This is a genomic window from Roseovarius salincola, assembly GCF_026891095.1.
GTDB classification, from domain to species: domain Bacteria; phylum Pseudomonadota; class Alphaproteobacteria; order Rhodobacterales; family Rhodobacteraceae; genus Roseovarius; species Roseovarius salincola.
On record NZ_JAPTNL010000008.1, the window covers coordinates 1 to 108,629 of the forward strand.

Annotated in this window: 116 protein-coding genes and 3 pseudogenes (1 of these 119 running past the window's edge); 72 read left to right on the forward strand and 47 right to left on the reverse strand. The window is 64.4% G+C overall.

Translation table 11 applies throughout. The features are described 5' to 3' along the window. Nucleotides 1–101 precede the first annotated feature (101 nt). Nucleotides 102–443: pseudogene (locus N5A93_RS10185) on the forward strand (integrase core domain-containing protein); the annotation flags it as partial. 59 nt (nt 444–502) lie between these two features. Here the strand turns inward: N5A93_RS10185 and N5A93_RS10190 are convergent. From N5A93_RS10190 to gloB, 3 genes are all read right to left on the reverse strand, one after another. Next, nucleotides 503–1,312: a M23 family metallopeptidase gene (locus tag N5A93_RS10190; protein WP_268954983.1), complete on the reverse strand. Its 810-nt coding sequence runs from the start codon at nt 1,310–1,312 to the stop codon at nt 503–505. A 2-nt stretch (nt 1,313–1,314) separates the two neighbouring features. Beyond that, nucleotides 1,315–3,648: an ATP-dependent Clp protease ATP-binding subunit ClpA gene (gene clpA, locus N5A93_RS10195; RefSeq protein ID WP_268954984.1), complete on the reverse strand. Its 2,334-nt coding sequence runs from the start codon at nt 3,646–3,648 to the stop codon at nt 1,315–1,317. 154 nt (nt 3,649–3,802) lie between these two features. Continuing rightward, complete coding sequence (gene gloB, locus N5A93_RS10200) at nt 3,803–4,570, reverse strand: hydroxyacylglutathione hydrolase (protein ID WP_268954985.1); 768 nt, start codon at nt 4,568–4,570, stop codon at nt 3,803–3,805. Between the two features lie 63 nt (nt 4,571–4,633). On the opposite strand from gloB, the gene N5A93_RS10205 reads away from it, so the two are divergent. Next, nucleotides 4,634–5,374, forward strand: coding sequence for a methyltransferase domain-containing protein (locus tag N5A93_RS10205; RefSeq protein WP_268955127.1), 741 nt, complete (start codon nt 4,634–4,636; stop codon nt 5,372–5,374). A 197-nt stretch (nt 5,375–5,571) separates the two neighbouring features. On the opposite strand, the gene N5A93_RS10210 is transcribed toward N5A93_RS10205, so the two are convergent. Then, the gene (locus N5A93_RS10210) at nt 5,572–5,913 is read right to left on the reverse strand and encodes a VanZ family protein (protein ID WP_268954986.1); all 342 of its coding nucleotides are present in this window, start codon (nt 5,911–5,913) and stop codon (nt 5,572–5,574) included. A 382-nt stretch (nt 5,914–6,295) separates the two neighbouring features. Here N5A93_RS10210 and N5A93_RS10215 point away from each other — a divergent pair, with 382 nt between their 5' ends. The 5 genes from N5A93_RS10215 (at nt 6,296) to N5A93_RS10235 (ending at nt 11,230) form a co-directional block, all read left to right on the forward strand. Next, complete coding sequence (locus N5A93_RS10215) at nt 6,296–6,856, forward strand: F0F1 ATP synthase subunit delta (protein WP_268955128.1); 561 nt, start codon at nt 6,296–6,298, stop codon at nt 6,854–6,856. Then, complete coding sequence (gene atpA / locus N5A93_RS10220) at nt 6,857–8,395, forward strand: F0F1 ATP synthase subunit alpha (protein ID WP_268954987.1); 1,539 nt, start codon at nt 6,857–6,859, stop codon at nt 8,393–8,395. Nucleotides 8,396–8,410: 15 nt separating this feature from the next. Next, nucleotides 8,411–9,295, forward strand: coding sequence for a F0F1 ATP synthase subunit gamma (locus N5A93_RS10225; RefSeq protein WP_268954988.1), 885 nt, complete (start codon nt 8,411–8,413; stop codon nt 9,293–9,295). Between the two features lie 21 nt (nt 9,296–9,316). Then, the gene (atpD, locus tag N5A93_RS10230) at nt 9,317–10,741 is read left to right on the forward strand and encodes a F0F1 ATP synthase subunit beta (RefSeq protein ID WP_268954989.1); all 1,425 of its coding nucleotides are present in this window, start codon (nt 9,317–9,319) and stop codon (nt 10,739–10,741) included. Nucleotides 10,742–10,804: 63 nt separating this feature from the next. Beyond that, nucleotides 10,805–11,230 carry a F0F1 ATP synthase subunit epsilon gene (locus tag N5A93_RS10235; protein WP_268954990.1) on the forward strand — a complete coding sequence of 142 codons (426 nt, stop codon included), beginning with the start codon at nt 10,805–10,807 and terminating at the stop codon, nt 11,228–11,230. Between the two features lie 180 nt (nt 11,231–11,410). Here N5A93_RS10235 and N5A93_RS10240 read toward each other — a convergent pair whose 3' ends face one another. Next, on the reverse strand, nt 11,411–12,154 hold the full coding sequence (locus tag N5A93_RS10240; RefSeq protein ID WP_268954991.1) for an SDR family NAD(P)-dependent oxidoreductase: 744 nt from the start codon (nt 12,152–12,154) through the stop codon (nt 11,411–11,413). Between the two features lie 180 nt (nt 12,155–12,334). Here N5A93_RS10240 and N5A93_RS10245 point away from each other — a divergent pair, with 180 nt between their 5' ends. Continuing rightward, entirely contained in the window at nt 12,335–12,685 is a 351-nt protein-coding gene (locus tag N5A93_RS10245; RefSeq protein ID WP_268954992.1) for an H-type lectin domain-containing protein, read from the forward strand. A 21-nt stretch (nt 12,686–12,706) separates the two neighbouring features. Here N5A93_RS10245 and N5A93_RS10250 read toward each other — a convergent pair whose 3' ends face one another. Beyond that, complete coding sequence (locus N5A93_RS10250) at nt 12,707–13,723, reverse strand: ribose-phosphate pyrophosphokinase (RefSeq protein WP_268954993.1); 1,017 nt, start codon at nt 13,721–13,723, stop codon at nt 12,707–12,709. Nucleotides 13,724–13,893: 170 nt separating this feature from the next. Between N5A93_RS10250 and N5A93_RS10255 the strand changes: the two genes are divergently transcribed. Beyond that, nucleotides 13,894–14,706, forward strand: coding sequence for an alpha/beta fold hydrolase (locus N5A93_RS10255; protein ID WP_268954994.1), 813 nt, complete (start codon nt 13,894–13,896; stop codon nt 14,704–14,706). A gap of 22 nt (nt 14,707–14,728) precedes the next feature. Here the strand turns inward: N5A93_RS10255 and panC are convergent, their stop codons facing one another. Together panC and panB are read right to left on the reverse strand one after the other, a co-directional pair. Beyond that, nucleotides 14,729–15,580: a pantoate--beta-alanine ligase gene (gene panC, locus N5A93_RS10260; protein ID WP_268954995.1), complete on the reverse strand. Its 852-nt coding sequence runs from the start codon at nt 15,578–15,580 to the stop codon at nt 14,729–14,731. Further along, nucleotides 15,577–16,404 (reverse strand): 3-methyl-2-oxobutanoate hydroxymethyltransferase, encoded by an 828-nt coding sequence (gene panB / locus N5A93_RS10265; RefSeq protein WP_268954996.1) that lies wholly within the window; start codon nt 16,402–16,404, stop codon nt 15,577–15,579. The genes panC and panB overlap by 4 nt, the downstream gene beginning before the upstream one ends. Nucleotides 16,405–16,603: 199 nt before the next feature. Between panB and N5A93_RS10270 the strand changes: the two genes are divergently transcribed. The 5 genes from N5A93_RS10270 to N5A93_RS10290 all read left to right on the forward strand — a co-directional run bounded on the left by N5A93_RS10270 (nt 16,604) and on the right by N5A93_RS10290 (nt 22,649). Beyond that, complete coding sequence (locus N5A93_RS10270; RefSeq protein WP_372921216.1) at nt 16,604–18,043, forward strand: ABC transporter substrate-binding protein; 1,440 nt, start codon at nt 16,604–16,606, stop codon at nt 18,041–18,043. Nucleotides 18,044–18,152: 109 nt separating this feature from the next. Further along, a complete protein-coding gene (locus N5A93_RS10275; protein ID WP_268954998.1) occupies nt 18,153–19,100 on the forward strand; it encodes an ABC transporter permease in 948 nt (315 codons plus the stop codon). Further along, nucleotides 19,097–19,915 carry an ABC transporter permease gene (locus N5A93_RS10280; protein WP_268954999.1) on the forward strand — a complete coding sequence of 273 codons (819 nt, stop codon included), beginning with the start codon at nt 19,097–19,099 and terminating at the stop codon, nt 19,913–19,915. The genes N5A93_RS10275 and N5A93_RS10280 overlap by 4 nt, the downstream gene beginning before the upstream one ends. Further along, complete coding sequence (locus N5A93_RS10285) at nt 19,912–21,486, forward strand: ABC transporter ATP-binding protein (protein WP_268955000.1); 1,575 nt, start codon at nt 19,912–19,914, stop codon at nt 21,484–21,486. The genes N5A93_RS10280 and N5A93_RS10285 overlap by 4 nt, the downstream gene beginning before the upstream one ends. After that, a complete protein-coding gene (locus tag N5A93_RS10290) occupies nt 21,483–22,649 on the forward strand; it encodes a winged helix-turn-helix domain-containing protein (RefSeq protein WP_268955001.1) in 1,167 nt (388 codons plus the stop codon). The genes N5A93_RS10285 and N5A93_RS10290 overlap by 4 nt, the downstream gene beginning before the upstream one ends. Before the next feature lie 9 nt (nt 22,650–22,658). Here N5A93_RS10290 and N5A93_RS10295 read toward each other — a convergent pair whose 3' ends face one another. Further along, complete coding sequence (locus tag N5A93_RS10295; protein ID WP_268955002.1) at nt 22,659–23,618, reverse strand: KpsF/GutQ family sugar-phosphate isomerase; 960 nt, start codon at nt 23,616–23,618, stop codon at nt 22,659–22,661. Nucleotides 23,619–23,732: 114 nt separating this feature from the next. On the opposite strand from N5A93_RS10295, the gene N5A93_RS10300 reads away from it, so the two are divergent. Continuing rightward, nucleotides 23,733–24,953, forward strand: coding sequence for an MFS transporter (locus tag N5A93_RS10300; RefSeq protein ID WP_268955003.1), 1,221 nt, complete (start codon nt 23,733–23,735; stop codon nt 24,951–24,953). Nucleotides 24,954–24,965: 12 nt separating this feature from the next. On the opposite strand, the gene trhO is transcribed toward N5A93_RS10300, so the two are convergent. Next, on the reverse strand, nt 24,966–25,880 hold the full coding sequence (trhO, locus tag N5A93_RS10305; protein ID WP_268955004.1) for an oxygen-dependent tRNA uridine(34) hydroxylase TrhO: 915 nt from the start codon (nt 25,878–25,880) through the stop codon (nt 24,966–24,968). 104 nt (nt 25,881–25,984) lie between these two features. Between trhO and pncA the strand changes: the two genes are divergently transcribed. From pncA to N5A93_RS10325, 4 genes are all read left to right on the forward strand, one after another. After that, nucleotides 25,985–26,581, forward strand: a complete 597-nt coding sequence (gene pncA, locus N5A93_RS10310; protein ID WP_268955005.1) for a bifunctional nicotinamidase/pyrazinamidase — start codon at nt 25,985–25,987, stop codon at nt 26,579–26,581. Between the two features lie 3 nt (nt 26,582–26,584). Continuing rightward, the gene (locus N5A93_RS10315) at nt 26,585–27,172 is read left to right on the forward strand and encodes a uracil-DNA glycosylase family protein (RefSeq protein ID WP_268955006.1); all 588 of its coding nucleotides are present in this window, start codon (nt 26,585–26,587) and stop codon (nt 27,170–27,172) included. Further along, nucleotides 27,165–27,965 (forward strand): SseB family protein, encoded by an 801-nt coding sequence (locus tag N5A93_RS10320; RefSeq protein ID WP_268955007.1) that lies wholly within the window; start codon nt 27,165–27,167, stop codon nt 27,963–27,965. Before N5A93_RS10315 ends, N5A93_RS10320 begins: the two co-directional genes overlap by 8 nt. Nucleotides 27,966–28,142: 177 nt before the next feature. Then, nucleotides 28,143–28,718 (forward strand): hypothetical protein, encoded by a 576-nt coding sequence (locus N5A93_RS10325; RefSeq protein WP_268955008.1) that lies wholly within the window; start codon nt 28,143–28,145, stop codon nt 28,716–28,718. A gap of 55 nt (nt 28,719–28,773) precedes the next feature. Here N5A93_RS10325 and N5A93_RS10330 read toward each other — a convergent pair whose 3' ends face one another. Then, the gene (locus N5A93_RS10330; RefSeq protein ID WP_268955009.1) at nt 28,774–29,835 is read right to left on the reverse strand and encodes a YeeE/YedE family protein; all 1,062 of its coding nucleotides are present in this window, start codon (nt 29,833–29,835) and stop codon (nt 28,774–28,776) included. 141 nt (nt 29,836–29,976) lie between these two features. Here N5A93_RS10330 and N5A93_RS10335 point away from each other — a divergent pair, with 141 nt between their 5' ends. The 3 genes from N5A93_RS10335 to N5A93_RS10345 all read left to right on the forward strand — a co-directional run bounded on the left by N5A93_RS10335 (nt 29,977) and on the right by N5A93_RS10345 (nt 32,572). Further along, the gene (locus N5A93_RS10335; protein ID WP_268955010.1) at nt 29,977–31,209 is read left to right on the forward strand and encodes an MFS transporter; all 1,233 of its coding nucleotides are present in this window, start codon (nt 29,977–29,979) and stop codon (nt 31,207–31,209) included. A 23-nt stretch (nt 31,210–31,232) separates the two neighbouring features. Then, nucleotides 31,233–32,117, forward strand: coding sequence for a 50S ribosomal protein L11 methyltransferase (locus tag N5A93_RS10340; protein WP_268955011.1), 885 nt, complete (start codon nt 31,233–31,235; stop codon nt 32,115–32,117). 110 nt (nt 32,118–32,227) lie between these two features. Next, entirely contained in the window at nt 32,228–32,572 is a 345-nt protein-coding gene (locus N5A93_RS10345) for a hypothetical protein (protein WP_268955012.1), read from the forward strand. 85 nt (nt 32,573–32,657) lie between these two features. Here the strand turns inward: N5A93_RS10345 and N5A93_RS10350 are convergent, their stop codons facing one another. Continuing rightward, the gene (locus N5A93_RS10350) at nt 32,658–32,849 is read right to left on the reverse strand and encodes a DUF1127 domain-containing protein (RefSeq protein ID WP_268955013.1); all 192 of its coding nucleotides are present in this window, start codon (nt 32,847–32,849) and stop codon (nt 32,658–32,660) included. Between the two features lie 182 nt (nt 32,850–33,031). Further along, on the reverse strand, nt 33,032–33,418 hold the full coding sequence (locus tag N5A93_RS10355; RefSeq protein WP_268955014.1) for a VOC family protein: 387 nt from the start codon (nt 33,416–33,418) through the stop codon (nt 33,032–33,034). Between the two features lie 164 nt (nt 33,419–33,582). Between N5A93_RS10355 and ruvC the strand changes: the two genes are divergently transcribed. The 3 genes from ruvC to ruvB are packed head-to-tail and all read left to right on the forward strand — an operon-like array spanning nt 33,583 to nt 35,795. Continuing rightward, on the forward strand, nt 33,583–34,080 hold the full coding sequence (gene ruvC, locus N5A93_RS10360; protein ID WP_268955015.1) for a crossover junction endodeoxyribonuclease RuvC: 498 nt from the start codon (nt 33,583–33,585) through the stop codon (nt 34,078–34,080). After that, nucleotides 34,077–34,763: a Holliday junction branch migration protein RuvA gene (ruvA, locus tag N5A93_RS10365; RefSeq protein WP_268955016.1), complete on the forward strand. Its 687-nt coding sequence runs from the start codon at nt 34,077–34,079 to the stop codon at nt 34,761–34,763. Before ruvC ends, ruvA begins: the two co-directional genes overlap by 4 nt. Nucleotides 34,764–34,766: 3 nt before the next feature. Further along, nucleotides 34,767–35,795: a Holliday junction branch migration DNA helicase RuvB gene (gene ruvB, locus N5A93_RS10370; protein WP_268955017.1), complete on the forward strand. Its 1,029-nt coding sequence runs from the start codon at nt 34,767–34,769 to the stop codon at nt 35,793–35,795. A 163-nt stretch (nt 35,796–35,958) separates the two neighbouring features. On the opposite strand, the gene N5A93_RS10375 is transcribed toward ruvB, so the two are convergent. Next, a complete protein-coding gene (locus N5A93_RS10375) occupies nt 35,959–36,093 on the reverse strand; it encodes a hypothetical protein (RefSeq protein ID WP_268955018.1) in 135 nt (44 codons plus the stop codon). A 178-nt stretch (nt 36,094–36,271) separates the two neighbouring features. Between N5A93_RS10375 and N5A93_RS10380 the strand changes: the two genes are divergently transcribed. Both N5A93_RS10380 and N5A93_RS10385 read left to right on the forward strand, forming a co-directional pair. Continuing rightward, nucleotides 36,272–36,457, forward strand: coding sequence for a PLDc N-terminal domain-containing protein (locus N5A93_RS10380; RefSeq protein WP_268955019.1), 186 nt, complete (start codon nt 36,272–36,274; stop codon nt 36,455–36,457). Between the two features lie 387 nt (nt 36,458–36,844). After that, nucleotides 36,845–37,453, forward strand: coding sequence for a phospholipase D-like domain-containing protein (locus N5A93_RS10385; RefSeq protein WP_268955020.1), 609 nt, complete (start codon nt 36,845–36,847; stop codon nt 37,451–37,453). Here N5A93_RS10385 and N5A93_RS10390 read toward each other — a convergent pair. Together N5A93_RS10390 and N5A93_RS10395 are read right to left on the reverse strand one after the other, a co-directional pair. Next, a complete protein-coding gene (locus tag N5A93_RS10390; RefSeq protein ID WP_268955021.1) occupies nt 37,450–38,535 on the reverse strand; it encodes an AI-2E family transporter in 1,086 nt (361 codons plus the stop codon). The two genes, N5A93_RS10385 and N5A93_RS10390, sit on opposite strands and share 4 nt — an antisense overlap. Nucleotides 38,536–38,599: 64 nt before the next feature. Beyond that, nucleotides 38,600–39,331, reverse strand: coding sequence for a Crp/Fnr family transcriptional regulator (locus N5A93_RS10395; RefSeq protein ID WP_268955022.1), 732 nt, complete (start codon nt 39,329–39,331; stop codon nt 38,600–38,602). 95 nt (nt 39,332–39,426) lie between these two features. Between N5A93_RS10395 and N5A93_RS10400 the strand changes: the two genes are divergently transcribed. After that, entirely contained in the window at nt 39,427–39,813 is a 387-nt protein-coding gene (locus tag N5A93_RS10400) for a hypothetical protein (RefSeq protein WP_268955023.1), read from the forward strand. A gap of 30 nt (nt 39,814–39,843) precedes the next feature. Here N5A93_RS10400 and N5A93_RS10405 read toward each other — a convergent pair whose 3' ends face one another. Then, nucleotides 39,844–40,200 (reverse strand): phage holin family protein, encoded by a 357-nt coding sequence (locus N5A93_RS10405; protein WP_268955024.1) that lies wholly within the window; start codon nt 40,198–40,200, stop codon nt 39,844–39,846. Between the two features lie 3 nt (nt 40,201–40,203). Then, nucleotides 40,204–40,527, reverse strand: a complete 324-nt coding sequence (locus N5A93_RS10410) for an ElaB/YgaM/YqjD family protein (RefSeq protein ID WP_268955025.1) — start codon at nt 40,525–40,527, stop codon at nt 40,204–40,206. A 175-nt stretch (nt 40,528–40,702) separates the two neighbouring features. On the opposite strand from N5A93_RS10410, the gene N5A93_RS10415 reads away from it, so the two are divergent. Further along, nucleotides 40,703–40,873 (forward strand): DUF1328 domain-containing protein, encoded by a 171-nt coding sequence (locus N5A93_RS10415; RefSeq protein ID WP_268955026.1) that lies wholly within the window; start codon nt 40,703–40,705, stop codon nt 40,871–40,873. 88 nt (nt 40,874–40,961) lie between these two features. Here N5A93_RS10415 and N5A93_RS10420 read toward each other — a convergent pair whose 3' ends face one another. Further along, nucleotides 40,962–41,780 carry a response regulator gene (locus N5A93_RS10420; protein ID WP_268955027.1) on the reverse strand — a complete coding sequence of 273 codons (819 nt, stop codon included), beginning with the start codon at nt 41,778–41,780 and terminating at the stop codon, nt 40,962–40,964. Nucleotides 41,781–41,898: 118 nt separating this feature from the next. Between N5A93_RS10420 and N5A93_RS10425 the strand changes: the two genes are divergently transcribed. From N5A93_RS10425 to N5A93_RS10440, 4 genes are all read left to right on the forward strand, one after another. After that, complete coding sequence (locus N5A93_RS10425) at nt 41,899–42,099, forward strand: NepR family anti-sigma factor (protein ID WP_268955028.1); 201 nt, start codon at nt 41,899–41,901, stop codon at nt 42,097–42,099. Further along, complete coding sequence (locus N5A93_RS10430) at nt 42,096–42,650, forward strand: RNA polymerase sigma factor (RefSeq protein ID WP_268955029.1); 555 nt, start codon at nt 42,096–42,098, stop codon at nt 42,648–42,650. Before N5A93_RS10425 ends, N5A93_RS10430 begins: the two co-directional genes overlap by 4 nt. Continuing rightward, a complete protein-coding gene (locus N5A93_RS10435) occupies nt 42,647–44,389 on the forward strand; it encodes a sensor histidine kinase (RefSeq protein WP_268955030.1) in 1,743 nt (580 codons plus the stop codon). Before N5A93_RS10430 ends, N5A93_RS10435 begins: the two co-directional genes overlap by 4 nt. A gap of 77 nt (nt 44,390–44,466) precedes the next feature. Beyond that, entirely contained in the window at nt 44,467–44,616 is a 150-nt protein-coding gene (locus N5A93_RS10440) for an entericidin A/B family lipoprotein (RefSeq protein ID WP_268955031.1), read from the forward strand. A 69-nt stretch (nt 44,617–44,685) separates the two neighbouring features. Here the strand turns inward: N5A93_RS10440 and N5A93_RS10445 are convergent, their stop codons facing one another. Beyond that, complete coding sequence (locus N5A93_RS10445) at nt 44,686–45,240, reverse strand: exopolysaccharide biosynthesis protein (protein ID WP_268955032.1); 555 nt, start codon at nt 45,238–45,240, stop codon at nt 44,686–44,688. 236 nt (nt 45,241–45,476) lie between these two features. Here N5A93_RS10445 and N5A93_RS10450 point away from each other — a divergent pair, with 236 nt between their 5' ends. From N5A93_RS10450 to folD, 16 genes are all read left to right on the forward strand, one after another. After that, nucleotides 45,477–45,992 carry a hypothetical protein gene (locus N5A93_RS10450; protein ID WP_268955033.1) on the forward strand — a complete coding sequence of 172 codons (516 nt, stop codon included), beginning with the start codon at nt 45,477–45,479 and terminating at the stop codon, nt 45,990–45,992. A 118-nt stretch (nt 45,993–46,110) separates the two neighbouring features. Beyond that, entirely contained in the window at nt 46,111–46,749 is a 639-nt protein-coding gene (locus N5A93_RS10455; protein WP_268955034.1) for a hypothetical protein, read from the forward strand. 8 nt (nt 46,750–46,757) lie between these two features. Then, entirely contained in the window at nt 46,758–47,330 is a 573-nt protein-coding gene (thpR, locus tag N5A93_RS10460; RefSeq protein ID WP_268955035.1) for an RNA 2',3'-cyclic phosphodiesterase, read from the forward strand. Between the two features lie 159 nt (nt 47,331–47,489). Next, a complete protein-coding gene (gene ybgC, locus N5A93_RS10465) occupies nt 47,490–47,861 on the forward strand; it encodes a tol-pal system-associated acyl-CoA thioesterase (RefSeq protein ID WP_268955129.1) in 372 nt (123 codons plus the stop codon). Nucleotides 47,862–48,012: 151 nt separating this feature from the next. Then, nucleotides 48,013–48,708: a protein TolQ gene (tolQ, locus tag N5A93_RS10470; RefSeq protein ID WP_268955036.1), complete on the forward strand. Its 696-nt coding sequence runs from the start codon at nt 48,013–48,015 to the stop codon at nt 48,706–48,708. Nucleotides 48,709–48,711: 3 nt separating this feature from the next. Further along, the gene (gene tolR / locus N5A93_RS10475; protein ID WP_268955037.1) at nt 48,712–49,185 is read left to right on the forward strand and encodes a protein TolR; all 474 of its coding nucleotides are present in this window, start codon (nt 48,712–48,714) and stop codon (nt 49,183–49,185) included. Between the two features lie 10 nt (nt 49,186–49,195). Continuing rightward, nucleotides 49,196–50,338, forward strand: coding sequence for a cell envelope integrity protein TolA (tolA, locus tag N5A93_RS10480; protein ID WP_268955038.1), 1,143 nt, complete (start codon nt 49,196–49,198; stop codon nt 50,336–50,338). Then, nucleotides 50,335–51,657 (forward strand): Tol-Pal system beta propeller repeat protein TolB, encoded by a 1,323-nt coding sequence (gene tolB, locus N5A93_RS10485; RefSeq protein ID WP_268955039.1) that lies wholly within the window; start codon nt 50,335–50,337, stop codon nt 51,655–51,657. Before tolA ends, tolB begins: the two co-directional genes overlap by 4 nt. A 90-nt stretch (nt 51,658–51,747) precedes the next feature. Beyond that, nucleotides 51,748–52,266: a peptidoglycan-associated lipoprotein Pal gene (gene pal / locus N5A93_RS10490; RefSeq protein ID WP_268955040.1), complete on the forward strand. Its 519-nt coding sequence runs from the start codon at nt 51,748–51,750 to the stop codon at nt 52,264–52,266. 22 nt (nt 52,267–52,288) lie between these two features. Then, nucleotides 52,289–53,155 carry a tol-pal system protein YbgF gene (gene ybgF, locus N5A93_RS10495; RefSeq protein ID WP_268955041.1) on the forward strand — a complete coding sequence of 289 codons (867 nt, stop codon included), beginning with the start codon at nt 52,289–52,291 and terminating at the stop codon, nt 53,153–53,155. Next, entirely contained in the window at nt 53,152–54,408 is a 1,257-nt protein-coding gene (tilS, locus tag N5A93_RS10500; protein ID WP_268955042.1) for a tRNA lysidine(34) synthetase TilS, read from the forward strand. The genes ybgF and tilS overlap by 4 nt, the downstream gene beginning before the upstream one ends. A 79-nt stretch (nt 54,409–54,487) precedes the next feature. After that, entirely contained in the window at nt 54,488–56,416 is a 1,929-nt protein-coding gene (ftsH, locus tag N5A93_RS10505) for an ATP-dependent zinc metalloprotease FtsH (protein WP_268955043.1), read from the forward strand. Nucleotides 56,417–56,517: 101 nt separating this feature from the next. Further along, nucleotides 56,518–57,198, forward strand: a complete 681-nt coding sequence (locus tag N5A93_RS10510; RefSeq protein ID WP_502263979.1) for a methyltransferase domain-containing protein — start codon at nt 56,518–56,520, stop codon at nt 57,196–57,198. Nucleotides 57,199–57,292: 94 nt separating this feature from the next. Next, on the forward strand, nt 57,293–57,892 hold the full coding sequence (locus N5A93_RS10515; protein WP_268955044.1) for an MOSC domain-containing protein: 600 nt from the start codon (nt 57,293–57,295) through the stop codon (nt 57,890–57,892). Between the two features lie 205 nt (nt 57,893–58,097). Further along, nucleotides 58,098–59,774, forward strand: coding sequence for a formate--tetrahydrofolate ligase (locus tag N5A93_RS10520; RefSeq protein ID WP_268955045.1), 1,677 nt, complete (start codon nt 58,098–58,100; stop codon nt 59,772–59,774). A gap of 76 nt (nt 59,775–59,850) precedes the next feature. Further along, nucleotides 59,851–60,753, forward strand: a complete 903-nt coding sequence (folD, locus tag N5A93_RS10525; protein ID WP_268955046.1) for a bifunctional methylenetetrahydrofolate dehydrogenase/methenyltetrahydrofolate cyclohydrolase FolD — start codon at nt 59,851–59,853, stop codon at nt 60,751–60,753. Nucleotides 60,754–60,774: 21 nt separating this feature from the next. Here folD and N5A93_RS10530 read toward each other — a convergent pair whose 3' ends face one another. Next, nucleotides 60,775–61,185 carry a PaaI family thioesterase gene (locus N5A93_RS10530; RefSeq protein ID WP_268955047.1) on the reverse strand — a complete coding sequence of 137 codons (411 nt, stop codon included), beginning with the start codon at nt 61,183–61,185 and terminating at the stop codon, nt 60,775–60,777. Nucleotides 61,186–61,238: 53 nt separating this feature from the next. On the opposite strand from N5A93_RS10530, the gene N5A93_RS10535 reads away from it, so the two are divergent. Continuing rightward, complete coding sequence (locus N5A93_RS10535; protein ID WP_268955048.1) at nt 61,239–62,165, forward strand: LytTR family DNA-binding domain-containing protein; 927 nt, start codon at nt 61,239–61,241, stop codon at nt 62,163–62,165. Nucleotides 62,166–62,208: 43 nt separating this feature from the next. Here N5A93_RS10535 and N5A93_RS10540 read toward each other — a convergent pair whose 3' ends face one another. The 14 genes from N5A93_RS10540 to N5A93_RS10605 form a co-directional block, all read right to left on the reverse strand. Further along, nucleotides 62,209–63,522: a DUF8689 domain-containing protein gene (locus tag N5A93_RS10540; RefSeq protein WP_268955049.1), complete on the reverse strand. Its 1,314-nt coding sequence runs from the start codon at nt 63,520–63,522 to the stop codon at nt 62,209–62,211. A 128-nt stretch (nt 63,523–63,650) separates the two neighbouring features. Continuing rightward, on the reverse strand, nt 63,651–64,151 hold the full coding sequence (locus N5A93_RS10545) for a prepilin peptidase (protein ID WP_268955050.1): 501 nt from the start codon (nt 64,149–64,151) through the stop codon (nt 63,651–63,653). Between the two features lie 27 nt (nt 64,152–64,178). After that, the gene (locus N5A93_RS10550) at nt 64,179–65,036 is read right to left on the reverse strand and encodes a tetratricopeptide repeat protein (protein ID WP_268955051.1); all 858 of its coding nucleotides are present in this window, start codon (nt 65,034–65,036) and stop codon (nt 64,179–64,181) included. A 27-nt stretch (nt 65,037–65,063) separates the two neighbouring features. Next, nucleotides 65,064–65,615, reverse strand: a complete 552-nt coding sequence (locus N5A93_RS10555; protein ID WP_268955052.1) for a tetratricopeptide repeat protein — start codon at nt 65,613–65,615, stop codon at nt 65,064–65,066. A 12-nt stretch (nt 65,616–65,627) separates the two neighbouring features. Continuing rightward, nucleotides 65,628–66,614 (reverse strand): type II secretion system F family protein, encoded by a 987-nt coding sequence (locus N5A93_RS10560; RefSeq protein ID WP_268955053.1) that lies wholly within the window; start codon nt 66,612–66,614, stop codon nt 65,628–65,630. 16 nt (nt 66,615–66,630) lie between these two features. Further along, nucleotides 66,631–67,599 carry a type II secretion system F family protein gene (locus N5A93_RS10565; protein ID WP_268955054.1) on the reverse strand — a complete coding sequence of 323 codons (969 nt, stop codon included), beginning with the start codon at nt 67,597–67,599 and terminating at the stop codon, nt 66,631–66,633. A 5-nt stretch (nt 67,600–67,604) separates the two neighbouring features. Then, complete coding sequence (locus N5A93_RS10570) at nt 67,605–69,056, reverse strand: TadA family conjugal transfer-associated ATPase (RefSeq protein ID WP_268955055.1); 1,452 nt, start codon at nt 69,054–69,056, stop codon at nt 67,605–67,607. Nucleotides 69,057–69,075: 19 nt separating this feature from the next. Next, a complete protein-coding gene (locus N5A93_RS10575; RefSeq protein ID WP_268955131.1) occupies nt 69,076–70,305 on the reverse strand; it encodes a CpaE/TadZ family protein in 1,230 nt (409 codons plus the stop codon). A 264-nt stretch (nt 70,306–70,569) separates the two neighbouring features. Further along, the gene (locus N5A93_RS10580) at nt 70,570–71,220 is read right to left on the reverse strand and encodes an OmpA family protein (RefSeq protein WP_268955056.1); all 651 of its coding nucleotides are present in this window, start codon (nt 71,218–71,220) and stop codon (nt 70,570–70,572) included. A 16-nt stretch (nt 71,221–71,236) separates the two neighbouring features. Further along, complete coding sequence (locus N5A93_RS10585) at nt 71,237–72,640, reverse strand: type II and III secretion system protein family protein (protein WP_268955057.1); 1,404 nt, start codon at nt 72,638–72,640, stop codon at nt 71,237–71,239. A gap of 24 nt (nt 72,641–72,664) precedes the next feature. Further along, entirely contained in the window at nt 72,665–72,856 is a 192-nt protein-coding gene (locus tag N5A93_RS10590) for a hypothetical protein (protein ID WP_268955058.1), read from the reverse strand. After that, entirely contained in the window at nt 72,844–73,713 is an 870-nt protein-coding gene (cpaB, locus tag N5A93_RS10595) for a Flp pilus assembly protein CpaB (RefSeq protein ID WP_268955059.1), read from the reverse strand. The genes N5A93_RS10590 and cpaB overlap by 13 nt, the downstream gene beginning before the upstream one ends. 223 nt (nt 73,714–73,936) lie before the next feature. Then, a complete protein-coding gene (locus N5A93_RS10600) occupies nt 73,937–74,131 on the reverse strand; it encodes a hypothetical protein (RefSeq protein WP_268955060.1) in 195 nt (64 codons plus the stop codon). A gap of 145 nt (nt 74,132–74,276) precedes the next feature. Next, nucleotides 74,277–74,492: a hypothetical protein gene (locus N5A93_RS10605; RefSeq protein WP_268955061.1), complete on the reverse strand. Its 216-nt coding sequence runs from the start codon at nt 74,490–74,492 to the stop codon at nt 74,277–74,279. A gap of 457 nt (nt 74,493–74,949) precedes the next feature. Here N5A93_RS10605 and N5A93_RS19560 point away from each other — a divergent pair. Next, nucleotides 74,950–75,480 (forward strand): annotated as a pseudogene (locus N5A93_RS19560) (lytic transglycosylase domain-containing protein); the annotation flags it as partial. After that, a pseudogene (locus N5A93_RS19565) lies at nt 75,481–75,585 on the forward strand (lytic transglycosylase domain-containing protein); the annotation flags it as partial. Nucleotides 75,586–75,685: 100 nt separating this feature from the next. On the opposite strand, the gene N5A93_RS10615 reads toward N5A93_RS19565, so the two are convergent. The 7 genes from N5A93_RS10615 to tldD all read right to left on the reverse strand — a co-directional run bounded on the left by N5A93_RS10615 (nt 75,686) and on the right by tldD (nt 84,579). Then, a complete protein-coding gene (locus tag N5A93_RS10615; RefSeq protein ID WP_268955063.1) occupies nt 75,686–76,312 on the reverse strand; it encodes a CoA transferase subunit B in 627 nt (208 codons plus the stop codon). Next, nucleotides 76,293–77,087 carry a hypothetical protein gene (locus N5A93_RS10620; protein WP_268955064.1) on the reverse strand — a complete coding sequence of 265 codons (795 nt, stop codon included), beginning with the start codon at nt 77,085–77,087 and terminating at the stop codon, nt 76,293–76,295. The genes N5A93_RS10615 and N5A93_RS10620 overlap by 20 nt, the downstream gene beginning before the upstream one ends. Beyond that, entirely contained in the window at nt 77,084–78,151 is a 1,068-nt protein-coding gene (locus N5A93_RS10625) for a GSCFA domain-containing protein (RefSeq protein ID WP_268955065.1), read from the reverse strand. Before N5A93_RS10625 ends, N5A93_RS10620 begins: the two co-directional genes overlap by 4 nt. A gap of 16 nt (nt 78,152–78,167) precedes the next feature. Then, on the reverse strand, nt 78,168–78,863 hold the full coding sequence (locus N5A93_RS10630; protein ID WP_268955066.1) for a CoA transferase subunit A: 696 nt from the start codon (nt 78,861–78,863) through the stop codon (nt 78,168–78,170). Nucleotides 78,864–78,993: 130 nt separating this feature from the next. Then, complete coding sequence (topA, locus tag N5A93_RS10635; RefSeq protein ID WP_268955067.1) at nt 78,994–81,516, reverse strand: type I DNA topoisomerase; 2,523 nt, start codon at nt 81,514–81,516, stop codon at nt 78,994–78,996. Between the two features lie 145 nt (nt 81,517–81,661). Further along, nucleotides 81,662–82,834, reverse strand: coding sequence for a DNA-processing protein DprA (gene dprA, locus N5A93_RS10640; protein ID WP_268955068.1), 1,173 nt, complete (start codon nt 82,832–82,834; stop codon nt 81,662–81,664). Between the two features lie 320 nt (nt 82,835–83,154). After that, nucleotides 83,155–84,579, reverse strand: a complete 1,425-nt coding sequence (gene tldD / locus N5A93_RS10645) for a metalloprotease TldD (protein WP_268955069.1) — start codon at nt 84,577–84,579, stop codon at nt 83,155–83,157. Nucleotides 84,580–84,774: 195 nt separating this feature from the next. Here tldD and coxB point away from each other — a divergent pair, with 195 nt between their 5' ends. From coxB to N5A93_RS10700, 11 genes are all read left to right on the forward strand, one after another. Further along, a complete protein-coding gene (coxB, locus tag N5A93_RS10650) occupies nt 84,775–85,617 on the forward strand; it encodes a cytochrome c oxidase subunit II (RefSeq protein ID WP_268955070.1) in 843 nt (280 codons plus the stop codon). Between the two features lie 80 nt (nt 85,618–85,697). Beyond that, complete coding sequence (gene cyoE, locus N5A93_RS10655; RefSeq protein ID WP_268955071.1) at nt 85,698–86,639, forward strand: heme o synthase; 942 nt, start codon at nt 85,698–85,700, stop codon at nt 86,637–86,639. Nucleotides 86,640–86,655: 16 nt separating this feature from the next. Further along, nucleotides 86,656–86,808, forward strand: coding sequence for a cytochrome c oxidase system small membrane protein (locus N5A93_RS10660; RefSeq protein ID WP_268955133.1), 153 nt, complete (start codon nt 86,656–86,658; stop codon nt 86,806–86,808). After that, nucleotides 86,808–87,389, forward strand: a complete 582-nt coding sequence (locus tag N5A93_RS10665; protein WP_268955072.1) for a cytochrome c oxidase assembly protein — start codon at nt 86,808–86,810, stop codon at nt 87,387–87,389. The genes N5A93_RS10660 and N5A93_RS10665 overlap by 1 nt, the downstream gene beginning before the upstream one ends. 26 nt (nt 87,390–87,415) lie before the next feature. Next, the gene (locus N5A93_RS10670; protein WP_268955073.1) at nt 87,416–88,228 is read left to right on the forward strand and encodes a cytochrome c oxidase subunit 3; all 813 of its coding nucleotides are present in this window, start codon (nt 87,416–87,418) and stop codon (nt 88,226–88,228) included. Nucleotides 88,229–88,331: 103 nt separating this feature from the next. Further along, nucleotides 88,332–89,015 carry an SURF1 family protein gene (locus N5A93_RS10675; protein WP_268955074.1) on the forward strand — a complete coding sequence of 228 codons (684 nt, stop codon included), beginning with the start codon at nt 88,332–88,334 and terminating at the stop codon, nt 89,013–89,015. Then, entirely contained in the window at nt 89,012–90,400 is a 1,389-nt protein-coding gene (gene thrC, locus N5A93_RS10680) for a threonine synthase (RefSeq protein ID WP_268955075.1), read from the forward strand. The genes N5A93_RS10675 and thrC overlap by 4 nt, the downstream gene beginning before the upstream one ends. Continuing rightward, on the forward strand, nt 90,397–91,659 hold the full coding sequence (locus N5A93_RS10685) for a M16 family metallopeptidase (RefSeq protein WP_268955076.1): 1,263 nt from the start codon (nt 90,397–90,399) through the stop codon (nt 91,657–91,659). Before thrC ends, N5A93_RS10685 begins: the two co-directional genes overlap by 4 nt. Next, complete coding sequence (locus tag N5A93_RS10690) at nt 91,659–92,243, forward strand: GNAT family N-acetyltransferase (RefSeq protein WP_268955077.1); 585 nt, start codon at nt 91,659–91,661, stop codon at nt 92,241–92,243. Before N5A93_RS10685 ends, N5A93_RS10690 begins: the two co-directional genes overlap by 1 nt. Nucleotides 92,244–92,294: 51 nt before the next feature. Then, complete coding sequence (locus N5A93_RS10695; protein WP_268955078.1) at nt 92,295–93,128, forward strand: MBL fold metallo-hydrolase; 834 nt, start codon at nt 92,295–92,297, stop codon at nt 93,126–93,128. Between the two features lie 84 nt (nt 93,129–93,212). Then, nucleotides 93,213–94,631 carry an FAD-binding oxidoreductase gene (locus N5A93_RS10700; protein ID WP_268955079.1) on the forward strand — a complete coding sequence of 473 codons (1,419 nt, stop codon included), beginning with the start codon at nt 93,213–93,215 and terminating at the stop codon, nt 94,629–94,631. A 174-nt stretch (nt 94,632–94,805) separates the two neighbouring features. On the opposite strand, the gene N5A93_RS10705 is transcribed toward N5A93_RS10700, so the two are convergent. Genes N5A93_RS10705 through N5A93_RS10720 form a run of 4 tightly spaced genes read right to left on the reverse strand, consistent with a single transcriptional unit; the run spans nt 94,806 to nt 97,276 of the window. Then, entirely contained in the window at nt 94,806–95,285 is a 480-nt protein-coding gene (locus tag N5A93_RS10705) for a DUF6505 family protein (RefSeq protein WP_268955080.1), read from the reverse strand. Further along, nucleotides 95,282–95,995, reverse strand: coding sequence for a biotin/lipoate--protein ligase family protein (locus tag N5A93_RS10710; RefSeq protein ID WP_268955081.1), 714 nt, complete (start codon nt 95,993–95,995; stop codon nt 95,282–95,284). The genes N5A93_RS10705 and N5A93_RS10710 overlap by 4 nt, the downstream gene beginning before the upstream one ends. A 10-nt stretch (nt 95,996–96,005) precedes the next feature. Continuing rightward, nucleotides 96,006–97,070: an Mrp/NBP35 family ATP-binding protein gene (locus N5A93_RS10715; protein WP_268955082.1), complete on the reverse strand. Its 1,065-nt coding sequence runs from the start codon at nt 97,068–97,070 to the stop codon at nt 96,006–96,008. Nucleotides 97,071–97,072: 2 nt separating this feature from the next. After that, nucleotides 97,073–97,276 (reverse strand): DUF6494 family protein, encoded by a 204-nt coding sequence (locus tag N5A93_RS10720; protein WP_268955083.1) that lies wholly within the window; start codon nt 97,274–97,276, stop codon nt 97,073–97,075. Nucleotides 97,277–97,338: 62 nt separating this feature from the next. Here N5A93_RS10720 and N5A93_RS10725 point away from each other — a divergent pair, with 62 nt between their 5' ends. Then, on the forward strand, nt 97,339–98,127 hold the full coding sequence (locus tag N5A93_RS10725; protein ID WP_268955084.1) for a hypothetical protein: 789 nt from the start codon (nt 97,339–97,341) through the stop codon (nt 98,125–98,127). Here the strand turns inward: N5A93_RS10725 and N5A93_RS10730 are convergent. Further along, entirely contained in the window at nt 98,121–100,079 is a 1,959-nt protein-coding gene (locus N5A93_RS10730; RefSeq protein WP_268955085.1) for a 4Fe-4S binding protein, read from the reverse strand. The genes N5A93_RS10725 and N5A93_RS10730 overlap by 7 nt on opposite strands. Nucleotides 100,080–100,456: 377 nt before the next feature. Here N5A93_RS10730 and N5A93_RS10735 point away from each other — a divergent pair, with 377 nt between their 5' ends. From N5A93_RS10735 to N5A93_RS10770, 8 genes are all read left to right on the forward strand, one after another. Next, nucleotides 100,457–101,002 carry a DUF3305 domain-containing protein gene (locus tag N5A93_RS10735; RefSeq protein WP_268955086.1) on the forward strand — a complete coding sequence of 182 codons (546 nt, stop codon included), beginning with the start codon at nt 100,457–100,459 and terminating at the stop codon, nt 101,000–101,002. After that, nucleotides 100,999–101,661, forward strand: coding sequence for a DUF3306 domain-containing protein (locus tag N5A93_RS10740; protein ID WP_268955087.1), 663 nt, complete (start codon nt 100,999–101,001; stop codon nt 101,659–101,661). The genes N5A93_RS10735 and N5A93_RS10740 overlap by 4 nt, the downstream gene beginning before the upstream one ends. Before the next feature lie 20 nt (nt 101,662–101,681). Further along, nucleotides 101,682–102,293, forward strand: a complete 612-nt coding sequence (locus tag N5A93_RS10745) for a TorD/DmsD family molecular chaperone (protein ID WP_268955088.1) — start codon at nt 101,682–101,684, stop codon at nt 102,291–102,293. A gap of 51 nt (nt 102,294–102,344) precedes the next feature. Then, a complete protein-coding gene (locus N5A93_RS10750; RefSeq protein ID WP_268955089.1) occupies nt 102,345–102,536 on the forward strand; it encodes a ubiquinol-cytochrome c reductase iron-sulfur subunit N-terminal domain-containing protein in 192 nt (63 codons plus the stop codon). 113 nt (nt 102,537–102,649) lie between these two features. Then, nucleotides 102,650–105,547 (forward strand): formate dehydrogenase subunit alpha, encoded by a 2,898-nt coding sequence (locus tag N5A93_RS10755; RefSeq protein WP_268955090.1) that lies wholly within the window; start codon nt 102,650–102,652, stop codon nt 105,545–105,547. Between the two features lie 12 nt (nt 105,548–105,559). Further along, nucleotides 105,560–106,153, forward strand: a complete 594-nt coding sequence (gene fdh3B / locus N5A93_RS10760; RefSeq protein ID WP_268955091.1) for a formate dehydrogenase FDH3 subunit beta — start codon at nt 105,560–105,562, stop codon at nt 106,151–106,153. Nucleotides 106,154–106,270: 117 nt separating this feature from the next. Beyond that, nucleotides 106,271–107,524, forward strand: coding sequence for a formate dehydrogenase subunit gamma (locus N5A93_RS10765; protein ID WP_268955092.1), 1,254 nt, complete (start codon nt 106,271–106,273; stop codon nt 107,522–107,524). Between the two features lie 3 nt (nt 107,525–107,527). Then, nucleotides 107,528–108,629, forward strand: the 5' portion of a protein-coding gene (locus N5A93_RS10770; RefSeq protein WP_268955093.1) for a c-type cytochrome. It continues 230 nt past the right edge of the window; 1,102 of the gene's 1,332 nt are visible here — the first part of the coding sequence; its start codon is at nt 107,528–107,530; its stop codon lies beyond the right edge, outside the window.

The window sequence follows — 108,629 nt, forward strand, 5'->3', positions numbered from 1 at the left end:
TTGTCATCGGTCGTTGAACAACCGCAGACTACGAAGAAGCGCGGTGGCCGCCAGCCCCAAACGCGCGCGGACTCTTACACCACCTCCCGGGGCACTACCCGGATAATGGAACGGAAATGACGTCTCACGCCGTTCTCCGATGGTGCCAGGAAACGGGTGTCGGCTGGCACTACATCGCGCCCGGAAAGCCAATGCAGAATGCATTCGTGGAAAGCTTCAATGGCCGACTGCGAGATGAGTGTTTGAATGAGCATATCTTCGGCAATCTCGCCGAAGCCCGAAAGATCATCGAAAACTGGAGGATCGATTACAACACCCAAAGACCACACACGTCGCTTGGTGGATTGGCACCAGCCGTATACGCCAATCTCAACCGTGCGACCCGGCCTGCTGCGCTTGAGCTACGCAAGGACTCCGCTCAGCAGGCCTTGACCGCAACCTAATCACGAGAAAGAAACAGGAACGGATTCTACATCCAAACGGCCCGCATTAAGGGGCTGGGTCAGAAAATTTCGCCCTCTGGCCCCTGGGCCGTGAGGGTGAGCGTATCGCCGGGTTTGGCGTAAAAAACATGCGCATACAGCACCAGCGGTTGATCGGGCGCGGCCTCGAGCATCCGGGCGGCGCCGGACCGGACAGTTTCGAGTTCCGGCACTGCGGTCGCGAACCCGGCCGTGAACAGCCCCGCGCGATCGTAGCCCGGTACGTCGCGCCACAGTCCGTCGCCCGATGCCGCGCCGCAGGTGTCGCGGTTTTCGGGGTTGAAGGGATCGACCACCTCGCCGTCCTTCATCACGCCCAGATGGAGATGCGGCGTATTGGTCAGCCCGCTGAGCCCGACAAGCCCGAGAACGTCCCCCGCCTGCACCTGTTGACCGGATTTCACGGTGATGCTTCCGCTCTTCATGTGGCAATAAAGGGTCTGCCAGCCGCCGTCATGGTCGATACGCACCGCGTTTCCGCATTCGCGCCCTTCGATTTCGGCGCGGTTATCGGCGCTGACCGGCCGATCCTGAACGCCGTCGCGGGTGGCGGCCACGATTCCGGGCGCGGCAGCAAGGACGCTGACACCTTGGTCCATCGCCTCGAATGACAGGAGTGCGATATCGGTGCCGCGGTGGCCGTCGCGGCTCTTGAGGCCGCAGGCGTGGTCGCGCTGACCTTCGCCGGGATCGGTATCGACGTAATCCTGGATGAAGCAGGTCTCGCCAAGGTCGCAGGCAAGGGGGAGAGACAGTTCCGGTTGGTCGGCCGCCATAGGTGAGGCGACCGACATCAGCCAGAGCAGAAGCGCGCCAGTGGCCCGGCGCATGGTCAGTCCGCAGTCAGGAGAGGTGGCCGCTTGCCGGACAGGCGGGGGCGATCCGGCCCGTCGATGCGCAGGTCGATCTTGCCGTCCTTGACGCCGACCTGGACCACACCGCCCTTGGACAATTTGCCGAACAGCAGTTCCTCGGCCAGGGGTTTCTTGATGTGCTCCTGGATAACGCGGGCCAGAGGGCGCGCGCCCATCTTGTCGTCATAGCCCTTTTCTGCCAGCCACTCGGCGGCGGGTTTGGTCAGCTCGATAGTGACGTTGCGGTCCATCAATTGCGCTTCGAGCTGGAGAACGAACTTCTCGACCACTTGCAGGATCACGTCCTTGGGCAGCGGACCAAAGGAAATCACCGCGTCCAGACGGTTGCGGAATTCCGGCGTGAAGGTGCGCTCGATCGCGGCCGTGTCCTCGCCCTCGCGACGGTCGCGGCCAAAACCGATGGCCGCCTTGGCCTGTTCGGTCGCCCCGGCATTCGAGGTCATGATCAGCACCACGTTGCGGAAATCGACGGTGCGACCGTTGTGATCGGTCAGCGCGCCATGATCCATCACCTGCAACAGGATGTTGTAGACATCGGGGTGCGCCTTTTCGATCTCGTCCAGAAGCAAGACGCAATGGGGGTGCTGATCGACACCGTCGGTCAGAAGCCCGCCCTGATCGAAACCGACATAGCCCGGCGGCGCGCCGATCAGGCGGGAAACCGCGTGTTTCTCCATGTATTCGGACATGTCGAAGCGCAGCAGTTCGACACCGAGCGAGTCGGCCAGTTGCTTGGCCACCTCGGTCTTGCCGACGCCGGTCGGCCCGGCAAAGAGGTAGTTGCCAATGGGTTTCTCGGGCTCGCGCAGGCCGGCACGCGCCAGCTTGATCGCGCTCGAGAGGGCCTCGATCGCTGTATCCTGCCCGAACACCACGCGCTTGAGCGTCTTTTCCAGATCCTTGAGCACCTCGGCGTCGTCCTTGGAGACGTTCTTGGGCGGGATGCGGGCGATTTTGGCGACGACGGCTTCGATCTCCTTGGCGCCGATGGATTTACGGCGCTTGGAGGCGGCAACGAGATGCTGCGCCGCGCCGGCCTCGTCGATCACGTCGATCGCCTTGTCGGGCAGCTTGCGGTCATTGATGTAGCGCGCCGACAGATCAACCGCCGTCTTGATCGCATCATTGGTGTACTTGACGCTGTGATGTTCCTCGAAATAGGGTTTGAGGCCCTTGAGGATCTTGATCGCGTCGTCGGTCGTGGGCTCGACCACATCGATTTTCTGAAAGCGGCGGCTGAGCGCGCGGTCCTTTTCGAAATGCTGTCGGAATTCCTTGTAGGTGGTGGACCCCATGCAGCGCAGCTTGCCGCCCTGAAGCGCGGGCTTGAGCAGGTTGGAGGCATCCATCGCCCCGCCCGACGTGGCGCCTGCGCCGATGACGGTATGGATCTCATCGATGAACAGGACCGCGTCGGGGTGGGCCTCCAGTTCGTTGACCACAGCCTTGAGCCGTTCTTCGAAATCGCCCCGATAGCGGGTGCCCGCCAGAAGCGCGCCCATGTCGAGCGAATAGATCGTGGTCTTGGACAGCACCGCGGGCGTCTGGCCCTTGACGACCTTGTGCGCCAGGCCCTCGGCGATGGCGGTCTTGCCGACGCCGGGATCGCCTACCAGGAGCGGGTTGTTCTTGCGACGGCGGCACAGCACCTGAATGCAGCGCTCGACCTCGGAGTCGCGCCCGATCAGTGGATCGATATCGCCGCTGCGCGCCTTCTCGTTCAGGTCGACGCAGTATTTCGCGAGCGCGGATTCCCCGGCTTCGACGGCGTCGGATTCAGTATCGGCGCGGGTGTTTTCGCTGTCGGATTCGGTGGCGCCGGTGACGGGGCGCGATTCACCGTAAGCGGGATCCTTGGCGACGCCATGGGCGATGAAATTCACCGCGTCATAGCGGGTCATGTCCTGTTCCTGAAGGAAGTAGGCGGCGTTCGATTCCCGTTCGGCGAAGATGGCGACCAGCACGTTCGCGCCGGTCACTTCGGTGCGGCCCGAGGATTGAACATGAATCGCCGCGCGCTGGATGACGCGCTGGAAGGCGGCGGTCGGCACGGCTTCGGACCCTTCGATGTCCGTGACGAGATTCGCCAGATCATCGTCGATGAATTCCACCAATGTGCCGCGCAGATCCTCGGTATCGACGCTGCAGGCCTTGAGCACGCGCGCGGCGTCGGGTTCGTCGATCAGCGCCAGCAGAAGGTGCTCCAGCGTGGCGAACTCGTGCTGCCTGGCGTTGGCCAGGGCCAGCGCCGCATGGATTGCCTGTTCCAGCGTGGTCGAAAATGAAGGCACGTTGTGCTCCTTGCTGATCTGGGTCGGGGGCTGAGCCACCGACCGTGGCCTGATAGGTTTAAAGTTTGGTCTATATCACCCGGTCTTCAAGTTTTTTCTGGCTCCGGGCGGTCACTTTTCGTTCCGTGGGATTGCAAATGTTGCAGTTGGGCGATCAGAACGCGTCCTTGCGCTTGCGGATTTCGGCGAAAACCTTGGCCGGATCGGCCCCGGTCATGCCAAGATGCGCTTGAATCGCGGGGTCGGTGGCGCGCAGGAAGGGGTTTGTTGCCAGTTCCTCGGACAATTTGGACGGCACGGTGGGGTGACCCTTCTCGCGGGCCGCGTCCACCGCCGCTGCACGAGATGTAAGCGCGGCATTGTCAGGATCAATGGTCAGTGCGAATTTCGCGTTGGCCTGGGTGTATTCATGGCCGGAACAGACGGTGGTGGCGGGCGGCAGGGCGGCCAGTTTACAAAGGCTGTCCCACATCTGTTCCATTGTGCCCTCGAACACCCGCCCGCAGCCAAGCGCCATCAGGCTGTCGGCGGTGAAGACCGTTTCGCTTTCGGGAAAATGAAAGGCGATATGGCCGACCGTGTGGCCGGGCACTTCGATCACATGGCCGGTGGCGTTGCCTATGATGATGCTGTCGCCCTCCTGCACCGCGATATCCAGCGGCGGCAGGCGATGGGCGTCTGCTGCGGCGCCGATGACCTTGGCATGTGCGTTTTCAAGCAGTTCGTCGAGGCCCTGCACATGATCGGCGTGGTGATGGGTGATCAGTACATGGCTGAGAGTCCAGTCCCTTTCCTCGAGTATGTCGAGGATCGGTTGCGCCTCGGGGACATCCACCGCGGCGGTCTGGCCTGTATCCGGGTCATGCGCCAGATAGGCGTAGTTGTCCGAAAGGCAGGGAATGGTCTCGATCTGAAGAGTCATGGTATTTTCCCGATTGCCGGTTAATGTTAGCGTCGAGACTGACCGATCATGGGCCCGGCTGCAATGCATCTCGATGTGCAGGACCTTCGCAACTTCTATTATCGCAGCCAGTTGGGGCGTGCGGCGCAGAAGGCGGTGCGCATCGAGGTTGGGCGGTTCTGGCCCGAGGCGCAGGGGCAGACGGTGGTGGGGTTCGGATTCGCGGTGCCCTTCCTGCGCCCCTACCTTGAGGACTCGCGCCGGGTGATCGGATTAATGCCTGCGCCTCAAGGGGTTATCGGGTGGCCGCAGGGCGGGCCGAATGTTTCGGTGCTGTGCGAGGAGACGGTCTGGCCGCTGGAAACCGGGCATGTGGACAAGCTGCTGGTGATGCACGGGCTGGAAACGAGCGAGAATCCGGGCGCGCTGCTGGAGGAATGCTGGCGGGTGCTGGGGCCGGGAGGATCGGCGCTGTTCGTGGTGCCCAACCGCGCTGGTCTGTGGTCGCGCTCGGACCGCACGCCGTTCGGATTCGGGCGCCCCTATAGCCAGTCGCAATTGGAGAACCAATTGAAATTGCGCGGTTTCATGCCGCTTAAGCACGCCACGACCCTGTATCAGCCGCCATCCGAAAAGCGGTTCTGGCGCAAGACGGCGGGCATGTGGGAGCGGCTGGGCGGCCGCTTGTCGGTGGTGCTCTCCGGGGGCGTTCTGATCGTCGAGGCGACCAAGCGGGTGCATGCGCCCTCAGGGCCGGGGCTGCGCGAAACGGTGCGCAAGCCGCTGGATGTCCTGAAGCCGAAACCCGAGGCGAAGCCGGTCTGAAGATGTACGAAACGTCCGTTTTGTACGGCGGTTTTGTACAGGATTCGGATGTCTGCGGCGAAATTTCGTACAGACTGGTTTTCGGGCGGTGATCTGGCGGGGCAGGCGCGGCCTGTCGCGGTTTTCGGATAGGCGGGGATTAGGTGCGGACCATCACGATGTCATCGCCGCACCGCGGCCCGGTGATGCGCTTTGGATCAGCCCAACCGCGCGAGGCGCGCGCGGAGTTGGCCGGGGAGGAGGCCGAGGGCGATGCCGATGGCGTCGGCCAGAAAGTCGCCCCATTCGGCGCTGCGCCCTACGAAGGGCTGGATCAGCTCGATCGCGCCGCCATAGGCCAGGGCCAGCGGCCCGAACCAGAGCGCGGCGCGTGGTCGCACCCAGCCGAGCGGCAGCACCAGGAGCGCGAAGGCGAGCGCGTGGATCTGCTTGTCGCTGAGGGGCAGCGCCGCGCCGGGCGCGCCCGGCGGCGAGAGCGTCCCCCATGCGATCAGCAGGGCCACGGAAAGGGTCAGAACAAGCGTATACGGATGCGTCATGAGGGTGCCCGTTGAAGAGGCGCAGAGGTTGCGCCCGTGCGAGCGATACACCTTGGAAGCGGAGCCGCAAAGGGCCGCGCCACGCTGATAGCGTTAACGTCCGCAAGCGGCATTCGCGCGACAAACGCGCCAAGGAATCGCGAAATACACGCAGAATCATAACTTTTTCATTCGGGAAAATTCGCGCAAACGGTCGCACTTGGGGCAAGTCTTTGAAAACATGTAGTATTCAATGGTATACAACGCTTTGCGTGCAGCTTGCTAGGTGGGCAAGGCTCTGCTACACCCCTGCCGAATTTCGGTGCTTTGAAATCTTCAACGCCCCCGGCAGCAGATGATACCTCTGCGTCAAGACCGGGGCCAGAAAATCGGAAGGGTGGACGTGTCCGAACCAGCTTCGATCTCATCCGGCATTGCCGAGCGCTATGCCACCGCCATTTTCGAGATTGCGACGGAAAGCAAATCTCTGGCCAAACTGGAATCCAACATCGCCGACCTGTCCGCCGCCCTCGACGAAAGCGCCGAGCTGCGTGATGTGATCGCGTCGCCGGTCCTGACGCGCGCCGATCAGGGGAAGGTCATGGCCGCGCTGGCGGAAAAGATGAAACTTGAGCCGTCCATGGCCAACGGTCTGGCCGTGATGGCGTCCAACCGCCGCCTGTTCGTGCTGCCTCATCTGTTGAAGCAGCTGCGCGCCATGATCGCCGACCACAAGGGCGAAGTGACCGCCGACGTGACCAGCGCCAAGGCGCTGACCAAGGCACAATCCGACAAGCTGGCGAAGACGCTCAAGGCGCGCGTCGGCAAGACTGTCAAGATCAATGCGACCGTCGATGAAAGTCTCATCGGCGGTCTTGTCGTCAAGGTGGGCTCGAAGATGATCGATACCTCGATCCGTTCGCGCCTCGATTCCCTCCAGAATGCAATGAAAGAGGTCGGATAAATGGGTATCCAAGCTGCAGAGATTTCTGCGATCCTGAAGGACCAGATCAAGAATTTCGGCCAGGAGGCCGAAGTGGCCGAAGTGGGCCGGGTTCTTTCGGTTGGTGACGGGATCGCGCGCGTGCACGGGCTGGACAATGTCCAGGCCGGCGAGCTGGTCGAATTCCCCGGTGGTGTCATGGGCATGGCGCTGAACCTCGAGACCGACAATGTCGGTATCGTGATCTTCGGCTCGGACCGCGAGATCGGCGAGGGCGACACGGTGAAGCGCACCAAGTCGATCGTGGACGTTCCGATCGGTGATGAACTGCTCGGGCGCGTCGTGGACGGTCTGGGCAACCCGCTGGACGGGAAAGGCCCGATCAAGACCAAGAATCGCGGCCTGGCCGATGTGAAGGCGCCGGGCATCATTCCGCGCAAATCGGTTCACGAGCCGATGGCCACCGGCCTGAAGTCGGTTGACGCCATGATCCCGATCGGCCGTGGCCAGCGCGAGCTGATCATTGGCGACCGCCAGACCGGCAAGACCGCCGTGGCGCTGGACACGATCCTGAACCAGAAGTCCTATAACGACGCCGCCGGCGACGACGAGGGCAAGAAGCTTTACTGCGTCTATGTCGCCGTCGGTCAGAAGCGTTCGACCGTGGCGCAGCTGGTGAAGAAGCTGGAAGAATCCGGCGCCATCGAATATTCCATCATCGTTGCCGCCACCGCATCGGACCCCGCGCCCATGCAGTTCCTGGCGCCCTATGCCGCCACCGCCATGGCCGAGCATTTCCGCGACAACGGCCGCCATGCGCTGATCGTTTACGACGATCTTTCCAAACAGGCCGTGGCCTATCGCCAGATGTCGCTGCTGCTGCGCCGCCCGCCGGGCCGCGAAGCCTATCCGGGTGACGTTTTCTACCTTCACTCCCGCCTGCTGGAGCGTTCGGCCAAGCTGAACGAGGATAACGGCTCGGGGTCGCTGACGGCGCTGCCGATCATCGAAACGCAGGGCGGCGACGTGTCTGCCTTCATTCCGACCAACGTGATCTCGATCACCGACGGTCAGATCTTCCTTGAGACCGAACTGTTCTACCAGGGCATCCGCCCGGCCGTGAATACCGGCCTGTCGGTCAGCCGCGTGGGTTCGTCGGCGCAGACCAATGCGATGAAATCGGTCGCCGGCCCGGTCAAGCTTGAACTGGCGCAGTATCGCGAGATGGCGGCCTTTGCCCAGTTCGGTTCGGACCTCGACGCCGCCACGCAGCAGCTGCTGAACCGTGGTGCGCGCCTGACCGAGCTGATGAAGCAGCCGCAATATTCGCCGCTGACCAATGCCGAGATCGTCTGTGTGATCTATGCGGGCACGCATGGATATCTGGACAAGATCGGTGTCGATCAGGTCGGCCGTTTCGAGCAGGGCCTGCTGAACCACCTGCGTGGCAAGCATCAGGATCTGCTGGACTTCATCACCGAGGAAGATCCCAAGGTGAAGGGTGAGGCCGAGGACAAGATCAAGGCTGCGCTGGACGAATTCGCCGCCGACTTCGCTTAAGGGGGAGATAAGGCAATGCCGAATCTCAAGGACCTGAAAAACCGGATCGCGTCGGTCAAATCGACCCGCAAGATCACCAAGGCCATGCAGATGGTGGCCGCGGCGAAATTGCGCCGGGCGCAGGACGCGGCCGAGCAGTCGCGTCCCTATACCGAGCGGTTCAACGCCGTGATGGGCAAGCTGGCCGCTTCGGTCGGGGACAGCGACAGCGCCCCCCGGCTGCTGCGCGGCACCGGGTCGGATGACGTGCACCTGCTGGTCGTGATGACCGCCGAGCGGGGCTTGTGCGGTGGTTTCAACGCCAATATCGCCAAGAAGGCGCGGGTCGAGGCCAACGAGCTGCTGGCCCAGGGCAAGACCGTGAAGATCATCACCGTGGGCAAGAAGGGCCGGGATGCGCTGAAGCGCGATCTGGGCAAGCATTTCGTCCACCATGTCGATCTGAGCGACGTCAAGCGTCTGAGCTACGCCGATGCGCAGGCGATCGCCGCCGAGGTTCTCGAGCGGTTCGATGCGGGCGAGTTCGATGTGGCCAAGATCTTCTTCTCGCGGTTCGAGAATGTGGTCAGCCAGATCCCGACCATGCAGCAGGTGATCCCGTTCCAGGTGGACGAGGATTCCGCCCAGGAGGCGCAGGACGCCAGTGTCGTCTATGATTACGAGCCGGACGAGGAGGCCATCCTGGCCGATCTTCTGCCGCGCGGCGTGGCGACGGCGATCTTCAGCGCATTGCTGGAGAATGGCGCTTCGGAGCAGGGCGCGCGGATGTCTGCGATGGACAACGCCACCCGCAACGCCGGCGAGATGATCGACAAGCTGACGATCGAATACAACCGTTCGCGTCAGGCCGTCATCACCAACGAGCTTATTGAAATCATTTCGGGCGCCGAGGCGCTCTAACCGAGACCGGAGACACGAGACATGGCACAAGCAAAAGGCACAATCACCCAGGTGATCGGCGCCGTGGTGGACGTTCAGTTCGGCGATCACCTGCCGGAGATCCTGAACGCCCTGGAAACCGACAACAACGGCAAGCGGCTGGTTCTGGAAGTGGCGCAGCACCTTGGTGAGAACACCGTGCGCACCATCGCGATGGACGCCACCGAAGGTCTGGTGCGCGGTCAGGAAGTGAAAGACACCGGTGGCCCGATCACGGTGCCGGTGGGCGACGCCACGCTGGGGCGGATCCTGAACGTGGTGGGCGAGCCCGTCGACGAGGGCGCGCCGATCAAGGCCAAGGAAATGCGCTCGATCCACCAGCCGGCACCGGAATTCGCCGAGCAGTCGACGGAATCCGAAGTGCTGGTCACCGGGATCAAGGTGATCGACCTGCTGGCGCCCTACGCCAAGGGCGGCAAGATCGGCCTGTTCGGCGGCGCCGGCGTGGGCAAGACGGTTCTGATCATGGAACTGATCAACAACATCGCCAAGGTGCACTCGGGCTATTCGGTCTTTGCCGGTGTGGGTGAGCGGACCCGCGAGGGCAACGACCTTTACCACGAGATGATCGAATCCAACGTCATCAAGCCCGATAATCTGGAAGAGAGCCAGGTTGCGCTGGTCTATGGCCAGATGAACGAACCGCCGGGCGCGCGTGCCCGTGTCGCCCTGACAGGCCTGACCCTGGCCGAGCAGTTCCGCGACCAGTCGGGCACCGACGTTCTGTTCTTCGTGGACAACATCTTCCGCTTTACGCAGGCGGGTTCGGAAGTGTCGGCGCTGCTGGGCCGTATTCCTTCGGCCGTGGGCTATCAGCCAACGTTGGCCACCGACATGGGCCAGATGCAGGAGCGGATCACCTCGACCAAGCAGGGGTCGATCACCTCGATCCAGGCCGTCTACGTTCCCGCGGACGACCTCACCGACCCGGCCCCGGCCACGACCTTTGCCCACCTCGACGCCACCACGGTTCTGAACCGCGCGATTTCGGAGCTGGGCATCTACCCGGCCGTGGACCCGCTCGATTCGACCTCGCGCCTGATGGACCCGGCCATCGTGGGGGACGAGCATTACCAGGTGGCCCGCGACGTGCAGGGCATCCTGCAGCGTTACAAGTCGCTGCAGGACATCATCGCCATTCTGGGGATGGACGAGTTGAGCGAAGAGGACAAGCTGACCGTGTCGCGCGCCCGCAAGATCCAGCGCTTCCTGAGCCAGCCCTTCGACGTGGCCAAGGTGTTCACCGGTTCGGACGGCATCCAGGTGCCGCTGGAAGACACGATCGCATCGTTCAAGGCCGTGGTCGCGGGTGAGTATGACCACCTGCCCGAAGGCGCCTTCTACATGGTCGGCGGCATCGACGATGTGAAGGCCAAAGCAGAGAAGATGGCTGCCGACGCGGCCTGATGAACGCCTGTCCGGCCCCGGATCGCATTGATCCGGGGTGCGGGCATGACAAGGAGGCCAAGCATGGCTGAGACAGTGCAATTCGATCTGGTGTCGCCCGAGCGGCGGCTGGTGTCGATGGAAGCGAGCGAAGTGCGCATTCCGGGCGCCGAGGGCGATCTGACGGTCATGGCGCAGCACAGTCCGCTGATCACCACGCTGCGTCCCGGTCTTGTCACGGTGACGGGCGCCGAGGGCAGTTCGGATTATGTCGTGACCGGCGGTTTCGCCGAGATCGACGGCGAGACCGTGTCGGTTCTGGCCGAGCGCGCGATCCCGCGCGACGAGATCACCAAGGAGCATTTCCAGGCACTGGTGGATGAGGCAACCGACAAGCTGGCCAAGGCGCAGGAGACCTTCGCCAACGAGCCTGGCCCGGTGGACGACGCCGCCAAGCTGTTGGCGGACATGGTGGCGATGGGCGATCATATCGGCATCTCGCCGAACTGAGTCCCCGCGCCGCTGCGTATTTCGTGAAAGGCCCGCCGCTTGGCGGGCCTTTTGCCGTTGCGGGCCACTGGCGTTGATGCGGCGTCGCTTTTCGGGGGGAAGGCCGGGGGGCCAGCCCCCCGGACCCCCCGAGGTATTTCGGGCCAGATGAAGGGGGGCCAGTTCGGGTGCAGGACCGGGTCAGACGTGTTGCGCGCCGTTTACCTCGATTTCGGTGCCCGAGACATATGAACTGGCCTCGGTGCAGAGGAAATAGATCGCCTCGGCCACTTCCGATGGCTGGCCGAGGCGGCGAAGCGGCAGGGTTTCGACGATCTTGTCGGTGCCTTCGCTGAGGATGCCGGTTTCCACCTCGCCCGGGGCGATGGCGTTGACCCGCACTCCGGAGGGGCCGAAATCATGCGCCATTTCGCGGGTGAGCGCCGCCAAAGCCGCCTTGGAGGTGGCATAGGCCGCCCCGGCGAAGGGATGCACCCGCGCCCCGGCGATGGACGTGACGTTGACCACCGCGCCCCTTGCGGCCGAGAGTTCATCGATGAGCCCGCGCGCCAGCACCACGGGGGCGAAGAAATTGACGTGGAACACCTGACCCCAGACATCGAGCCCGGTGTCGATGGTGTTGAGCCGCGCGCCCGCATCGCCCTTGGGCGAGATCCCGGCATTGTTGACCAGAGCGTCCAGCCGGCCTTCGGGGAGACGAGAGCGGATTTCCTCGACGGCGGCGATGGTCTGGCGGGGATCCGAGAGATCGACCTGGATATGGTCGCGCTCGCCGTTGGGCCAGGGGCATTCGCTGGAAAAGGGCTGGCGGGAGCAGCTGATCACGCGCCAGCCGCGGGCGGCGAAGGTACGCACCGTGGCGTGGCCGATGCCGCGGCTGGCCCCGGTCAGAAGCAATGTGCGTTGCGTTTCGGTATCCGGCATGTGACTGTCCTATCCCTGTCAGGCGCGCCGACCTTGGGCTGCGCGGCGGGGCGAATGCAAGGGCGATTTCGGTGACGGGTGCGACGGATGCGGGCGGAGATGTTCACCGATTTACCTTTTCTCCTTCTCAATTCCGTCCAAAAGCCCTATCAGGGTTGGCCGGAACGCCGGGATCACGCCATGAAGTATCTGACCAGTCAATTCATAGGAATCGCGCAGGGCGATGACGTGCTGTTCTCGGATTACGAGGATGGCGGCGAGATGTGGACTGGTGAAGGTGCACGCGCGCGGCGCAAGGCGCTCAGCTTCAAGGAGCCGTTCCGGAGCGCGCCCATGGTGCATGTGTCGCTGTCGATGTGGGACATGGACAGTGCCACCAATGCGCGTGCCGATGTGGCGGCCGAAAACATCACAGAGGCCGGGTTCGAGGTGGTGTTCCGCACCTGGGGCGATACCCGCGTGGCGCGGGCGCGAATCCGCTGGATGGCCATCGGCGAGGCCAGGCATGAGGATGACTGGCAGCTTTACTGAACGCTTGCGGCGCGCGCGGCGTCAGGTGCCGAACTGGCCCTCATAGATGGGTTCGAGGGTTTCGGTCTCGAACAGCGACGAGACCGAGGTGCCGTTCCAGATGTTCAGGATCGCCTGGGCGAATATCTGAGCGGTCGGGATGATGCGGATATTGGGCGCGGCCTTGATGTCGGCCGTGGGCTGGATCGTGTCGGTGATGACCAGCGATTTCATCACCGATTTGGTGATCCGCTCGACAGCGGGGCCGGAAAGCACGCCGTGGGTGATATAGGCGTGGACTTCGGAGGCGCCGTTATCCAGAAGCACCTGGGCGGCCTTGCAGAGCGTTCCGGCGGTGTCGCAGATGTCGTCGACGATCACGCATTTCTTGCCCGTCACATCGCCGATCACGGTCATTTCCGCGATTTCGCCGGCCTTTTCGCGGCGTTTGTCGACGATCGAGAGGGGGGCTTCGATCCGCTTGGCGAGTTCGCGCGCGCGCGCCACGCCGCCGACATCGGGCGAGACGATCATCACGTCGTCCAGCACGTCCTTGAACTGCGACTTGATGTCGAGCGCGAAGACCGGCGCGGCATAGAGGTTGTCGACGGGAATGTCGAAGAAGCCCTGGATCTGGGTGGCGTGCAGGTCCATCGTGAGGATCCGTTCGATCCCTGCGCCGACCAGCATGTTGGCGACGAGCTTGGCCGAGATCGGGGTGCGCGCCTTGGAGCGGCGGTCCTGGCGGGCATAGCCGAAATAGGGGATCACGGCGGTGATGCGCTTGGCCGAGGAGCGGCGCAGCGCGTCGGACATGATGAGCAGTTCCATCAGGTTGTCATTGGCCGGGTTCGAGGTGGACTGGATGATGAACATGTCCTCGCCGCGGACGTTTTCATAGACCTCGACGAAGACCTCCTGATCGTTGAAGCGTTCGACGCGGGCATCGACCAGCCCGACATTGACGCCGCGATGCATCGACATGCGACGGGCGATCGCCTGCGAAAGCGGCTTGTTGGCATTGCCGGTGATCAGTTTGGGTTCAGGGGTGGTCGGCATGTTGAAATGTTCCCGAGGTGGCGGTGTGTTACAGATTCGTTAAGTTGAACTTCGCTTAGCATGGGCTTAGCGTCGGGCAAAGCTATGCCAAGGGGGAACAGGCCAAAATGGCACAGAACGAGTGGTTCGCGGGCATCATCCCGGTGGCCGGGCGCGGTGGGCGCTGACTCATGCCAAGTGGTGAACGCGCGGGTTTCCCGACCTATTGGACCAGTTTCGGGCACGGGCCGCGCGCGGCGCTGGCGTTGCATTGTTCGCTGTCGCATAGCGGAAGCTGGGCCGGGCTGGCCAGGCGGGTTGCCACTGAGATGACGGTGACCGCATTCGACCTGCCGGGGCATGGACGCAGCGGGGCGTGGCACGGGCGGGGCGACATCCAGGCGCTGAGCGTCGCCATGGCGGCGGATTTCCTTGACGCTGAGGCCCCCGCCGATCTGCTGGGGCATTCCTTTGGCGCGACGGTGGCGTTGCGGCTGGCGGTGGAGCACCCGGATCTGGTGCGCAGCCTGATCCTGATCGAGCCGGTCTTCTTTGCCGCCGGTTTCGCCGACACGCCGGGGGCGCGTGCGACATTCGACAGCATGATGATGGACTATGCCGGTGCGATGGCGGCGGGCGATCTGATGGGCGCGGCGCAGGCCTTTGCAACGATCTGGGGCGCGGGCATGCCCTGGGATGCGATCCCGCCCGCGCAGCGCGAGGCGATGGCGCAGCGGATGCCGCTGATCAAGGCGGCGGAGCCGACGCTTTACGAGGACGAGGCGGGGTTGCTGGCCGGGTCTGTCCTTGAGGGGGTCGGCGTGCCGGTCCTGCTGGTCGAGGGCAGTGAGTCGCCCCCCATCGTGGCGGCGATCCACGAGGCACTGGCGGCGCGGCTGCCGCGCGCGGAGCGCACGATGATCGGCGGCGCGGGGCATATGGCGCCGCTGACCCACCCGCGGCAGGTGGGATCGGAAGTGTTGCGGTTCCTAGAATGGGCCTGAGGCGCGCCAGAGCGGCAAGCGCTCAGACGGCGATATTGTCGATCAGGCGCACCCCGGCCAGCCACGCGGCCGCGAAGAGCCGCGCGGGGCGGTCGGGGCGGTCCAGCAGCGAAAGGTCGTCATTGGCGCGGATTTCGAGGTAATCCACCCCGGTGAAGCCGGTTTTTTCCAGCCGTTCGATGGCGGCGCGTTGCAGCGCGGCAAAATCCCCGCCCGCAGCGACGCCCTGCGCCAGGGTTTCCATTTCCTCGTGCAGGCGCGGTGCGAGGGTGCGGGCGCGATCTGACAGCAGCAGGTTGCGCGAGGCCATGGCGAGGCCGTCGATCTCGCGGATGGTGGGGCAACCATGCACGGTGATCGGAATATCAAGATCCGCCGCCATCCGGCGCACCACCTGCAATTGCTGAAAATCCTTTTCGCCAAAGAACGCGTCCGTGGCGGCGCTTTGCAGGAACAGCTTGGTCACGACCGTCGCCACCCCGTCGAAATGGCCGGGGCGGTGGGCGCCTTCCATCACGTCGGTCAGCCCGGCGACGGATACGGTGGTGGCGAAGCGTTCGGGATAGATCTGATCGGCGTCGGGCACATAGAGCGCATCGACCGAAAACCGCGCCAGTTTGCGGGCGTCTTCGTCTTCGGTGCGCGGATAGTTCCTGAGGTCGTCGGGATTGTTGAACTGCTTGGGATTGACGAAGATCGTGACGATCACGCGGTCGCAGGCGCGCCGGGCGGCCTCGACCAGCGAGAGGTGGCCATCATGCAGCGCGCCCATCGTGGGCACGACGCCGATGGTTTCGCCCGCGCGCTGCCAGGGCGCCGTGGCGGCGCGCAGTTCGGGCAGGGTGCGGATGATGGGGGCGGGGGCCGCGGTCATTGGCCAGGTGCCTTGTCGGCGAAGATATGTTCGGGCGCGGGAAAGCGGCGGGCGCGGACTTCATCGGCATAGGCGCGGATCGCGGCTTCGCCGTCCTCGCCCAGGATGGCGTAGCGTTTGACGAATTTCGGCTTGAAGGCGGTGAACAGGCCCAGCATGTCATCGACCACCAGGATCTGCCCGTCGCAATCGACCGACGCGCCGATGCCGATTGTGGGGATGGCGATGGCGGCGGTGATGCGGTCCGCAAGGCTGGCGGGCAGTTTTTCGAGCACCACGGAAAAGGCGCCGGCATCGGCCACGGCCCTGGCATCGGCCATGAGCGCATCGCCCTGTTCGGCGCGGCCCTGCACCTTGTAGCCGCCCAGCGTGTTGATGGATTGAGGGGTGAGGCCGATATGGGCCATCACCGGCACGCCGCGCGCCACGAGAAAGGCGATGGTTTCGGCCATGTGCCGACCGCCTTCGAGCTTGACCGCCGCGGCGCCGGTTTCACGCATGAGGCGCGCGGCATTGGCGAAGGCCTGCGCGGGGCTTTCCTCGTAGCTGCCGAAGGGCATGTCGATCACCAGCATGGTTTTCGTCAGGCCGCGCGCCACCGCCTGACCGTGCAGGATCATCATGTCCATCGTGACGCCGAGGGTGGAGTCGAGCCCATGCAGCACCATGCCCACGGAATCGCCCACCAGCGCGAAGTCGCAGACCCCGTCCATCATTCGCGCCATCGGGGTGGTATAGGCGGTCAGGCTGACGATCGGGGTTGCGCCTTTCATGGCGCGGATATCGTCGGGCAGGGGGGCGGTCTTGCGGGCTGTCGCGCTCATGAATGGTCACCGGAACTTGCTGCGTTGCGGCGTCAAATATCAACTCGGCGGTGAAAACGCCACTGCGATCTGGCGGCAGGGTGCTTGATTGCGCGGGCAAATACGGGTTCACTGCGAGTGGGCGGGGCCGCGCATGGTTTCGCCAAGGGGAAGGAGACATTCCATGAAGGTGCTGGCGATGACTGCGCTTGCGGGGGCGATGACGCTTGCGGCCTGGGGGGCCGAGGCGAAGAGCGACCTTGTGGTCGGGCTGCAACTGGAGCCGCCGCATCTGGACCCGACCAGCGCTGCCGCCGGGGCGATCGACCAGGTGCTTTATGCCAATGTCTTCGAGGGGCTGACGCGGTTCGGGCCGGACGGTTCGGTCAATCCGGGGCTGGCGGAAAGCTGGGACATATCCGATGACGGGCGCGTCTATACGTTTCACCTGCGCGAGGGCGTGCAGTTTCACGATGGCAGCGCGCTTGATGCCGGGGACGTGGTGTTCACGCTTGACCGCGCCCGCGCCGAGGACAGCCAGAACGCGCAAAAGGCGCTGTTCGCCGGGATCGAAAGCGTCGAGGCGCTGGACGATCTGAAGGTTCGCGTGACGCTGGCGCAGCCCGATGGCGGGTTCCTGTTCAACATGGCCTGGGGCGATGCGGTGATCGTCGCCCCCGAGAGCATCGAGAGCATCAAGCAAAGGCCGGTGGGCACCGGCGCGTTCCGCTTCAAGGACTGGGTGCAGGGCGACCGGATCACCCTTGAGCGCAATCCCGGTTACTGGGGCGAGGCGGCAAGGCTGGATAGAGCGACGTTCAAGTTCATCAGCGATCCCACGGCGGCCTTCGCGGCGGTGATGGCCGAGGATGTGCACGCCTTTCCGTTCTATCCCGCCCCCGAGAACCTGCCGCAATTCGAGGCGGATGCGCGGTTTCAGGTACTGGTGGGTTCGACCGAGGGCGAGACGGTCCTGGCGATGAACAACGCCGCGCCGCCGCTGGACAACCCGCTGGTGCGCCGCGCCGTGGCCCATGCGATCGACCGCAAGGCGATCATGGAGGGGGCGATGTTCGGTCTTGGCACGCCGATCGGGACGCATTTCGCGCCTCATCACCCCGATTACGTCGATCTGACCTTTCTTTCGGATTACGATCCCGAATTGTCACGCCAGTTGCTGGCCGAGGCGGGGCTGGGGGATGGTTTCACGACCACGCTCAAGCTGCCGCCGCCCTCCTATGCGCGGCGCGGGGGCGAGATCGTCGCGGCGCAGCTGCGCAATGTCGGCATCGAGACCGAGATCACCAACCTGGAATGGGCGCAATGGCTGGAAGAGGTGTTTCGCGGCAAGGATTTCGGCCTGACCATCGTGAGCCACACCGAGCCGATGGATATTGGCATCTATGCGCGCCCGGATTATTATTTCCAGTATGACAGCGCGGAATTCCAGGCGCTGAACGCGGCGCTGAGCACCGAGACCGATCCCGAGAAGCGCTCGGAGATCTTGGTCGCGATGCAGACGCGGATCGCGGAGGATCACGTCAACGGCTTCCTCTTTCAGCTGGCGGTGCCGACCGTGGCGGATGCCCGCCTGCGCGGGCTGTGGGTGGATGCGCCGACACAGGCGACCGATCTGACCGGCGTCTATTGGGAGGAGTGAGCGCAAGCGCGCGGACGAAACCGGACGGCACCAGGCGAGAGCGCATGACGGGCAAGGCACAGAACCGGGGCGGCTGGCTTTCGGGCGCGATGGCGCGGCGGGGCCTGTGATGCTGCGTTATGGCGCGCGGCGCGCGATGTCCCTGTTCGTTTCGCTGCTGGTGGCGAGCCTCGTGATTTTCCTCGCGCTCGAGATCGTGCCGGGCGATCCGGCGGCCTATATGCTGGGCATCAATGCCGAACCCGATACGGTGGCGGCGCTGCGCGCGGAACTGGGCCTGAACCGGGCCGCGCCGCTGCGCTATCTCGATTGGATCGGGGGGATGCTGCAAGGCGATTTCGGCATTTCCTATACCTATCGCACGCCGGTGGCCGGGATGATCGCCGAGCGGCTGAAGGTGAGCCTTCCACTGGCGCTATACGCGCTTGCGCTGAGCACGCTGATCGCATTCCCCGCCGGGATATGGGCCGCACAGAGGCGCGGATCGGCGGTGGATGTGGGGGTGATGGGGGTCACGCAGCTGGGCGTGGCGATTCCGAATTTCTGGTTCGCCATGCTGATGGTTCTGGTCTTCGCCATCAACCTGCGCTGGTTCAGCGCCGGGGGGTTCGCGGGCTGGGACTCCGGCTTCCTGGCCGCGATGAAGAGCCTGACCCTGCCCGCGGTGGCGCTGGCGCTGCCGCAGGCGTCGATCCTGACGCGGGTCATGCGCTCGGCGTTGCTGGACACGCTGGGCGAGGATTACATCCGCACCGCGCGCGCCAAGGGGCTGACGCGCGGTCAGGCGCTGCGCCGGCATGCGCTGCGCAATGCGATGATCCCGGTGCTGACGATCATCGGTTTGCAGTTCTCGTTCCTGCTGGCGGGGGCGATCATCATCGAGAACGTCTTTTTCCTGCCCGGGCTGGGGCGGCTGGTGTTCCAGGCGATCAGTGCGCGCGACCTGATTGTGGTGGAATCGGTGGTCATGCTGCTGGTCTTTGCTGTGATCGTGGTGAATTTCGCGGTCGATCTGGCCTATGCTTGGGTCGATCCGCGGCTGAGGGGGGAGCGATGAGCCGCATGGGGCTGATCGCGGGCGCGGTGCTGACGCTGCTGTTCAGTGGCGCGGCGGTCTTGTCGCTGGTTTGGGTGCCCCATGACATCGAGGCGATGCACATCGCCGAACGGATGCAGCCGCCCGGCGCGGCGCATCTGCTGGGCACGGATCATTTCGGGCGCGACATCCTGAGCATGATCATGGTCGGGGCGCGCACCTCGATCGCGGTGGCGCTGGTGGCGGTGGGCATCGGCATGGGGCTGGGCGTGCCGCTGGGCCTCTTGGCGGCGGCGCGGCGGGGCGGCTGGCTGGACGAGATCATCATGCGCGGCAATGACCTGATTTTCGCCTTTCCCAGCCTGTTGATCGCCGTGATGATCACGGCCGTTTTCGGCGCTGGCGCCGTGAATGCGATCATCGCCATCGGGATTTTCAACATCCCCGTCTTCGCCCGGCTGGCGCGCGGTGCGGCGCTGAGCCTGTGGACACGCGAATTCGTGCTGGCGGCGCGGGTGGCGGGCAAGGGGCGGCTGCGCATCAGCGCCGAACATATCCTGCCCAACCTGGCCAACCTGCTGATCGTGCAGGGCACGATCCAGTTCAGCCTTGGCATTCTGGCCGAGGCGGGGCTGAGCTATGTGGGGCTGGGCGCGCAGCCACCGGTCCCCAGCTGGGGGCGGATGCTGGCGGACAGCCAGACGATGATCTCGATGGCGCCACATATGGCGCTGTTTCCGGGGCTTGCCATCCTGCTGGCGGTGCTGGGGCTTAACCTGACGGGCGACGGGCTGCGCGACTGGCTGGACCCGCGCCTGAGGAGGGAGGCGCGATGAGCCTGTTGCGGATCGAGGCGCTGGGCCTGTCCATCCACGGGCAGAGGGTGCTGCGCGATGTGTCGCTGCGCGTCGATCCCGGCGAGATCGTCGGGGTGATCGGCGAGAGCGGCTCGGGCAAGTCGATGACGGCGCTGTCGGTGATGCAGCTTTTGCCGCGGGGCGCGCGCTGCGAGGGGCGTGTGATGCTGGCGGGGCAGGATGTGCTGACCCTGCGCGAACGCGCGCTTTGCGGGCTGCGCGGGCAGGCGGTGGGCATGGTCTTTCAGGAGCCGATGAGCGCGCTCAACCCGTTGCAGACCATCGGCGCGCAGGTGGCCGAGACCATCCTGATCCACGAGAAGGTGGGGCGGCGCGAGGCGATGGCGCGCGCCGGTGAGGCCCTTGAGCGGGTCGAGTTGCCCCCCCATCGGGTGGCGCTGTCGCGCTATCCCCATGAACTGAGCGGCGGGCAGCGACAGCGCGTCGGCATCGCCATGGCCATCGCGCTGCGCCCGCGCCTGTTGATCGCGGACGAACCTACCACGGCGCTGGACGTGACCACGCAGGCCGAGGTTCTGAAGCTGCTGAAGCGGCTGGTGCAGGAGGACGGCATGGGGCTGATGCTGATCAGCCACGATCTGGGTGTGGTGGCGGGCATGGCCGAGCGGATCGTCATCATGCGGCAGGGCCGCGTCATCGAACAGGGGCGTTTCGGCGCGCTGGCGCATCCCTATTCGCGCGCGCTTCTGGAGGCATCCGACCATGTGCCCGCGCGCCCCGCCCATGACGGGCAGGCGCCGCTGTTGCGCGTCTCGGACGTGGTGCGCGATTATCCGGGGCGGCGTCAGGGCTGGCGCGGGCGCGCGGCGCCGACGCGGGCCGTCGATGGCGTGAGTTTCGACATCAGGCGGGGCGAAAACCTGGGGCTGGTCGGTGAATCGGGTTGCGGAAAGTCGACGCTGGCGCGCGCGATCCTGGGCCTTGAGCCGGTTGAGGGCGGGCGCATCGAGCTGGACGGGCAGCCGGTTTTTGACGGGCATCGGGTGAACCGGGCGGTGCGGCGGCGCATGCAGGTGGTGTTTCAGGACCCCTATGGCAGTTTCAACCCGCGCTGGAGCGTCGCGCGGCTGGTGGCCGAGCCGCTTTATTTGCTGGATGATCCGCCGCAGGGCGCTGCGCGCAAGGCGGCTGTGGCCGAGGCGCTGAGCAGTGTCGGGCTGAGGCCGGAGGACGGCGCGCGCTATATCCACGAGTTCAGCGGCGGCCAGAGGCAGCGCATCGCGCTGGCGCGCGCGCTGATCATCCGCCCCGACCTGATCGTGCTGGACGAGGCGGTGAGCGCGCTGGATGTGTCGATCCGTGCGCAGATGCTGGACCTGCTGGCCGATCTGAGCACGCGGCTGGGGCTGACCTATCTGTTCATCAGCCATGATCTGAGCGTGGTGCGCAATGTCACCGACCGGGTGCTGGTGATGCAGGGCGGGCGCATCGTGGAAGAGGGCGCGACGGCGCAGGTGTTTGCCGCGCCCGGCCATCCCTATACGCGCCGCCTGATCGCGGCGACGCCACGCTTGCCGGTGTCCGCATGAGCGCGCTGGCGATCCCTAACCGCGATGCGCGCCGGTTATGGCTCTGGAGCAACGGGCTGACGGGTGCACCGGGCGGCAAGCCCGATGTGATGGCGATCATCCGCGCGCTGGGTTTCGTGCAGATCGACACGATCCGCAACGTGACGCGCGCGCATCATCATATCCTGTGGTCGCGCAACCAGTCCTACCGGGAGGGGATGCTATGGCCCTTGTTGCGCCAGCGCGACCTGTTCGAGCATTTCACCCATGATGCCTCGCTTTTGCCGATGGAGGTGCTGCCGCTCTGGCAGCGCCAGTTCCGCCGCCTTGGCGAGAAGGTGGCGCGCGCGGAATGGTATCGCTCGGGGTTGGGGCAGGCGGAGATCCGCGCCATCCATGCGCGGATCGCGCGCGAGGGGCCGCTTTCGACCCATGCCTTCGACAGCGCCGCGCCGGGGCGGCAGATGTGGGCGCGCCCGGCGCACAAGAAGGCGCTGGATCAGATGTGGTATGCGGGCGATCTGGCGACCAGTCACCGCGAGAATTTCGTGAAGTTCTACGATCTGGGGGAGCGGGTGTTTCCGCGCATCGAGGCGCCGCCCGACCAAGAGGCGATCGACGCGCTGTGCAAGGGGGCGCTGGACCGGCTGAGCCTTGCGACGGGTGGCGAGGTGCAGCGGTTCTGGGATGCGGTGAGTGCGGCGGAGACGCGCGACTGGCTGGCGCGCGCGCGCCCTGTGCCGCTGAGGATCGAGGGCGCGGACGGGCGCTGGCAGGACGGCTGGGGCGCGCCCGATATCGCGGCGCGGCTGGAACGCGCCGGGGCTGCGGGCGGGGCCGGGTCAAGGATGCGGCTGCTCAATCCGTTCGATCCGGCGATCCGCGATCGCGCGCGGCTGCAACGGCTGTTCGGGTTCGAATACCGCAACGAGATGTTCGTGCCCCCCGCGAAGCGGCGTTGGGGCTATTACGTCTATCCGCTGCTGGAGGGTGTGCGTTTCGTCGGGCGCATCGAGCTCAAGGCCGACCGGCGCGAGGGCGTCATGCGTGTGAGCGGGTTCTGGGGAGAGCCGGGCGTGCGCTGGGGCCAGGGGCGTGTGGCGCGGCTCGATGCGGAACTGGTGCGGTTCGCGCGCCTTGCGGGGATCGCCCGGATCGAATGGAACATGTCGCGTCCGGGTTGAGCGGCGGGTTCAGGCCACCCCGGCGCGCAGGGCGTCGTGGATGTGAACGAGGCCGCGCAGCGTGCCGGTGTCGTCGACGGCGAAGAGGGCGCTGATCTTGTTGGCGTTCATCACGCCGAGCGCCTCGGAGAGCAGGGCCTCGGGGGCGATGGTGCGCGGGCCGCTTGTGGCGACCTCGCCGGCCTTGCGCTGCATCAGGTTGTCGAGATTGCGCCGCAGGTCGCCGTCGGTGATGACCCCGGCGAGGCGACCGTCGCGGACCACGGCGGCCACGCCGAAGCCCTTGGCGGTCATTTCCAGCAGCGTGTCGCCCATCGGCGTATCTTCGGCGACCACGGGCAGCGCGTCGCCTGTATGCATGACCGAGGAGACCTTGAGCAGCTGCGCGCCGAGCGTGCCGCCGGGATGGAAGGCGAGGAAGTTTTCGCGCTCGAACCCGCGCAGGCGCATCAGCGCCACGGCCAGCGCATCGCCGAGCGCCATGGTGCAGGTGGTCGATGTGGTCGGCGCCATGCCGATCGCGCAGGCCTCGGGGGCGTCGGGCAGTTGCAGCAGGTGATCGGACTGCACCGCCAGCGTGCTGCCGGATTTCTTGGTGATGCCGATCAGCGGGATCGAGAAGCGCCGTGTATGGGCGATGATATCGGCAAGTTCACGGGTCTCGCCGGAATTCGAGATCAGGATCACCGCATCCTGCGCGGTGATCATGCCAAGGTCGCCATGGCTGGCCTCGCCGGGGTGGACATATTGCGCGGGGGTGCCGGTGCTGGCCATGGTCGAGGCGATCTTGGCGGCCACATGGCCCGATTTGCCCATGCCCGACACGATCACCCGCCCCGGCACCGCCAGCAGAAGACCGACCACCGGATCGAAGGCGGGGGGCAGCGCGTCGCGCAGGGTGGCGAGCGCGGCGCGCTCGATATCCAGAACATCGCGGGCGATGTCGGTGGGGCGGGGCGGGGACGTCATGAAGGCCGGCTCCGGTTTGCTTGCCCGAGGTCATAGCGCGGGCATGGGCCAAGGCCAAGCCCAAGCTGCGAAACCTGCTGGTATCCGCGCCCGCGCGACACTAACGTCGCGCCGATGAGTGATGCCGATATTCTTGACAGCCGCCATGCCTGGGCACGGTTGGCCATCTCGCTGCTGATCGCCACGATCGGCAATGTCGGGATGTGGGCGATCATCGTGATCATGCCCGCCGTGCAGGCAGAGTTCGGGATCGACCGGGCCGACGCTTCGCTGCCTTACACGCTGACCATGGTGGGCTTCGCGCTGGGCAACCTGTTGATCGGGCGCGTGGTGGACCGGTTCGGCGTGGCGGTGGCGCTGGGCGCGGCGGCGGTGCTGATCGGGGTCTCGACCGGGCTGGCGGCGCTGAGCCCTTCGGTGCCGGTGCTGTCGGTGCAGCAATTCGTCATCGGGTTCGGCACGGCAGCCTGTTTCGGCCCGCTGATCGCCGATATCTCGCTGTGGTTCCTCAGGCGGCGCGGGATCGCCGTGGCCATAGCGGCCAGCGGCAATTACCTGTCGGGCGCGATCTGGCCGGTGATCCTGGCGGGGGTACTGGCGGAACAGGGCTGGCGCGCGGTCTACATGGTGCTGGCGGCGGTCACGGTGACGACGATGCTGCCGCTGGTGCTGTTGCTGCGCCGCCGCCTTCCGCTGGCGGCGCGCGAGCGCGCCGACGCGGCGGCGTCGCTGCGCGCCAAGGCGGCCGGGTTCCCGCCGCGGACGCTGATGCTGATGCTGGGGCTGGCGGGTGTGGGCTGCTGCGTGGCGATGTCGATGCCGCAGGTCCATATCGTCAGTTTCTGCGTCGATCTGGGATATGGCCCTGCGGTGGGCGGGCAGATGTTGTCGCTGATGCTGCTGGGGGGTGTCGTCTCGCGTCTTGTGTCGGGGCTGATCGCCGACCGGCTGGGCGGTGTGAGGACGCTGCTGATCGGGTCGGGGCTGCAATGCCTGGCGCTGTTTCTTTACCTGCCCTCGGGGGGGCTCGTGTCGCTTTACATGGTCAGCCTTGTGTTCGGGCTGGCACAGGGCGGGATCGTGCCGAGCTATGCGCTGGTGGTGCGCGAATACATGCCCAGCCAGGAGGCCGGCCGGCGCGTCGGATTCGTGCTGATGGCGACGATCCTGGGCATGGCGATGGGGGGCTGGATGTCGGGCTGGATCTATGACGTGACCGGCAGCTACACGATGGCCTTCGTGAACGGGATCGCGTGGAATTTCCTCAATATCGCGATCATGGTGATGATCCTGCTGCGCACCCGGCCGCGCCGGGAGGTGGCGGTCGCGGCCTGAGGCGGCTGGGCGTCAGCCTTCGTGAACGATCCTGATATGGCGTTCGCCGCGCGCCTCGGCCAGGGCGATCTGTTTCTGGCGCTCGCGAAAGCGCGCCTTGGCCGCGTCATCGGTTTCATCGACGCAAAGATGGCATGAGACCCCGTGTTCATATTCGGGGCGCGATCTGTCGGCAGGCAGGATCGGGCGGCGGCAGGCAAAGCAGAGTTCATGCGGCCCTTCGGCCAGCCCGTGTCCGACCGAGACGCGCCCGTCAAAGACGAAGCATTCGCCCTGCCATGTGCTGTCGGCGGCGGGCGTTTCCTCGAGATATTTCAGGATGCCGCCCTTGAGGTGATAGACATCCTCCACTCCCTGACCCAGCAGGAAGTTGGTGGATTTCTCGCAGCGGATGCCGCCGGTGCAGAACATCGCGATGCGCTTGTTGTGAAAGCGGTGCTTGTTGGCCTCCCACCAGGCGGGAAAATCGCGGAAGGTTTCGGTGCCGGGGTCGATCGCGCCCTCGAATGTGCCGATGGCCACCTCGTAATCGTTGCGCGTGTCGATCACCGCCACGTCGGGCGCGCGGATGAGGTCGTTCCATTCGGCGGGCTCGACATAATGGCCGACGCGCGCGCGCGGGTCCACGTCGGGCTGGCCCATCGTGACGATCTCTTTCTTCAGCCGCACCTTGAGGCGGCGGAAGGGCTGATCGGTGCTGGTGCTTTCCTTCCACTCCAGATCGGCGCAACCGGGCAGGGCGCGGATATGGTCAAGCACCGCATCGATTCCGGCGCGCGGCCCGGCGATGGTGCCATTGATCCCCTCATGCGCCAGCAGAAGCGAGCCCGATATCCCCTGCGCGTCGCAGAGATCGAGAAGCGGGCCGCGGATGGCCGCGGGGTCGGCGAAGCGGGTGAAGTGGTAAAGCGCGGCGATGGTATACATGCGCCGCGATGTAAGCGGCACGGCGCATTTGGGCAAGTGCGTTAAGCGGCGCCATTGACGGCGGGCGCGGCGCTGCCTACCCCTTGAGGGAAAGGAGATGTCCCATGACCCAAGCCCTGATCGTGATCGACATGCAGAACGATTTCTGCCCCGGCGGCGCATTGGCGGTACCCGAGGGCGACAGTATCGTGCCTGCAATCAACAGGTTGATGGATGATTTCGCCTCGGTGATCCTGACCCAGGACTGGCACCCGGCGGGACATTCATCATTCGCTTCGGGCCATGAGGGGATGGAGTCGTTCGAGATGATCGAGATGCCTTATGGCGCGCAGGTGCTGTGGCCGGACCATTGCGTGCAGGGCAGCGCGGGCGCGGCGTTTCACCCCGATCTGGACACCACGCGCGCCGACATGATCCTGCGCAAGGGGTTTCGCGCGCAGATCGACAGCTATTCTGCGTTTTTCGAGAATGACCGGGAGACCCCGACCGGCCTGCACGGCTATCTTCAGGAGCGCGGCATCAGCCAGGTGACGATGGCCGGGCTGGCAACGGATTTCTGCGTTGCCTATTCGGCGATGGACGGTGCGCGGCTGGGGTATGACGTGGTCGTGCGCGAGGGGCTGTGCCGGGCGATCGATCTTGATGGCTCGCTCGAGGCGGCGGTGGACGCGATGAAGGATGCCGGTGTGCGGATCGCCTGAGCGATGCCGGAGCTGACGGACGAGATCGAAGCCTGCCGGTTATGCGCGGCGCGATTCGAGCGGACCGAGACCGCCCATGCGCCGCGTCCGGTGGTATGGTTTCGCCCCTCGGCCCGGATCCTGATTGCGGGGCAGGCGCCGGGGGCGCGGGTGCATCGTTCGGGCAAGCCGTTTGACGACCCCTCGGGGGCGCGTCTGCGCGACTGGCTGGGGCTGAGCGAGGCCGGATTTTACGACAAGGAACAGGTGGCGATCGTGCCGATGGCGTTCTGCTTTCCAGGTTATGATGCCAGGGGCAGCGACCTGCCGCCGCCGGTCATATGCGGACAGACCTGGCATGACCGGGTGATGGGGCGGCTTGAGCAGGTGCGGCTGCGGGTGATCGTGGGGGGGCATGCGCAGCGCTATCATCTGGGCACGCGGCAGGGCGTCACCGAGACGGTGCGCAGATGGCGGGACCATGCGCCGCGGCTCTTTCCCTTGCCGCACCCGTCCTGGCGCAATACGGCATGGCTGAGGCGCAACCCGTGGTTCGAGGCCGAGCTGCTGCCGGTGCTGCGCGCCCGCGTGAGAGAGGTTCTGGATGGCTGAGGAAACGCTGCTGGATGCGGCGCATCAGGCGATGGAGGCCGCGCCCGAGGACGGGCAGGCAAGGCTGGCATTCTACGAAAGGCTGGCGGCGGGCGAATTGTTCCTGTTGCTGGAAAATGAGGCCGGGGACGAAGAGGGAACGATCTCGCCAAGGGTCTTCACGATCGAGGGGCAGGGCTATGTGCTGGCTTTCGACCGCGAGGAGCGGCTGGCGCGTTTCGCCGAAGGCCCGGCACCCTATGCGGCGCTGTCGGGGCGCGTGATCGCCGGGATGCTGGCGCCCGAGGGGCTGGGCATGGGGGTGAACCTGGAGGTCGCGCCCTCGGCCATCCTGCTGCCGCCGGAGGCGGTGGCGTGGCTGGATGGCACGCTCTCGCAGGTGCCCGACGAGACCGAGGCGCGCGCGCAATCCTTTCATGCGCCCGCCGGTCTGCCCGAAAGCCTGCTTGGGGCGCTTGATGCGCGTCTGGCGTCGGCGGCCGGGTTGGCGGAGCTGGCTTACCTTGTGGGCGTCACCTATGAGGGTGGCGCACAGGGGCATATGCTGGGCATTGTCGATGCGGTGCCGGGGGCCGAGGGCGCGCTGGCGCGGGCGGTGGCGGATGTGCTGAGCTTTTCGGGGCTGGAGGCGGCGGCGCTGGATGTGGCGTTCTTTCGCGGGTCCGACCCGGTGGCGGCACGGCTGGCACGGGTGGGATTGCGCTTCGATCTGCCAAAGGCGCAGGAGGAGGCCGCGCAGACCCCCGGCGCCGCGCCCGGGACGGATCCGGACAGGCCGCCGCGCCTGAGGTGAGGGCCGCTCAAGCAGACACGATAGAAAGCCAGTGAGGAGGGTTTACATCAGTTTGAAGCTGAGTCTACGTCGATAGTGGAAAGCCGGTTAGAGACCATTCGTTTCCTGACAGGTTTCAAAATTCATCCGCCATATGTTATTCTGCGCTTCTGCCATGTAATCTAGGGACGATGATAAATGGTAAAAGCCCTCATTAGTGTAGTAGCAATTTGCCTTGTTGTTGCCCCGCTGGCGGCAGAGCCTAAAGACGAGATAAAGGGCGGCATGGCTTGCAAGATCACTAGCGAGGCAACTGTCATATCCAATGAAGGAAAGCCAGTCGAAGGGCAGGTGTTTTCTGATGGTGTCTTGCCCGATAGCACGATTCAATTAAAATACAGGGAAACAAGACTGGGCTTTTCTGTCAACCTTGAAGGAGCCTATGGCGAGCACTTGATGTATGCAGGATATTTGTACGAATTCCCAGATCGTTTGAGCCCGTCGATTACCAGTAAAGAGATCAATTTCACTTCGTCATACACGCATGTCTCCTTTGATCCGGAAAGAATACGAGTTGGCGCTCAGGCACACGAATTGTATCTTGAAAGATATTATAAAGGTGACTGGCACGGGACTTTGAGCAGATCTTACATGTTTGACCGTGAAGGGGGTCTGGCCGCGCAGATTGCCACATTAGACTGTCGCACGACACTCGATGCAATAGATGACGTCATTCGAGCTTTTCATGAGAAAGCTGTAGAACCAACGAGATAAGCTTCAGCCGTCCATGGCTGACCAAAGCGAATTTTCAACTTGGTTGTAGCGTCGCTCAGGCCGGTTGGCGCACGCCGCGTTGATCGACGATGAGGTCGGTCATCATGGCGCCGATCCACATGCACAACAGCGCAAGCCATGCGGTGCCCGCGAAGACCGAACCGCCGGTGACGCCGTTGCCGATGGCGCAGCCGCCCGCCAGCATCCCGCCGAAACCCATCAGGGCCGCGCCGGTCAGGGCGCGGCGCATGTTGGCTTCATCCTCGAAGCCCTGGAAGCGGAACTCGCGCGTGAGCCAGGAGGCGAGGAACGAGCCGAGGAACACCCCCGGCACCAGACCGATATCGAATTCGAGGATCGCCGTGTGGTCGAGGAAGAACATCAGCGTGCTGGCCGAGGGGCCGGTGAAGGTGGCGCTTTCGACCGGCACCGGGTCGAAGGCGACCTGAGAGAGCGCATAGGTGGACACCCATCCCACGGCGACGGCGAAGCCCACGCCGGAGGCAAAGACAAGGCGCCAGATCCCGATGCGGTTATGGGCCGAGACCGCCAGCGCGATGCCGGCGACCACGATCCCGAAGATCAGCCCGGCCACGTTGGGCAGCCCGAGGGATGCCAGCAGATCCATGTTCTGCCCGCCCGAGGTGACCCAGAGTGCGGCCAGCGAGTCGCGGGTGGGCGCAAGCCAGCCCGAAAGGCTCATTTGCGCGACTACGGCAAAGACCAGCCCGGCAACGACCGAGCGCAGGTTGCCCGTGGCCGCCAGCACCAGAAGCCGCCCCGAACAGCCGCGCGCCAGCACCATGCCGACGCCGAACAGCAGCCCGCCGATCACCGCGCCCGACCAGCTGCCGGGGATGGCCATGATGCGGGCATCCTGGGCGTGAAAGAGGCCCAGATATTGCGCCCCCTGCACCCAGACCAAGGCGGTCGAGAAGGTCAGCAGCCACACCGCCACCTTGTCGCCCATGCGACCGCGCGCGAATTCGACCGTTGCGGCGCGCAGGCAAAAGCGCGACCGCTGCGCGGCCACGCCGAAGATCACGCCGGTCAGCAGCCCCAGAAGGGCCGCAGCCGGGGCTTCGCCGATGCTTTCGACCAATGCAAGAATATCCATTTCGCGCGCCTTTCGGTATCTGGGCAGGGGGCATCGCATGCGGGGAGGCGAATGTCTTTGATCCAGATCACTGTTCCGGGCAAAAGGAAAAATCCCGCCCACGCTCTCGCCAAGACGAAAGGTTGGGCGTAAAGGAATCGCATGACCAAGACATTTCCCCTGGCCGATGCGCGCGATCTGCCGCTTTGGCGGCGTCCGGTGACGCTGCTTTTCCTGATGGCGGCGGCGATGCCGGTGGCCTTTGCCACATGGTCGGCACTGCTCAACAATTTCGTGATCGAGGCGGCGGGATTCGACGGGTCCGATATCGGCTGGCTGCACACGGTGCGCGAGATACCGGGCTTTCTGGCGGTCGGCGTGATCGCGATCATCATCTTCATGCGCGAACAGGTGCTGGGGCTGGTATCGCTGATCCTGCTGGGGGCGGCCACGGCGGTGACGGCATGGTTTCCGAGCCTTGGCGGCATCCTGACCATCACCATGCTGAGTTCGATCGGCTTTCACTATTTCGAGACGGTGAACCAGTCGCTGCAACTGCAATGGATCGACAAGCTGCGCGCGCCGCAGGTTCTGGGCTGGCTGATCGCCGCCGGGTCGGGCGCGACGCTGGTCGCCTATGTCCTGATCGTGATGACCTGGGAGGCGTTCGGGCTGAATTACAACGCGGTTTACCTGGCTTCGGGCGGGTTCACGGCGGCGGTGGCGCTGTTCTGCCTTTTCGCTTATCCGCAATTCGAGGCCCCCAATCCGCAGATCAAGCGCATGGTGCTGCGGCGGCGTTACTGGCTTTATTACGCGTTGCAGTTCATGGCCGGTGCGCGGCGGCAGATCTTTATCGTCTTTGCCGGGTTCATGATGGTCGAGCGTTTCGGCTTCGAGGTGCATGAGGTGACAGCGCTGTTCCTGATCAACCTGGTGGCCAACATGGTCTGCGCGCCGCTGATCGGGCGGGCGGTGCATGCGTATGGCGAGCGGCGCACATTGCTGTTCGAGTATGCCGGGCTGGCGCTGGTTTTCCTGGCCTATGGCGGGATCTACATGTTCGGCTGGGGCGTGGTGCTGGCGGCGACGCTTTATGTGGTCGATCACTTGCTGTTTTCGCTGGCGCTGGCGCTGAAGACCTATTTCCAGAAGATCGCCGATCCGGGCGATATCGCGCCGACGGCGGCGGTCGCCTTTACCATCAACCATATCGCGGCGGTGTTCCTGCCGGCGCTGCTGGGGTATCTGTGGCTGGTCTCGCCTGCGGCGGTGTTCGTGATGGCGGCGGGGATGGCGACGGTGTCGTTCCTGCTGGCGCTGCTGATCCCGCGCCACCCGGTGCCGGGGCACGAGACCATCCTGACCCCGGCCGCCCCGGCACCCGCCCAATGACCCCAAGCTGAACGGATTTTTCCATGCCCACCTTCACCGCCCTCACCACCCTTGCGGACAAGGACGCCGCCGAGGCGCTTGCCGCTGATCTGGAGACGCTGGAGCCTGAGCCCACGGGTGTCGGCATCTTCGAGATCGAGGATGGCGCGGGGCGCTGGGAGGTGGGTGGCTATTTCGACGCGGCCCCCGACCGTGCGGGGCTTGAGCTGCTGGCGGCGATGCATGGCGCGCGCCCCTTTGCGGTGTCCGAGTTGCCCGAGGTGGATTGGGTCGCCAAGGTGCGGCGCGAGCTGGTGCCGGTCGAGGCGGGGCGGTTCTTCGTTTATGGCAGTCATGACGCCGACAAGCTGCCGGCGGGGGCCGAGCCGCTGCTGATCGAGGCGGCGATGGCCTTTGGTACCGGGCATCACGGCACGACGCAGGGCTGTCTGCGCGCGCTTGACCGGCTGGCGGAACAGGGTTTCAGCACGCGTTCGGTGATCGATGTGGGCTGCGGCACCGCGGTTCTGGCGATGGGCGCGGCAAGGGTCTGGCCGCGTGAGACCCTGCACAGCGTGCTGGCGAGCGATATCGACGAGGTCGCGGTCGAGGTCGCGAAGGCGAATGTGACCGCCAATGGGCTGGACGGGCGCGTGCGCTGCATCGAGGCCACTGGTGTGGATCACCCCGAAATCGCAGCCGCCGCACCCTTTGACCTGATCTTCGCCAATATCCTCAAGGGGCCGCTGATCGACATGGCGGGCGATCTGACGGGGCTATTGGCGCCGGGGGGGCGACTGATTCTCTCGGGGATTCTGAACGAGCAGGCGGATGAGTTGATCGAGGTTTATCGACGTGCCGGAAACAGTCTTGAGCATCGCGAAGAGATTGGCGACTGGACCACGACAACACTGATGCGAACCACCTGAAATCGTTTAATGAATTTGGCAGAATTGTGGCATTTGCCATAGTGTGGCTGCAATTCGCATCTAAGTTCACCGATCATCATATTCGAGGCCCGGACCCGCGGGAAATTGCCATGTCGGATGTTTTCAGAGATTTTGACGCGCGCATCAGCCGCCTTTCAGCCAAGCACGAAAGACTGCAGCGCGGCTATGTCGGCCAGGTCACCCATGACGGGCTGATCGTCTTTCGCCCAAAACGGCGCAGGTTGAGCTTTTCGCCGCGCGGTCTGGCGCTGGTGGCGATCGGCTTTGTCTTCTTCAAGGCGGTGATCGTGGCCCATCTGGGGCTTGAAACCTACAGCGAGCGCATCGCGGCGTTGCAGGAAGGCACGATGGTCGAACAGGCCGGTGCGTTCATCATGCAACCTGATCCGGCGACGCAATGGGCCGCGGCCAAGATGCGGCCCTACTTGCGCTAAGAGGCCCGCGTGGTCAGCCACAATGAACAAGCCCCGCGTCAGGTGACCTGACGCGGGGCTTTGTCGTGAGTGGTGGCGCCGGGGTTCAGAGGCTGCGCGCGACGCGGTCGATCTCGCCACGGCTCAGCCCGATATCGTCGAGTTCGCGGTCGCTGAGTTGCGACAGGGCGGCACGGGTGGCGCGCTGGTCGTTCCAGGCGATGAAGGCGGAGATGAAGGGCGCGAAAAAGCCCCGGAAACCGGAAACATGCGGGCGGTTGGTTGTGGTGACGGCCATGATCTTGATCCTCGATAAGGCGTGTATGCGTGTGTTTGTTTTCTGAAGCTGCACGTATGGCAGGCACATGGCCCTGACAAGCGACCATTTCTGCATAATCCTTATGCGTTCCTTGCATGGGTCGTCTGGTGACCGTTGCAGGCCCGTGCGCGCCGGTGTGCGGCGCGACAGGGTCGCGCGCGTCAGTCGTCGTAGCGCGCGATCTCGATCAGGTTCCGGTCGGGGTCCCGGATATAGAGCGAGGTGATCGCGCCGAGCGCGCCCGTGCGCGCGACGGGTCCCTGTTCGATGGGCACTGCGGCGGCGGTGAGCCGCGCGGCCACCTCATCGATGGCCAGCTCGGTGATGAGACACAGATCGGCCGATCCCGGCGTCGGGTGCGCGGCCTTTGGTTCGAACGTGTGGCCCGCCGCATGGAGGTTGATCTTCTGGCACCCGAAGCGCAGCGCCTTGCGCCCGCCTGCGAAACTGATGACCTCAAAGCCCAGAAGGCTGCTGTAAAAGGCGCAGGTCGCGTCGATATCGGCGACGGTCAGCACAAGGTGGTCGATGCGGTCGATCGGGATCATGGCGCGGCTCCGTGCTGCGTGTGGACAGGCGTCGCGGGCCAATCTGACGGCGAAATGGCGCGGGGGCAAGGTGGCGTCCGGAACGGCGGTCATTGCATTCCGCTTGGTCTTTGTTCGCGTTTCGTGCTAGTGCTGGCGCAAAGCAATAAGGACGGGGCAGTCGGATGCGGGTTTTGGGGATCGATCCCGGGTTGCGCAACCTTGGATGGGGCGTGATCGATGTGGAGGGCAGCCGCCTTGCGCATGTGGCGAACGGCATTTGCCATTCCGAGGGCGCGGATCTGGCCGGGCGGCTGTTGTCGCTGCACCGCCAGCTGACCGCGATCGTGGCGCATCATGCGCCGCAGGCCGCGGCGGTGGAACAGACCTTTGTCAACAAGGACGGGGCGGGGACGCTGAAACTGGGCCAGGCGCGGGGGATCGCGATGCTGGTTCCGGCGCAGTTCGGGCTGGCGGTTGGCGAATACGCGCCCAATACCGTCAAGAAGACCGTGGTCGGTGTCGGCCATGCCGCCAAGGAGCAGGTCGCGCATATGGTGCGCGTGCAACTGCCCGGTGTGGAACTGGCGGGGCCGGATGCCGCCGATGCGCTGGCGATCGCCATCTGTCACGCCCATCACGCCCGCCTGCCTGCCGCCATGGCCCGGAGGGTGGGCGCATGATCGGGCGCGTGGCGGGGCGGATCGACTATGCCGCGGGCGATCATGTGCTGATCGACGTGCGCGGCGTGGGCTACCTTGTCTATTGTTCCGAGCGCACCCTGCGCGCATTGCCGGGGGCGGGCGAGCATGTAGCGCTTTATACCGATCTGCTGGTGCGCGATGACCTGATGCAGCTTTACGGCTTTCCCTCGCTTCTGGAAAAGGAATGGCACCGCCTGCTGATGAGCGTGCAGGGCGTGGGCGCCAAGGCCTCGCTGGCCATTCTGGGCGCGCTTGGCCCGGATGGCGTGGGGCGGGCCATTGCGCTGGGCGACTGGAATGCGGTGAAGGCCGCGAAGGGGATCGGCCCCAAGACCGCGCAGCGCGTGGTCAACGAACTGAAGGACAAGGTGCCCGAGGTGATGGCGATGGGCATGGCGGCTGCGCCGAACGCATCGTCCGGGCCGTCCGCCGCCGCGCCGGCTGACGATGGCGAGGTGATCGAGGTGACCAGCGCGGCTGCGCCCACGGCGCCGCGCCCGCGCTCGGATGCGCAGGCCGAGGCGCTGTCGGCGCTGACCAATCTGGGCTATGCGCCGGGCGAGGCGGCGGGGGCCGTGGCGCAGGCGGCGGGTGACGATCCGCAGGCCGAAACCGCCGCGATGATCCGCGCCGCGCTCAAGCTGCTGGCGCCGAAAGGGTAGATCATGGAAAGCCCCGATCCCACGCTGCGCCCCGACCCGCTGCCCGAGGATGGCGATCGCAGCCTGCGTCCGCAGGCGCTGAGCGAGTTCATCGGCCAGGCCGAGGCGCGCGCCAATCTGCGCATCTTCATCCAGTCGGCCCGCCAGCGCGGCGAGGCGATGGATCACACGCTGTTTCACGGGCCTCCCGGTCTGGGCAAGACGACCCTGGCGCAGATCATGTCGCGCGAATTGGGCGTGGGGTTCCGGATGACATCGGGGCCGGTCCTGGCCAAGGCGGGCGATCTGGCGGCGATCCTGACCAATCTCGAACGAAACGATGTGCTGTTCATCGACGAAATTCACCGGTTGAATCCGGCGGTGGAGGAGGTGCTTTACCCGGCGATGGAGGATTTCGAGCTGGACCTTGTGATCGGCGAGGGGCCGGCGGCGCGCACCGTGCGTATCGAGTTGCAGCCCTTCACGCTGGTCGGGGCGACCACGCGGCTGGGCCTGCTGACCACGCCCTTGCGCGACCGGTTCGGCATCCCGACGCGGCTGCAATTCTACACCGAGGACGAATTGCACGAGATCGTCACCCGCAACGCCACGCTGATGAAGGCCCCCGCCGAGGACGAGGGCGCGCGCGAGATCGCGCGCCGGGCGCGCGGCACGCCGCGTATCGCCGGGCGGTTGCTGCGCCGGGTGGTGGATTTCGCCGTGGTCGAGGGCGACGGGCACATCACCCGCGCCCTGGCCGACAATGCGCTGACACGGCTGGGGGTGGATCACCTGGGGCTGGACGGCGCAGACCGGCGTTACCTGCGCCTGATCGCAGAAGCCTACCAGGGCGGGCCGGTAGGCATCGAGACGTTGAGCGCCGCGCTGAGCGAGAGCCGCGATGCGCTGGAAGAGGTGATCGAGCCATTCTTGCTGCAACAGGGGCTGATCCAGCGCACCCCGCGCGGGCGGATGCTGGCGCAGGGGGGGTGGCACCATCTGGGCATGGCCGCGCCCGACGGGCCGGGACAACCGGGGCTGTTCGGGAAATAGGCGGCCCACGGGTTTTCAGGGCGAGCCCGGGGGGCCAGCCCCCCGGACCCCCCGAGGTATTTGAGGCCAGATGAAGGGGTGGGTGACATCACGCAAGCCGCCTCGAAAACGCCCCCGCAAATGAATGCGGGAGCGCGGAGGTGTCGAGCGGCTGCGGGGAATATCAGCTGTGTTCCCGGGCTTCCATCTTGTCGGGCTCTTTCGCGCTGAGTGTGGTCGGGGCATGCAGCGCATCGCCCTGCTCACCTTTGCAGAAGGTGACATCGTCGAAGGCTGCGGCGTCCTGACATGTCAACATCCGGCGGCGTGCAGAGGGTTCCCCGGAAGCCGGAAAAATCCCTCGACATGTCATTGGAACCATGGCCGCCCAGAGGCGTTTTGAACGCGCCGCCCGCGTATCGCAGCGCCACACGCCGGGCTGCGGGCCGTCGCCGCGCCAGAGCGATGTGGATGGCCGAGGAACAAGGAGTAGCGCCATGCTGGAGATCAGTGGAATCGGCGGGATCATCATTCTGATCCTGGATGTCTGGGCCATCGTGTCGGTGCTCGGCTCGGCGGCCTTGACCGGAAAGAAAGTGCTCTGGGTGTTGTTGGTGCTGCTGCTGCCGTTGATCGGCTTTCTGATCTGGCTGGTCGCGGGGCCGCGTGCGGTGCGGGCCTGAGGCGGTGGCCGAAAAATATTCTTGTGCGGCGGGAACCATTCCCGGACGGTGGCGTTGAGAGAATGAAGTCAGCGTTCGATGCTTTCGCTGCCTCTTCCGGGCCTGCCACTCCCCAAGTTTGGGCGGGTCTAGATGCACCCCTACTGTCCCTCGGGTGCCTGCCCCCGCCTGAAACATGGCGGGGGCTTTTTTCGTGCGCTTCCGGCGCCGGAGCGGGCCTTTCTGGCCGCGCCGGATGAGGTTTCGGCGCGTTTCCGGGGTTTCGATCTTTCGGCGCGGCCGCGATCCGAGGAGGCGCAGGCGCCGGGCGAAACCGGGGGGTAACATCCGGCGGCTGTGCGCGGGTCGGGGCGGCTGATTTATCTGGAAACCCGGTTCCTGCGATTCATGCCGCTGGCGCCTGCGCTGGCACGGCGCGCGCGGCGCGGTCCGGACCTGCGGCTGATCCTGGTGCTGCCGGGCGCCCATGATGATGTGGCCTTTGCCGGCAGCCGGGATCCTGATGCGCGCTTCGGCGAGCGTCTGAAGTTGCGTTACCTTGAGTGGCTGAAGGCGGCGTTCGGGCCGCATCGTCTGTTGATCGGCTTGCCGGTGCAGCCGCATCTGCGCGAGAGCGGGGCGCGCGACACGCGCAAGCGCGCGCCGCTGATCTGTGTGTATTCGAAGGTGTCGACCTTCGATAGAAGCCGCGTGATCGTGTCCTCGGCCAATCTCGACGGGCGCAGACTGCGCTGGGGCAGCGAGGCGGGTCTGCACCCGACGCCGGGCGAACAGATCAGCGGGTTGCGCCGCCGGCTGATGGGCTGTTGGCTGCCCGAGGATGCGGGGGCGTCGTATCTTGATCACGAAGGCGCCTTTGACAACTGGCGCGAACTGGTCGCGTTCAACAGCGCGTCGCCGCCGCATGTCCGGCGCGGGTTTGTTGTCGGCTGCGAACCGGATGCGGCGCGCGAGATTGACGACCCTGTGCCGGGTATGCCCGAGGAGATGGTCTAGCGCGCGCCCCGCCCGCCGGGCGGTGGCGCGGGTTGAGCCTCGCCGGCATCATCGGGAAGTGTGTCGAAGACGTTGAGCATCACCAGCGCGATCACCAGCACCGGGATCGCAATGATCCCGCCGATCGGCCCCCACATCCAGAGCCAGACCACCAGCGAGACGAAGATCAGCAGCGGGTTGACGGAGATATGCCGACCGAGAAAGGCGGGCGTGGCAAATTGCGATTCGATCATGTTGAAGCTGAGGAAGATCGCTGCGGGAAGGAATGTCATCAGCCCGTCGAACGCCACCAGCCCGGCGATCACAAGGCCAGCCGTCACCATCATCGGCCCCATATAGAGGATGAAATTCGCCAGCGCCGCTGTCAGCCCCCAGATGAAAGGCCCGGGCAATCCGATCAGCGCCAGCGCGCCCGCCAGGGCGGTGCCGAGCACGGTGTTGATCACCGTGATGGTCAGGAAATATCGCGAGACCAGCCGTTCTGCCTTGGTGAAGCGTTGCAGGATGATGTCTGTATCCGCCGCATCGCCGATAAAGCGCGCGAGCCAGCCATAAATGCTCTTGCGTGTCAGCAGAAAGAAGAACAGCACGCCTCCGAAGATCAGGACCTGGGTCAGGACCAGAGGGGCGAAGAACAGCGCCTGGGTGAATCCGGGCATGGCCGGGCTGTCATCCGAATCCTCATTCTCCGAGCTTGCGCCGAGCGCCTCTTCGACTTCGCGGTTCATCTCGGCAAGGCCCTGGATAAGGTTGCGGAATTCATTGACCAGCGAGCGCAGTTCCCATTTGATGCTTGGCAGATCCTCGGCGATACGCCAGACCAGTGGTTCGGCCAGAAACACCAGCGAGGCGATCGCCATAACTCCCAATACGAGAACCGCCGCCGCCGCAAGGCCGCGCGGCAGGCGGATACGTTCCAGGAAATCGGTGAACGGGGCAAGGATCACGCCTACCACCAGCCCCAACACCATTGGCGCAAGAATGTCGCCGCCTGTCCTGAGGATGGCGAAACCAAGGGTGACGACAACGATGAAGGCCGCGGCGCGCAGGACGGGGTCAAGGGGGCGGGCGGGGTTGTGCATGATGGACCAACGCGCGCCGGAGATAGAAGGTTCCCGCAGCCCGCGCCGCCATCGGCGCGATCCGTCAGATCAGGGGCCGCTTCATCGGGCTGCGCGAGGGATCGAGCCCGGCGATCCCGCAGAGCAGGTCGTAATCCAGCACCTCGAGCCGCCCGTTCACCCACCGCGCCGCGCCGCCCCGGCGAAGGTGGCGCAGGGTCTTGTTGGTATGAACCAGCGACAGGCCCAGCGCGTCGGCCAGATCCTGCTGCCTGTAGGGCAGGGGTACACGGCCATCATGCGCGAGACCCAGCGCGGCACAGCGGTCATGCAGGCGGATAAAGGCGCAGGCGATGCGACTGAGCCCGTTCATATGCCCGACGATCGCGAGGTTTTCGCCCAGGAGGTGCTCTTCGAGCGCCGCCAGCCAGGTGAGGTCATAGGCGCGTTCGGGGCAGTCGCGAAACAGCCGCCAGAGGTTCTTGCGGTCGAACACACAGAGTGTCATCGGGGTGGTGGCCTCGACCGAATGCTGCATTTCCTTCATGACGCCGGCTTGGAGGCCGATGAAATCGCTGGGCAGGACGAAATTGATCACCTGCCGTTCGCCGGATTTCAGCGTCTTGTAGCGCAGCCCCATGCCCGTGAGCGCGGTATAGAGCTGGGGGCTGTTGGCACCTTCCAGCATCAGGGTGGTTCCCGCATCGCCCTTCAATTCGCCGGTCTTGAAGTGCCGCATGAAATCCAGTTCCTGCGCCTGCATCGGTGCGAAAACCGAGCGGGGGCGCAGCGGGCAGTTCAGGCAGTCGGTGGTCATCAAAATTCTCTGTGTTATGTCATATGTTAATGCATCAAGCCGCTACCGGTTCCAAATTGCCCTGAACCCGTTTGTCGAATAACCTGAAATTGAACATGCCCCAAAGTGATACCCTCCAACCGGCAGCGCCGGTCTATATTGTTCTGGAAAGCAACGCCCTGATCGCCGAGGACATCATCGGATCGCTCAGGGCGACCGGCCCTTGCCGGGTGATTCGCGCCGATCGCGCCGAGGAACTGGCCCCCAGTCTGGGCAGGGAAGCGATGGTGACGGCGGCCTTTCTGGAAATGCCCTATCGCGAATTGGTGCAGTCCGATCTGCATCAGAGCCTTGCCGACAGCGGCGCCAAGATCATCCTGACCGTCGGTGAGGACGACGAGAGCGTCGTGCGCCAGCAGGGTTGGGGGATGCTGGTGCGTCCCTTCACCGAAGAGATGATCCGCGAGGCGCTGTCGCCGCAGCGGGAGTCCGACGCGCTTTGAGCGCGGCGGCGGCCGCCGCCACCCCGCCGCTCATCTGCGCGTGTCCCGCGCGGCGCGCCCTGCCTGCATGCCGGTGGCGAAGCCTTCGGCGATCTGCACGAAGGGATCTTTTTGCGCAGGCGAGCCGGCAGCCTGGCGATGCGCTTCGGTAGAGTCGCCGGCGGGCTGACGCCCCAGCACCAGAAAGCAGAGCCCGAGGATCAGATAGAGCGCGCCGATCGCCACGAATGCAATCAGAGCGCCCTCATAGGCGGCAATCAGAACCCACAGGCCCGCCGTCAGGAAGCCAAGCCCGATCATTGCAAAGATCACGCCGATCATCGCAAAGCCAGCCGAGCGCACCGCCTGGCGCGCCCGCATCTCGATACCAGTCAGAAAACCCGGCATGCGTTACTTCCGCCCGGTGATGAAACCCAGAAGAAAGCCCATGCCGACCGCAAGGCCCATGGCAGCGGCAGGTTGACTGCGCACGGCATCGGCAGCCTGATGGCCCATTTCCTCGGCCTGGTGTTGGGCGGAATGCAATTGATGCTGACCCGCATCGCGCAGGTCGGCAGCCTTGCGGCGCGCACCATTGATAGCCGAGTCACCTGATTGACGGCCAAGGTCATATAGCGTCTGCGAAATGGTCGAGATATCGGATCTCAGCGTGGCGATCTGTTCGGAAAGCTGCTCGATATCCGCATCCGAGGACGTGTTCTTGGCTTGTGCCATTACGATCTCCTTTCCTTGTTTGGGTTCCATGTACAACGTCCGGGGCGGCGCTGGGTTCCATGTGGCGCCGTGCAAATGCCGGCTGCCCGTGAAAAGCGGGATTTTCAGGAACCACGGGGCGGGTTTCGCCGTTTCAGAGCTATCGCAAACCGATTGACTGCAAAGGAGAATACCGATGCTTTACTGGGCACTGCTGTTTTTCATCGTCGCGCTGGTCGCGGGTGTTTTCGGATTTGGCGGGATCGCTTCGGCGTCAGCCGGGATCGCACAGATCCTTTTCGTGATCTTCCTGGTCCTGTTCGTCGTCGCGCTGGTGGCGCGCGCGCTGCGCGGTCGTGCGCCGTGAACGGCGACAGAACTGTGAGATCACGGAGAACCCCGCGCGCCGAGGCGCGCGGGGTTCTCTTCTCATGCATTGGAAACTTTCGGCGGCGTCAGGCCTGAAGCGTCTGGGTGCTGGTGAAGAACATCGCCTGACTCACCGCCGATTGCACCTGTTCCTCGGAATAGGGCTTGGTGATGAGGAAGGCGGGCTCGGGGCGCTCGCCGGTCAGGAGGCGCTCGGGGAAGGCGGTGATGAACACCACCGGAATATCGCCCAGTTCCTGGAGGATGTGGTTTACCGCGTCGATGCCGGAGGATTTGTCGGCCAGCTGGATATCGGCCAGAATCATGTCAGGCGGCTCGTGACGCGCCAGCTGGACCGCCTCGTCACGGGTGCGGGCGACGCCGGTGACGTTGTGGCCGCTGCCTTCCACGATGGCGCGGATATCCATCGCGATGATCGCCTCGTCCTCGATCAGCATGATATTCCCCCGGATGGACTGCGCCATTTCCTTGCGGGCGATGGCGATCAGGTCTTCGGCCTCGGCGGGTTCGACGCCGACGATCTCGGCGATGTCGGGCGTGGTGAAGCCTTCGATACTGTGCAGCAACAGCGCCTCGCGGGTGTTGCGGGTCAGGCCAGAAAGCCGTTTCTGGGCGCGCGCCTCTGGCGAGCCGTCTTCGTCGGCATCATCCACGGGCGAACCCGAGGACACCCAGATCCGGTTGAATGCCTTGAACAGCGCCACTTTGGGTGACAGGCCGGACTGAAAGATTTCCTGATCCTCCAGCAGAGCCTCGAGCGTGGCGGCGGCATAATGGTCGCCGCTTTGCTGGCTGCCGGTCAGTGCGCGTGCATAGCGCCGCAGGAAGGGCAGCTCTTGGGCGATTTCCGCTGACATATCGCGCCGGATGGTCGTTTCGGTCATGGGCTTCCTCGGAAAAAATTTCGTTTGCAGGGAACCAAACGCCCTCAGGCGTGTTAGGTTCCACGGTCGGGGCGTAAAAAACGCGTCAGACCCTGAATGGACCGCAGAACGCAGTAACATGGCAGAAAACAGCAGGACCTCGAAGTTGAACCAGCAGATAGACGACAATCTCAGACGCGTCTATTCGGACGCGTCAAGTGAACCGGTTCCCGAACGGTTTACCAGGCTGCTGGAGCAACTGCGCCAGCAAGAACAGGGCGTGCGCGCCGAAGATCAGGCCGAAGATCACCGGGCGGCGTCCGGGGATGACGACCATTGACCGACACACCCGATCCCAAAAAAGAGCTGATCGAACACCTGCCCGCGATGCGCGCCTTCGCGATGAGCCTGACGCGCAATCCGGCGACGGCGGATGACCTTGTGCAGGACACGATCGTCAAGGCATGGGGCAATTTCGACCGCTTCAAACCGGGCACGAACCTGCGCGCCTGGCTGTTCACGATCCTGCGCAACACCTATTATTCGCTTTATCGCAAGCGTCGCCGCGAGGTCGAGGACCCCGAGGGCCAGATGGCGGGCGCGATCTCGGAAAAACCGGCCCATGACGGGCATCTGGTGATGACCGATTTCCGCGAGGCCTTTGCCCAGTTGAGCGACGAGCAGCGCGAGGTGCTGATCCTGGTGGGCGCCGAGGGCTTTTCCTATGAGGATGCCGCCGAGATGTGCGGCTGTGCGGTGGGCACCGTCAAGAGCCGCACCAACCGCGCGCGCAAGCGGCTGGCGGAGCTCATGCATCTTGACGAGGATGAGGGGCTTGAGATGACCGATGCCGCGACGCTTGCGGTGGTGCAGGGAAATCCGGCTGCATGAGCGAGCCGCCACCGCGCAGAATGCTCAAGCCCGGCTTGGCCGTGCTTTTGGTGCTGGTGCTGAGCATCGCGATCCTGCCGCTTGGCCTGATATCGGTCTACCAGACAATCAAGGTGCTGGAAGAGCGCCGCTCATTGTCTGAAACCGCGCTGCTTGAGCAGACGCAGCAGGCGGCGTCGGCCAGCCGCGAGGTGATCGGCTCGGCGGTCAGTGCCGCGGAGGCGCTGGCGCTGACGGTCTCGGCCTTCCGGGTGATCGACGGGCCTTGTGACGGGGTCATGCGGCGCATTGTCGAACAGTCACCCCATTACATGTTCGCAGGGTTCGTGGATGACGATTTGCAACTGGTCTGCGCATCGCGCGGCGAGGATCGCGATCTGACGGGGCTTGATATCATCAAGACTGAGCTGACCAGCCTCGAGACTGAAATCCAGATGCAGCCGCTGTCGTTTCTGGGGGGGGCGGCATCGGTCAATGTGATGGTGCCGGTTTTCGATGACGCGCAGTTCGTGGGCAAGGTTCTGATCGCGGTGCCGATCACCGCGCTCAATACGTCGCTGACGGGGCGTGCGCCGGATGTCGATCTGGTGCTGTTCCAGTCACAGGGCGAGATCATCGCGACACAGGATTTCAGCGATGACCGGCGCACGGTGCTGCCGATGAACACCAGCCTTGGCGAGTTGGCAGAGCTGCCCCGCTATACGTTCCGCGAACAGAACCGCGATGGCATGACACGTGACTTTGCCGTGGTGGCGATTGTCGACGGCAGCGTTTTCGCGCTGGGCAGCTGGGCGCCGCGCAGTCGCAGCCTGATCCTGCCAGGGTATGAAGAGGCGCTGGCGCTGTATTTTCCCATCATCATGTGGGTGATCGCCATCGGCGTGGCCTATGTCGGCGTGCATCGCTTGGTCATCCGCCATATAAGGCGGCTGCGGTCGTGGATGCGCCTTTACGCGGCGGGGCGCGACGATCTTGAACAGGCGCGGCTGCACAATGCGCCCGAGGAGCTCGAGGTCGTGGCCGAGGCGTTTCGCGCGATGACGCGGCGACTCGATGAACAGGATCGCCGCCGCGCAGAGGATCTGGAAGAGAAGACGGTTCTGCTGCGCGAGGTGCATCACAGGGTGAAGAACAATCTTCAGCTTATTTCCAGCATCATGAACATGCAGATCCGCGCCACGCGCAGTGAAGAGGCCAAGCATCTTTTGCGCCGCGTGCAGGACCGGGTGATGGCGTTGTCGGCGATCCATCGCTATCTCTACATGGCGCGCAAGCTGTCGATGGTGCGCGCCGACAAGCTCTTGCAAGAGATCATCCAGCAGTTGGTGATCGTCGGCACGCTGGACGAGACCGGACAGCAGATCAACGTCGCAACCGAGTTCGACCCGGTCGAGGTCGATCCGGATCAATCGGTTCCGCTGTCGCTGCTGGCGGCCGAAGCGGCGATGAATGCGGTCAAGTACAGTGGGGTGGTCAAGGGCGGCGACGCCTGGATCAATATTGCCCTGAAGACGGTCGGGGATGATGCGCTGTGCCTGAGTGTGGTGAATTCCCGCGCCCCGGCCAGCGAGGCTCCGGGGGGCGACGATACCGACGGGTCGGGGCTTGGGTCGCGCCTGATCGAGTCATTCGTGTCGCAACTGAACGGGACGCTGGAGATCGACGAACCAGAGGCGCGTTTCGAGTTGCATGTGACATTCCCGCGGGCATGGCCTGACATCCGCGCGAACGAAGACTGATCCGACCGATCCGGGGCGCGTGGGAACCCGCGCGTTCCGGGCGCGTTGATTCCGCGCAACATTGATCGGAGAGATTCATGACACTGAAATCTGTTTTCCTTTTCCCCCTGATCGCGCTGACGATGCTCGGCGCCCTGGCCGCCTGCGAGACCGTCAAGGGCGCGGGCGAGGATATCGAGACCGCCGGGCAGGCTGTCGGCAACGCCGCCGAAGAGGCAGAGGATTGACGGCTGAGGCAAGGCCGCCCAAGCGCGGGCGGCCTTGACCGTTTCGGGTTCGCATTGTCGGGCGTTACATCAAAATATGCTGGCCACGCCGCCCACGGCCAGCGCGGCCAGCAGCATTCCCGCCAGCACCAGCAGCCCGTCGCGCACGAACATTCCCGCCGCAAGGACACCGATGACGGCGCCGAGGATCGAGGAGGTGAAGGGCACCAGTTCCAGAAGCGGCATGATCGCCCCGAGAAATAGGCAGATCGCCTGCGGCAGAATAGAGAACGGTGGCGTGACCAGCGTGGAGAGCCGTTGGCGCGTGACATTGTCAAGCCAGCGCGCCGGAATCCGAAACCAGTTGACGAACTGACAGGCGCGCTGCGAGTTCATGCGTCTCCGGCGCAGCCATCCGGGCAGCCACAATGTCGGTCGGCGCAGCATCATCTGCGCCGAGACTGACGCGATGAGAATGCCGCAGACAGTCGTGAAGCCCGGAACGCCGCTGAGCGGTGAGACCAGTGCAAGCGCGGGCACCATCAACAGCGGTGCGTAGCTGGCATGTCCGATGGCGTCGATCACCTCGCCCAGGCTGGATTTCTTGCCATCAAGAGCGCGCTCGGCGGAATCGATCACTTCCATGGCCCCGCAGGCGGCGTCCTGACGTGCGTCTCGCATGTCTCTCATCATGCGCCAACGCGCTTGTCGTGTTCCGGTTCCCCGGTGATTTCGCGGATCATCACGCGTCAAAGGCGGGTGCGGCCTGGCGGCGGAGCGTGAGGAACCAAAGCCGGCATGCGGCGTTTACGGCCTGAACCAGCGAGCATTCGGCAAGCGCCACGCTGCGTGACACCTTATCGAGAATGAAAGGAGACACCATGAAACGTCTTTGGAGCACCGCACTCTGTGCCGGCCTCGCATTGGGTATCGCGCCCTTGAGCGCGCAGGAAAAGACCCTTTCGGACGTCGAGGTCAAATCGGACCTGAGCGCTTTCGAGAAAAGCAACGCGCTGGAGTTCTGGCCCGACCTGACCGAGGACCTCGGCAAGGCCATCGCCGCGCATGTGAATATCGACGATCAGGCCGAAGCGCCGCGCATCGTGGTCGAGATCAACAAGGTCGCCATCGACGGCGAACCCGTCCTGCCGGACTCGGGCGCGTTCAACCAGATCGAGGGCACCATCGCCATGCATCCCGCAAGCAAGGCGGGCAGCAACACCGAAACCGATGCGGAACTGCCGCAGATGGGCAGCTATGCGCTCAAGGTCAGCGCCAAGGCGGCTGAGGGCGAAGCGCCGGAAGGCTGGGTCATCATTCCGCCCTCGGAGGATGATTTCTACAACGTCCTGATCAACGCCTATGCGATGGAAGTCGTCGAGCGGATCGAAGACTAGGCGATCCCGTCCGCAGAAGACCGCAGCAAGGCTGATCCGCCGCGCGCTTGATCCGCGCGGCGGATTGGTGGTTGCGGGATGTATTTGCCTTGCCGCGCGGCTCTGGTATTCGGGCGCCATGAGCACACATCTGACCCAAGACGCGATCACGCGGATGTTCACCGGCGCCGATGGCGCCTATGCGTTTGCACGCTGGGGTCGCCCCATCGCACCTATCGTCTTCGGGGTCGAGGACAGCACGCTGGACGTGGTCAAGGGCGCGATCGAGGCGGTGGTCGCGCTGGCCGGTCACCAGATGGCCGAGACCGACCCTGAACTGGGCGTCAACCTGATGATGTTCTTCTTTCGCGACTGGCACGAGCTGACCGAGCTGCCCGATCTTGACCGGCTGGTGCCCGACCTCGGGCCGTTGGTCGGGCGGCTGGAGGCGGCCGGGGCGAACCAGTATCGCATTTTCCGCTTTGACGAGGAGGGCGCGATCAAGGCCTGTTTCGTGTTCCTGCGCATGGATGAGGACATGGCCGCGATGCCCGCCGAGACGCTGGCCTTGAGCCAGGTGGTGCAAAGCGCGCTTTTGTGGTCCGAGACCGCCTTCAGTGATGCCTCGCCGCTGGCAAAGATGCCGGAGAGCGGCACCGTGATCCTGCGCCCGGATATCGCCGCGCTGATCCGTGCCGCCTATGATCCCGCCATGCCCCCTGTCAGCCGCGATGCCAGCCATGCCCTGCGCCTTGCCGCACGGGTGACACCGCGATAGGAAGCACGATGAGGCTGTTCGTCGCCATCGATCTGCCGCCGGTGACGCGCGCCGCGCTGACGCGGTTGCAAGGCGATCTGCGTGTCGGGCGGCATGCGGACCCTGAGACATTCCATGTCACGCTGGCCTTTCTGGATGACCAGGACCTGCCGGTCGTCGAGGCTGTCCACGAGACCCTGTCCGAAATCGACATGCCGGAATTTTCATTGCGTATCAGAGGGATCGACGTGTTCAAGCGAGCGCGCCCGCGGCTTGTCTTTGCGGGCGTGGAGCGCAGCGATCCGCTGGTTGCCTTGCATCGCAAGGTGCGCGGCGCCGCGATCGAGGCCGGGATCGCGCTGCAACGCCAGAGGTTTCGCCCGCATGTGACGCTGGCGCGCTTTCCCCGGGAGATGCCGCGCCATGAGCTGGACAGGCTGGGCGCATTCCTTGAGACGCATGGCGATCTTGACCTTGAGCCTTTCGAGGTGGCCGCGTTCGGGCTTTACCGTTCTATCCTCGGGCCGGACGGTGCGGTTCATGAACGCCTTGCGGCATATGAGCTGCACGACCGCGGCGATCCGGCGCTGAAAACCCCTTGACCCCCGCACCGGTTTGCGGCCCTTTGTCGAGGAACGCATGAGGGGTACGCAAGGCGCGTCCACCGGAATATCACGGGGCCGGACATGGCGCAGAAAAGCGGCGGGAATATCGACTTTTCAAAGGCGCCGGGGCCGCGGGGCGGCGCGCATGTCTTTGCGGTGCGGGTCTATTACGAAGATACCGACATGGCCGGTATCGTATATTATGCCAATTACCTCAAATACATAGAGCGGGCACGCAGCGATTGGGTGCGCGAGATGGGCGTCGATCAGAACGCGTTGCGCGACGAGGATGGCATCGTCTTTGCGGTGCGCCGCGTCGAGGCCGATTACCTGATCCCGGCACGGTTCGATGACATGCTCGAAGTGCGCACGCGCACTCTGGCGGTGACCGGCGTGCGGCTGATCATGGAGCAGACGGTCATGCGCGGCGAAGAGATTCTGTTCAGTGCGGTGGTCACGGCTGTCTGCATCAACGAGGCGGGCCAGCCTGCGCGCCTGCCGGCCCGTATCCGGCTTCTGCTGCACTAGGGACGCCCGGCGATTATCCGCCGGAACCGCGCGGTTTGGCGAAAATCGTCACCGGTAACGCGGATGTTGTTGGCTTTCCCCTTGGAATTCGGATAGTTTCTCCCTCAATAAGGCCTGAAAACAAGGCCACCGAGAGAGAAGAGCAGGCAATATGGAAGCAGAAACCCTGGCATTGGCACAGGAGATTGATTTCTCCATGTGGGCACTTTTCGCACGCGCGACCCTGATCGTGAAACTGGTGATGCTCATGCTGATCGTGGCCTCGTTCTGGGCATGGTCGATTATCATCCAGAAGTTGATCACCTATCGCAAGGCCCGTCGCGAGGCCGAGATTTTTGACCGCAGGTTCTGGTCGGGCGAGCCGCTTGATGAGCTGTTCGAGGAGATCGGATCGGAGCCGGCGGGGCAATCCGAGAGGATATTTGCCGCCGGCATGATGGAATGGCGTCGCAGCCATCGTACCGATGGCGCGCTGATCGCCGGGGCGACGGCGCGGATCGACCGGTCGATGGACGTGGCCATCGCCAAGGAAAGCGAGCAGCTGCAAAGCGGCCTTTCGGTGCTGGCCACGGTGGGGTCGACCGCGCCCTTCATCGGCCTGTTCGGCACGGTCTGGGGCATCATGAATGCCTTTATCGAGATCGCCGAGCAGCAGAACACCAACCTTGCGGTCGTCGCGCCCGGTATCGCCGAGGCGCTGCTGGCCACGGGGCTGGGTCTTCTGGCTGCCATTCCGGCGGTGATCTTCTATAACAAGCTGAGCGCCGATTGCGATCGGATCGTGGCCAATTACGAGGCCTTCGCGGACGAGTTCGCGACCATTCTCAGCCGACAACTGGATTCCTGAGCGATGGGCGCTGGTGTCATTCAGAAATCAGGGGACAACGGGCGCAGGCGGCGCGGGCGCGGACGTTCGCGTCCGATGTCAGAGATCAACGTCACGCCCTTTGTCGACGTCATGCTGGTGCTTTTGATCATCTTCATGGTGGCCGCGCCGCTGATGACGGTGGGCGTTCCGGTGGAGTTGCCCAAGACGGCCGCCAACGCCTTGCCGGGCGAGGAGGAAGAGCCGCTGTCGGTGACGATCACCGGCGAGGGCGTGGTGATGATCCAGACCACCGAAGTGGCGCGGGACGAATTGATCGGCCGGCTGCGCGCGATCGCCGCCGAGCGCGACAGCACGCGGGTCTATCTGCGCGCGGACGGTGCCGTTCCCTATGCGGATGTGATGCAGGTGATGGGTGCGCTCAATCGCGGCGGGTTTTCCAATATCGGGCTGGTAACGGATACCGGCGGGCCCGATCTGGACAACCGGGGCGGCTGAAGGCGCTGGCGTGAACACCGGGCAGATCATATCCGGGGCGGGGCATCTGGCTCTGATGGGCTGGGCGCTGTTCGGGGGCGCCTTTCAGTCCGAGCCGTTGCCGTTCGAGGTGACCGAGGTCACGGCCATATCGGCCGAGGAGTTCGCCGCGCTGACCGACGCGCCGCACAGCCCCGAGGCGGTGGCGAATGTCGATACGCCCGAACCGCCCGCCGAAGGCGAAGGCGTGCCCGAGATAAGCCCCGGCGAGGACGCCGCACCCGAAGCAAGCCAGCCTGAAGCAACCGAAACGCCGCCCGCCGATACCGCACCCGAACCCCAGGAGCCGCCCGCGCCTCTGCCCGAGGCCGAGGTGAGCGATGCGCCCCCCGTCCTGACGCCTCCCGAGGAGGATATCGCGGCGCTGGTGCCTGAAGTGTCGCCGCGACCGCAGCCGCGTCCGGCGCCGCGTGTTGCGCCCGAGCCCGTTGCGCAGCCCGAACCCGATGTCGAGATCGACGAGGTCGATCAGCAGGAGACCACGCCCGATGCCGAGGCCGCCGAGACCGTCGAAGAGGAAACCCGCGAGACCGCCCGCGAGGAAGCCGCCACCGAGATCGTGACCGAGGCCGAGGAAAACGACCTGGCCAGCGCCGCGCCGACGCGCTCGCCCCGGCCCCGCACGCGGCCCGAAACGCCCGCAGCCGAGCCCGACGCCGAACCCGCGCAGGACGCCCCGGCGCCGCGCGAGACGGAAACAGACGAGAACGCGGTGAACAATGCGCTGGCCGAGGCGTTGGGCCAGGGCCAGGCGCAGACCGGCGGCACGGATCAGGGCGCGCCTTCGGGGCCGCCGCTGACGGCTGGCGAGAAGGATGCACTGCGTGTGGCGGTGCAGAATTGCTGGAACGTGGGTTCGCTCAGCTCCGAGGCGCTGCGCACCACGGTGGTCGTCAGCGTCACGATGGGAGAGGATTCGCGCCCGGTGACCAGCTCGATCGAGATGCTGAGCGCATCGGGCGGCAGCGGCAGCGCGGCCAAACAGGCTTACGAGGCGGCGCGGCGCGCGATCATCCGTTGCGGTGCGGGTGGCTTTGATTTGCCGAAAGACAAGTATGATCATTGGCGTGACATTGAAATGACGTTCAATCCGGAGAGAATGAGGATCAAATGAAACATTACATGATGACCCTCCTGGCGGCCCTGATGCTGTGGACCCTGCCTGCGGCGGCCCAGAACGGGCCGCTCCGGCTTGAACTGACCGAAGGCGTGATCGAACCGATGCCCTTTGCGGTGCCGGAATTCGTCGCGGATGACGCCGAAGGAGCCGAGTTGGGCCGCCGGATCGCCCAACTGGTGGCGGCCGATCTGACCGGGACCGGGCTGTTCCGGGAGATCCCGCGGGATGCATTCATCAGCCGCGTGACCAGTTTTTCCAGCCCCGTGCAATTCGCCGACTGGAAGGCGATCAATGCTCAGGCGCTGGTCACAGGCGCGGTGACGCTTGATGGCAGCGGCAAGCTGGTGGTGCGGTTCCGCCTTCATGACGTTTTCGCCGGGCAGGAGCTGGGCGACGGGCTGCAACTGGTGGGCACTCAGGACGGCTGGCGGCGCATCGCGCACAAGGTGGCCGATCAGGTTTACAGCCGGATCACCGGCGAGGCGCCCTATTTCGACAGCCGGGTGGTGTTCGTCTCCGAATCCGGCCCCAAGGATCAGCGCGCCAAGCGGCTGGCGATCATGGATTATGACGGCGCGAATGTGAACTACCTGACGGGTTCCTCGTCGATCGTACTGGCGCCGCGTTTCTCGCCCAATGGCGATCGAATCCTCTATACCAGCTACGAAAGCGGCTTTCCGCGCATCTACGTGATGGATGTGGGGTCAGCGCAGCGCCGCGCCCTTGAGCAGCAGGAAGGCTCGATGAGCTTTGCGCCGCGCTTTGCGCCGGACGGGCGCACCGTGGTCTATTCGATGACGCGCGGCGGCAATACCGACCTTTACACCATGGATATCGACAGCGGCGCGGGCACGCGCCTGACCACGGCGCCCTCGATCGAGACCGCGCCCAGTTTCAGCCCCGATGGCAGCCGGATCGTGTTCGAATCCGACCGCTCGGGCAACCAGCAGCTTTATGTGATGCCGGCGGGCGGCGGCGAGGCGCAGCGGATCAGCTTCGGCCAGGGGCGTTATGGCACGCCGGTCTGGTCGCCGCGCGGCGATCTGATCGCCTTTACCAAGCAATCCAAGGGCCGCTTTCATATAGGGGTGATGCGGGTCGATGGCAGCGAAGAGCGTCTGCTGACAGCATCCTTCCTGGAAGAGGGGCCGACATGGTCCCCGAACGGGCGCGTCATCATGTTCACCCGCGAAACCCAGGGCGCGCAGGGCAGTGCGAGCCTCTATTCGGTGGACATCACGGGGCGAAACCTGCGCGAAGTGCCGACCGGCACCGGGGCGAGCGATCCGTCGTGGTCGCCATTGCAGGATTAGACAAGCCGCGGTGCTGCGCGCATTCCCAAGGCGTTGGCGCTGTGGTAAGATAAGAAACGGGCATGACACCATAAACGAGTGGGCAATGGAATGAATTATCTGAGCAAGACGATCCTGCTATGCGCAGGCATGGCGCTGGCCGCCTGTTCGAACCCTGACCGGTTCGCCGATGGCAGCGGCGGCGCGGGAGGCATGAATAACGGCGCCGGGGCCGGTATGGCCGGTTCGGCGCAGGACCCCGCATCGCCGGTGTATTTTGAGCAAACGGTCGGTGACCGGGTGCTGTTCGCGGTCGACCAGTCGACCCTGTCATCCGATGCGCAGGCGACGCTGGACGGTCAGGCGCAATGGCTGATGACCAACAGCGATTATTCGGCCGTGATCGAAGGCCATGCCGACGAGCAGGGCACGCGCGAATATAACCTTGCGCTGGGTGCGCGGCGCGCGAATTCGGTGCATGAATACCTTGTCAGCCGCGGCGTTGCGGATAACCGCCTGAAGGTGGTGAGCTATGGCAAGGAACGCCCGATCGAGCTCTGCGCAGACGAGGCGTGCTATTCCAAGAACCGCCGCGCGGTAACGGTGATCTCGGCCGTGCCGAGCAGCTGACCCCTTTGAAGGAGAGCATCGGATGCGCCGGTTCATCGCCGTTCTGACCCTTGTGACGCTGAGTTTTCCCACGGTTTCGGGGGCGCAGGCCAATGACGAGACCCTTGCGGATATCCGCCAGGAACTGTCGGTGCTCTATGTCGAGCTGCGCAAGCTCAAGCGCGAGCTGAACACCACCGGTGCCGCCGGGCAACTGAGTTCCGGGGGCACCTTGCTGGACCGTGTCAACGCGATCGAAAGCGAGTTGCAGCGCCTGACGGCGAAGACCGAGCAGCTGGAACATCGCGTTCAGAGCGTTGCCGAGGATGGCGCGAACCGGATCGGCGATCTGGAATTCCGCCTCTGCGAGCTGGAAGCCGATTGCGATATCGGGGCGCTTGAAGAAGGCAGCACGCTGGGCGGGATCGCAACCGGCCCTTCCGCGGGCGCGGGCGGCGGCGAAGAATCGGGCGGCGCGGACGGACAGGACAGCGCCAGCGGCGCCGATTCTGACATGCCGCAACTTGCGGTCAGCGAAGAGGCCGATTTCGAGCGCGCCAAATCCGCGCTGGACGCAGGTGATTTCGCCGAAGCAGCCGAGCAGTTCGCCACGTTCCAGCGCAGTTATCCCGGCGGGCCGCTGACGGCGCGCGCGGGTTTGCTGCGCGGTGAGGCGCTTGAGAAATCGGGCCAGCTGAAAGAGGCGGCGCGCGCCTATCTCGACACGTTCAGCGCCGATCAGACCGGCCCCGATGCGCCGCTGGCGCTGACGCGCCTGGGTTCGGCGCTTGGCCAGCTGGGACAGGTCGAACAGGCCTGCGTGACGCTGAGCGAGGTCGGCAACCGCTTTCCTGATTCCGAGGCGGTATCGGATGCGCGCGCGACCATGTCCGAGCTGGGGTGTCAGTGACCGGCGACGCCGATGCAATGCTGGCGCAGATTCAAGAGCATTTCGCGCCTTGCCCGCCTGAGCGTCTGGGCGTTGCCGTGTCGGGCGGCAGTGATTCGCTTGCGCTTCTGATCCTGCTGAACGATTGGCGCCATGCGGGCGGGCCGGATCTTTGGCCGGTGACGGTGGATCACGGGTTGCGGCCGGAAGCCGCCGACGAGGCGGCCAGGGTGGCGCAAGTCTGCGCAGAGCTGGATCTGCCGCATGACATCCTGAAATGGTCGGGCTGGGACGGGCAGGGCAACCTGCAGGACAAGGCGCGGCGTGCGCGTTACGCGTTGATGGCGGAGTGGGCGCGCGCGAAGGGTATCGCGCATGTCGCGCTGGGCCATACGGCGGACGATCAGGCCGAGACGTTCCTCATGCGTCTTGCGCGCGAGGCCGGGGTCGACGGGTTGGCGGCGATGGTGCCCTGCCGCATCATCGCGGAGGTCGGTTTTTGCCGCCCGCTGCTGCCGGTGACCCGCGCGGCGCTGCGCGCCGAGCTGCGAGCGCGCAATATCGGCTGGAGCGACGATCCGAGCAACGAGGACCCGGCGTATGAACGGGTGCGCGCGCGCGCCGTGCTGGCGCAGTTGGCGCCGCTCGGGATCACCCCTGAGGGGCTGTCGCGCGTGGCGCGGCGTCTGGGCGATGTGCGCGAAACCCTTTATACATATGCGTCCCAAGCGGCGCGCGACCTGGTCGAGGTGCAATCGGGCGATCTGGTGGTCGATCCTGCGGGCCTTGCGGCGCTGCCCCCCGAAGTTGCGCGACGGCTGCTTCTGGGTGCGCTCGACTGGATCAGCGGTGCTGGTTACGGGCCGCGTGGACGGGCGATGGATGACCTCATGCAGGCGATTGGCGAGGGTCGCGACATGACCCTGGGTGGTTGCCTGATTTGCCCGCGCAAGAGCGGCGTGCGGATCAGCCGTGAATGGAAGGCGGTCGAGGGGCTGCGCGTTCCGGCCGGAGAGGTCTGGGACGGGCGCTGGCAGCTTGAAGGCCCCGAGTGCCCACCGGGCGCCGAGATCGCCGCACTTGGCCCCGATGGGCTGGCCGCCTGCGACGAACGGGCGCAAGGCGGCTTGCCTGCGGCGTCCCTGATGGCCTCTCCGGCGCTGTGGCATGGGGCGCAGCTGCTTGCAGCGCCGCTGGCGGGGTGGGGCGGGCAATGGCGCGCGCGGCTGGTCCGCGACGAAGAAGCCTACCTTGCGTCTTATTTATCTCATTGAAGATACGGGCGTGATCTCTATTTTAGATGGATGGGTTTCATGATAGGCCCTCGCCATCCGAATTTTGAGGAGAATTTCCTTGGGTAACGCAAGAAATATCGCCTTCTGGCTGGTCCTGTTCCTGCTGATACTGGCGCTGTTCAACCTGTTCAGCGGTCCGGGCAACACGCTCCAGAGCAAGGCGATCAAGTATTCCGAATTCGTGACCGCGATTGAGGAGGGCAATGTCAGCCAGGTGACACTGGACGGCGAGAACGTGCGCTTCCGCGGGGGCGACGGTAAGGAATACGTCACCGTCAAGCCCGAGGATGCGGAGCTGACCGACAAGCTCATCGACGCCGGCATTCCCGTCAGCGCTGAACCGCAGGAACAATCTGGATTCCAGACCTTCCTGATCTCGCTTCTGCCATTTGTTCTGCTGATCGGCGTCTGGATCTATTTCATGAACCGCATGCAGGGCGGCGGCAAGGGCGGCGCAATGGGCTTTGGCAAGTCCAAGGCCAAGATGCTGACCGAAAAGCATGGCCGCGTGACCTTTGACGATGTCGCCGGGATCGACGAGGCCAAGGAAGAGCTTGAAGAGATCGTCGAATTCCTGCGCAATCCGCAGAAATTCAGCCGCCTCGGGGGCAAGATTCCAAAGGGCGCGCTGCTGGTCGGGCCTCCGGGCACGGGTAAGACGCTTCTGGCGCGTGCCATCGCGGGCGAGGCCGGTGTGCCCTTCTTCACCATCTCGGGATCCGATTTCGTCGAAATGTTCGTCGGTGTCGGCGCCAGCCGTGTGCGCGACATGTTCGAGCAGGCGAAGAAGAACGCGCCCTGTATCGTCTTCATCGACGAGATCGACGCCGTTGGCCGCCATCGCGGCGCGGGTTATGGCGGTGGCAATGACGAGCGCGAACAGACGCTCAACCAGCTTCTGGTCGAGATGGACGGCTTTGAGTCCAACGAAGGCGTGATCATCATCGCCGCCACCAACCGCAAGGACGTGCTGGACCCTGCGTTGCTGCGCCCCGGTCGTTTCGATCGCCAGATCACCGTGCCCAACCCCGACATCAAGGGCCGCGAGAAGATCCTTGGCGTTCATGCGCGCAAGACGCCGCTTGGCCCGGATGTGGACCTGCGGATCATCGCCCGCGGCACGCCCGGCTTTTCGGGTGCGGACCTTGCCAACCTGGTCAACGAGGCCGCGCTGATGGCCGCGCGGGTCGGTCGCCGTTTCGTGACGATGGAAGATTTCGAGAACGCCAAGGACAAGGTCATGATGGGTGCCGAGCGCCGCTCGATGGTGCTGACCGACGATCAGAAGGAAAAGACCGCCTATCACGAGGCCGGACATGCGATCGTCGGGCTGGAACTGCCCAAATGCGACCCGGTCTACAAGGCCACGATCATCCCGCGCGGTGGCGCGCTGGGCATGGTGGTCAGCCTGCCCGAGATCGACCGCCTGAACTGGCACAAGTCGGAATGCGAGCAGAAGCTGGCGATGACCATGGCGGGCAAGGCGGCCGAGATCCTGAAATACGGGCCTGACGACGTGTCCAACGGACCGGCAGGCGATATCCAGCAGGCCAGCGGCCTTGCGCGCGCGATGGTTCTGCGCTGGGGGATGTCGGACAAGGTCGGCAATGTCGATTACGAGCAGGCCCATGAGGGTTACATGGGCAACGCCGCTGGCGGCTTCTCGATTTCGGCCCATACCAAGGAGCTGATCGAGGACGAGGTCAAGCGCATGATCGACGAGGCCTATGAAAAGGCCCACAAGATCCTGACCGAAAAGAAGGACGAGTGGGACCGGCTGGCGCAGGGGCTTCTGGAATACGAGACCCTGACCGGAGAAGAGATCGCACGGGTCATTCGTGGTGAGCCGCCCGAGTCCGACGACGACAGCGGCGGGTCCCCCGAGAAGGAGGAGAAACCCTCGCTGACCGCGATTCCCAAGACCAAGCCCAAGGCCGCGCCCGGAAAACTGGGCGATGGCGGGCCGGAGCCCGAGCCCTCGGCGTGAGCGGCGTGGCCGCCTCTTCCGACTGGAATCCCGGAGCCTATGCAAGGTTCCGGGATTTGCGGTTGCGTCCCGGTCTGGACCTTTTGAATGCGGTCAGCCGGATGGGCGCGGGCGATCTGATTGATCTTGGCTGCGGCAACGGCGCGCTTGGCGAAGCGCTCAAGGCGCGTGCGGGCGGGCGCGAGGTGATCGGCGTCGATGCGTCGCCGGCGATGCTGGAAAAGGCGCAGCAGATGCCCGGCTATCACAGCCTTCAACGCGCCGATATCATGGAATGGCACCCGCGCCGCGCGCCGGGCCTGATCTTTTCCAATGCCGTGCTGCACTGGGTGGGCAACCACGAAGACCTGATGCCGCGCCTTGCGGGGCTTTTGGGCAAGGGCGGCACGCTGGCGGTGCAGATGCCGCATCAGAACAAGGCGCCTTCGCATCGCGTCTGGCTGAGCCTCGCCGAGGAACTGTTCCCCGGACGGATCGGCAAGATGGGCACGCCCGGCGTCATGGCACCGGTCAAGTACGAAGAGCTTCTGTCACGGCTCGGTCAGTTCCGCCTTTGGGAAACCGAGTATTACCAGCGCCTTGTCGCCGAGGCGGGCAGCCATCCGGTGCGCCGTTTCACCGAAAGCACCTATGCGCGCCCGGTTCTCGAGGCGCTGGACAAGGACGAGAAGGCCGATCTGATCCGCCGCTACGAAGAGGTCATGCATGCGGCCTATCCTGTCAGGGCGGATGGATCGGTGCTGTTCCCGTTCCGGCGGATGTTCTTTACGCTGACGGTCTGAACGGCTGCTGATGCAAAGACGCACATTTTGTCATTTGACCACGCGCGCGCAACACGGGAAAGTTGTGTCCGATGCTTTTTGACAGGGAGGCTTGATGCCCGCGCTTCTGCCCACCGATTTCACCGCCCGCATCACATGGCTCGGTCGGGTCTCGAACCGCGAGGCGAGCCTGACAGCTGAACCGCTGTCCGAGATCATGGCCACATATGCCGGGGTCGAGGGCGAGGACCATGCGGGACTCACGCGGCCTTCCTGCAGCCGGGTGCTCGGGCAGTATCCGCGCGGTACAGACATCCGCAACGTGCGGCAATTCTCGGTCCTGTCGGCCGAGGAACTGGCGCTGATCGCCGCCGAGATGGGGATCGAGCGTCTTGATCCCGCCTGGGTCGGGGCGTCGATCGTGCTTGAGGGAATCGATGATTTCACCCATCTGCCGCCCTCGTCGCGCCTGCAGTCGGAAAGCGGCACGACCCTTGTCGTGGATATGGAGAACCGTCCCTGCCATCTGCCCGCGAAACCCATTGACGAACATGTGCCGGGCAAGGGGCGGGGCTTCAAGGCGGCGGCAAAGGGGCGGCGCGGCGTGACCGCCTGGGTCGAGCGCGAAGGCGTCCTGAGGCTGGGCGACATCATGCGCCTGCATGTTCCCGACCAGCGCCCTTGGGCGCATATGACCAAAGCGACGGGCCACTAGGCGCGGGCGTCTTGCGGCGCGCCAAGGTTCCCATGCGACACCGGGTTGCCGGTCAGCTGGCGCTGTTTCCGATCAGAAACGATGCTGCGGCGAGCCGCCGCAACACGCACCGAATATGTCGGAATTGCGTGCTGCGCGGCGGGGCAAAGCCGATATGTGCGACATAGGGAAACTTCACCGCCTTCGGCCCGTGCGAGGAAACATCATGAGCTACAAGTCCGATATCGAGATCGCCCGCGAAGCCAACAAGAAGCCGATCCAGGAGATCGGCGCGAAACTTGGCATCCATAGCGATCACCTTCTGCCCTATGGCCACGACAAGGCCAAGATCAGCCAGGATTTCATCAATTCCGTTCAGAGCAACGAGAACGGCAAGCTGATCCTCGTGACTGCGATCAACCCGACACCGGCGGGCGAGGGCAAGACCACGACCACCGTGGGCCTTGGCGACGGGCTGAACCGGATCGGCAAGAAGGCCGCGATCTGCATTCGCGAAGCCAGCCTCGGGCCGTGCTTTGGCATGAAGGGCGGCGCGGCTGGCGGCGGCTATGCGCAGGTTGTCCCGATGGAAGAGATGAACCTGCATTTCACCGGGGATTTCCACGCCATCACCACCGCGCATAACCTGCTGAGCGCGATGATCGACAACCATATCTACTGGGGCAACGAGCTGGGCATCGACGAGCGCCGCGTCGTCTGGCGCCGGGTGCTGGACATGAACGACCGGGCACTGCGCGATACGGTCACCTCGCTCGGCGGGGTCTCGAACGGCTTCCCGCGCCAGACCGGGTTCGACATCACCGTCGCCTCCGAGGTCATGGCGATCCTGTGCCTTGCCACCGATCTGGGCGATCTTGAACGCCGCCTGGGCAATATTATCGTCGCCTATACCCGCAAGCGCGAGCCGATCACCTGCCGAGACATCAAGGCCGATGGCGCGATGACGGTTCTGCTGAAGGACGCCATGCAGCCCAACCTGGTGCAGACGCTGGAAAACAACCCCGCCTTCGTCCATGGCGGCCCATTCGCCAATATCGCGCATGGCTGCAATTCGGTCATGGCGACGACGACGGCATTGAAACTGGCCGATTATGTGGTGACCGAGGCGGGCTTCGGCGCTGATCTGGGTGCCGAGAAGTTCATGAACATCAAGTGCCGCAAGGCGGGTCTTGCGCCCTCGGCCGTGGTGGTGGTGGCCACGGTGCGCGCCATGAAGATGAATGGCGGCGTCGCCAAGGCCGATCTGGGCGAGGAAAACGTGGAGGCGGTCCAGAACGGCTGTCCGAACCTTGGCCGTCATATCGAGAACGTCAAATCCTTCGGTGTGCCGGTTGTCGTGGCGATCAACCATTTCGTGACCGACACCGATGCCGAGGTGCAGGCCGTGAAGGATTACGTCGCCGAGCAGGGCAGCGAGGCGATCCTGTGCCAGCACTGGGCCAAGGGGTCGGAGGGGACCGAAGAACTGGCCACCCGCATCGCCGAGATCGCCGATGCCGACCAGGCCAATTTCGCGCCGCTTTACGCCGACAACATGCCCTTGCTGCAAAAGATCGACACCATCGCCAAGCGCATCTACCGCGCTGACGAGGTGCTGGCGGATCAGAAGATCCGCAACCAGCTCAAGGAATGGGAAGAGGCGGGCTACGGCGATCTGCCGGTCTGCATGGCCAAGACGCAATACAGCTTCACCACCGATCCGAACCGCCGCGGCGCGCCGATCGGTCATTCGGTGCCGATCCGCGAAGTGCGCCTGAGCGCGGGTGCGGGTTTCGTCGTGGTGATCTGCGGTGAGATCATGACCATGCCCGGTCTGCCAAGCAAACCCGCTGCAGAGGCGATCAAGCTGAACGCGGATGGCGATATCGAGGGCCTGTTCTGAACGACGACGCTTGAATTTCCGCGCCCCGCCTATGTATGCGGGGCGCGATGGCTATCCATTTCGGAAGGGGACTGCGATGACGGCTCAGATCATCGACGGCAAGGCATTCGCGGCCAGGGTGCGCGAAAAGGTGGCGGGCCATGTGGCGCGCCTGAAGGAAGAGCACGGGATCGTTCCCGGTCTTGCGGTTGTCTTGGTGGGCGAAGACCCGGCCAGCCAGGTCTATGTGCGCTCGAAAGGCAAGCAGACCGTCGAAGTCGGGATGAATTCCTACGAGCACAAGCTGGAAACCGATGCCTCGCAGGAGGAACTGCTGGGCTTGATCGAGCGGCTCAACACCGATCCGGCGGTGCACGGGATATTGGTGCAATTGCCCCTGCCGGGGCATATAGACGAAGACCTGGTGATCAACGCGATCGACCCGGCCAAGGATGTGGACGGGTTTCATATCTCGAATGTGGGTCTTTTGGGGACCGGACAGAAATCCATGGTGCCCTGCACCCCGCTTGGGTGTTTGATGATGCTGCGCGAGCACCTTGGCAGTCTGTCGGGCCTCAATGCGGTGGTGATCGGGCGCTCGAATATCGTGGGCAAGCCGATGGCGCAGCTTTTGCTGGGTGACAGCTGCACCGTGACCATCGCCCACAGCCGCACCAGGGATATTCAGGAGGTGACCGGGCGCGCCGACATCGTGGTCGCCGCCGTTGGTCGCCCCGAGATGGTGACCGGCGCATGGATCAAGCCCGGCGCGACGGTGATCGACGTCGGCATCAACCGCATCGACGCCCCGGAGAAGGGCGAGGGGAAGACCCGGCTTGTGGGCGATTGCGACTATGAGAGCTGCGCCGAGGTGGCGGGTGCGATCACCCCGGTTCCCGGCGGGGTCGGGCCGATGACCATCGCCTGCCTTCTGGCGAATACAGTGACCGCCTGTTGCCGTGCCAACGGGTTGAGCGAACCCGAGGGGCTGACCGCCTGAACAGGCGGCTTGCGGCGCCTTTCAGACCGGCGCGAAGGGAATCATCGTGCCGGTGAGCATAGCGATATGGGTGTCCTTGCCCTCGGTGCGGGCAAAGACATCAGCCTGAACGATGACCAGACGCCGACCGGGCTTGATCACTTTACCGCGAGCGATCAGAAGCGCGCCCTTGCCCGGCGCCAGAAGATTGATCTTCATTTCGGTGGTCAGGACCTCGTGGTCGTCGGGCATGATGGATAGCGCGGCATAGCCCGCCGCGCTGTCACCGATGGCAAAGGTCAGGCCGGCATGGGCGAATCCGTGCTGCTGGCGGCTTCCAGGCAGGATCGGCGCGTGAATTTCGGTCGTGCCAGACGCGACATGCACCATCTTGGCGCCAAGTGTGGTCATCATGGATTGCGCGGCAAAACTTTCGCGTATCTTTTGATCCATGGTCGGGGAAAGCGGCTTGAAATCGTTCATCTGATGGAATCATGCCTCATATCATGGCCGAAAGGCGCGTCAGTGTGCACCGTTGGCAGACGATGAAAACCTCTATAAGAAGATGGCGCAACACAAATCGGGTCCAGATGGTTGAGTTCAGTAAACTTCGTTTTGTCTTTTCGGAGACATTCAGTACTTTGGTATCGCCGACCACGGTTTTGATCTGGATAACCTGCGTTGCCGTCGCGACGGTTGCCGGTCCGTTCGGAACACTCCTTTACATGGATGTGGTGGAGCGCGCGCTTTACTGGGGGCTGGTGACGACCGGGGGGATCGTGTTCGGGTATACCATGTATGCCATCGCCCTGCTGATCCTCGGCGAGAATCGTCCATTCCTGTTCGATCCTTTCACGGCGCTGATGATTGCCTGTCTGCTGGGGCCGTTGATCTGGTTTCTGCGCTCTAATATTCAGGCTGATGCACCCGAAGGATTGATCAATCTCAGGGGAGTGATCTTCAATACATTCGTGATCTCGCTTGGCGTACTGGCGTTGCGACGCCAGATATGCAGGTTGACTCCGGTGCCGCTGCGTTCGGGACTGAGCGATGCGATCGGCACGACATCTTTTCCGGGGCCGCGCCTGTTGCGGCGCCTCTCTGACGATGTCCGCGCCCCGGTGCTGCGGCTCAGCGCGAATGACCATTATGTCGAGGTGGTGACGACACGGGGCAGGCAGGTTCTGCGGTTGCGCCTCTCGGATGCGATAAACGAGATGGAACCTGTCGAGGGATTCTGTGTCCACCGCTCGCATTGGGTGACGCGCAGCGCGATCGTGCAGGTCGAACGCGAGAACGCGCATAAGTTGTTCGTTCTGCTGAAGAACGGCGACCGGGTGCCGGTCAGCCGCACCTATCGCGGCGAACTCGAACGCATGGGCATGATGGCACCACAGGCGCAGAACAAGCTCGCGGTCGTCGGACGCAACTGAACGTCGCGCGGCGATGGCCCGGTTTCAGCCGGAGTAATGGCGCCTATTTCACGATGGTCTCGTCCTTGACGAACATGTTCGCCCAGGCCCGGTCGATCAGTTCGGGGCTCATCTGATAGGGGATGCCCTCGAATTCGCAGATCGAGATCATCTGGTCAATCAGGAAGACCGGCTGATAATTGGCATAGATGTTGTCTATGGTGGGGTATTTCACCTTGAGCAGATGCACCAGCGCGGCCTCGTCCAGCGGCATCTGCTTTTTCTTGGCGACCATGGCGAAGATCTTTAGGAAATTCTCCTGGTTCGGCCCGTCGATCTTGATCTTGAAGAAGATCCGGCGCAGGGCGGCCTGGTCGAAGATCTCGTTGGGGTGGAAGTTGGTTGAGAAGATCACCAGCGTGTCGAAAGGCACCTCGAACTTCTCGCCCGATTGCAGGGCAAGAATATCCTTGGATTCCTCAAGCGGCACGATCCAGCGGTTGACCAGCGCCTGGGGCGGCTCGGCCTGACGGCCCAGGTCGTCGACGATGAAGATGCCGCCGGTGGATTTCAGTTGCAACGGTGCCTGATAGGTGCGCGCCGTCGGGTTGTAGACGAGATCCAGCATGTCAAGGCTGAGTTCGCCACCGGTCACGACGGTGGGGCGTTCGCATTGCACATAACGGGTGTCGAAGGTGCGCTTGCGGCGCAGGCTGTTGGGGTCGTCTTTTTCCACCTCGGCCTTGGAGTGCACGATCGGGTCATAGACGGTAATTACCTGGCCGGAATACTCGATGGCGCGCGGCACATAGACCCGGTCGCCCATCGCGTCGCGTATCCCGTTCGAGATGCTGGATTTACCGTTGCCCGGCGGACCATACATCAGGATCGAGCGACCGGCCGAAACCGCCGGCCCCAAGTGATCCAGCAGGCTGTCGGGCAGGACAAGGTGGCCCATGGCGCCGGTCAGTTCGTTGCGGGTGATCTGGATGTTGCGGATCGACTGGCGTTTGACCTGTTCGCGATACGCCTCAAGCGGCACTGGCATGGCGCCGTAATATTCCGACTGGGACAGCGCATCGAGCGCGCGGGACTTGCCCGCATCCGTCAGCTGAAATCCCATCTCGCTGCCCGAATTGGCGTTCAGCGTGCCTGTCGCCTCGACCAGTTTCTGTTCGCGGGCGATGTCGATCAGTTCCTGCGTCACGGCGCGCGGCAGGCAGATCGCGTCGGCCAGTTCGCTGGCGGTGTCCACGTTCTTGCGGAACATGGTCTTGATCAGGATGTCGCGCATCATGACGATCGGCAGCTGCATGTCCTGAAGGCCGCTCGGTGGGGGAGGCGGCTGGACGCCCTGCTGGGTGGGTTGCATGTTCATCGGTCTCTGCCCGCGGATTGGTGTTGCACGTCAAAAAGCGCCCCGCGCGGCGGCGGGGCCATGATGTGACCATGGCGCGCAAACATGCAGAAATTATGGAGAGGGTCGGGCAGGTGCAGGGCAGGGGTTCAGCTGCCGAAGGCGACGCCAAGCCCGAGATAGATTATCAGTGTGCTGCCAAGAGCAAAGCCCATGGGAAACTTTGGCCCGCTTGACCAGCTTGCCCAGTCGGGCGCCAACTGGCGAAGGCGGCTGCCCCGGACCAGACGATGGGTGGCGTAACAGGCCAGCATGTTGGTGGCCAGGATGAGCAACAGGAATGTCAGATCGCCCAGTGCGATAAAGGGCGCGGCGGCGGCCAGGAACTTGGAATCCCCGGCGCCCATCATGCCTGCGGCATTGGCCGCCATGCCGATCACCAGCATGACCACCAGGGCGGCCAGTCGCCACAGGTATTCGGGCTGTGGCACCACGAAGAGACCGACCACGAGGAACACACCAGCCAGCGTCAGGACCGCATGGTTGGGAATACGCATCTCGCGCAGATCGCTCCAGATCACCCAGAGACAGATCGGCGCTGCGAAAGGCAAAAACCACAGGGCCTGCTGAACCGTGATATGAAGCGACATGGGCGTTTCCTGAATTCAGGGTCCGGATCAGTTGCTGACGTTGCCCTCAAGCGCGTTCAGGCTGCGCGCTGCGGCTTCGAAATGCTGCGGATGGGTTTCGATCGCATCGCGCAACAGCCCTTTGCCGATCTCGGTGTCGCCCTGCTTGATGGCCGAAAGGCCAAGCGTATGCATCAACTGAGCGCGTTCTTCCTGGCTGGTCGGGATGACCGGCAGCACGTATTTCTTCTGTGCGCCGCGGGCCAGAACAAGGTTGTTCTTGGCGGTGAACAGCGCGTTGTCCTGCCGGATCGCATCCGAGAAGAGACGCTCGGCGCCGCTGTAATCGCCGCGCGTCAGCTTGGAATAACCCCAGTTGTTCATCACACCCGCCGGGCGCGTGGTCAGCCCGACGGCGGTTTCATAGAAGCTGTCGGCTTTCTTCCAGTCCTCGTTGCTGTCGGCGATCATCGCCTCGAGGCGATAGCGCTTGAAGGTCTCATGGGTGGGCGGGATCGCATCCAGAACCTCGTCGGCGCGTTTCCATTCGTTGTTGCGGATCAGCGCATCTGCATATTCGACTTGGTCGTCATTGGTAGCCTCTTCATGCGCGGCCACGGACTTCCAGGCCGATACCGCCTCGGTGCCGCGCTTGGCGCGGACAAGCGATTTGGCCAGGCCGCGCCTGAGGTCGATCCGGTCGGGTTTCTCACTGGTGGCGCGCTGGAAATACGAGACGGCCTCATCGGCGTCGGCCACATTCAGCATCACGTCATTGAGATTGCTTTCGTCCACGACATTGACGCTTTGGAAAGCGCGATCAACATCGGCATCCTTGGACTCTCCGCAGCCCGCAAGGGCGATGGCGCCTGTCATGCACAGGGAAATAAAGATAGGTCGGCGCATTTGTTGCGTCCTTTTACTGCCTCTGCCTCATCCCGGTATTCGGCGGATCAGATAGTCGCTGCTGCCACGCCGTACCAGTTTATAATCTTGTTCTTCAGAGGCAGCATAATAGTTTTCTTCCGATTTTGCGAGAGCTAAGCGCAGATTGTCGCGGATTGCGTCACTTGCGCCATTGTCGAATCCATATGCACGGCGAAAGACCTGGGCGGCCTCGTTGATTTCACCCTTTTCCATGAGGACAACGCCGAGATTGTTCCAGATCTCGGGAGAGTCCTCGTCCTTTTCGATCGCGTCGCGCAAAAGGCGCTCGGCGCTACCAAGACGGCCAAGGCCCAGATTGGCGCTGCCCAATCCCGCCAGAACGTCCACGGTCATGCCATGTTGCAGCGCGGCGCGCGAATAGGCGTCGATCGCCAGATCATATTCGCCCGCATCCATCAGGCGATGCCCCACAACGAGCCCATCCACCGTTTCGCCGCTGCGCGCCACGCCCGGCGCGTAAGGTCCTTCATGCGAAACGCCCGGGCTGCAGGCAGCCAGGGCGATCGCGAATGCCAGAGTTGCCCCTGCCCGTATCATGTTGCCTCGCCGTTATTGACCGGCCATCGTGAACAGTTCCATGATACCAAGAACCGACGGGCCGACCAGGATGATAAGCAGTGGCGGAACTGTAAGCATCATCGTCGCCAATGTCATCTTTGTCGGCAGCTTGTTGGCCTTTTCTTCGGCCCGCATGACGCGTTTGTCACGCATCTCGCCGGCATAGACCCGCAGCGCATCGGCGATCGAGGTGCCGAAGGTCTGCGACTGGACCAACACGGTCACGAAGCTGGAAATATCCTGCACGCCGCAGCGTTCAGCCATTTCGTTGAGAACCGATGCCTTGTCTCGCCCGGCCTTCACCTGCTGGGACACGATCTCGTACTCTTCGGCAAGCGCGGGATATGAGGCGGCGATCTCGTTGGCGACGCGAATGATAGACTGATCAAGCGATTGCCCGGCCTCGACGCAGGTCAGCATCATGTCGAGACTGTCGGGAAAGCCGTCCGAAATCTCTTCCTGGCGCTTTTGCTGGCGCTTTGTGACCCAGTATTTGGGCATGAGATACCCGACCGCACCGGGGCCGAGGATATACAGGACCGCTTCTTGCGCGCTGGTTTCCTCGCCCGACTTGAACATCAGAAAATAGATCACGCCAAGGGTCAGCAGGCCAAGCGCCAGAGCCAGTTGTGCAAAGTGGAAATAGCGTACGGCATCGCGGTTGCGATAGCCCGCCTGTATCAGGGTCAGACGTATCTGCGACAGCGCCTTGGCATCCTGTGGCTCCAGGAAATTGGCGTATTTGTCCAGCTTCTCGTTGCGCCGGTTGGCGCGCAGATGCGCAGAGTCCTTGTTGCCGGGGCGCGTCTGCTGGCGCTGATCCTTCTTGAGCTTTTCCAGCGGATCCTTGGAGTCGCGGATCAGCATCGGGATCATCAGCGCCACAAGAACAATCCCGAGCGTGCCGACGGCGATCAGGGGGCCGAACGGGCCAAGGGCGCTGATCAGGCCGCCCTGAATTTGATCGAGGAGTTCCATCACGTCGGGTTCCTTTTCAGACCTTGATGTTCACAAGCGCGCGCATGACGAAGAGGTTGGCGACCAGGAAGGTGCCCACGATCAGAGCTGCGGGGATGAAATAAGCGTGTTCCATCGCTTCGTCATAGTAGTTGGGATCGATCAGCTGGATGCCGATCAGGGCCAGGACCGGAAAGCCCGACAGGAATTTGCCCGACCACTTCGCCTCGGCGGTGATCGCCTTGACGCGGCGGAACAGGCGGAAACGGGCACGGATCACCTTGGCCAGGCCATCGAGAATCTCGGCCAGGTTGCCGCCCGATTGCTGTTGGATCGTCACCGCGACAGCGAGGAAGCGAAGATCCTGCATGTCCAGCCGTTCGGCAAGATCCTTGAGGGCTTCACCCACATCGCGGCCATAAGCGGATTCATCCGCGATGATGCCGAATTCGGTGGCGAGCGGATCGGCGACCTCGTTGGCGACAATCGAGATCGCCGAAGAGAACGGATGGCCGACCCGCAGGCTGCGCACCATCAGTTCGATTGCATCGGGCAATTGTTCCTCGAACATCGCCATGCGCTTGTTGGCCTTCATGTTGATCCAGGTGAAGACACCGCCGACGCCAATCACCACCGACACCAGGGCACGGACCGGCACGCTGGTCGCGGTGCCGATGGTCAGGCCCACAAAAGCCAGCACGGTCACCGCGACCATCAGCATGATCAGCTGCCTGGGTGTAAAGGCGATGGCCGCCTTTTGCGCCTTTTCCGACAGGATCGCGTAGATCGGAATGTTGCGCGCCTTGAGGTGCTGTTGCATCTCCTTGCGCAGCTTTTCCATCACCTCTTCGCGGTTGCCCGACTTGTCCAGCATCTCAAGACGGCGGTTTACCCGGCTGTTGAGGCTGATCGAGCGCCCGAAGACGGTCAGATATACACCCTCGACGAGGACGAGAACCCCGACGAAGATCAACGCGTAGATGATCGGTTCTGCACTGATGGACATCCGGGTTACTCCGCTGCGATGGGTTCATAGATGCTGGGGGGCAGGTCGTAGCCCCAGAGGCGGAATCGCTCGGTAAAGTTCGAGCGCACCCCGGTTCCGGTGAAATGACCGATAATCTTGTTCTCGGGTGTCAGCCCGACACGCTGATAGCGGAAGATTTCCTGCATCGAGATCACCTCGCCCTCCATGCCCGTTACCTCGGTGATCGAGGTCATCCGGCGCGAACCGTCCTGCAGGCGCGAGGCCTGCACGATAAGATGCACCGCCGATGCGATCTGCGAGCGCACCGCCTTGAGCGGCATCTCGATCCCGGCCATGGCGACCATGTTCTCAAGGCGGCTGATGGCGTCGCGGGCGTTGTTGGCGTGGATCGTGGTCATCGACCCGTCATGGCCGGTGTTCATGGCCTGGAGCATGTCGATCACCTCCTCGCCGCGCGTCTCGCCGACGATGATGCGGTCGGGGCGCATCCGCAGCGCGTTCTTGAGACAGTCGCGCGGGCTGACTTCGCCCTTGCCTTCCACGTTGGGGGGGCGGCTTTCCATCCGGCCCACATGGATCTGTTGAAGCTGAAGTTCGGCCGTATCCTCGATTGTCAGGATGCGTTCGGCATTGTCGATGAAGGACGAAAGGGCGTTGAGCGTCGTCGTCTTGCCCGAACCGGTACCGCCTGACACGATGATATTCAGCCGCGTCGCCACCGCCGCCTGAAGATAGGCGGCCATTTCCTCGGAAAAGGCGCCGAACCTGACCAGATCGTCAATGCCCAGCTTGTCCTTCTTGAATTTACGGATCGACACCAGGCTGCCATCCACCGCGACGGGGGGCACCATGGCGTTGAAACGCGACCCGTCGGCAAGGCGGGCGTCAACATAGGGGTTGGATTCATCGACCCGCCGGCCCACGGCCGATACGATCTTGTCGATGATCCGCAACAGGTGCTTTTCATCCTTGAAGGTGACGTCGCTCAGTTGCAGCTTGCCGTCGCGTTCAACGAAGATCTGCTGCGGGCCGTTCACTAGGATATCGTTGACGGTGTCGTCCTGGAGCAGCGTTTCCAGCGGGCCAAGGCCGCGGACCTCGTCATAAAGCTCCTGGGTCAGCGTATTGCGGTCTTCACGGTTCAGAACGATGCTGCGCTCTTCAAGGAATTCGCCCGCGATCGAACTGATCTCGGCACGCAGATCGGCCTCGGTTGCGCTTTCCAGCGCGCTCAGGTTCAGGTTGTCCAGAAGCGCACGGTGGAGATCAAGTTTGATCTCGGACAGGCGCTCCTTGCGTTTGCGCTCCTTGTCGGCAGGCTGCGGCACGGCCGCGGGCTCTTGCGGCGCCCGGCGCAGGCTGGCCTTGGCCGCGGGCGCGACAGGCGCTGCTTTCGGGCGCTCCACTTCGGCGCCGGCAGGCGCAAGCGCCGGCTTGGCGTTGCCGGAGGGTGATTTCTTGTATCTCGAGAACATTGGTGTCTACCTTCCTGCCTTAAGCGGCCTCGGCTTCGCTTTTGCCGAGTTCATGCAGCGACGTGGCGAGTTTGGCGATTTCCTTGCGCAGCGGGTTTTTGCCCGCTGCCGACGCCAGCGGCGTGCCGTGATCGCCGGCCTGAGTGACCGCGCGGCCGCCATCGGGCAACTGGACCTCGATCGAGATCTCAAGGCTTTCAGCCAGCCTCTTGACCCGGCTCTTGCCGTTCAGATCGGTGAATTTCGGGGCGCGGTTCAGGCAGAAGCGCAGCTTCTCGGTCGGCAGCTCCTCGGATCGAAGCGCCCGCTTGAAGCGCAGAGCGTTCTGCGCCGAGCGCATATCCAGTTCGAGCGTGGTGAAATAGATCTGCGCATTGGTCAGGACCGTCTCGGTCCATTGCACCAGCGTCGAGGGCATGTCCACCACGACATAGTCAAATCTTGCGCGCGCGTAATCCAGGATGCGCTGCACATCCTGCGGTCCGATCATGTCCAGAGGCAGGATGTCGGGCGGCGCGGTCAAAACCCAGAGCTTTTCCTCGTATTCCGTCAGAGCCTGATGGAACACGTCCTCGTCCATCGAGTCCGTATCTGACCACATCTCGAAGACGGCCTCGCGGCGGGGCAGGTCGAGGTAGGTGCTTACGGCGCCGCTCTGAAGCCCGAAATCCAGGATGCAGACGCGCGGTGGCGCCTTCTTGTCGACCACCGCCAGTTCCCAGGCCAGGTTCACCGCAACGGTTGTCGCGCCGGTGCCACCCGCCAGGCCCTGTACGGCGAGCAAGACGCCATTGCCGTGCGAATCGCCGCCCGGAAATGCGGCGACCGCCGGGCGTTCGGGCTTGTTGCGCAGCCTCTCGATGGCGGCCTCGAGTTCACCTTCGGGCAGAGGGTAGGGCACGAATTCATCCGCGCCCCGGCGCAGTAGTTGGTGCAATGCCGCGGGGCTGACATCCTCGGCGATCAGGATGACCTTGATACCCTTGGCATCGGCCAGCGAAATGATCTCGCCGAGCATGACAAGATCATCCTCGTCGGACTCGTCGATGGCGATGGCGACGAATTCCAGGTGCTCGGCCTCGGGCTGGCTGAAGAAGGCAAGGGCTTCCGAAAAGCCAAGATCGCCCCAGCTCTCACCAAGGGCGCTTTCCATGTCCTCGATCAGAAGATCGAAGTTCTGCACGTCACGGCTGATTGTACAGGCCATGATCGGGCTGGCTTCTGGCCTTGTCGTCTCACTACTCGTCATCATGTTATGATCCCATATTGCAATCGCCACGAAGGTTGCTCCGGGTTCGCCCGGAATCTTTTGACGGCTACGCAGTTCGCGCACCCCCCCAGAAGGGCACGGCACACGACTGCCACCCGGCGACATTCCTTGAAAATCTGGGCAACATTTGGGCTAAAAAAACGTAATTGTGCGGTAAGAAACAACAAAAAGAAAACCCGCCAGTGTGGCGGGTTTGAGTTGGTCCGGCACGCCGGACAGGGAGATTTCGTTACGCGTTGCGGGTCATTCGACCAGGCTTTCGCCGCCCACCATCGTCAAGGTCGACTTGGGGGCCGCGCTTCTGACGTAGTCGCGATAGATCACCTGGGCATAGCGGCCGTCCATTACCGTCGGGTGTGATTTCACGAAGCCCGATACTTCGGTGACGGTGCGGCGATTGCGGCGTTCGCGGCCCTGGGTGACGATCAGGGGCTGCGTTTCGCCATAGGAGGCGACCGCCTCGAGCCGCGAGCGGCTGATGCCCTGGGAGACCAGGTAATTGACGGCCGCATGGGCGCGGCGCAGACCGAGCTGCTTGTTGTATTCTGCCGAGCCGACCTTGTCGGTATGGCCATAGACACGGAATCGCACCTCCGGGAACTGGCGGATCCAGGCGGCCTGTTCGTTCAGCGTGTCGCGCGCGCCGGCGTCGAGCGTGGCGGAGTTGAACGCGAAGTTGACCGTGCTTGCCACCTCCTGCGAGAAACGGTTTGCGAGGTCGTAGACATATTCCTTTTCGCCGGTCATCACGAGGGTGTTGTTCATGTTGGCATTGCCGAATCCGCCGCTGTCGACCATGGCGCCGGCTTCGGAGAAATACGAGCGATAGGTGCCGCTATCGGTGGTGCAGGCCGCGATCGCGACAAGGCTTGCAGTTGCGAGAAAATGTTTCATGAGCCCTGCCTTTCGATCAATCCATCACGTAGCCATAGGAGCCGGTGAAGTCCTGTCGCGCGACTTCGCCAACGGTTCCACCCGCCTGGTTGTCCTTCAACACGCGTCCGTTGAGGAACAGGTCGGCTTCGGATGGGAGTCTTACCCGGTCGGTCGGCAGGGCCAGCGCCTCGCCCCGCGTCGGTGTGACGAGATGGGCGCTGACGATGATGACCAGTTCGGTCTGCGCGCGCTGATAATCCGCGCTGCGAAACAGGGCTCCGAGCACCGGGATGTCTCCCAGCCAGGGCACCTGCCCATTGGTGTCGCGGAAATCGTCCTGCAACAGCCCCGCGATCGCAAAGCTCTCGCCATCGCGCAGCGACACCGTGGTAGAGGTGTCGCGGCGACGGAAGGCGTCGACGGTGAATGCACCCGTATTGATCCCGTTGGTCGGGTCGATCGAAGAGACGGCTGCACCCAGTTCAAGGTTGATGACGCCGTCATCCACCACGCGCGGAATGAAGTTCAGCTCGACGCCGAAGGGCTTGAACTCGATCGAGGTGGTATCGTTGTCCTGCGCGACGGGAATAGGATACTCACCACCCGCAAGGAACTTGGCTTCCTGGCCCGAAAGCGCCGTCAGGTTGGGCTCGGCCAAAGTGCGCACGACGCCCTTCTGTTCAAGCGCCTGCATCAGGATGCCGATTTCCACCGAACCCACATCGAAGCCGAAGAACGCCGCACCGGCATTGTTGCCCGCATTAACGCCGGGGGCGGTGGTTCCGAAGGACGAAAGGTCGCTCCCGGCAAGCGCCGCGCCCCGGCCGGTTGCGCCAAGCGCGTCGACCGCCAGCGAAGTGGATAGCTGCTTGGACACGCTGCGCTGCATTTCGGCAAAGCGCACCTTGAGCATGACCTGCTGATTGCCCGACACCACCATCAGGTTCGACACCCGCTCAGGTGCATAACGCTCGGCCAGCGCCAGCGCGCGCTCCATGCGCGACGTACTTGACACGCTGCCCGACAGCACGATGCCGTCATTGGCCGTGCGCACCTCGATCCGCTCGTTGGGCAGGATCTGCTGAATGCGTTCCTTGAACTCGGAAACATCGGTCGAGACATGAATCTCGACATTCGTGATCAGCTTGCCGGTCTCGTCCAGAAGGGTCAGGGTTGTCCGGCCCGGTGCCTTGCCAAGAATGTAGATGGTGCGATCCGACAGGGTCGAAAAATCCGCGATTCCGGGGTTGGCAATGCTGAGTTCGGCGAAGGGCACATCGCTTTCGACGACGACGGCACGGTTCATCGTGACGACGAGATCACGGTTCGCGCCCTTGCGCACCACTTGTAGATTTTCTGCGTGCAACTCGGTGACAAAATTACTGAAAACAATGGCCAGCCCGAGAAGGGCGGCTCTGAAGAAGCCTGCATTTATCATGTGACCTGCCTTTCCGATCACGCCTCAATTCAACGGGTCTTGATGCCCGCGTTTGACGACACTCTGCGTCAGTTCGCAAAATTTTTCAAGAATCAACGCGGTTTCGCCGAGATTTGTCTGGATTGTGACCCAAATGCTGTCCTTCCATGCGACGCGGGCGCCCGCATTGCGGACGCCCGGCATAATATCTGGGATATTGGCCCTCAGTTCGTGCATGGGATCTCGCTGACGATCACCTCCGAGCCGCGGCGTGTGCGGATCGTGCAGACCTCTTCGCGCTCGGGTTCGGGAGCCACTTCGACTTGTGACAGGCCAAGCAGTCGGCGCTGGTCAACTTCGATGACCTCGGCGATGGTCTCGTCCCGGACGCCGACAAGCGACAATGCCAGCCGCCCTGTAGCCTGAGCCTGTGCAAGGGCCGCGACTTCCTGGGGCTTGGCGGCCACCGTCACGGTGCGCGCGATGGTTGCTCTTGTCGTGTTTTCATCCGATTCCTGGTCGATCGCGATCAGGCGCACGCCGGTCTGGATCAGCTTGGTGACCTCGCCGACCGAGTCCCCCTCGGTGCGTACGCCATTGCCGCGCACATGGCCGGTCCAGTAGATATCGACATGGTCGCCCGGACGCAGGAAACCCGAAACGCCGCTGGCCACATCGACCTTGATGGCGAAGGCCCGCATCCCCGAACCGAGCTGGTCCGAAATACCCGCGTCTTCACCCGGCTTTGTGACCTTGGCTTCCAGGATCGCCTCGTTCTTCTCCATGGTTCGACGCACGGCACGCAGCTCGTCCTTGCCCTTGGGGAAAAGCGCCTCGGGGGTCGTGAATGCGCCCTCAGGCAGCGCATTCTTGGGGAATTTCACCATCCGCACGGCGTCAAGCGGGATCCTGTCGCCATATTTCAAGGGCTTGTTGGCGACCGCCACTTCCACGGTTTCGATCTGCGGCGCGCGCTGAGCGCGCTCCAGCGCCAGCTGCGTCTGGTAGCTTTGAATGTAATTCTTGGCCATGTAGACAGCAAAGCCTGCCAGGCCGAGACCCAGGATGAGTACCAGTCCAAATACCAGTCGCATTGCCCGTCCTTTCTGTTTCTCTCGCCGCTCAGGAGGCAAGGCCCCCGTCGGCGATGTTGATAAAGCAGTTTATTGTGGCGAAATCAGGGAAAGGCGATGATTGTTTCGCGATCATCCGCGATCTCCGGGCCGTCTTCGGTTCATGACGCCGGAGATCAAAAAAGGCCGACGCGCGCTTGCATCAGCCGATCTTGTCAGGCGTGCAACCCGCCCCGCGTTCCGGTCAGTCCAGAACCAGTTGTCTGACTTCCGCATTCGCCATGGAATCCGAAAGCTTCTCGCCCAAGGCGCTGTTTCCGTTCAGAAGAACGGCGACCACCCCAACCCCAAGGCCAACGACGGTGGCTGTCAGGACCACCCAGTCGACGGTCACGGCGCCTTCGGTGTTCGAGGCAAACGTCTTGAAGAACTTGGTCATGGCACGTTCCTTTGGTCTTGGGTGCGCCGTTTGCCTGCCGTATTCAGCTGCCCGACGTTTGATGGCTCTTAAAAAATCTGGCCGCAAAGCGTCGTTTGCGGCCAGATTTGCGTATCGTATGCCGGCTGACGTTCGATCAGCCGCCTTATTCGGTTGTGGTGCTCTGGCCCAGCGTGCCAAGGCTGATGACGCTGCCGCCGCTCAGCGCGGTCTCGACATTGCCTGCCAGGCTGTCAACGCCACCTTTCACGGTGGCAACGCCGGCAACGCCCAGGCCCACGACTGCTGCGGTCAGAACGACCCAGTCAACTGTCACGGCGCCGTCGTCTTCTTTGCAGAAATTGTTGATGAACTTGATCATGATTGGTCCCTCCAAAGGATCAGTGTGCTACAGGTTACAACCGCTTGAACCTTCTCAAGGCCGCCTCTCTCTTGGCCCTGTGCCCTTGCGGTATGACCACATAAAGCCCTTCAATTCAGGCAGGAATTTGGCGCGATTAGAACGTTTTTAGTGAATGACGATTTTTTCTGAGGTATGGCTCTTAAATAGCTGATTTATAAACACTTAAAATGTATACTGTTTGATTTTGGGTGTTGATTTCGGGTGAATTCGGGCTGCTTTGGGGGGATGGTGTTTCTTTATTCCAGACAATTCTGGAAAAACCCGCGTTCTTTTGCGATACTCCTCTTCAAAAGAAGTGGCAGAGCAGAACAAGCCCATGAAAATCATCGCACTCCTCGCTTTGGGCGTGGCGGTCTGCCTGCCCATTCCGGCGCAGGCCGGCGATCCGCCGCCATTTCCCGAGTTCACCTTCAAGATGAGCAAGCCGCCCAAGGCCGGAACCGGAAAACGCATCACTGTGCAGATTGAACCCGAGCCGGATGGTCCGCGCGCAAACGAGACGGCAATTCCAGGGTCGCCCGATGCGCCCGATGCGCCGGTCTCCAGCTATGCATGGTTCTGGGACAGTGTCTCGCCCGCGATCGAGACCGACGGCACCGCACGGCTGCGCGAGGCGCTGCTCAATCTTTCGGGCGGTCCGGGGGGCGCATCGGTCAAGGGGCCGCGTCTGCAGACCATTCAGGGCATCGCGCGTTCCGAGGGGGAACATGTGCTGCGCGCGACCATCGGCACAAAGGTATCCCCGGCGCTCGTTCTTGCGGTGATAGCGGTGGAATCCGGCGGTCGGCGCAGCGCCGAAAGCCACAAGGGCGCGCAGGGGCTGATGCAGCTCATGCCCGATACCGCGCGCCGTTTCGGGGCGGATGACAGCCTGTCGCCCGCGCAGAACATCCGCGCGGGCGTGGCTTATCTTGATTGGCTGCTGGCCGAATTCGGCGGCGACGCGGTGCTGGCGCTGGCCGGTTACAACGCTGGCGAGAACGCGGTGAAGGCCCACAAGGGCGTGCCGCCATTCGCGGAAACGCGCGACTACGTGCCCAAGGTGCTGGCTGCCTTTCAGGTAGCCAGCGGGTTGTGCAAGACGCGCCCCGAGCTGATCTCGGACGGCTGCGCGCTCAACCTCGCGATGAACTGAACCCCGGTCGGGGCGATCAGACGATCTTCGCTTCGGTGGCCGCGCGCAGCTCCTCCTCGGTGACGCCGGTTGCGCACTCGACGATCTTGAGGCCTCCGTCGACCACATCCAGTACGCCCAGATTGGTGATGATCCGGTTCACCACGCCGGTCCCGGTCAGTGGCAGGGTGCATGCCTTCAGCAGCTTGCTGTCGCCGTGCTTGTTGGTGTGATCCATCACCACCACCACGCGGCGCACGCCTGCCACCAGGTCCATCGCGCCGCCCATACCCTTGACCAGCTTGCCTGGGATCATCCAGTTCGCGAGGTCGCCATTCTCGGCCACTTCCATCGCGCCAAGGATGGCCATCGCGATCTTGCCGCCGCGGATCATGCCAAAGCTGGTGGCGCTGTCGAAATAGGATGTATGGGGCAGTTCGGTGATGGTCTGCTTGCCCGCGTTGATCAGGTCTGGGTCGACCCCGTCCTCGGTGGGGAAGGGACCCATGCCCAGCATCCCGTTCTCGGATTGCAGCGTCACATGCACGCCCTCGGGGATATAGTTGGGCACCAGCGTCGGGATCCCGATGCCGAGATTCACATAGGTGCCGTCTTCCAGTTCCTGCGCTGCGCGCGCGGCCATTTCATTGCGGTCCCAAGCCATGGTCATACTCCTTTCGGGGTGAGTGAGGGCGGCATTCGGGCGTGAGGCCCAGCCATTGCCGTGCGAAGGCTTCGAAATGGGCGAAGCCGTAGTCGGAATTCATATGCGTGTAATCGGGTGCTGCCGGGGTCTGGTCCGGCCCGAGGGTATGGGCGCGCGCATAAGCGGCGGCGCTGCGGCCGGGACTGGCGATCAGGTGGTCGGGCTGTGGCATGTAACCATAGGGTAGGCCTGACATGTGATAGGCGACCGTTTCGGACCAGAGCGCGATGAGTTCGGCAGCGGCAGGGTGATGCAGCCACCCGGCAGCCTGTTCCGGCAGGTCAGCCGCCCCGTTGGCGGGAAACGGCGCTGGCGCCACGATGCAGCGGGGATCGCCGCGCAGGAAGCGGGCAAGTTTCTGACAGTAGCGCTCGATCCGGAAAACCAGGAATTCTTCCAGAAGCGTCAATGAAACGCTTCGGTCGCGCCCGCACGCGGGGAGCCCCAGAATATCGAAATCGCCGATCATGCGGCTCAAACCGCTGATGGCAAAGCTCTGACCGGTCAGAAGGATGTGATCCTTCTCGCTCAGGTCGATCCGATCGGGCAGGCCCTGGGCGGCGGGCTCGCGGGCGATCAGGACGCCGCTTTCGTCATAATGACATGAGGCGAAGCTGTGGCGCGGCAGGGCGAAGAAGGACAGCTCCAGCGTGGGAAACGCCGCCTCGATCGCCTCGCGCGCCAGCATGTAGGCACCGATATGCGAATTGCCGATGATCGCCACGCGCGTCATTTGCGGAACGCCTCCAGCAGGATTTCCTCGCAGATCGTATCGTCGTCGACGGGTGCCGGGACCGGGGCCGGGGGGATGGCGGAGCTGTCGTCAGCGCCCTTTCCGGCCGTGTCGCCCGCGCCAAGCGCCAGCGAGAACGCCCTCAGCACTAGTTGCACGCCCTCATCCGTGGGCTGGCGCGCGAACTGATCCAGGTAGGGACCGCGCGCAATGGTGGTGGTGACGATCTCGTAGGCGGGGAAATAGTCGAAATCGGGATCGCTCATCTGCAACTCGCCGCAGACCGCGCGCAGCACCGCCTTGGAATAGGCGGTGGCCGAGGCGACATGATCGCCGCCCGCCGTCGCCACCAGCGGCACCGGCGACACCGTCAGAACGAAACGCGCGGGCAGTCCCGCGGCGCGCAGCCGGTCGCGGCTGGCCCTGAGGTCCTCCAGAACCTCGGCGTGGGTGAAATTGTGGAATGTCTCGCGCGCGGGGTCGTGATCGCCCGCCACCGTCCCCGGCGCCGTGGGCAGGGAGTAACCGCTGGCGTTGTCGATCCAGCTTTCGGTCAGACCCAAGGTCAGGATGATGCATTCGGCGCTTTCCAGCACCGCGCGCACCGCCGCAAGATGTTCATTGCGGCTTTGTGCGACCTCGTCGGGATGGCCCAGCCCCTCGGGTTCGACCGTCGGGCGCAAAGCATCGAAGAACCGGCCGTCCCTTTCCCAGATCGGAGCGGGCACGGGCGCAGGGGACAATGCCTGTTCGATCAGCTGGCGGAACTGGCGCGCGGTATAGACATTGCCATAGCGTCCCGAGAACAGGTTATAGCCGAAGCGATGGCATAGCCTTGTGGGCAGATGCGCGGACATGTCCTCGCCTTGCAGCACATGCCAGCCGCCACGCACCAGCGCGCGATGCAGATGCTGGGCAAAGCAGCTTCCGATCGTCATCAGCGCGGTCTGGCGCGTGATCCCCGCCTTGGGCGCCCAGAGCTGCGCCAGTGACGCGTCATCGTCGCGCCCGACGCTGCTGCGCCAGAAGGCCCGGTCCGGCAGATCCTGATAGGGCGAACGCATCCCCGCCGCCCCCGGCTCAGGCCGCGCGGGTGGTGCGTTGCTCGATGCGCTTCTCGTGCTCGCCCTGGATCAGGCGGTGCACATAGATGCCGGGCAGGTGGATGTGATCGGGGTCCAGTTCACCGGGTTCGACGATTTCCTCGACTTCCATCACGCAGACCTTGCCGCACATCGCTGCGGGCGGATTGAAGTTGCGCGCGGTCTTGCGGAAGATCGCGTTGCCGGTGGTGTCGGCCTTCCAGGCCTTCACGATGCTGAGATCGGCGAAGATGCCGCGCTCCAGAACATAGGTCTCGCCGTCGAAATCCTTGTGTTCCTTGCCCTCGGCCACCTGCGTGCCGACGCCGGTCTTGGTATAAAAGCCCGGAATCCCCGCGCCCCCGGCGCGCATCCGCTCGGCCAGCGTGCCTTGCGGGTTGAATTCCAGCTCCAGCTCACCGGACAGATACTGGCGCATGAATTCGGCGTTCTCGCCCACATAGGAGCTGAGCATCTTGCGGACCTGGCGGGTCTGCAACAGGATGCCGATGCCGAAATCGTCGACGCCCGCATTGTTCGAGGCGAAGGTCAGATCCTTGACGCCGCTATCCTTGATCGCCTCCAGCAACAGTTCCGGAATGCCGCACAAGCCAAAGCCGCCCGCGGCGATCAGCATGTCGTCGCGCAAAAGTCCGTCCAGGGCCTCGGTCGCATTGCCATAGACCTTTTTCATCACGGGATCCTCCTCGAAAACCTGTCTGCCCACGGTATGGGGTGGGAGGCGGGCCAAAGTCAACGACCCCGGCCCGCAAATCGGCCCCAATAGGGTTACTACGTATGGCGTTACGTAGCAGGGAGCGTCGTCATTTCTTGGCCGCGGCCTTCTTGCGGGGGGCGGCCTTGGCGCGGCCCTTGCCCTTCTTGCCGGCCTTCTCAGCGATCAGCTGCACGGCCATGTCCATCGTCACGTCCCCGGGGTCGGTTCCCTTGGGCAGGGTGGCGTTGATCTTGTCCCATTTCACATAGGGGCCATAGCGGCCATCCATCACGTTCACCGCGCCGCCGCTTTCGGGATGATCGCCCAGTTCCTTGAGCGGCTTGGCCGTGGCGCGCCCCTTCCCGCGCGAGGCGGCCTTCTTGGCCAGTTCCTCGACCGCGCGGTTCATGCCGATGGTGAAGACGTCATCGGGGTCCTTCAGATTGGCGTAAAGGCGGCCATGTTTCACATAGGGGCCATAGCGCCCGATCCCGGCCTCGACCGGCTCGCCATCCTCGGGATGCGGGCCGATCTCGCGCGGCAGGCTCAGCAGCATCAGGGCCTTTTCCAGGTCCATGTCGTCGGGGCTCCAGCCCTTGGGCAGGCTGGCACGGGGTGGCTTCTTGTTTTCCTCGGTGACTTCGCCGCGCTGCACATAGGGGCCGAACCGGCCCGAGCGCAGGCTGATCTCGTCGCCGTCATCCTCACCCAGGACCCGGTCGCCGCCCTCGGCCCCCTCGCCGCCGATCGGGCGGGTGTAGCGGCATTCGGGATAGCGCGAACAGCCGACGAAACCGCCGGTGCGCGAGGTCTTGAGGTGCAGGCTGCCTTCGCCGCAAAGCGGGCAGGCGCGCGGATCGCTGCCATCCTCGCGCGGCGGATAAAGCTGCGGCGCAAGCGCATCGTCGAGAATGTCCAGAACCTCGGTGATCCTCAGTTCGGACGTTTCGGCGATCGCCGCCGAGAAATCGCGCCAGAACCGGTTGAGCACCTGCTTGTAATCCACCTCGCCGGCGCTGACCTTGTCCAGCTCGTCCTCGAGATTGGCGGTGAACTCGTAGCCCACATACTTGCGGAAGAAGTTGAGCAGGAAGATGGTGACGATCCGGCCCTTGTCCTCGGGGATCAGGCGGTTCTTGTCCTTGCGGACATATTCGCGGTCCTGGATCGTGGTGACGATGCTGGCATAGGTCGAGGGGCGACCGATGCCAAGCTCTTCCATCTTCTTGACCAGCGTCGCCTCGGTATAGCGCGGCGGCGGCTGGGTGAAATGCTGCTCGGGGGTGACGCCGCGCTTCTCGGCGGGCTCGCCCTGGGTGATCTGGGGCAGGCGCTTGTCGTCGTCATCGACCGCCTGATCGTCGCGCCCCTCTTCATAGATGCGCAGAAAACCGTCGAACAGCACCACCTGCCCGGTGGCGCGCAGCTCGACCTGGCCGTCGCGGCTGCCGATATCGACGGTGGTGCGCTCCAGCCGTGCGCCTTCCATCTGGCAGGCGAGGGTGCGTTTCCAGATCAGGTCGTAAAGCTTGCGCTGATCGGCATCGGTGGTGCGGATCGCCTTGGCATCGCGCGTCATCTCGGTGGGGCGGATGCATTCATGCGCCTCTTGCGCGTTCTTGGCCTTGTTCTTGTACATGCGCGGCGATTTGGGGACATAGGCTTCGCCGAAACGGTCCTTGATCGCGTCGCGCGCGGCCATCACGGCCTCGGGGGCCATGTCGATGCCGTCGGTCCGCATATAGGTGATGTAGCCCGCCTCATAGAGCCGCTGCGCGGCGCTCATTGTCTGGCGCGCGCCCATGCCGAACTTGCGGCTGGCCTCCTGCTGGAGGGTGGACGTCATGAAGGGCGGGGCGGGATTGCGCGAGGCGGGCTTGGCCTCGACCGACTTCACGCTCATGTCGCGCGACTCGATCGCCTGCACCGCCAGTTCCGCCTGGGTGCCGTTTTCGAGGTCGTAGCGTTCCAGCTTCTTGCCTGCCAGAACTGTCAGGCGCGCTTCGAATTCCTGCCCGCGCGGGGTGGCCATCAGGGCCTTCACGGACCAGTATTCACGGGCGCGAAACGCCTCGATCTCCATCTCGCGCTCTACAATCAGACGCAGGCAGACCGATTGCACGCGCCCGGCGGATTTCGCGCCGGGCAGCTTGCGCCAGAGCACCGGGCTGAGGTTGAACCCGACAAGGTAATCCAGCGCGCGGCGCGCCAAGTAGGCTTCGACGAGGTCGCGATCCACGTCGCGGGGGTTCTGCATCGCCTCGGTCACGGCGGTCTTGGTGATGGCGTTGAACACCACGCGGCTGACCTTGGTGTCGGCCTTGATCACCTTGCGCTTGCGCAGCGCCTCTTCCAGGTGCCAGCTGATCGCCTCGCCCTCGCGGTCGGGGTCGGTGGCGAGGATCAGGTTCTGGTCATCCTTGAGCGCGTCGGCGATCGCCTTGACGTGCTTGCGCGAGTCGTTTCCGATCTCCCATTTCATGTCGAAATCATGTTCGGGATCGACCGAACCGTCCTTGGCGGGCAGGTCGCGCACATGCCCGTAAGACGCCAGAACCGTGTAGTCGGATCCCAGATACTTGTTTATTGTCTTGGCCTTGGCCGGGGATTCGACAACGACGACGGGCATGGAGACTCCTTTCGACTCGGGTCGAGACTTATGGCGGCGGACCATGTGGGCTTACAAGAGGCTTTGTCAATGCGCCCCGAGGCAGCGACAGCCTTGCGGGTGCTGGCAAAGGGTTGTTGATCGCGCGCAGGGGCGTGGGGCGGGATCAGACCCGCGACAACAGGCCGCCGGGCTGGCGGCGGATTCGCCCGTCCAGTTCGAGGTCGGTGAGCACCGGGGTGACGGCATTGGCGGGCACGGCAAGGTCGCGGATCAGTTGATCCTCGGCCAGAGGAGAGGGGCCGAGCCGGTCCAGAATCCGGCTGTGCAGCAGGGCCGTGTCGCGCAGGCTGCGGCTGTCGCGCGGTGGCGCGGCAGGGGGCGCGGGCAGGGCCGGGGCCGGTGATGCGAGCGGCATCTCGGCCTGTGCCGCGGCGGGGCGCGCGGCGGCTGGCAGCGCCTCGGTCACGTCGGTGGCGCGGCGCACCAGAAGGGCGCCGTCGCGGATCAGCATGTTGCACCCGGCGGCGCGGGCATCGAAGGGGTGGCCGGGCACGGCCAGCACCTCGCGCCCCTGATCAAGCGCCATGCGCGCGGTGATCAGCGAGCCGGATTTCGCGGCTGCCTCGACCACCACAACGGCCTTTGAGATACCGCTTATGATCCTGTTTCTGCGGGGAAAATGGCGCGCCTGCGGGGCCATGCCCATGGGCTGTTCGGACAGGCGCAGGCCGGTCTTGGCGATGTCCTCGGCAAGGCGCGTGTTTTCGGCCGGGTACATCACGTCGACGCCCCCGGCCATGATGGCGACGGTGCCCGCTTCGAGGGTGGCGGTATGAGCGGCGGTGTCGATGCCGCGCGCCATCCCCGAGACCACGACAAGCCCCTCGGCCGCCAGATCGGCGGCCAGCGCGCGGGCCATGCGCAGCCCCAGCGACGAGGCGTTGCGCGCGCCCACCAGCGCGATCATCGGGCGCTTGAGGATATCGGGATCGCCGATCGCCCAGAGGAGCGGCGGCGCATCGGGAATCTGTTGCAGATCAGTGGGGTAGCCGGGTTCGCCCATGCAGATCATGCGCGCATTGGCGGCCCTGGCGGCACGCAGTTCGGCCATCGCGACCGCCTCGGGGCAGGGGGTATAATCCTGAACCCCGGCGGCGCGGGCGACCTCTGGCAGAGCCGCGAGCGCGGCATCCGCCGAGCCATGTTCGCCCAGGAGCCGCAGGAAGGTCGCGGGACCGACCCGGCGTGAGCGCAAGAGGCGAAGCCACGACACCCGATCATCTTCCGTGGTGGGTGGGAGTGGGGGGTGAGTGGAAGGATGTGGGTCTTCAGACATCGCCGCTCCGCCTGCTTGCAAACCCACTATGCGCAGCGCTGGTTAATGGCTGGTAAACCGAAATTGGACGAGTCGCGATTATTGACGAGAATTATTTCAACATGTTGATATTGCGAATTAATTATTTTTCCCGACCCTATGGAAACGCTGTCGGTATCGCCTCGGCATTGCATCGGTATCGCGTCGGTGCGGATGTCGGCGGCCGTGCAGGGCGGGTGAATCGTGAACAGGGCGCGCGCCGGGGCAGGGCATCCGCACCGATATCCGCCGTAGTCTGGCGGGTTGGCGCGTGATTCAAAGGGCGCGAGCAGGCGCGACCTTCAGCCCGCCGCCGAGCCGCCCACCGTGAGGCCGCCGATCATCACCGTCGGCTGGCCCACGCCCACCGGCACCCATTGGCCGGCCTTGCCGCAATTGCCCATGCCCGGATCAAGCGCCATGTCATTGCCAAGTGCGCGGATCTGCTGAAGCGCGGTGGCGCCATCGCCGATCAGCGTCGCGCCCTTGACCGGTGCGCCGACCTTGCCGTTCTTCACGCGGTAGGCCTCGGTGCAGGAAAAGACGAACTTGCCGTTGGTGATATCCACCTGCCCGCCGCCAAAGCCCACCGCGTAGATGCCGTCATCAAGATCGGCGAGGATGTCGGCGGGGTCGGCATCGCCGCCCAGCATGTAGGTATTGGTCATGCGCGGCATGGGGGCGTGGGCATAGCTTTCGCGCCGCCCGTTGCCGGTGGGTTCGACCCCCATCAGGCGGGCGTTCTGGCGGTCCTGCATGAAGCCCACCAGAATGCCATCCTCGATCAGGGTGTTGCGGGCACTGGGCGTGCCCTCGTCATCGACGGTGATCGAACCGCGCCGGTCGGGAATCGTGCCATCGTCCAGCACCGTGACGCCGGGCGCCGCGATGCGCTGGCCCATCAGCCCGGCAAAGGCGGAGCTGCCCTTGCGGTTGAAATCCCCTTCAAGCCCGTGGCCGATGGCCTCGTGCAGCAGGATGCCGGGCCAGCCGGGGCCAAGCACCACGTCCATCACCCCCGCCGGGGCGGGTTCGGCGCGCAGGTTCACCAGCGCGATGCGCAAGGCCTCCTGCGCCTTGGCCTGCCAGTCGGCGGGGTCGATCAGCCCGTCAAGCCCGACCCGTCCGCCGCCCCCCGCCGTGCCGGATTCGCGCAGCCCGTCCTGTTCGACGATGACCGAGACATTGACCCGCACCATCGGGCGGGAATCGGTGACCTCGCTGCCATCGGCACGCAGGATCACCACCTCCTGATGCGAGGCCGCCAGCGAGGCGGTCACCTGCACCACCCGCGCATCGAGGCCGCGCGCGAAGGCGTCGATCTCGCGCAGGGTCTCGAGCTTGACGGGGAAATCCGCGCCCGCGATCGGGTCGGCATCCGTATAAAGGTGGCGATTGGTGCGTGGCGGGGGTGGCGCCATGGTGCCGCCGCCATCGCCCACCGCAAGGCGCGCGGTCTCGACCGCGCGGGTCAGCGCGGGTTCGGAAATATCCGAGGAATGCGCATAGCCCGCCACCTCGCCGCGCACCGCGCGCAGCCCGAAACCCTGCGCGGCGTCAAAGGAGGCGTTCCTGACGCGCCCGTCATCGAAGACCAGCGATTCCGACTGGCGGCGCTCCAGAAACAGCTCTCCGTCATCGGCGCCGGCGGTCGCCTCGCGCAGTCGTGCAAGGGCGGCGTCGCGGTCGAGCATCGTCTCGAAGGGGCGAAAGGCGGCGTCGGTCATGATGGGTCTTCCTTGATGGGGTGCGACATTGGAATTTGATCTGAATCAAAAAAAGCGTCCGTTTGCCGCAACGGTCTTTCTTGTCTGCTGTGTCAGAATATGGTTTCTAGCGTCGGTGAAACAACGGGATTCCGCGTTTGCCGGATCCGACGCTGTGAAATACAACACGACCGCTTCAACCGATCAGGGTGCAAAATGCGACGATTCCTTAGCCTATTGGCCGCGATGGCCGCCGTTTCCTTCAATCCCGCGCATGCGCAGGAGGGTCTTGAAATCATCGGCGCGCCCAAGGATGGCGGCATGGGCTTTCAGCCCGCCGCGACCGAGCTGGCCCGCGACCTGCAATGGCTGGACGGGATGATTCTGGTGATCATCACCGCGATCACCATTTTCGTCTGTGTCCTGCTTGCCATCGTGATCGTGCGCTACAACCGCCGCCGGAACCCGGCTTCGGCCAGCTTCACCCACAATTCACCGCTCGAGATCGCCTGGACGGTGGTGCCGATCGTGATCCTGGTCTTCATCGGTGCGTTCTCGCTGCCGGTGCTGTTCAAGCAGCAGGAGATGCCCGAGGCGGACATCAACATCAAGGTGACCGGCTATCAGTGGTATTGGGGTTATGAATACACCGACCACGATTTCGCCTTCGACAGCTTCATGCTGGCGCGCGACGAGCTTGAGGAATACGGCTACAGCCAGGATGAATACCTGCTGGCGACCAATACCGCCGTCGTGGTGCCGGTGAACAAGACCGTCGTCATGCAGGTGACCGGCGCGGACGTGATCCACAGCTGGACGATCCCCGCCTTCGGCGTCAAGCAGGACGCGGTGCCGGGCCGTCTGGCAGAACTGTGGTTCAACGCCGAGAAAGAAGGCATCTATTTCGGCCAGTGCAGCGAGCTTTGCGGCAAGGACCATGCCTATATGCCGATCACCGTGAAAGTGGTGAGCCAGGAGGATTACGACCGCTGGCTGGACGGCGCGATCAACGAATACGCGGGCACGCCGCGCGCGGTGCAGGTGGCTTCGGCCGACTGACATGACAGCCGGGGGCGCGGTGATGCGCGCCCTCCAGCATCCGCAGCGATGCCTGACACGATCCGAACCCGGAGACCAGGATGAGCGACGCAAGTCTCAACACAGTGACCAGCCAGACCGGCGAAGCGGGCTTTGGCGATTACTTCGCGCTGCTCAAGCCGCGGGTGATGACGCTGGTGGTGTTCACCGCCCTGGTCGGCCTGTTGGCCGCGCCGGTCGGGGTGCATCCGGTGGTCGGCTTTGCCGCGATCCTGTTCATCGCCGTGGGCGGCGGCGCGTCCGGCGCGCTCAACATGTGGTGGGATGCCGATATCGACCGGGTGATGAAGCGCACGCGGTCCCGGCCGATCCCGGCGGGCACCATTTCGGCGGACGAGGCATTCGCCTTCGGAATCGCGCTGGCGGGGTTCGCGGTGGTGATGCTGGCGCTGGCGACCAATCTTGTCGCGGCGGGGCTGCTGGCCTTCACCATCTTCTTCTATGTCGTCATCTATTCCATGTGGCTCAAGCGATGGACGCCGCAGAACATCGTGATCGGCGGCGCCGCCGGGGCGTTTCCGCCGATGATCGGCTGGGCCGCCGCGACCGGCTCGGTCAGCGTGGAATCGGTGCTGATGTTCGCGCTGATCTTCATGTGGACGCCGCCGCATTTCTGGGCGCTGGCACTGTTCATGCGCTCGGATTACGAGAATGCGGGCGTGCCGATGCTGACCGTCACCCATGGCCGCCGCGTCACCCGCGTGCATATCCTGATCTACACCATCCTGCTGGCGGCGCTGGCGGTGGGCACGGGCTTTACCGCCGTGGGCGGGCCGGTTTACCTGGCGGTGGCCGTGGTGCTGAACCTGATGTTCCTGTTGGGCGCGCTGCGCATCTGGCGGCGCGACGAGGTCGCGGCCGAGGCCGATGCCTACGCTGTCGAAAAGCGCTTCTTCCGCCTGTCGCTTTACTATCTGTTCCTGCATTTCGGGGCGATCGCGCTGGAAGCGGCGCTGGTGCCCTACGGGCTGGGGGGCTGGTAAGCGCATGAGCTTTCGCGTGGAACATGACCTTCACAAGCGCCGGTTTCGCCGGAACCTGGGCCTCGGGCTGGTCTTGGCCGCATTTGTCGTGCTGCTTTTCGGACTGACAATGGTCAAGGTCACGACCGACGATTTTACCATGCAACCCACAAGCGAGGCGCGGGACTGATGAGGCTGAGCAGCATAAACAAGACGGTGATTTCCCTGGTCGCGGTGGTGCTGACGATGGGCGCGCTGGGCTGGGCGGCGGTGCCGCTTTATGACTGGTTCTGCCGCGTCACCGGCTATGGCGGCTCGACGAACACCGCGACCGCCGGATCGGATGAAATTCTGGATCGCACCGTGAAAGTGCGGTTCGACGCCAGCAAGGAGCGGGATTTCCCATGGGAATTCAAGCCGATGCAGCGCGAAATGGAAGTGCGCATCGGTGAAACCGGGCTGGCCTTCTACGAGGCCTACAATCCCACCGACCGCCCCATCGCCGGTCAATCGAGCTATAACGTGACGCCCTTCGAGGCGGGTCTGTTCTTTACCAAGATCGACTGCTTCTGCTTTCAGGAACAGGTGTTGCAGCCCGGCGAACGCGTCGAGATGCCGGTGACCTTCTATGTCGATCCCGAAATGGTCGATGACCGGGATGCGAAACTCGTTCACACGATCACGCTGTCCTATACTTTCTACGAGATCGACATGCCCCAAGACCACGCCGCCCTTGATCAGGCCGGCGAAACCGATACAAAACAGAACTAAGCCTTCCACGAGGGATAAAGACCAAGATGGCACATGAAAAAAACCACGATTACCACATCCTGAACCCCTCGATCTGGCCGCTTCTGGCCTCCTTGTCGGGATTTGTCATGCTTTTCGGCGCGGTCCTCTGGATGTCGCCGCAAGTGGCGAACAATCAGCCCTGGGTGTTCCTGATCGGATTTGTCGGCGTGCTTTACGTCATGTTCGGCTGGTGGTCGGACACCGTGGCCGAGAACCAGGCCGGCGATCACACCCCGGTCGTGCGCATCGGCCTGCGCTATGGCTTCATCATGTTCATCATGTCCGAGGTCATGTTCTTCGCGGCATGGTTCTGGAGCTTCTTCAAGCACGCCATGTATCCGATGGGCCCCGAAAGCCCGGCGGTGGACGGCCAATGGCCCCCGGCGGGGATCGAGACCTTCGACCCCTGGCACCTGCCGCTGATCAACACGCTGATCCTGCTGTGTTCGGGTGCGGCGGCCACATGGGCGCACCATGCGCTGGTGCATGAGAACAACCGCAAGGACATCAAGTCCGGCCTCGCCATCGCGATCGGGCTGGGCGCGCTGTTCACAGCCTTCCAGATCTATGAATACACCCATGCCGGATTCGGCTTCTCGGGGAATATCTATGGCGCCAACTTCTTCATGGCGACGGGCTTTCACGGCGCGCATGTGGTGATCGGCACGATCTTCCTGTTCGTCTGCCTGATGCGGGTGCTGCGCGGCCATTTCACGCCGGAAAACCATGTCGGCTTCGAGGCCGCGGCCTGGTACTGGCATTTCGTCGATGTGGTCTGGCTGTTTCTCTTCGCCTCGATCTATATCTGGGGCGCCTGAACCCGACAGGCCACGGGGGCGGTTGCATTTCCGCCCCCGAGACGCAAGAACACAAAGCGCGCGGGTCTCGCGCGCTTTTCCTATTCCAACGGAGCGCCCCGGATTGGCACGTTACCTCGTTCCCCTGATCTTCGGTCTCGCCGGTATGGCCATCCTCATCGGCCTTGGCACCTGGCAGATGCAGCGCCTGGCCTGGAAAGAGGGCGTTCTGGCCGATATCGAGACCCGGATCGGCGCCGATCCCGTCGCCTTGCCGCAGATGCCCGACCCCGAAACCGACCGCTACCTGCCGGTGCGGGTCAGCGGGCGGATGGGTGACGGCGCGCTGCGCGTGCTGGTCAGCCAGAAACAGGTGGGTGCGGGTTACCGCGTGATTTCACCGCTCGACATGGGCGGGCGGCGCATCCTTGTGGACCGGGGCTTCGTCAAGACCGGCGCGGATATTCCCGCGCCGCCCTCGGGCGAGGTCACGATCACCGGCAACCTGCACTGGCCCGATGACCGCAACAGCGCGACGCCCGCCAATGACGTGGCGGAAAACATGTGGTTCGCCCGCGACCTCGACCAGATGGCCACCGCGCTCGAGACCGACCCGGTTCTGGTGGTGGCGCGCGAGGCGTCGTTTTCCGACGCCCCGGTGACGCCCCTGCCGGTGGATACGCAGGCCATCCCGAACGATCACCTTGAATACGCGATCACCTGGTTTTCGCTGGCCGCGATCTGGGCTGCGATGACCGGCTATTTCCTTTGGCGCACGCGCAAGACAGCGAAAGGCGACACCGCATGAGATATGTCTCGACCCGTGGGCAAGCGCCCGTTCTGAGCTTTGAAGAGGCGATGCTGACCGGGCTGGCGCGCGATGGCGGGCTTTACCTGCCCGAAACCATCCCGCAGATGAGCGCCGCCGATATCGCAGCACTTGAGGGCGTGAGCTATGAAGAGGCGGCGTTCCGGGTGATGCGGCCCTTTATCGGCGACACCTTCACCGACGCGGAATTCCACGGTATCATCGCCCGCGCCTATGCCGGTTTCGGCCATGTCGCGCGCGCGCCGCTCAAAGAGCTGGACAGCGGGCATTTCCTGCTTGAACTGTTCCACGGCCCGACCCTGGCGTTCAAGGATTTCGCCATGCAGCTGATCGGCCAGCTGTTCGAGGCCGCGCTCAAGCGCAATGGCCAGCGGGTCTGTATCGTGGGCGCCACCAGCGGCGACACCGGCAGCGCCGCGATCGAGGCCTTTCGCGGGCTGGATGCGGTGGACGTGTTCATCCTGTTCCCGCAAGGGCGCGTCAGCGAGGTGCAGCGCCGCCAGATGACCACACCGAGCGAATCCAATGTCCATGCGCTCGCCATCGAGGGGCATTTCGACGATGCCCAGGCCCGCGTGAAGGACATGTTCAACGATTTTCAGTTTCGCGACGCGGTGGGACTGGCCGGGGTCAATTCGATCAACTGGGCGCGGGTGCTGGCGCAGGTGGTCTATTACTTTACCTCCGCCGTCAGCCTTGGCGCGCCGCATCGCAAGGTCAGCTTCACCGTGCCGACCGGCAATTTCGGCGATGTCTTCGCCGGCTACATCGCGCGGCGCATGGGGCTGCCCATCGACCGGCTGGTGGTGGCCACCAACCAGAACGATATCCTGCACCGCTGCCTGAGCGCCGGGGACTACCGCCCCGACGGGGTGATCCCCTCGATCAGCCCGTCGATGGATATTCAGGTCAGCTCGAATTTCGAGCGCGCATTGTTCTATGCCTATGATCAGGATGGCGCCGCCGTCGGGCAATTGATGGACGAACTCAAGGCCGGCGGTTTCAAGGTCAGCCAGGGCGCGCTTGAAACATTGCGCGAGGCGTTCGACTCGGGGCGCTGCGACGAGGATGAGACCAGCGCCACCATCCGCCGCGTATATGCCGGCAGTGGCGAGCTTTTGTGCCCGCACAGTGCCGTCGGCGTCAAGGTGGCCGACGAGATGCGCGTGCCGGGCACGCCGATGATCACGCTCGCCACCGCGCACCCGGCCAAGTTTCCCGCCGCCGTCGAAGAGGCCAGCGGCGTGCATCCCCCCTTGCCCGAGCGCATGTCGGACCTGTATGAGCGATCCGAACGCGTGACCGGGGTCGCCAACGATCTTGGCGCGATTGAAACACTGATCAAGGAACGGACCGGGCATTGACCGTCAATCTGACTACGCTCGATAACGGGTTTCGCATCGTCACCGAACATATGCCAAGCCTCGAATCCGCCGCCATCGGGATCTGGGTGAATGTCGGGGCGCGTCACGAACGCGCCGAACAGAACGGCATCGCGCATTTCCTGGAACACATGGCCTTCAAGGGCACCGAGACGCGCAGCGCGCTGGCCATCGCCGAGGCGATCGAGGATGTGGGCGGCTATATCAACGCCTATACCAGCCGCGAGGTCACCGCCTATTACGCGCGGGTGCTCAAGGATGACGTGCCGCTGGCGCTTGACGTGGTGGCCGACATCCTGCGCAACCCGGTCTTCGAGGGCCGCGAGATCGAGGTCGAGCGCGGTGTGATCCTCCAAGAGATCGGCCAGGCGCTGGATACGCCCGACGACATCATTTTCGACTGGCTTCAGGAAAAGGCCTATCCCGACCATCCGCTGGGGCGCACGATCCTTGGCCCCGAGGAACGCGTCGGGGCCTTCTCGCGCGCTGATCTCGAAGGGTTCGTCAAGGAACATTACGGCCCCGGCCAGATGGTGCTGGCCGCCGCCGGCGCGGTCGATCACGACGCGCTGGTGCGCGCCGCCGAGCGGCTCTTCGGCGACATGGCGCCCAAGGCGCCCTATGTGCCCGATACCGCGCGTTTCGCCGGGGGCGAAAGTCGCCGGGTCAAGGAACTGGAACAGGCGCATTTCGCGCTGGCCTTCGAGGGGCCGGATTACGCGCATCCCGATATCTACGCCGCGCAGATCTACGCTTCGGCGCTGGGCGGGTCGATGTCCTCGCGGCTGTTTCAGGAAGTCCGCGAACGGCGCGGGCTGTGCTATACGATCTTTGCGCAGGCCGGGGCCTATGCCGATACCGGCATGATGACGATCTATGCGGGCACCTCGCGCGACGAGATGGCCAATCTGGCGCAGATCACCATCGACGAGATGAAACGCGCCGCCGGGGATTTCCGCCCAGACGAGATAGAACGCGCCCGCGCACAGATGAAAGCGGGCCTGCTGATGGGGCTTGAAAGCCCCTCGAACCGGGCCGAACGGCTGGCGCGGATGCTCCAGATCTGGGGCCGCATTCCGCCCCTCGACGAGGTGATCGGCCGGATCGACGCCGTGAGCCTTTCGGATGTGCGCGCGCTGGCCGAACGCACGATCAGCACCGCCCCCGCCGCAATGGCGCTTTACGGTCCGGTCGAAGCCGCGCCCAGCCTTCAGGCGCTCCAGGACAGGCGCGCCGCGTGATGTTCATCCCGCGCCGGAAAGTCAGGATCGAGACCGAGCGTCTGACCCTGCGCCAGCCGGTGCTGACCGATTACCGCGAATGGTCCGCCCTGCGCGAGGAAAGCGCCGCTTTCCTCATTCCGTGGGAGCCGACATGGGCCGATGATCACCTTGCGCGCAAGGCGTTCTCCAACCGGGTCTACTGGGCGCAGCGATCGATCGCGCATTGCACCGCGCTGCCGCTCTTCCTGATCCGGCGCGAGGATAACGTGCTGGTCGGGGCGATCACGCTCGACAATATCCGCCGCGGCCCCGCACAGGCCGGGACGCTGGGCTACTGGACGGGCGCGGCCTTTGCACGCCAGGGCTACATGCGCGAGGCCATCCTCGCCGTGGTGCATCACGCCTTCGAGCGTCTTGACCTCAGCCGGATCGAGGCCGCCTGCCTCCCCGAGAATCAGGCGTCACGCGGCTTGCTGGAAAAATGCGGCTTCAAATACGAGGGCGTCGCGCAAAGCTATCTTCAGATCAACGGGCGCTGGCGGACGCATGTTCTTTATGCATCGCTCAGGCGGGACCGGCGCGGGCGCACGGCAACAGGCTGACGAGACCGGATTTCGTGCTATCCTTTCCCAAGGTCACGGGAGGTTGCATTCATGATCCGTTTCGTCTTCGCTCTTGTCTTCGCGCAGATCTGCCTCGGCGCGCCCGCCCTCGCGCAGCAGGACCGCCGCCCGAGCCATTGCATCGCCATCGCGCAGACCACGCCGGGGATTGCCTATCTTCACAAGGCCAGCTTTCGCGATCCGGTGCCGGATCATTCGGTGCGCCTGCGCTATATCGCGCATGCGTCCTTTCTGATCCAGACCGAAGACGGGCTGTCGGCGGTCACCGATTTCACCGGCTTTGTGGGCAATGTCGATTTCATCCCCGATGTCGTGACCATGAACCATGCCCATTCGACCCATTGGACCGCCAACCCCGACCCGTTGATCCCCAATGTCCTGCCCGGCTGGGGCGAATTTGGCGAGGGGGTGGATCATCATGTCGATCTCGGGTCCATGCTGGTGCGCAATGTACCCACCGATATCCGAAGCTGGGACGGCACGGTCGAAACCAACGGCAACTCGATCTTCGTCTTCGAGGCGGCGGGGCTGTGCATCGCACATCTTGGCCATCTGCATCACGAACCGAGCGATGAACAATACGCGGCGCTGGGGCGGATGGATGTGGTGATGGCGCCGGTCGATGGCGGGCTGACGCTGCCGCTCGAGAACATGATGAACGTGCTGCGCCGCACCAAGGCGCGGATCGTGATTCCGATGCACTGGTTCGCCGATGGCTCGCTGGGGCGGTTCCTGTCGGGAATGGAGGATGCCTTCGACATCATCGACACCGGCGCGCATGAGATCACCGTTTCGCTGCGCAGCCTGCCCGCACGGCCCACGATCATGGTGCTGCGCCCGGCCTATCTGCGCGAGGACGAGTAGCGCGGCGCGCATCGGTCTCCTCCCTTCTCGTCCCGTCGGGCAGGAAGAACTGGACTGCGCGGCGCCACATGGTAGCAAAGCCCCATGACTCTCAATCCCGTGACCCCCGCCTTCATCGCCGACCTCAAGGCGGCGCTTCCCGAAACCGCCCTGCGTGAAACCGCACCGCATTACCTCGAAGAGCCGCGCGGGCGCTGGCAGGGGCAGGCAGGTGTCGTGGTGGCGCCGCAGACCACCGAGGATGTGGCGACGGTGATCCGCGCCGCAGCGGCGGCGCGCGTGCCGGTGGTGCCCTATGGCGGGGGCACGGGGCTGGTGGGCGGGCAGATTGCGCCCGACGGCCCCGCGCCGGTGGTGCTGAGCCTCGAGCGGATGCGCGCGGTGCGCGCGATCCACCCGCGCGAGAACCTGATGCTGGTCGAGGCGGGCGCGATCCTCTCCGATGTCCATGACGCCGCCGCCGGGGCCGGGCTTCTCTTTCCGCTCAGCATCGCCGCCAAGGGCAGCGCGCGGATCGGCGGCTTGCTGGCGACCAATGCGGGGGGCGTGAACGTGCTGCGCTACGGCAATGCGCGCGAGCTGTGTCTGGGCCTCGAGGCGGTGCTGCCCGACGGGCAGGTCTGGCACGGGCTCAAGCGGCTGCGCAAGGACAATACGGGCTATGACCTCAAGGACCTTCTGATCGGCGCCGAAGGCACGCTGGGCGTGATCACCGCCGCCACCTTGCGCCTTGCGCCCCGGCCCGCGGGCGAGGGCACGGCGCTGATGGTGGTCGAAAGCCCGGCGGCGGCGCTCGATCTGCTGTCGCTGGCGCGCGACCAGCTGGGCGAAGGGGTGAGCGCCTTTGAACTCATCCACCGCGCCGGGCTCGATTTCCTTGCCGAAACCCTGCCGGACATCCGCCAGCCCTTCGCCGAGCCCCCCGAATGGTTCGTGCTGGTCGATATCGGCCTTGCGCGCGGCCTCGATCCGGGCACGGCGCTCGAGACGCTCTTTGCCGAAGGGCTGGAGGCGGGGCTGGTAAGCGACGGCATGATCGCCCAGAGCGAGGCGCAGCGCCATGATTTCTGGGAAATGCGCGAGCAGATTCCCGAGGGCAACCGGCTGATCGGCGCGTTGAGTTCGCATGACATCTCGCTGCCGCTCGAGGCGATCCCGGATTTCATCGCCCGCGCGCCTGATCATATCGCCCGGCTTGGCGCGTTCCGCATCAACTGTTTCGGGCATCTGGGGGATGGCAACCTGCATTACAACGTCTTTCCCGCCCAAGGCCAGCGGCGCGACGACCATCTTGACGCGCGCGACGCGATCACGCGCTGCGTGCATGACCTGGTTCACGACATGGGCGGCTCGGTCAGCGCCGAACACGGGATCGGGCGGCTCAAGGTCGGGGATCTCGAACGCTATGGCGACCCGGCCAAGCTCTCGGCGATGCGCGCGATCAAATCGGCGCTCGACCCTCTGGGTATCATGAACCCCGGCGCGGTGCTCAGGCAGGCGTGATCCGGATGAGCGCCTGCGGCGCGCCCGATGCGTTTGGTCAGGGGGCGCGGCCCCCTCTTGGCCTTCGGCCAATTCACCCCCGGAGTATTTTTCGCAAGATGAAGGGCAGGGCGCATCCCGGGCTTCATCTTGCCCAAAATACTCGAATGCAACGGTTCAGGCCGGGTGCGGCGCTTATTCGTCGGGTGTGGCGTGGATCGCGAATTGTTCCAGCCCGGCCTCCTGCGCCTCGATCACGCGAAAGCTTTCGCGCACGCCCGCGTCGGTCAGCTCGCGCGCCACGGTCAAGAGGGTGTTGGGGGCGTGTTCCTCGCAAAGCTCGGTCATATGGGCGATTTCGGCCGCGGCCACAGGGTGGGCGGCGGTGATGTCGGGGGCGCCGTAGAGATCGACGAAATGCTGTGCCAGCGTCTGCGTAAGCGCGTCGCGTTCGGCGGGTTCGACCGTGGTGACCGCGACGAAAGTCACACGGCCCGATGTCTCGAGCCCAAGCCAGCCATTGGCGAAGGCCTGGCGCTGCTTGCCGGTCAGGTCGGCCTCGGTCCAGTCCGAGAATTCGAACCCGCCGGGGATGCACCATTCGCCGGTGCGCGCCGGATTGGCATAGACCCGCAGGTCGCTTTCGTCGAAATGGATCGCGCGCGCCAGTTTCATTTTTCCTGCTCCAGTATCGTGCTCAGCGCCACAAGATGGGTCTTTGCGTTCTCGTCGCGCAGGAGCATGCCGAAATTCTCGTCGATGCCAAGGAAGGTGCCCGTGAGTTCGCCTTGCGTCACCGGCTCGCCGATCCCTTTCGCGAGGCCGCGCCATTGTGCGTGCAGGGCGCGCGGCCCTTCGTCTTCCCAGCGGGTGATCCAGTTGAGCGTATGGCGCGCCCAGGCTTCGAGCAGTTCGGTCGCGTCCACATCGGCGCAGCCCTCGTCGTAAAGCGCGGTGGTGTCGGGCTGAGCGCCGCCGTCATGCGCACCCGCCGCAAGCAGCGGCAATTCGAGCCCCACCACCAGCCAGCCTGGCAGCTCGTCGGGGCGCGCATGGCCGGCCATGACGCGCAGCCGCCCGCAGGCGGCGCCGTTCACCCGCAGTCCGCCGGCCCATTCCAGATGCACCGCCACTTCCGGCGGGCCAAGCGCGCCGAGCGCGTTCTGGAACCCCAGGGCGCAGGCGGGCAGCATGGCCATCGCCTGTTCCAGCGGCACTTCGGGGGCCATGACAAGCGCCGCCGCCAGCCGGTTCGCCGCGATATTATGGACGATCAGCCCCGCGTCGCAGCCAAGTGCGGCCATGGCGCAGGCCTTGTCGAACGGGTCGATCCCGGCATCCACCGGGTGGCCCGACATCAGCGGCGGGAAGGCGGGTTCGCTCATGCGGTGCCCCTCATGCCACGCCTTGCGCCACCAGCGCGCGGGCCACGTCGCGGAAGGCCTGCGCCTGGGGTGCGTCGGGTTTGGAGACCACGATCGGCGCGCCGCCATCCGAGGCGGTGCGGATGTCGATATGCAGCGGCACTTCGGCCATCAGCGGCACGCCCATCTTCTTGCATTCCGCCTTGACGCCGCCATGGCCGAAGACGTGTTCCTCATGGCCGCACTGGCTGCAGATATGGGTGGACATGTTCTCGATCATGCCCAGCACCGGCACCTTGAGCTGGTTGAACATGTCGATCCCCTTGCGCGCATCCAGAAGCGCCACGTCCTGCGGGGTCGAGACGATGATCGCCCCGTCCACCACCGCCTTTTGCGCCAGTGTCATCGACACGTCGCCCGTGCCCGGCGGCAGATCCACCAGCAACACGTCGAGCGCGCCCCATTGCACCTGCATCAGCATCTGCTGCAGCGCCCCCATCAGCATCGGCCCGCGCCAGACCACCGCCTGATCCTCGTTGGTCATCAGCCCGATCGACATCATGGTGACACCGTGATTGCGCATCGGCAGGATGGTCTTGCCGTCGGGGCTGGCGGGGCGGCCCGACACGCCCAGCATCCTGGGCTGGCTGGGGCCGTAGACATCGGCATCCAGCAGCCCCACGCGCCGCCCCTCGGCGGCCAGCGCGCAGGCGAGATTGGCCGAGACCGTGGATTTGCCGACCCCGCCCTTGCCGCTGGCGATGGCGATGATGTGGTTCACGCCGGGCACGCGCTCTGGCCCCTTCGCTTCGGGCTTGCGCTGCGCCTTCAGGTCGGGGGGCGCCTTGGCACTGTGGGCGGTCAGCACCGCCGAGACCTCGGTCACGCCGTCAAGCGCTTTCACAGCCGCCTCGGCGGCGGCGCGCACGGGTTCGTAGATATCCGCCCTGGCCGGGTCGATCTCGAGCACGAAGCGCACCGCGCCGCCCTCGACATTCAGGCCGCGCGTGATGCCCGCCGCGACGATATCGGAGCCGCTCTGCGGATCGTTGATCTCTTTGAGCGCCGCGAGGACGCCATCTCTTGTCAATGCCACGGTCAGTCCTGTCCCTTGATGGTGCCGGTCACTTCATGTTCGACGTCCAGCCCCTCGATTGTCAGGACCATCCGGGCCTTGAAGCTGCGCCCCTCGAGGTCGCCTGCATTACGCAGCGCTTCCTCGATCGCCTGTTGCGAGGTGACGCCCACCTGCTTGAGGAACTTGCGCATGGACATGTTGTAATCGCTGATGTCGTTGCTCATGTCGGTCTCCCTTCGTTTCAAGATCGTTGACGCGAGACGCCCCGGTTATCTACCCTTGGGCCATGCGCCGCATCGTTTCAATCCACTGTCGCAGCTTTCGCGCGCTTTGCGCGGGTTGCGTTCTTGCGGCCTGCATCGGGCTGGCCCTGCCGGGGGCTGCCGCGGCGGACAGGCTGCGCCTCGCTGTGCCGCAGGCGCTGCGCGACAGTGGTCTCTTGACATATGTGCTGCCGCGTTTCTCTCTCAAGACCGGGGTGGGGGTCGATCTCGTGCCCGAAGGGGCCGAGGCCGAACTGAGCCTCGAGGCGGGCGGCACGGGGCGCGCTGTGTTCGCGGGGCCGCAGGCCACATGGCGGATGACACTGCATGACAGCGGCCATGCGGACGCGGCGCGGTTTGCCGACTGGCTGCGTTCCGATATCGGCCAGCGCACGGTCGCCGCCTACGAGTTGGACGGTGAGACACCCTTCAGCCCGCCCGAGCGCGCCGAGGCCACCCGCGTGGCGCCGACATTCGCGGGGGATGCGGCGCTGGGCAAGACCCTTTCGAATGATCTGTGCGGGCGCTGCCATGTGGTCTCCGAAGAGACCCGCATGAACGATATCGGCTCCACCCCGTCCTTTTTCATGCTGCGCGCGATGCGGGACTGGGCGCGGCGGTTCGAGACCTTCTATGTTCTCAACCCGCACCCGTCCTTTACCCAGGTCGAGGACGTCACCCCGCCCTTCCATATCGAGCGCCCGCCCCCGATCATCCCGGTCGAGATGAGCCTTGATGATCTCGAGGCGATCATGGCCTATGTCGCCGCCATGACGCCGGCCGATCTGGGCGCGCCGATCCGGCATCAGTGATCCCGGCGCTTGCTGAAATAGTCCTCGGTGGTGCGCACCTGCGGGCGATCGCCGGCGGCGAAGGGGTTGTCCCGTGAATGGAACTGCGCCTTGACGCGGCAATTGTCGCACATCCGGATCATCCGCGCGGCGTCGCCACTGGCGAACATGGCATGTTTGCCGGCCAGTTTCTCGGTGATCCGCTCGACGGTGGATTTCACGCCGAACAAGGCGCCGCATTCGATGCAGGCGAAGGGTTCCTCCTCGTGCAGCACGACCTGGCTCATGGCGCTGTCCGCCAGATTGAGCCGCGGCTCGTAACCGATCGCGTCCTCGGGGCAGACATTGGCGCAGAGCCCGCATTGCAGGCAGGCATCCTCCTGGAAACGCAGCTGCGGCATGTCGGGATTTTCGACCAGCGCACCCGAGGGGCAGAGCGACACGCAGCTCAGGCAGAGCGTGCAGGCGTCGGTATTCACCAGCACCGCGCCATAGGGCGCATCCTCGGGCAGGGGCAGCATGGCATCGGGCGGGTTCATCGCCCTGGCCGACAGGCGCGCGACCTGGCGGCGGCTGCCCATCGGCAGGATCGGGTCAACGACCGGCGCGGGCAGCGCGGCGGGGTCGTATAGCGCCGCGCAAAGGTCATCCGGGTCATTGATGTCGAGCGTGGCGATTTTTTCTGCCCCGGCAATGGCTTGTGCCAGCGGGATCTCGCGGTCGAGCGCGTCGCGCTCGGTGGCCGGAGAGAACAGGATCGTGACATCCGCAAAGCCCGACGCCAGCGCCGCCAGCATCTCGGCATGGCCGAATCCCGACAGCGCGCTGACCTCCAGCGGGATCACGTCGGCGGGCAGGCCGCGCCCGTGGCGCGCCGCAAGGCGGATCATCTCGGCCCCGAACTCGCGGTCTGTGACCAGCAGGCGCGGCGCCTCGCCCCCGGCCTTGCGATAGGCCGAGGCCAGCGTCTGGATGCGCCGGAAGGTCATGTCGGCGGGCGGCGCGTCATAGGTGATCGCGCCCGACGGGCAAAGCGCCGCGCAGGCGCCGCAGCCCGCGCAGATCATCGGGTCGATTTCCACATGCTCGCCCGCCGGACTGATCGCGCCCGTGGGGCAGGCATCAAGGCAATTGGTGCAGCCGGTCTTGCCGGCGCGCGAATGGGCGCAAAGCAGCGGCTCCAACGCCACGTAGAGCGGCTTTTCAAAGGTGCCGATCAGTTGCGACGCCTCAAGCACCGCATCGGCCACCGCAGGCAGGCTGCCGGGGTCGGCCCGCAGGTAACCTTCGCGCTTTTGCGGCGCCGGAAACAGGGGCGTGGCGCCGCTCAGGTCAAGGATCACGTCGCAATCGGTCTGCGCGCCGTCGCGCGGCGCGCCCCAGCCCAATGCGCCGCGCCCGGCCGGGTCCACCTGTTGCAGTGCGTCGATGGTCAGGCGGAACTGGCCAAGCGCGCCCTCGGCGCGCTTCAGCCGTCCGCGGATCGTGTCGAAATCGCGGCTCTCGGGCGGGTCCGCCTCGTCGGTCAGCAGCACCGTCACGCCAAGGACCGGGGCCAGCCGCGCGGCCGCCTCCAGCGCCACATCCGACGCGCCGATGATCAGGCAAAGCCCCTCCGAGATCACATCGAGCGACTTTTCCTGCGCGGCGGGCAGGTTGGCTTCGGCCAGCAGCGCGGCCATTTTGGGTAGTTTCGGGCGTGGATCGTCGGACCATCCCGCGCGGTCGCGCAGGTCGGTGAAACTGGGTGTCGGGGCGTCGATATCGGCGGCCAGCTCCTCGAAAATCCGGCGCTCCTGTGCGCAGCAGATGATGGCGTCGCCTTGGGCGATTTCCTCGGCTGCGCGGTCGGTCTGGGTGGTGCAGAGCCCCGAATGCACCTGTGAACAGCTGAGCCCCGTCGCCTGTCCGATCGCTGCGCCGTCCAGCGCCTGCGATCCGGAACAGTTACATAATATCAATCGCTTGGCCATGATTCCTGCTTGGGTTTCCTTGCTGTGTCGGCGCGCGATCCGGCGTCGAGCGGGCTTCAGAGTAGGCATGATTCGCAGCTGTGGTAAACTGAATTTACCACCCTCCGGCCCGTCCCGGCGCGCGCGCCGCTATCCCGAGTGATTCTGTTGGGCGGCGCAGGGCGGGGCAGCGGGCCGGTCGGACGTTCTGCCGCACCTCGGACATTTTGTCCAAAGTGGCACCTTGCCCCGCGCAGGGCTGCCCATTCTGTCCTTCAGCTTCCGTTGTGTGCGATTGAATGCAATTTTTACTTTGAGCGGTCCGAAAACTATACCACTCTTGATCCAACCGAACTGGGAGGAACGGTGTGGTTCACAATCCGTCGAGGTATGCCTGCATGCCGCTTGGTGTCGTGATCCGGCGCAAGCCGGGCGTGACGCGCTGGGCCAAGTGGGCCTGGAAAGCGGTTGGCGTTCTGCCTGGCGCGGGCGATGCCGACTGGCGCGAACTGCGCCGTGACGGCGAAAGCGTCGAGTTCCACGCCGCCACTCCACTTCTTGAACTGCATGGCGCCGAGACCGATGCCTATGTCCACGGGCTCGCCGCGCAGGTGCCCTGCGTCTACGTGGTGCTGCGCCGCGCGTCCGGTGCGGGGGCAGGGCGCGCCCCGCTCGATGTGGTGCTGGTCACCGCATCGCCCTATGAGGCGCAGGATTACTGCGACAGCGGCGAGGAAATCGTCGAAAAGGTCGCCATGCCCGACGGGCTCGTGGCCTGGGTTCAGGATTTCATCGACCAGCATCACATCGAGGAAGAGTTCAAAAAGCGCCGCCGCGACCGGGTGCGCACCGACAAGGTCGAACACAGCGTCGGTGACCCGCGCGTCAGGCAGCTGACCGATGTCTATCTTGCGCCCCAGGCCCGGAAGGAACGGATGAATTGACCCGCGCCGCTGATTTCTGGTCCCGCCGCAAGGCGAAGGTTCAAGATGAGGAGCACGCCGCCCAGCGCGCTGAGGACGCGCGTATTGCCGCCCTGCAAGAGGCCGAACAGGCCGGGAAAAGCGATGCGGAACTTCTCGAGGAACTGGGCCTGCCCGATCCCGACACGCTCGGGTCCGGTGCCGATTTCAAGGCATTCATGGCCAAGGCCGTGCCCGACCGTATCCGCCGCCGCGCCCTGCGCCGCCTCTGGACCAGCAATCCGGCGCTGGCCAATCTGGACGGGCTGCTGGATTACGGCGAGGATTTCACCGACAGCGCCAAGGTGCTCGAGAACATGCAGACGGCCTACCAGGTCGGCAAGGGCATGATGGCGCATGTCGAGGAACTGGCCCGTCAGGCCGAGGCCGCCGAGGCCGCGGATGCGGACCCCGAGGCCGGTGCCGGGTCCGACACGCAGCCCGAAACCGAATCCGCACCCGAAACCAGGCCCGAACCGCTGATCGCGCAGCATGACGCGCCGGACCCGGCGCATGGTGATCGCGACAGTGCGGCCTTTGCCCCCGAAGCCGGTTTCGAATCCGATGCCGACACCGAAACAGCGCCCCCACGCCGCCGGATGCGATTTTCCTTCGGCACGTCCCGGGGGGCAGAGGCATGAGCGCAGGAGCCGACCCAGCCATGGAGCAACGCAGCATGACCGACGCCATCGCCCAGGAAGACCGGCTTCGCGCCGATCTCTATGATTTTCTGGGCGTGCTCCTGGCCGGGCCGCCCAACCAGACCCTGCTGGACCAGAGCGCGAAACTGTCGGGCGACGAAACCGATCTGGGCACCGCCATCGGCGCGCTGTCGCGCATTGCGCAGCACACGCGCCAGCCTGCGGTGGAGCGCGAGTTCAACGCGCTGTTCATCGGGCTGGGGCGGGGCGAATTGCTGCCCTATGCCAGTTATTACCTGACCGGATTCCTCAATGAGAAGCCGCTTGCGGCGCTGCGCCGGGACATGGCCGCGCGCTCGATGACGCGGGCCGAAAACGTCTATGAACCCGAGGACAACATCGCCTCGCTGATGGAGATGATGGCCGGAATGATCACCGGCCGTTTTGGCGCGCCGCCGGCCTCGCTGAGCGATCAGAAAACGTTTTTCAACAAGCATGTCGGCCCCTGGGCCGGGCATTTCTTCAGTGATTTGGAAGCCGCCAAGAACTCGGTTTTCTATGCTCCCGTCGGCGCTGTCGGTCGGGTGTTCATGGATATCGAGGCCGAAGGTTTTCGAATGAGCGCGGGGTGACCGCGCATTCACCGGCGGGCAACCGCCATCTGCAACGAGGGGAGGACTCTCATGTCGAAGAAGGTTGAGGACGGCGCCAGCCGTCGCGATTTTCTCAAAATGGCCGCCACCGGCGCGCCCGCGGTTGCGGTCGTGACGGCTGTGAGCGGCGGGCAGGCCGAAGCGGCCACGCCCGATCCCGCATCCGACCGGATGCAGGACACCGCGCATACGCGCGCATATTTCGACTCTGCCCGGTTCTGAACCGGACAAGGTCATCCCGCTCTGCCGGCGACTGGTTGCGATAGGCCCGACTGCCGGCGGCCAACTTAGTACCCAGCCAGCCCCTCGGGGCACGCTCGGGAGGAGAAACAGACATGCTTAGGAAAAAGACCAACGGGGTTGCGAGACGCTCCCAGCGGACCAGTATCCTGTCCGAGGTCGCCGGGACATCCGTCGACCGCCGCGCCTTTCTGCGCGGCTCCGGCCTGGCCATCGGTGGCCTGGCCGCAATCGGTGCCACGGGCGGCACCGTGACCCGCGCAAGCGCCGCCTCGGCGGCCCAGGGCGCGGTCGATACCATCAAATCCGTCTGCACGCATTGCTCGGTCGGCTGCACCGTCGTCGCCGAAGTGCAGGACGGCGTCTGGGTCGGCCAGGAACCGGGCTGGGACAGCCCGTTCAACCTCGGGGCGCATTGCGCCAAGGGCGCTTCGGTGCGCGAGCACGCGCATGGCGAACGCCGCCTGAAATACCCGATGAAGAAAGAGGGCGGAGAGTGGAAACGCATCAGCTGGGAGCAGGCGATCGACGAGATCGGCGACCAGATGCTTTCGATCCGCGAGGAAAGTGGCCCCGACAGCGTCTATTGGCTCGGCAGTGCCAAGCACAATAACGAACAGGCCTACCTGTTCCGCAAGTTCGCCGCCTACTGGGGCACGAACAACGTGGATCACCAGGCACGGATCTGCCATTCCACCACGGTGGCGGGGGTTGCGAATACATGGGGCTACGGCGCCATGACCAATTCCTACAACGACATCCACAAATCCCAGGCGATCTTCATCATCGGCGGCAATCCCGCCGAGGCGCACCCGGTCAGCCTGCTGCATGTCCTCAAGGCCAAGGAGCAGAACAACGCGCCCCTGATCGTCTGCGATCCGCGTTTCACCCGCACCGCAGCCCATGCCGACGAATATGTGCGCTTCCGTCCCGGCACCGATGTGGCGCTGGTCTGGGGGCTTCTGTGGCACATCTTCGAGAACGGCTGGGAGGACAAGGAGTTCATCCGCACCCGTGTCTGGGGCATGGACCAGATCCGCGAGGAAGTGGCCAAATGGACCCCCGACGAGGTCGAGCGCGTCACCGGCACGCCGGGCAGCCAGCTCGAGCGCGTCGCGCGCACCATGGCCAACAACCGCCCCGGCACCGTGATCTGGTGCATGGGCGGCACCCAGCACACCAACGGCAACAACAACACGCGTGCCTATTGCATCCTGCAGCTGGCGCTGGGCAACATGGGCCGTTCGGGTGGTGGCACCAACATCTTCCGCGGCCATGACAACGTGCAGGGCGCAACCGACCTTGGCGTGCTGTCGCACACGCTGCCGGGCTATTACGGCCTGTCGGCGGGGGCATGGGGCCACTGGGCGCGTGTCTGGGAAGAAGACCCCGAATGGCTGGCCGCCCGGTTCGACACGCTGAAGGGGGCGGACGGCAAGGAAAAGTCGCTCCAGAACCTCAAGGGCATCCCGGTCAGCCGCTGGATCGACGGCGTGCTGGAAGATGTCGAGAACATCGACCAGCCCAACAAGGTGCGGGCCATGGTGCTCTGGGGCCACGCGCCCAACTCGCAGACCCGCATGACCGAGATGAAGACGGCGATGGAAAAGCTCGACATGATGGTCGTGGTCGATCCCTACCCGACGGTCTCGGCGGTGCTCAACGACCGCACCGACGGTGTCTACCTTCTGCCCGCGGCCACGCAGTTCGAAACCCGTGGCTCGGTCACGGCCTCGAACCGGTCGCTGCAATGGCGCGACAAGGTCGTCGAGCCGCTGTTCGAGTGCAAGACCGATCAAGAGATCATCGGCCTGTTCTCGAAGAAGTTCGGCTTCCATGACCGCATCTTCCGCAACATCGCGCTGGAGGATGACGGGGTGACCCCCGACATGGAGGACACCCTGCGCGAGATCAATCGCGGGATGTGGACCATCGGCTATACCGGCCAGAGCCCCGAGCGGCTCAAGATGCACATGGCCAACCAGCACACGTTCGACCGCACCAGCCTTCAGGCGATCGGCGGTCCGGCGGATGGCGACTATTACGGCCTGCCATGGCCAAGCTGGGGCACGCCCGAGATGAACCATCCCGGCACGCCGAACCTTTACGACATGTCCCAACCCGTCAGTAAGGGCGGCCTGACCTTCCGCGCCCGTTTCGGGGTGGAACGCGATGGCGACAACCTCCTGGCCGAGGGCGTCTACAGCCAGGGTTCGGAAATTCAGGACGGCTATCCCGAGTTCACCATGCAGATGCTGATGGACCTGGGCTGGGATGGCGACCTGACCGACGACGAGCGCGCCACGATCGACGCGATCGCAGGCCCCGATACCAACTGGAAAACCGACCTTTCAGGCGGGATCCAGCGGGTCGCGATCAAGCATGAATGCGCGCCCTTCGGCAATGCCAAGGCCCGCGCGGTGGTGTGGACCTTCCCCGACCCGGTGCCCCTGCACCGCGAGCCGCTCTATACGAACCGGCGCGATCTGGTCGCGGATTATCCCACCTACGAGGACCGGCACGACTATCGTCTGCCCACCCTCTATGCGTCGATCCAGAAGAACGACTTCGCCAAGGACTACCCGATCATCCTGACATCGGGGCGTCTGGTCGAATACGAGGGCGGCGGGGATGAAACCCGGTCCAACCCCTGGCTGGCCGAACTTCAGCAGGACATGTTCGTCGAAATCAATCCGCGGGATGCGAATAATCTCGGGGTGCGTGACGGCGCGCAGGTCTGGGTCGAAGGGCCGGAAGGCGGCAAGGTCAAGGTCATGGCCATGGTCACCGAACGGGTGGGCGAGGGCGTTGCCTTCATGCCCTTCCATTTCGGCGGCCATTACCAGGGCGAGGACCGTCGGAGCAAATATCCCGACGGTGCGGACCCCTATGTTCTGGGTGAATCATCAAACACCGCCCAGACATACGGCTACGACTCTGTCACCCAGATGCAGGAGACCAAGGCGACTCTCTGCAAGATCAGCGCAGCATAAGGAGAAACGGAAATGGCCAGAGCAAAATTCCTCTGTGACGCCGAACGCTGCATTGAATGCAACGCCTGCGTCACCGCGTGCAAGAACGAACATGAAGTGCCCTGGGGCATCAACCGGCGCCGGGTCGTGACCATCGAGGATGGCAAACCCGGCGAGCGGTCGATCTCGGTGGCCTGCATGCACTGTTCGGATGCGCCCTGCATGGCGGTCTGTCCCGTGGACTGCTTTTATCAGACCTCGGACGGGGTGGTTCTCCACTCCAAGGATCTGTGCATCGGCTGCGGTTATTGCTTCTACGCGTGCCCGTTCGGCGCGCCGCAATTCCCGCAGGCCGGCAATTTCGGCAGCCGTGGCAAGATGGACAAATGCACCTTCTGCGCCGGCGGTCCCGAAGACAACAACAGCCAGGCCGAGTTCCAGAAATACGGGCGCAACCGGATCGCCGAGGGCAAGTTGCCCATCTGCGCCGAGATGTGTTCGACCAAGGCGCTTCTGGCGGGGGATGGCGACGTCGTGTCGGGTATCTACCGCGAACGCGTCGTGGCCCGCGGCTTCGGCAGCGGCGCCTGGGGCTGGGGCACCGCCTATGAGCAAAAGGGCGGCTGATCCTTCCGGCTTGCGGGGCGCGGTTCACCGCGCCCCCGGCCCGTGACATGCGGGCGGGCGGCCATGTGTGCCGCCCGTCCTGCATTGCCATTCACCTGATATATCGGACAGTTCGCCATGACCCGTCTTCTGTATACGTTTTTCCTGTCACTGCTGCTGGCCGCGCCCCTTGGCGGGCCTGCGATCGCGCAGGACACGGCCTCTGACGCGGCCTCTGACTCAGGCGCCGCCTCGGGTGCCACGCAGGGCGACCGCGCCGCCACCGGCGGCGCGCCCACATTGGAAGACATCCTTGCCCGCCAGCGCGGCGAGACGGTTGATAACAGTTTCCGGCGCGGCACGGGTGAAGGCGGGGTCGAATCCGCGCCCGGCCTCGGCCCTCTGGGCGGGGTGTCGGATTCCGATGTCTGGCGCGATCTGCGCTTCAACGACGCCAACGTAAAGGTTTCGGTCGGGGGCGATGCGGCCAAGGTGCTGGTGCAGGATGCCGGCATGGCCTGGCTGGAATTCCGCCAGGGGCCGCTTGTGACCTATGGCGGCTGGGGCCTGGTGGCGGTGCTGGGGCTGCTGGTGCTGTTCTATCTCCTTCGCGGCAAGATCCGCATCGACGGTGACAAGACCGGCCGCACGGTGACGCGCTTCGCCTTTATCGAACGCTTCGCCCATTGGCTGATGGCGGGGTCCTTCATCGTGCTGGGCATCACCGGGCTGGTCTCGCTCATGGGGCGTCAGTTCCTGATCCCGGCCTTCGGGCACGAGGCGTTCTCGACCATCGCGATCGCGTCCAAATGGGTGCATAACAACTTTGCCTGGGCCTTCATGCTGGGTCTCGTCATGGCTTTCGTCATGTGGGTGGCGCATAACATTCCCAACCGGACCGACCTCAAATGGCTGGCGGTGGGGGGCGGCATCTTCACATCGGGCGTCCATCCCCCGGCGCGCAAGTTCAATGCCGGGCAAAAGCTGATCTTCTGGTCGGTCATGGTGCTGGGCGTGTCGATCTCGGTCTCGGGACTGTCGCTGCTCTTTCCTTTCGAGATTCCGATGTTCGCCAAGACCTTCGTGATCCTCAACGATACCGGGCTGCCGCAGGCGCTGGGCTTTGGCGTGCTGCCCACCGATCTTGCGCCACACCAGGAAATGCAGCTCTCGCAGGCCTGGCACGCGATCGTCGGCTTCGTGCTGATGGGTATCATCCTCGCGCATATCTATATCGGCTCGGTCGGCATGGAAGGTGCGTTCGATGCCATGGGCTCGGGCGAGGTCGAAGAGCAATGGGCGCGCGAACACCACGGCCTGTGGCTCGAGGAGCTTCAGGAAAAGGGCCACGCCCCCGCCAGCGACGGCAAGGCGGCGACACCGGCGGAGTAGCCGATGCGCGGGCTGGCCTTCGCCCTGGTGGTCTGCATGTCCGCGGCCCTTGGCGCCGCCGCGCAGGAGTTCACCACGCTCAAGGGGCATGGCGGCCCGGTCATGGGCGTGGCCCATGACGATGCGCGCGGGCAGGTGGCGACCGCCAGTTTCGACAACTCCGTCGGGCTCTGGCGCGGGCGCGAACCTCGCTGGCTCGAAGGGCATGGCGCGGCGGTCAACACGGTGATCTTCCTCGGGCCGGGGCGCGCGGCCTCGGGGGGCGACGATTTCGCGGTGATCCTGTGGGATCTGGACAGCGGCGCGGCCACCCGGCGCGACGGTCATGAGGGCAAGGTCGCCGCGCTGGCGCGATCGCGCGACGGGGCGCTGCTGGCCTCGGCCAGCTGGGACGGCAGCATCGGCCTCTGGCCGCTGACGGATGCGGCGGGCGCGGCCGCGCCGCGTTTCCTCAAGGGGCATGACGCCGGGGTGAACGCCGTGGCCTTCGGAGCGCGGGGCAGCCGGCTCTATTCGGCCTCGGCGGATGGGACGATCCGGATCTGGAACACCGAGGACGGCAGCAACCGGATTCTCGCCAATCACGGCTTTGGGGTGAACCGCTTCATCCTGGGGCCGGATGACGGCTGGCTGGCCTATGGCGCGGTCGATGGCGTCACCCGCGTGATCGATCCCGAAAGCGGCGCGCAGATCGCCGATTTCTCGCTCGACCGCCGACCGATCCTGTCAATGGCGCATCACGCGCCAAGCGCCCAGCTGGCGGTTGGGGACGGGCATGGCTTCATCATGATGATCGACAGCGCGCAATGGCGCATCACCCGCGATTTCCGCGCCATGCGCCGCGGCCCGGTCTGGGCGCTGGCCTTCGCCGATAACGGCGCCTCGATCCTGGCGGGGGGGCTTGATGACGTGGTCTATTCCTGGCCCGTCGCCATGCTTGACGCATTCGACCCGGCGGGCGGGGAACAACGCAGCTTCCTGCGTGATCCCGACACCATGCCCAATGGCGAGCGCCAGTTCATGCGCAAGTGCTCGGTCTGCCACGCGCTGACGCCACCGCCCTCGCGCAAGGCGGGACCGACGCTTTATGCCGTGTTCGGGCGCA

What these genes read in the sequence shown, in the direction of transcription:
- N5A93_RS10190 (WP_268954983.1), bottom strand. Translation starts at nt 1,312, where the DNA reads ATGCGCCGGGCCACTGGCGCGCTTCTGCTCTGGCTGATGTCGGTCGCC.
- gloB (WP_268954985.1), bottom strand. Translation starts at nt 4,570, where the DNA reads ATGACTCTTCAGATCGAGACCATTCCCTGCCTTTCGGACAACTACGCC.
- N5A93_RS10205 (WP_268955127.1), top strand. Translation starts at nt 4,634, where the DNA reads ATGCATCTCGATGTGCAGGACCTTCGCAACTTCTATTATCGCAGCCAG.
- N5A93_RS10210 (WP_268954986.1), bottom strand. Translation starts at nt 5,913, where the DNA reads ATGACGCATCCGTATACGCTTGTTCTGACCCTTTCCGTGGCCCTGCTG.
- atpA (WP_268954987.1), top strand. Translation starts at nt 6,857, where the DNA reads ATGGGTATCCAAGCTGCAGAGATTTCTGCGATCCTGAAGGACCAGATC.
- N5A93_RS10225 (WP_268954988.1), top strand. Translation starts at nt 8,411, where the DNA reads ATGCCGAATCTCAAGGACCTGAAAAACCGGATCGCGTCGGTCAAATCG.
- atpD (WP_268954989.1), top strand. Translation starts at nt 9,317, where the DNA reads ATGGCACAAGCAAAAGGCACAATCACCCAGGTGATCGGCGCCGTGGTG.
- N5A93_RS10235 (WP_268954990.1), top strand. Translation starts at nt 10,805, where the DNA reads ATGGCTGAGACAGTGCAATTCGATCTGGTGTCGCCCGAGCGGCGGCTG.
- N5A93_RS10240 (WP_268954991.1), bottom strand. Translation starts at nt 12,154, where the DNA reads ATGCCGGATACCGAAACGCAACGCACATTGCTTCTGACCGGGGCCAGC.
- N5A93_RS10245 (WP_268954992.1), top strand. Translation starts at nt 12,335, where the DNA reads ATGAAGTATCTGACCAGTCAATTCATAGGAATCGCGCAGGGCGATGAC.
- N5A93_RS10250 (WP_268954993.1), bottom strand. Translation starts at nt 13,723, where the DNA reads ATGCCGACCACCCCTGAACCCAAACTGATCACCGGCAATGCCAACAAG.
- N5A93_RS10255 (WP_268954994.1), top strand. Translation starts at nt 13,894, where the DNA reads ATGCCAAGTGGTGAACGCGCGGGTTTCCCGACCTATTGGACCAGTTTC.
- panC (WP_268954995.1), bottom strand. Translation starts at nt 15,580, where the DNA reads ATGACCGCGGCCCCCGCCCCCATCATCCGCACCCTGCCCGAACTGCGC.
- panB (WP_268954996.1), bottom strand. Translation starts at nt 16,404, where the DNA reads ATGAGCGCGACAGCCCGCAAGACCGCCCCCCTGCCCGACGATATCCGC.
- N5A93_RS10270 (WP_372921216.1), top strand. Translation starts at nt 16,604, where the DNA reads ATGACGCTTGCGGCCTGGGGGGCCGAGGCGAAGAGCGACCTTGTGGTC.
- N5A93_RS10275 (WP_268954998.1), top strand. Translation starts at nt 18,153, where the DNA reads ATGCTGCGTTATGGCGCGCGGCGCGCGATGTCCCTGTTCGTTTCGCTG.
- N5A93_RS10280 (WP_268954999.1), top strand. Translation starts at nt 19,097, where the DNA reads ATGAGCCGCATGGGGCTGATCGCGGGCGCGGTGCTGACGCTGCTGTTC.
- N5A93_RS10285 (WP_268955000.1), top strand. Translation starts at nt 19,912, where the DNA reads ATGAGCCTGTTGCGGATCGAGGCGCTGGGCCTGTCCATCCACGGGCAG.
- N5A93_RS10290 (WP_268955001.1), top strand. Translation starts at nt 21,483, where the DNA reads ATGAGCGCGCTGGCGATCCCTAACCGCGATGCGCGCCGGTTATGGCTC.
- N5A93_RS10295 (WP_268955002.1), bottom strand. Translation starts at nt 23,618, where the DNA reads ATGACGTCCCCGCCCCGCCCCACCGACATCGCCCGCGATGTTCTGGAT.
- N5A93_RS10300 (WP_268955003.1), top strand. Translation starts at nt 23,733, where the DNA reads ATGAGTGATGCCGATATTCTTGACAGCCGCCATGCCTGGGCACGGTTG.
- trhO (WP_268955004.1), bottom strand. Translation starts at nt 25,880, where the DNA reads ATGTATACCATCGCCGCGCTTTACCACTTCACCCGCTTCGCCGACCCC.
- pncA (WP_268955005.1), top strand. Translation starts at nt 25,985, where the DNA reads ATGACCCAAGCCCTGATCGTGATCGACATGCAGAACGATTTCTGCCCC.
- N5A93_RS10315 (WP_268955006.1), top strand. Translation starts at nt 26,585, where the DNA reads ATGCCGGAGCTGACGGACGAGATCGAAGCCTGCCGGTTATGCGCGGCG.
- N5A93_RS10320 (WP_268955007.1), top strand. Translation starts at nt 27,165, where the DNA reads ATGGCTGAGGAAACGCTGCTGGATGCGGCGCATCAGGCGATGGAGGCC.
- N5A93_RS10325 (WP_268955008.1), top strand. Translation starts at nt 28,143, where the DNA reads ATGGTAAAAGCCCTCATTAGTGTAGTAGCAATTTGCCTTGTTGTTGCC.
- N5A93_RS10330 (WP_268955009.1), bottom strand. Translation starts at nt 29,835, where the DNA reads ATGGATATTCTTGCATTGGTCGAAAGCATCGGCGAAGCCCCGGCTGCG.
- N5A93_RS10335 (WP_268955010.1), top strand. Translation starts at nt 29,977, where the DNA reads ATGACCAAGACATTTCCCCTGGCCGATGCGCGCGATCTGCCGCTTTGG.
- N5A93_RS10340 (WP_268955011.1), top strand. Translation starts at nt 31,233, where the DNA reads ATGCCCACCTTCACCGCCCTCACCACCCTTGCGGACAAGGACGCCGCC.
- N5A93_RS10345 (WP_268955012.1), top strand. Translation starts at nt 32,228, where the DNA reads ATGTCGGATGTTTTCAGAGATTTTGACGCGCGCATCAGCCGCCTTTCA.
- N5A93_RS10350 (WP_268955013.1), bottom strand. Translation starts at nt 32,849, where the DNA reads ATGGCCGTCACCACAACCAACCGCCCGCATGTTTCCGGTTTCCGGGGC.
- N5A93_RS10355 (WP_268955014.1), bottom strand. Translation starts at nt 33,418, where the DNA reads ATGATCCCGATCGACCGCATCGACCACCTTGTGCTGACCGTCGCCGAT.
- ruvC (WP_268955015.1), top strand. Translation starts at nt 33,583, where the DNA reads ATGCGGGTTTTGGGGATCGATCCCGGGTTGCGCAACCTTGGATGGGGC.
- ruvA (WP_268955016.1), top strand. Translation starts at nt 34,077, where the DNA reads ATGATCGGGCGCGTGGCGGGGCGGATCGACTATGCCGCGGGCGATCAT.
- ruvB (WP_268955017.1), top strand. Translation starts at nt 34,767, where the DNA reads ATGGAAAGCCCCGATCCCACGCTGCGCCCCGACCCGCTGCCCGAGGAT.
- N5A93_RS10375 (WP_268955018.1), bottom strand. Translation starts at nt 36,093, where the DNA reads ATGTTGACATGTCAGGACGCCGCAGCCTTCGACGATGTCACCTTCTGC.
- N5A93_RS10380 (WP_268955019.1), top strand. Translation starts at nt 36,272, where the DNA reads ATGCTGGAGATCAGTGGAATCGGCGGGATCATCATTCTGATCCTGGAT.
- N5A93_RS10385 (WP_268955020.1), top strand. Translation starts at nt 36,845, where the DNA reads ATGCCGCTGGCGCCTGCGCTGGCACGGCGCGCGCGGCGCGGTCCGGAC.
- N5A93_RS10390 (WP_268955021.1), bottom strand. Translation starts at nt 38,535, where the DNA reads ATGCACAACCCCGCCCGCCCCCTTGACCCCGTCCTGCGCGCCGCGGCC.
- N5A93_RS10395 (WP_268955022.1), bottom strand. Translation starts at nt 39,331, where the DNA reads ATGACCACCGACTGCCTGAACTGCCCGCTGCGCCCCCGCTCGGTTTTC.
- N5A93_RS10400 (WP_268955023.1), top strand. Translation starts at nt 39,427, where the DNA reads ATGCCCCAAAGTGATACCCTCCAACCGGCAGCGCCGGTCTATATTGTT.
- N5A93_RS10405 (WP_268955024.1), bottom strand. Translation starts at nt 40,200, where the DNA reads ATGCCGGGTTTTCTGACTGGTATCGAGATGCGGGCGCGCCAGGCGGTG.
- N5A93_RS10410 (WP_268955025.1), bottom strand. Translation starts at nt 40,527, where the DNA reads ATGGCACAAGCCAAGAACACGTCCTCGGATGCGGATATCGAGCAGCTT.
- N5A93_RS10415 (WP_268955026.1), top strand. Translation starts at nt 40,703, where the DNA reads ATGCTTTACTGGGCACTGCTGTTTTTCATCGTCGCGCTGGTCGCGGGT.
- N5A93_RS10420 (WP_268955027.1), bottom strand. Translation starts at nt 41,780, where the DNA reads ATGACCGAAACGACCATCCGGCGCGATATGTCAGCGGAAATCGCCCAA.
- N5A93_RS10425 (WP_268955028.1), top strand. Translation starts at nt 41,899, where the DNA reads ATGGCAGAAAACAGCAGGACCTCGAAGTTGAACCAGCAGATAGACGAC.
- N5A93_RS10435 (WP_268955030.1), top strand. Translation starts at nt 42,647, where the DNA reads ATGAGCGAGCCGCCACCGCGCAGAATGCTCAAGCCCGGCTTGGCCGTG.
- N5A93_RS10440 (WP_268955031.1), top strand. Translation starts at nt 44,467, where the DNA reads ATGACACTGAAATCTGTTTTCCTTTTCCCCCTGATCGCGCTGACGATG.
- N5A93_RS10445 (WP_268955032.1), bottom strand. Translation starts at nt 45,240, where the DNA reads ATGGAAGTGATCGATTCCGCCGAGCGCGCTCTTGATGGCAAGAAATCC.
- N5A93_RS10450 (WP_268955033.1), top strand. Translation starts at nt 45,477, where the DNA reads ATGAAACGTCTTTGGAGCACCGCACTCTGTGCCGGCCTCGCATTGGGT.
- N5A93_RS10455 (WP_268955034.1), top strand. Translation starts at nt 46,111, where the DNA reads ATGAGCACACATCTGACCCAAGACGCGATCACGCGGATGTTCACCGGC.
- thpR (WP_268955035.1), top strand. Translation starts at nt 46,758, where the DNA reads ATGAGGCTGTTCGTCGCCATCGATCTGCCGCCGGTGACGCGCGCCGCG.
- tolQ (WP_268955036.1), top strand. Translation starts at nt 48,013, where the DNA reads ATGGAAGCAGAAACCCTGGCATTGGCACAGGAGATTGATTTCTCCATG.
- tolR (WP_268955037.1), top strand. Translation starts at nt 48,712, where the DNA reads ATGGGCGCTGGTGTCATTCAGAAATCAGGGGACAACGGGCGCAGGCGG.
- tolB (WP_268955039.1), top strand. Translation starts at nt 50,335, where the DNA reads ATGAAACATTACATGATGACCCTCCTGGCGGCCCTGATGCTGTGGACC.
- pal (WP_268955040.1), top strand. Translation starts at nt 51,748, where the DNA reads ATGAATTATCTGAGCAAGACGATCCTGCTATGCGCAGGCATGGCGCTG.
- ybgF (WP_268955041.1), top strand. Translation starts at nt 52,289, where the DNA reads ATGCGCCGGTTCATCGCCGTTCTGACCCTTGTGACGCTGAGTTTTCCC.
- N5A93_RS10510 (WP_502263979.1), top strand. Translation starts at nt 56,518, where the DNA reads ATGGGCGCGGGCGATCTGATTGATCTTGGCTGCGGCAACGGCGCGCTT.
- N5A93_RS10515 (WP_268955044.1), top strand. Translation starts at nt 57,293, where the DNA reads ATGCCCGCGCTTCTGCCCACCGATTTCACCGCCCGCATCACATGGCTC.
- N5A93_RS10520 (WP_268955045.1), top strand. Translation starts at nt 58,098, where the DNA reads ATGAGCTACAAGTCCGATATCGAGATCGCCCGCGAAGCCAACAAGAAG.
- folD (WP_268955046.1), top strand. Translation starts at nt 59,851, where the DNA reads ATGACGGCTCAGATCATCGACGGCAAGGCATTCGCGGCCAGGGTGCGC.
- N5A93_RS10530 (WP_268955047.1), bottom strand. Translation starts at nt 61,185, where the DNA reads ATGGATCAAAAGATACGCGAAAGTTTTGCCGCGCAATCCATGATGACC.
- N5A93_RS10535 (WP_268955048.1), top strand. Translation starts at nt 61,239, where the DNA reads ATGGCCGAAAGGCGCGTCAGTGTGCACCGTTGGCAGACGATGAAAACC.
- N5A93_RS10540 (WP_268955049.1), bottom strand. Translation starts at nt 63,522, where the DNA reads ATGAACATGCAACCCACCCAGCAGGGCGTCCAGCCGCCTCCCCCACCG.
- N5A93_RS10545 (WP_268955050.1), bottom strand. Translation starts at nt 64,151, where the DNA reads ATGTCGCTTCATATCACGGTTCAGCAGGCCCTGTGGTTTTTGCCTTTC.
- N5A93_RS10550 (WP_268955051.1), bottom strand. Translation starts at nt 65,036, where the DNA reads ATGCGCCGACCTATCTTTATTTCCCTGTGCATGACAGGCGCCATCGCC.
- N5A93_RS10555 (WP_268955052.1), bottom strand. Translation starts at nt 65,615, where the DNA reads ATGATACGGGCAGGGGCAACTCTGGCATTCGCGATCGCCCTGGCTGCC.
- N5A93_RS10560 (WP_268955053.1), bottom strand. Translation starts at nt 66,614, where the DNA reads ATGGAACTCCTCGATCAAATTCAGGGCGGCCTGATCAGCGCCCTTGGC.
- N5A93_RS10565 (WP_268955054.1), bottom strand. Translation starts at nt 67,599, where the DNA reads ATGTCCATCAGTGCAGAACCGATCATCTACGCGTTGATCTTCGTCGGG.
- N5A93_RS10570 (WP_268955055.1), bottom strand. Translation starts at nt 69,056, where the DNA reads ATGTTCTCGAGATACAAGAAATCACCCTCCGGCAACGCCAAGCCGGCG.
- N5A93_RS10575 (WP_268955131.1), bottom strand. Translation starts at nt 70,305, where the DNA reads ATGACGAGTAGTGAGACGACAAGGCCAGAAGCCAGCCCGATCATGGCC.
- N5A93_RS10580 (WP_268955056.1), bottom strand. Translation starts at nt 71,220, where the DNA reads ATGAAACATTTTCTCGCAACTGCAAGCCTTGTCGCGATCGCGGCCTGC.
- N5A93_RS10585 (WP_268955057.1), bottom strand. Translation starts at nt 72,640, where the DNA reads ATGATAAATGCAGGCTTCTTCAGAGCCGCCCTTCTCGGGCTGGCCATT.
- N5A93_RS10590 (WP_268955058.1), bottom strand. Translation starts at nt 72,856, where the DNA reads ATGCACGAACTGAGGGCCAATATCCCAGATATTATGCCGGGCGTCCGC.
- cpaB (WP_268955059.1), bottom strand. Translation starts at nt 73,713, where the DNA reads ATGCGACTGGTATTTGGACTGGTACTCATCCTGGGTCTCGGCCTGGCA.
- N5A93_RS10600 (WP_268955060.1), bottom strand. Translation starts at nt 74,131, where the DNA reads ATGACCAAGTTCTTCAAGACGTTTGCCTCGAACACCGAAGGCGCCGTG.
- N5A93_RS10605 (WP_268955061.1), bottom strand. Translation starts at nt 74,492, where the DNA reads ATGATCAAGTTCATCAACAATTTCTGCAAAGAAGACGACGGCGCCGTG.
- N5A93_RS10615 (WP_268955063.1), bottom strand. Translation starts at nt 76,312, where the DNA reads ATGGCTTGGGACCGCAATGAAATGGCCGCGCGCGCAGCGCAGGAACTG.
- N5A93_RS10620 (WP_268955064.1), bottom strand. Translation starts at nt 77,087, where the DNA reads ATGACGCGCGTGGCGATCATCGGCAATTCGCATATCGGTGCCTACATG.
- N5A93_RS10625 (WP_268955065.1), bottom strand. Translation starts at nt 78,151, where the DNA reads ATGCGTTCGCCCTATCAGGATCTGCCGGACCGGGCCTTCTGGCGCAGC.
- N5A93_RS10630 (WP_268955066.1), bottom strand. Translation starts at nt 78,863, where the DNA reads ATGAAAAAGGTCTATGGCAATGCGACCGAGGCCCTGGACGGACTTTTG.
- topA (WP_268955067.1), bottom strand. Translation starts at nt 81,516, where the DNA reads ATGCCCGTCGTCGTTGTCGAATCCCCGGCCAAGGCCAAGACAATAAAC.
- dprA (WP_268955068.1), bottom strand. Translation starts at nt 82,834, where the DNA reads ATGTCTGAAGACCCACATCCTTCCACTCACCCCCCACTCCCACCCACC.
- tldD (WP_268955069.1), bottom strand. Translation starts at nt 84,579, where the DNA reads ATGACCGACGCCGCCTTTCGCCCCTTCGAGACGATGCTCGACCGCGAC.
- coxB (WP_268955070.1), top strand. Translation starts at nt 84,775, where the DNA reads ATGCGACGATTCCTTAGCCTATTGGCCGCGATGGCCGCCGTTTCCTTC.
- cyoE (WP_268955071.1), top strand. Translation starts at nt 85,698, where the DNA reads ATGAGCGACGCAAGTCTCAACACAGTGACCAGCCAGACCGGCGAAGCG.
- N5A93_RS10665 (WP_268955072.1), top strand. Translation starts at nt 86,808, where the DNA reads ATGAGGCTGAGCAGCATAAACAAGACGGTGATTTCCCTGGTCGCGGTG.
- N5A93_RS10670 (WP_268955073.1), top strand. Translation starts at nt 87,416, where the DNA reads ATGGCACATGAAAAAAACCACGATTACCACATCCTGAACCCCTCGATC.
- thrC (WP_268955075.1), top strand. Translation starts at nt 89,012, where the DNA reads ATGAGATATGTCTCGACCCGTGGGCAAGCGCCCGTTCTGAGCTTTGAA.
- N5A93_RS10690 (WP_268955077.1), top strand. Translation starts at nt 91,659, where the DNA reads ATGTTCATCCCGCGCCGGAAAGTCAGGATCGAGACCGAGCGTCTGACC.
- N5A93_RS10695 (WP_268955078.1), top strand. Translation starts at nt 92,295, where the DNA reads ATGATCCGTTTCGTCTTCGCTCTTGTCTTCGCGCAGATCTGCCTCGGC.
- N5A93_RS10700 (WP_268955079.1), top strand. Translation starts at nt 93,213, where the DNA reads ATGACTCTCAATCCCGTGACCCCCGCCTTCATCGCCGACCTCAAGGCG.
- N5A93_RS10705 (WP_268955080.1), bottom strand. Translation starts at nt 95,285, where the DNA reads ATGAAACTGGCGCGCGCGATCCATTTCGACGAAAGCGACCTGCGGGTC.
- N5A93_RS10710 (WP_268955081.1), bottom strand. Translation starts at nt 95,995, where the DNA reads ATGAGCGAACCCGCCTTCCCGCCGCTGATGTCGGGCCACCCGGTGGAT.
- N5A93_RS10720 (WP_268955083.1), bottom strand. Translation starts at nt 97,276, where the DNA reads ATGAGCAACGACATCAGCGATTACAACATGTCCATGCGCAAGTTCCTC.
- N5A93_RS10725 (WP_268955084.1), top strand. Translation starts at nt 97,339, where the DNA reads ATGCGCCGCATCGTTTCAATCCACTGTCGCAGCTTTCGCGCGCTTTGC.
- N5A93_RS10730 (WP_268955085.1), bottom strand. Translation starts at nt 100,079, where the DNA reads ATGGCCAAGCGATTGATATTATGTAACTGTTCCGGATCGCAGGCGCTG.
- N5A93_RS10735 (WP_268955086.1), top strand. Translation starts at nt 100,457, where the DNA reads ATGCCGCTTGGTGTCGTGATCCGGCGCAAGCCGGGCGTGACGCGCTGG.
- N5A93_RS10745 (WP_268955088.1), top strand. Translation starts at nt 101,682, where the DNA reads ATGGAGCAACGCAGCATGACCGACGCCATCGCCCAGGAAGACCGGCTT.
- N5A93_RS10750 (WP_268955089.1), top strand. Translation starts at nt 102,345, where the DNA reads ATGTCGAAGAAGGTTGAGGACGGCGCCAGCCGTCGCGATTTTCTCAAA.
- N5A93_RS10755 (WP_268955090.1), top strand. Translation starts at nt 102,650, where the DNA reads ATGCTTAGGAAAAAGACCAACGGGGTTGCGAGACGCTCCCAGCGGACC.
- fdh3B (WP_268955091.1), top strand. Translation starts at nt 105,560, where the DNA reads ATGGCCAGAGCAAAATTCCTCTGTGACGCCGAACGCTGCATTGAATGC.
- N5A93_RS10765 (WP_268955092.1), top strand. Translation starts at nt 106,271, where the DNA reads ATGACCCGTCTTCTGTATACGTTTTTCCTGTCACTGCTGCTGGCCGCG.